This window comes from Bacteroides ilei, assembly GCF_900128495.1.
Lineage (GTDB): Bacteria > Bacteroidota > Bacteroidia > Bacteroidales > Bacteroidaceae > Phocaeicola > Phocaeicola ilei.
Window position 1 is genome coordinate 3,154,059 of the sequence record NZ_LT635801.1, and the last position, 115,343, is coordinate 3,269,401.

The window sequence follows — 115,343 nt, forward strand, 5'->3', positions numbered from 1 at the left end:
AAATTGCCGTGATTTCGGGTATCGGCTGTTCATCTCGTCTGCCTTATTATATGAATACCTATGGTATGCATACCATTCATGGCCGTGCGGCGGCTATTGCAACCGGTGCGAAGGTGGCAAATCCTAAATTAACCATCTGGCAGATTTCGGGCGACGGTGACGGACTGGCTATCGGCGGCAATCATTTTATCCATGCGATCCGTCGTAATGTGGATATCAATATTATCCTGCTGAATAACCGTATCTACGGATTGACTAAAGGCCAGTATTCTCCTACATCCGAACGGGGATTTGTCAGTAAGTCGTCGCCCTATGGAACAGTTGAGGATCCGTTCCGCCCGGCAGAGCTTTGTTTCGGTGCCCGGGGCCGGTTTTTTGCCCGTTGTGCGGCAGTTGATGGAGGTCCTTCGGTAGAAGTGCTGAAAGCTGCTGCCCGACATAAAGGTACATCGGTAGTCGAGGTTCTTCAGAACTGTGTCATCTTCAACGACGGTACACATAATTCCATAGCCAAGAAGGAAGACCGAGAAAAGAACGCTATCTATCTGGAGCATGGAAAACCGATGTTGTTCGGTCCGAACAAGGAATTCGGTCTGATGCAGGAGGGTTTCGGCCTGAAGGTAGTCAAGTTAGGAGAAAACGGAGTGACGGAGAAGGATATTCTGGTACACGATGCCCACACGCAGGATGCTACATTGCACCTGAAACTGGCTTTGATGGAAGGTCCTGATTTCCCGATAGCATTGGGGGTAATCCGTGATGTGGAGGCTCCTACTTACGACGAATCGGTAGAAGCCCAGATTGAGGAAGTTTCTGCAAAGAAGAGCTATCACAACTTTGCCGAACTGCTTGAAACAAATGATACTTGGGAGGTGAAATAACTATGATAGTTCAGGCTGTATCTACGGATACAGCCTGTTTTTTATAAGGAAGTTTTCAATTTGGATAAATTATTGAAGTAAAATGAAGTATTGTAGATTGTGTGCAGGATTATTGTTGCTGCTTCCTGCTTTTTCGATGTTTGCACAACGTTCCTTCACTCCCGATGATCTGGTGAAGTGGAGACGTATCGTGCAGCAGGAGATTTCGGCCGACGGCCGTTGGGCTGCGGTTAAGGTTGCTCCCTGGCAAGGGGATGCACAGGTAGAACTTTACACTACGGACGGCAAGAAATCGGCTGTATATGAGCCGGCCGGGAAATTCGGTTTCGCACATTCTTCCCGTTATCTGGTTGTAGAACAGCTGCCTCGGACCGCTTTGACCGATTCCTTGAAGCTGAAGAAGGTCAAGGAAAACAAGATGCCGATGAACGTGTTGTCTGTATGTGACCTGGAAGGACGTATCGTATGGAAAATCGATTCGCTGAAATCTTATAAACTGGCTGAAGGTGCCGATTGGATTGCTTATCAGCAGGGAAGGAAGGATTCGGTACTGCATGTCGCTTCTTTGGACAAGGCTGTACAGCTTGTCTTTCCGAATGTGTCTTCATTCGGTTTTTCGGAAGAAGGAGCTTCTCTTTATTTTGTGACACGGGATACATTGAACGGTATGCGTCCGGGACTGTACGGCTGGCAGGCCGGTTGGGACAAGCCACGTTTGTTGAAGGCCGGTAAAGGGGCATTTAACCGTTGTACTTTCGATAAGGCCGGTAAACAGCTGGCGTTTCTGTATGCGGAAAACAAGAAGAAAGCTGGTAAGCTGTCATCGCTGTGGTTGTCCGATAACCTGCAGCCAGCCGAAGAAGTGGCGGCTGTATCGGCTCCGGGTCTGCCTGCAGGGTGGGTGATCAGCCCCAACGGAAACTTGTCGTTCTCGGCCGATGGCCGGCGTCTGTTCTTGGGCACGGCTCCCTGTCCGCTGGAGAAAGATACCACGGTTCTTGATAAGTACCGCCCGGATGTTCAGGTCTGGAGTTGGAATGAACCGGTTCAGTACACCGTACAGCAGTATAATCTGAAACGCGACTTGAAAAAAACATACCGTGCCTTGTATAGTGTGGATGGCCGGAAATTGATACAATTGGCCGATACGTCGTTGACCGAAACTGTCGTAGCTCCTGAGGGAGCAGGTAACTGGGTATTGGTTTCAACATCCCGTCCTTATTCCGTTTCGTCAATGTGGGAAGGCCGTACGCGTTCCGATTATTATAAGGTATCATTGGCCGACGGAGCCAGGACTTTATTGAGTAAGGCCGATTATACCAGGTTCCGTCTGTCTCCTTCCGGAAAATATGCCTATGGCTATTGCGAACCCGACAGTTGCTGGTATGCCATCAATATGGAAACCGGAACAAAATGTAATGTGACGGCTTGTCTGGATTTTCCAGTCTGGGATGAAGAAAACGATGTTCCCGACTATCCGTCGCCTTATGGTATGGCAGGCTGGACCGAAAATGACGGGCGTATGCTGGTTTCCGACCGTTACGATATCTGGTCACTTGATCCGGAAGGAAAAGAGAAACCGGTGAATCTTACCCATAACGGGCGTCAGTCTAAAGTGCGTTATAGATGGGTAAAACTCGATGAGGATGCCGATTTTATCCAGACTTCAGGGACCCAGTTATTGACAGGTTTCAATGAAAAGTCAAAAGCTACATCTTTCTATACCGCCGATTTCACATTCTCCGATGCTCCGAAACTGGTTCTGGGCGGTGATTTCCGGTACGGAAAAGCAATGAAGGCCAAGGATGCTAACCGTCTGCTCTATACGAAAGAGAATTTCCAGGTTTACCCCGATGTGTGGAGCGTATCATTGGATTTCAGGAAACCGGTACAGTTGACACAGGAAATCCGTCAGCAGGATGAATATCTGTGGGGAAGTGTAGAACTGGTATCATGGACATCTTTCGACGGTCAGCCTCTGGAAGGATTGCTGTTCAAACCGGCAGATTTTGATCCGTCAAAGAAATATCCGATGATTGTCAACTTCTATGAACGTGATTCGGAGAACCTGCATGAATACCATATGCCTGAGGCACATCGTTCCACAGTCGATTACCATCTTTATCTGAGTAACGGGTATCTGATATTCAATCCGGACATCCGTTACCGTGACGGTTATCCGGGAGAAAGCTGCTACAACTGCCTGATGCCCGGAATAGCAGCGGTTGAATCCATGGGATTTGTCGACGGCAAGCATATCGGTGCGCAAGGTCATAGCTGGGGAGGCTATCAGGTGGCCTATCTGGCTACACGTACAAGTAAGTTTGCTGCCATAGAATCGGGAGCTCCTGTAGTCAACATGTTCAGTGCTTATGGAGGTATCCGTTGGGGATCCGGTATGAACCGTTCATTCCAGTATGAACATACACAAAGCCGTTTGGGAGCCACTCCATGGAGCGGTCCTGTCCGTTATTTCGAGAATTCACCTCTCTTCCTGCTTGATAAGGTGACTACTCCGATTCTGATAATGGCCAATGATAATGACGGGCATGTGCCTTGGTATCAGGGAATAGAATTCTTTATCGGGATGAAACGTCTGCAGAAGCCGGCCTGGCTGCTGAACTATACGGGAGAACCACATTGGCCGTTGCGGTTGGCCAACCAGCTGGATTTCCAGAAGCGTATGTTCCAGTTCTTCAATTGTTATCTGAAAGGAGAACCGATGCCGGTATGGATGAAGGATGGTGTTCCTGCGGTGAAACAGCCTTATATGTTTGGCTATTAAAGCATTGAAAAACAGAGATCTGCATTTCTGTAGAGACTTGTAGAGAAAACGCCTTGACGTTTCTTGAAAAGAACTTGAATTTATAGGAAAAAGAACTTGAACTTCACACAGAAAGTTCAAGTTCTTTTTTTGCATATGTACCGTATGTTTGTTGTGTCTTGAATCCGGTCGGTTGTAAGCAGGAGTGGAACCTGGAGCTATATGTATTTATTTTTATATATTCTTTGCCTGTATGTTTATTTTATTTTACATTTGAAGCTGTGTTTTTAATGTATAGTTATGGGAGTTCTGTATCTGTCGGTCGAGTTGTTGTTTGATTTGACTGCTTGCATATTGGGTATTATTCTGGTGTGTCGTGCTGGAGATAATCATCCGAAATTCTACTGGGGTATTATTGCAACCTGTATAGGTGCTGTTTTTATGTGGGAAAATATCGGTTGGCTTGTCATCGTGTCCGATACTCCGGAATTCCATTTTACCGATCTGTTGAATATTGAAAAGATGTTGAAATGGTATATGATGGCGAGTATTGTAGCGTTATTTCCCACAGCTTCCTTGTTGCCCGGTTATCTGACCCCTTTCAAGATACTTGTTTTTCTGCTTCCGGCTATTTTGCTCACTACCATAGGATTATGCTATCTGGCTTTCAACGGGCAACTGACTTCCTTATTTATTCTCTCGGATGTATTCTCCCATAGTGCCCGTCTGGATGTATCTCTTCGTATAGTTTTATTTGTATTTTCTGTCGTTACTCCGGTCTTTTTCTGTTTTTATCCGCTATTCCGTCAAAGGGCTTATCGGCAGATAAATGGCATGATGTATTTGTTTATTGGACTCATGTGTCTTTTCGTTTTTATTTATTGTATGTTTACCTTGTTTATCAATGAGTTTATCTTCAATTTATTTGGAGCGTCTGCTATTATCTTTGCCATATTCTTCTCGGTGCAATATCTGTGGAAGGAAAATCCGTTCTCCAATCATGTATCTGTAGCGGGGCAGTTTTCCGGGGAGAAAAGTGTTTCTGTCCCTATGCCTTTTCCTTTATTTTATGAGATAGATGTTTTCTTGAAGGGTAATGAGGTCTATACTTGTCCGGACTATGATCTGCGGATTTTGTCAGAAACTTTACAAATAAAGGAGGGTCAGCTGTCAGAGGCTGTGAAGTCGGCTGGATTCAGCAGCTTCAGAGAATATTTGAATGATTTGCGTCTTCTTCATTTTTGCCGGATGGTAGAAACGGAGAAAGACAAGAGCATTAAGGAACTTATTTTTTCGTCGGGCTTTAATTCCCGTTCCACCTTCTACCGTAATTTTTCTGATAAGTACGGGGTTTCTCCAAAACAATTTGTCAGTTTGTACCGGAATAGGTAATAAAGGTGTCCCATTTCTTGAAGTGGGACATTTTTGTTTTTCTGGATTATATCTTATTCTCTACTTTTGACATGTCTGGTCATGGATATCAGGAATATCCTTTCGTTGGCTGGAAAAAACTTTATGCAGATAATTAAAAAAAGAGTTGTGACATGGGACATATCGGGAAGGCAATAAAGGAAGAACTGGAGCGTCAGGAACGTAGCGTGGCATGGTTTGCCAGGCAGCTTTCGTGTGATCGTTCCAATGTATACAGGATCTTCCAGAAAAAAAGTATTGATACACATCTGCTTATTAGAATATGTATCATTTTGAGGCACGATTTTTTTGTTGAATTGTCTCAGGAATATAAAATCGCAATATCCGCTACACAAATGATGTAATTATGCGACATGTTTTTTTTGTTTATTGGCTTTTGTTGACTTATTTTTGTTCATAAATTTTTACAGCATTGGAAAAGATGTGATTTTACAGATATTGTTTAACAAACTTAAATCAAAGAGTTATGAAAAGGTTATTTGTTATGATTTCCATGTTTTGCATGGTTTCGGTTATTGGTTTTGCCCAGGATCTGAAATGGGCTGCAGGTGTTTCATTCGGTTATGGAAGTGATATCTCAAAACCATTTATTGGTGTAAAGGCTCATTATGACATTATAGACCAATTGACAATCGCTCCTTCATTCAATTATTATTTTAAAGATTCTGAAGATTTAGGTTACGGAGAGAGTTTTGACCTGAATTATTGGGATGTCAATGTAGACCTTCATTGGAATTTACTGCATGGTGAAAGATTTAATGTCTATCCGTTTGTAGGTTTTACGTATCTGCATGCAAAGGCATCTTATGAAGGTGAAAGTGAATCGGACGGAAAAGTTGGTGGTAATATAGGTGTAGGCGGTCAGTTTAATATTGCTTCCAATTGGGCTGTCAGTGTAGAAGCCAAATATCAGATCATTGATGGTGGACAGTTTGTGCCGATGGCAAGTATAATGTATAGGTTCTGACCAGTTCCTGTGATAAATGCCTTTACAGATTATTGGTCCGGTTTTTGGGTCGGACAATATTGATGTTGCCGATGAGTCCATTACAGAAAGTTGGGACGTTCCGGATTGTAGAACCTATCACTGATTTATTTGATAGATTTTAGGACCGGGAATGTTTTATAAGACTCCTTCTGTGGTGGACTCTTTGGATTATATTAAATGAATCAAGGTTGGCTTTCAATTGCAGATTTGTATCGTATTAATTGATTAATGTTATGAAGGGTTTGGTCTCTAAAATTTGTGCTATATGCAATATGATGAAGCTTGGCGGAATTTTAATTATAGCCATGTTTTGGGGTGCTTGTAGTCGTGATGAAGTTCCGGACCGGCAAGAGAATCCTCTTGGTTCTGTTTCAGATTCAGTGTCAGAAACGGTTTCTCCGGATTACTTGCCCATTGACTGGGATTATACCAAAATTCAATCGATGGATTTGAATACCGGAGAATTCTCTTTGCGTTTTGACGGAGGTAAAATTCCGGATTTCCGTGACAATGTTTCACTTGTTGTTCTTCAGACCGATACTTCGGCCTATTTACGGCGTGTCATACATACACAAGTGGACGGAAGTGTGGCTACTTTACAGACCATTGAGGCGACCATGGAAGAGCTGTTTCATGATACCGAATTTACATTGGTTATCGGTGATGACAATGTTTCAAGGCTGGTTTCTTCGGATAATGTAATCACTCCTGCCAGAATTGTCGAAGTCTATGAAGACAATAGCTATAAGGTGGTTTATGATAAGGACCAGTCAAGAGCAGAGTATATAAAAATAGATCCTGAAATTCCAATCTCTTTGTTTTATATAGATCGTAGCGGGCAGTCATTAAATATGGAGTTCGGTAATATATCTGTGACAAACCTTTCATTGGAGGCCGAGCAGTATGTTCATTCATTGACAAGTACACTATTGATGCATGTCGGGTTCGGACCTGCTGTAAATACAAAGAAGATAACTGAAAAATATAAGGCAAAAGTAAGTGACATTGAGGATTTCAATTGCAGGATGTCATTGGATCTTTTAAGTCGGACCCGTTTGAAGCTATCCGCCTCACACTCATTCAAGAAGAAGGGTGAGGTGGAACTACAGGCACCCATTTATTTGTTCTATACCTTCATGATCGGTACGGTCCCCGTTTTCTTTACGGAGAACGTAAAATTGAAGGCGGCGTATGAATTTGGGGTAGAAGGTAATTTTTCCTCCACTGTCGGTTATGAAGTGGACGGTAACTTTACCATGGGGCTGGAATATGAAAAAGGAAAGAAGATAACCTCTTACACCGACCATAGTTTTTCATCTGGTTTTTATCCGTTTGAATTCAAGTTGGATAGTCCTTCTCTCTATTCCAAATTATCCATCTATCCGGAAATCACATTGAAAATATATGGTACCATCGGACCTAAATTTGCAATTGTTCCATATGCCGAGAGCCGGTTGTTTTCAGGTTATGTTATTCCTCAGTTCAACGGCTGGTCCAATCAGTTCAATTTGGGGTTGGATATGCAGTTGGGAGGAGAAATCACTTTTCTTGGCCTGAAGGGGGAAATTGGTGTAAGCAAGCAGATAGCCAGTAAGGAAGTATACCGTGCCCCTAAGTTTATCAGGTTGTCCAGTCCTGCTGACGGTACAGAAGTGGAATTAGGGAAACCGGTCATGGTAGAATTTTCTGTAACCGGCGAACGGACTCCTTTGCTTTCTCCTGTAGGAAAAGAAGAGCCGGTGATGATGGCCTTAGTTCATTTTAAAAGTACCGGTGGAACGGTTGTCGGTAAGGAATATGCAATGACCGATAGCAATGGGAAGGTGCGGATAGAATGGATTCCTATGGAAAAGGGCGCTTCATTGTCGGCTGTTATACTTGATCAGGACGGAACAGAATTGGATAGGGCTACATTTACTCCTGTGCAAGACGAGGAGGGAAATGCATCGATTGTGGGAACATGGGAAAGGGTAAAGACGGAAGTGAAGATGATATATGAGGGGAAACTCCTTTATACGTTATCCAGTTCTCCTTCGGATTATGGCTACCGTGATTTTTGGGTGCTTCGTGAAGACGGAACCATTGACGGTTATGATACCGATGCCGTTGGCTGGCCTTATGGCACATATACATTTGCCGATGGAATTTTGAATGTCCATTATTTGAATGATTCGGGAAGTGATGAAAATACTGCTGTAATAAAGCTGACAAATTCGGAACTGGTAGTTCGGAATGTAGCGGAAGATACGGAAACGCACTGGACTTGGAAGATAGCTACAACTTATTATATACGTATAACAGACCAGGACTTGATAGATAGAATAGATCAGGCAACCAAAAGGAACCCGGCCAAATGGTGGAAATAGCAGTTGGGATAATGACTTGCTTCTGAATATAAATAAATTATAATCTCTCATCTGTAAAGCATGGCTGGCAATGTTCCATTTCATTGCCGCCATGTTTTTTTATTCTTTTTCTCCGTAGCAAAGGTCTCCGGCATCGCCCAGTCCCGGAACGATGTATGAATGGGCGTTCAGCTCCGGATCGATGGTGCCGCACCAGACGGTGGTTTTGTCGGCCGGGAATACCGCCTGTATGTGCCTGATGGCCTGTTCGCTTGCGATGACCGAAGCAATATGGATGTGTGCCGGTTCTCCTTTCGTCAACAGGGCCTTGTAGGCCAGTTCCATGGAACCTCCGGTGGCCAGCATCGGGTCGGTTATAATCAGGATCTTGTTATCCAGACGGGGAGAAGCGATATATTCGATATGTATGTCGAAATTATCTTCATCGATGTATTTCCGGTAGGCCGATACGAAAGCGTTTTCGGCATGGTCGAAATAGTTGATGAATCCCCTGTGAAGCGGCAGTCCGGCACGGAGAATCGTAGCGATGACCGGTTGTTCGGCCGGTACGTTTTCGGTCGCTATGTCTAGAGGAGTCTGTATCCGGACCGGCTTGTACGGCAGTTCACGGCTGATTTCGTATGCCATGATTTCACCGATGCGTTCAATGTTGCGGCGGAACCTCAGGCTGTCCTTCTGTACGTTGACATCACGGATTTCTGCCAGGTATTGGTTCAGGATAGTGTTGGTCTTGCTGAAATCGGTTGTTCTCATAAAATATTATTTCTGAATATCGGTTGCAAAAATAATTGTTTTTTATTTTCTGTGGAAGTAATGACTCTGACTTCTTGCTATAAGTTCCTAGATTAATGCGTGATAAAGAAGGTTTTGCACCTGACAATTTGCTGTGGCCGAAAAGAAACCGGGTATAGTTGCAATGTCGAAATTGCAGATATGTTACACAAGTATAAATCTTTTCATTATTACGGATATTTTTCTCTAATAACTATTTTAATTAAAAATAAACTGCTATTTTTGTAGCGCTAAAAACAAGGATGATGTTGAAAAGCATATTTTTAACAAAAACGAAAGAAATTAGAGAAAAGCATTTGATATAATAACAATTAATCATTTGAAACAATGGCAAATTTAGATCTTACTAAGTACGGTATCACTGGTACCACAGAAATTTTGCACAATCCGTCATACGACGTATTGTTCGCTGAAGAAACTAAAGCTGGTCTGGAAGGTTATGAAAAAGGCCAGGTAACTGAACTGGGTGCAGTAAACGTAATGACTGGTATCTACACCGGTCGTTCTCCTAAAGATAAATTCTTGGTAAAAGACGCTACAAGTGAAAATACTGTATGGTGGACTTCTGAAGAATACAAAAACGATAACAAACCTGTAACTACAGAAACTTGGAACGCTTTGAAAGCTTTGGCTTCTAAAGAACTTTCTAACAAGAAGCTGTATGTAGTTGATGGTTATTGCGGTGCTAACGAAGCTACTCGTCTGAGAGTTCGTTTCATCATGGAAGTTGCATGGCAGGCTCACTTCGTAACTAACATGTTCATCCGTCCTTCTAAAGAAGAACTGGAATCATTCGAACCTGATTTCGTTGTTTACAACGCTTCTAAGGCTAAAGTTGAAAACTACAAGGAACTGGGTCTGAACTCAGAAACAGCTGTTGTATTCAACCTGACTACTAAGGAACAGGTTATCCTGAACACTTGGTACGGTGGTGAAATGAAGAAAGGTATGTTCTCTATGATGAACTACTTCAACCCGTTGCGTGGTATCGCTTCTATGCACTGTTCTGCTAACACAGACAAGGAAGGCAAGAGCTCAGCTATCTTCTTCGGTCTGTCTGGTACAGGTAAGACAACTTTGTCTACTGACCCGAAACGTCTGTTGATCGGTGATGACGAACACGGATGGGATAACGAAGGTGTATTCAACTACGAAGGTGGTTGCTACGCTAAGGTTATCAACCTGGATAAGGAATCAGAACCTGATATCTACAACGCCATCAAGCGTGACGCTTTGCTGGAAAACGTTACTGTAGATGCTAACGGTAAGATTGACTTCGCTGATAAGAGCGTAACTGAAAACACTCGTGTTTCTTATCCTATCTACCACATCAACAACATCGTTAAACCGGTTTCTAAAGGTCCTCACGCAAAACAAGTTATCTTCTTGTCTGCTGATGCATTCGGTGTATTGCCTCCAGTATCTATCCTGAACGAAGAACAGGCTCAGTACTACTTCCTGTCAGGATTTACTGCTAAGTTGGCTGGTACAGAACGTGGTATCACTGAACCGACTCCGACATTCTCTGCTTGCTTCGGTGCTGCTTTCTTGTCATTGCACCCGACTAAATATGCAGAAGAGCTGGTTAAGAAGATGAAGATGACTGGTGCTAAGGCATACTTGGTTAACACTGGTTGGAACGGAACTGGCAAACGTATTTCTATCCGTGATACTCGTGGTATCATCGATGCTATCTTGGATGGTTCTATCGAAAAAGCTCCTACTAAGACTATTCCTTACTTCGACTTCGTTGTTCCGACTGAATTGCCGGGTGTTGATCCGAAGATCTTGGATCCGCGTGACACTTACGACTGCGCTTGCAAGTGGGAAGAAAAAGCTAAAGACTTGGCTGCCCGCTTCATCAAGAACTTCGCTAAGTTCACTGGTAACGAAGCTGGTAAAGCTTTGGTTGCTGCTGGTCCGAAATTGTAATTCAGACTTACAAAATCTTAAATATGAAAGCGGTTTCCTTCGGGGAACCGCTTTTTTTGTTGTCAGTCTGTAATGGCCTTCAACCGTGATTGTTAGGCTTCTTATTATTTTTTCACTGAAAAAAGTTAAAAAAATGTATCACGGCATTAATAAAAGGTCTAATTTTGTCCCCGATTTTAACATGGCTTCTTTGACTGTAATACCATAATGGGGATTGGGTAGATAACAGTACATGAATTAAATGATTGAGACAGTTAATATATAATTTATGAAAAGAAGTTTGTTTTTGATTCTGTGTCTGTTTTCACTTCAGCTGATGGCGCAGAATCTTATCGTTAAAGGAGTTGTCCTTGATACAACGGGTGAACCTGTAATAGGGGCCACCATATTGGAAAAAGGGACTGATAACGGCACAATTACTAATCTTGACGGAAACTTTTCTCTTAATGTAGCCAAGGGGAAACAGATTGAAGTCAGTTATGTGGGTTTTGTATCGCAGACGGTAAGTGTGGTGAACGACCAGTTTCTGCGTATTGTTCTGAAAGAGGATACGGAAACCCTGGACGAAGTGGTGGTAGTAGGTTATGGCGTGAAGCAGAAACGGTCGACTATGACGACTGCCATTTCAAAGATGGACGACAAGGTTTTGCGTAACGCGGCAATCTCGAATGCGGCACAGGCCCTGCAGGGAACGGTTAGTGGTCTGCGCGTCACCAATACTTCGGGTGCTCCGGGCAGTTCGCCTACCATTGTGTTGCGTGGTGGAGCCAGTATTGAAGGGGCCGGTTCACCGTTGGTTGTAGTGGACGGTGTAGTACGCTCGCTGCAGGACATCAATCCTTCGGACATCGAATCAATCCAGGTCCTTAAAGATGCCGCTTCTACTGCCATTTACGGAGCGCGTGCCAACAATGGTGTAATTCTGGTCCAGACACGTAAAGGTAAGGCCGGTCATACGCAGGTATCCTATAAGTTTAAGGGTGGTATGAACTTTGCCCGTATGGGATACGATTATATGGATGCCGAAAACTATATTCGTTACGGCCGTCTGGGACGTGTATATTCGGGCGGAAGCGTCAGCGATATCGACAATACCCGTGGATACGGTGCTTTGTATGGGGCCAATAACCCCGACCAGTATTCCATCCGTTACCTTGATGGAAACGAGAATCTGCTGCAGGAGGGATGGAAACAGATGACGGATCCTGTAACAGGTCGGCAACTGGTCTTTAAAGATTACGGAACGACTCTCCGTGACGAGGTCTATGCAGATCCGGCTTTTACACAAGATCATTACCTTAGCTTCAACGGAGGAAACGACCGTGGAACTTTTTCTTCTTCTCTCGGTTATTATACGGAAGACGGTACGGTAAAGGGTACGGACTATCGACGTTTCAGCGCTACCTTGAACGGCAGCTATAAGGTACTGCCTATCCTTACGGTAAAGGCCGGACTGAATTTCTCTACTTCTACTGCTCCTGAGCTGTATTACGATGATATGGCCGATCTGTTTGAACGTATGCAGAGTATGGAGCCTACCTGGAGACCTTTCTTCGACGACGGCTCTCCGAACTACGGTTACGGGAAACGAGACGGAAATCCGCTGTATTGGTTGGACAAGCTGACCAACAAGAACAACACACGCCGTACGACTTTGAACATTGGAGCCGATCTGGAGCTGGTCAAGAACAAGCTTTACCTGCGCGAGAACAGCTCTGTCTATTATGACGATTATACCAAAGAAACGTTCGATAAGGAATACCGTGACTATTGGAGCGTGAATACCGAGCGGTACGCTTCATATCAGTATGACCGTACTATCCAGCAACAGCACAGTGTACAGCTGGAGTATACGGATACATTCAAGAGTGCACATAACTTCTCGGCCATGCTCGGAGGAGAATATTTCGAAAATCAGTATACCCAGTTCAAAGGGACAGGACGTAATGCTTCTTTCGATGATATACCTACACTGAACGCATCGAGTCCGGACGACATGACAGCATATTCGTATCGTGAAGGATACCGGATCTCCTCGTTCTTCGGTCGTGTGACATACGATTACAAACGTCGCTATCTGTTTACGGCAGTAGCACGTTATGACGGAATTTCGAAACTGTCGGATAACCGCTGGGGATTCTTTCCGGGAGTATCTGCCGGATGGAATATCCATGAAGAGGATTTTTTCAAGGACAGCAAGATATCCGATGTCATATCTACATTGAAACCGCGTGTTTCTTATGGTATCAACGGTAATGTGAACGGTATTAATGACTATGATGTCTATGGTCTGTACGGACAGGCTTCGAATACCCATCCGTATAATGGGGTGACAGGTATCCTGAATACAACGGTCATGAATTCGCAGCTGCGTTGGGAGAAGAGTAAGTCGTTTGAGGCCGGTCTGGATCTGGGATTCATGAACAACCGTTTCAATCTGATCTTGGATTACTATAACCGTACCACGTCCGATCTTCTTACGGATGTCAATCTGCCCGGATATACCGGTTTTGATTCCTTCAAGACCAATCTGGGTTCCTTGCGCAACAGTGGATTTGAAGTGGAAGGAACTCTGAATCTTATTTCTCATCCGAAAGGATTCAACTGGGATGTGTCCTTCAATGCATCGTATGTATTCAACAAGATTATCAAATTGCCTGAGAACGGGAACGAGAATAACCGTCAGGGAGGTTCACAGGTCTGGGATCCCGAACAGCAGAAAGTTGTTTGGGTAGGTGGTTATCAGGAAGGACATACCTTGGGCGATATCTATGCCTACCGCCAGGTAAAGGTGCTTCGTGATGAAAACGAAGTACAGCAGCTGGCCGGTAACCGGATGGATATGATAGCCGGACTGTACGGACCGAATGTGAGCGAGGCCGACCGTGAAAAATACGGCTTGACCAAACCGATCGAGCCGGGGGATGTGTTATGGGATGATTTGAACAACGATGGGATTATCGACCAGCTGGACCGTGTGAAGGTAGGTAATATCTACCCGAAATGGACGGGAGGTTTCTCTACTACACTTTCCTATAAGAATGTGTCGCTTTACGGACGTTTCGATTTTGCTGTAGGACATACCATCCTGAATATGGTGGCTATGCGTTCTATCGGGCAGTCGGTAGGTTTTAAGAACATCATATCCGACGGATTGAAGTGCTGGACACCTGAAAATCCGGATACCGATATGCCGAAATCTTATTATGACGATTCATCGAATAAGAAGAACCTGTACCGTGATACGAAGGGCAGTGACATTACCAGTATAGACAACCGAAGTTCACGTTTCTATGAGAAGGGCGATTATCTGGCATTGCGTGAACTGACATTAAGCTGGCAGCTTCCGCAGAAATGGATCTCAAAGGCATTCATGACTTCCGCCTCGCTTTATGTTACAGGGCAGAACCTCTTTTATATAACCGGTTACAGCGGCACTTCACCCGAGGCCCCGCTTGTTTATCCGGGTGTAGATACAGGCCGTTATCCTACGCCGCGTACGGTGATTCTGGGAGTATCAGTTTCTTTCTGACAGAGGCTGAGCGGGATTTTAACAGAACTGTGTCAAAAAACTAATTAAAAAGATTACTCAAATGAAACGTTATATAAAAATGCCGTTCCTTTGCCTGCTGCTGGGAGGAACACTTGCAAGCTGTCTGGATATGGATCCGGTAAGCAGCATTACCGATGAGAACATGTGGAAGAATGAAGGTCATTTCCTTTCTTTCGATTACGGGCTGCATAGCCGTTTGCGTGATGTCGATGCCCAGAACCTGTTTATTTTGGGTGAACTCCGTTCGGACATTTATAATGAAGGGATCGGATGGACAGGCGAGAGTAACAAGGCGGAAGAAATTACATCGAACACCTTGTCGGAAGAACGCCCGGGACTGTCTAATTTTGCCGGTCTCTATTTCAACATCAACCAGATCAACCTGTTCATTCTGCGTACGACCGAAACCAATGTGTTGACACAGGCCGACAAGGCTTATTATTTGGGTCAGGCATACGGTCTGAGAGCTTTCTATTATTTCCATTTGTTGCGTTCTTGGGGAAACGTTGTCTGGAATGCCGATGCCAGTCTGGGATTTGAAGTCGGAAATCTGGCACGCCCGGCAACCGATGCGGCCACTGTCATGGAATATATCAAGCAGGATATCGCTTCGTCTGAAACGGCTTTCGGCGATGACTATTCGTTCCGTGACGGACGTTGCTTGTGGTCGAAAGCTGCGACCCTGACGCTGAAGGCGGAAGTTTATCTATGGTCTGCCAGACAGATGAATGGCGGACAGGCTGATGCCCGTACAGCACTGGATGCCCTTGATGATATCCGGAGCCATATTTCCCGCGCCGATCTGAATCTGCTGCCGGATTTCTCTTCTGTATTCGATTACGATAACAAGGGAAACACCGAGATTATCTTCTCTCTGCATAACAGTCATAACGAGGCTACCTTGTTCAATGAAGGCTGGCGCAATAATATGGTGCCTCAGAAGAATACCTTGAGTTCTTATGTTGATGCCGACGGACAACCCATTGACCTGAATTTTAACGGGAACGTGTATTATCCGTTGCGGATTGATCTATATGATAGCTTTGATGCCGCCGATACCCGGCGTGACGCGACTTTATATCCTGTTTATGAAGCGAAAGACGGTCATACGGAATATGTAGGATGTTTTGCCTATAAATACAGGGGTATGACGCCTGACGGTGCTTCATACCGTGAATTCTGCGATGATTATCCTATCTACCGTTATGCCGACATATTGTTGCTTTCGGCCGAGGCAAAGTCCTTGCTGGGTGAGGATCCGGCCGAAGATATCAATGCAATCCGGAGCCGTGCCTATGGTGAGGCATACAATGAATCCAGAGCCTATCCGCATGCCGAGGGCGACAATGACGGAATTGATGAAGTGCTTTTGCGTGAACGTTTGCGTGAATTCATGTTCGAAGGCAAACGCTGGTATGACCTGCTCCGTTTCGGTAAGGAATATGTCATGAAATACAGTTCACTGGTCAATGAGAACCATCTGTTGTGGCCGATTGATTCCGGAACGTTGACCGATAATACGGCACTTGTCCAGACTTCGGGATATTGACGGGTTTGTATTGGTGAACCGATATTTTTGTTTATCTTGCAGACCGAAAGGTATGGGAAATGCCTGAACGGAATAGAATGTTAAACTTAAATGGAAAAATTATGAAGTATTGGAAACAGTTGACAGCCGTATTGATGTTTGTCCCGTTGGTAGCGTGTAGCGGGGGCAACCAGTCGAAGGTAAGCGCTGAGCCGGAACCGGAAGCTACCGACAGTGTGAATCAGGTGATAGAAACGATCATGACCCGCCGGAGTGTACGTCAGTACAAGCCACAGGCTGTAGAGCGTGAAAAGATGCAGGTCATCGTTGATTGCGGCATCAATGCACCGAATGCCATGAACCGGCAGCCATGGGAGGTTCGTGTGGTGGACAATCCCGAATTTATCAATGGAGTGACCGAACTATATAAGAAAGCAAATCCGAAGGCAGCCGAAGACCCTTCTTTCAAGAATATGTTCCGCAATGCGCCTACGGTAGTGTTTATCGGGAAGGACAGCAGTTCATCATCTGCCGATCTGGACTGCGGTCTGCTGTGCGAAAACATGATCCTTGCGGGCTGGTCAATGGGTATCGGCAGTTGTTGCTTGGGTAGCCCCGCCCGTTTCATGAAGACTCCGGAGGCAGCCGAATACCTGAAGAAACTGGGCTTCAGTGAAGGTTATGAGCTGTTGCTTTGTATCGGTTTCGGTTATCCGGATGAGGCTCCTGCAGCCAAACCGCGTGAGGCACAGAAAGTGAAGTTTGTGGAATAATTTTTCGGATATAATTTAGCAGGAATGATCCCTGGCAGTTTCATGTTAATGGAGGCTGTCAGGGATTTTTTTTTGGTTTGACAGAGGGAAGACCGATAGAAAGATGGCAGAAAAATCTTTCTTTGAGGAGGATAAAATTGACATCGTCAGATTTGATACCCTTGGGATATAGATTTATCCTCCAGTGTTTCCATATATGATGATACATTTGAGGTAGACGTTAGTTAGTCTTTCATTAACCTTTAAAATCTATTGTATTTATGGGAAACATTGTCCTAAATTTATTGGAACACCTTAAAGCGAAGCGATTCGTCTTATTGGGGTGCATGTTATGGAGTGTATTATGTGTGCTGGCCCAGACCAAGACTGTTACAGGAACTGTGACAGACGTGAACGGTGAGCCTATCATCGGGGCGAATGTCCTGGAAAAAGGGACTACAAATGGTATCATTACTGATTTGGACGGAAATTTTTCGCTGAAGGTTTCTCCTTCGGCTGTGTTGCAGATCACTTATCTGGGATATGTTGCCCAGGATGTGCCTGTTGCAGGAAAAGAGACAGTAAAAGTCGTATTGAAAGAAGATAACCAGGTTATAGAAGAGGTAGTTGTAGTAGGTTATGGAACCCAGAAGAAAGCCGATTTGACTTCTGCCATTTCAACCTTGAGTCCGAAAGAAGTATTGAAAGCTCCCGGTGGCATTGAAAGTGCCTTACAGGGAAATATTGCGGGTGTCAATGTTTCGGGTGGTAAGATCCGTATCCGTGGTACCAGTTCCATTACGGGTAATACAGATCCCTTGTGGGTAGTCGACGGGGTTATCGGCGGAGAAGTTCCGAATGATGATGAAATAGAATCTATCCAGGTCCTGAAGGATGCCGCTTCCGCAGCCATTTATGGTGTACGTGGTGCCAACGGTGTGATTCTGGTAACGACCAAGCGGGGAACTACCGGTGCTCCGCGCATCAGCTTCAATACCTATGTCGGGACAGGAACTCCTGCTAAGAAGCTGAAAACATTGAATGCGTATGAGTATGCTGTATATGCCAATGAACTTTTCTATAATGCGGCAACACCGGAAGCGCGGGCCGATGGTAGCTGGAGCCAGAATGTACCGGCCAATAACGCAAATCCGAGTAATCCTATGGCGAATACCAACTGGTGGGATGAATATTTCTTCAATAATTTCTACCAGAAGTACGACCTTTCTGTCAGTGGAGGTGGCGAACATTTCAATTATCGTTTAGGTACTACCTATACTTACGACAAGAAGTATGATGTTGACCGGAACAACCGTTCCCAGAACATTTATGCATATATACAGGGAACGAAGGGGCGTTTCTCCTATGGTGGACGTGTACAGTTAGGGTATACAAACAACCATAATACGGCATCGGGCTCTTTGCAGAATATCCTTCAGCTTCCTCCTAACGAACCGGTGTATGATGCGGCCAACGAAGACATCAACGGTGGTTATTATCAGACAGGTATGGGAGATGGTCTGGATATTCCGAACCAGGTATTCTTTATCCAGGAAGACCGGAACCATACGAAGTCGTACAGAGGCATTACCAATGTCTTCGGCGAAATCAAGCTTTTCAGCTGGCTGAAGTTCAAGGCTTCTTATACATATTCTTTCTACACATCGAATTATGAACGTTTCCGTCCGCGTTTTGTTCTGGCCAGCGGTGGCGGTGGAGGTTCCCAGGACTATAATCTGCTGGAAACGACGAACAGCGGAAACTCACGCGAACAGTTGGAAGGTCTGTTTACATTCGACAAATCATTCAATGAACATTCGTTGTCGGGGGTATTGGGTGTCGCTACTGAAAAATATTCTACATACAGTAAAGGATTTTCCGGACGTAGTCAGGAAAAGACCGATTTTGGTGTAGAAAACGTTTTCCAGGATAATGTTTCAGCATCCGGTACAAGAAGTGATGAGGCTTATTTCTCATATCTGGCCCGTTTGATGTATACTTATCGTGACCGTTATATGTTTACTGCCAATTTCCGTGCCGACAAGAGCTCGAAGTTTGCAGAGGGAAACCGGTGGGGATATTTCCCTTCATTCTCTATAGGATGGCGTATGAGTGAAGAGCCTTGGATGAAAGAGGCTACAGGCAGTTGGCTGGAGAACCTGAAGCTGAGAGCAACTTTGGGATGGATCGGTAGTGCCGGTGGAGTAGGAAATTACGCCTACCAGTCGGTTGTTGACATTGTCGGGTACAGTTATTCATTCGGTCCGCAGACTGATAACATGGGCGACAGCAGTGTTCCGGCTCCGCGGCCTTCATCAATTGCAAACCGTGATTTGAGTTGGGAGACTACACGTGATATGGGCGTAGGATTCGATATGACTCTGTTGCAGAACCGTCTGTCCATTACCTTCGACTATTATAACCGGAGTGTATACGACATGTTGCTGGATGTACAGCTTCCTTCTTCTGTGGGAGCAGGTTCGTCTATGGTCATGAATGTTGGAAGCATGCGCAACTGGGGTATCGAACTTCAGGCCAGCTGGAGAGACAAGATCGGTAATGTAACTTATACCGTAGCTCCCAATTTCTCATTTTACCGGAATAAGGTTACAAGCCTGGGTTCTGCCGAATCACTCATGGGAGGCTTCCTTGACCAGTTGGGAACCAATGTTACCAAGACCGTGGTAGGCCAGCCGGTTGCACAGTTCTGGGGATTTGAAACGGCAGGACTTTTCCAGAGTGATGAAGAGGCCATGAATTATGTAAACGAGCAGGGTGAACGCCTGCAACCTAATGCCGCAGCCGGTGACCTGAAGTTTGTAGACAGAAATCATGACGGTAAAATTTCGGAAGAGGACAAGACCTTTATCGGTTCTTCCATTCCTTCTGTTTCTGTAGGCTTGAATCTGAGTGCAGCCTATAAGGGTTTCGATCTGTCTATGCTTTTCCAGGGTGATTTGGGTATTGACGTATATAACAACTATAAATCTTCTTTGCTGGCAGGTAAGGCATTGCATAACCAGTTGGCCGATATCAAGGACTGTTTCCGTGCCGAAGAGATTACCTTTACTACGGCAGGCGGTGAGACCATTACGTTGCCGGAAAACAGGGATACTTCCATTCCGCGTGTTATCCAGGGTGACCCGAACCAGAACTCTACCCGTGTAAGCGATTTCTTTGTAGAAGACGCTTCCTATATCCGTTGTAATAACATTACCTTGGGTTATACGTTCCCTCAGCCTCTTCTTACCCGGTTCGGAATCGAGAATTTGCGTATCTATGCCGGAATCAAGAATCCGTTTACCATTACAGGATACTCAATGCTGGATCCGCAGGTTCCGAATGGTGGTGCTACCTTGGATAGAGGAGTGGACGGACGTTTCTATACCTTTGTAGGTTATTACAGCCAACGTGAGTATTTTGCAGGTTTACAATTAACATTCTAATTTTAAAGTCTATTATTATGAAACGATTTATATATTCGGCATTGTTTGCCTTGGGCTTTGTTCCGGTGCTTGAATCTTGCCAGCCTCAGATGGATTATCTTAATCCGGAATCAGAAGTCATTGATACTTATTACGCTTCTCAGGAACATCTGATCTATGCGGTAAATGCGGCTTATAATATTCCTCAGATCCTGCAATCGTGGGGACGGAATATGCCTTATATCCTGAACACCCGCAGTGATGAGGCGTTGTATACGTTCAAGGCTGCGGCCGGTGACCCGACTGTTGTCGAACTGTCCGGCTATACGGTGACGGCAGCTCATGGTCTGACTTCCGAAATCTATTCCAATCTTTATACATTGCAGTATACAGCCAATCTGGCTCTGGAAAAACTGGAAGAATATAAGGATCTGTTTGATATGAACAAAGCAGAAGATAAGGCATTATACGACCGCTTGCGCGGTGAAGCCTATTTCTTCCGTGGATTCAGCCGTTTTTATCTGGTCTTCCTTTTTGGCGATGAGATTCCCGACCGTAGCTATACAGCGAAAGATCTGAACGACTATTATGCTTTCCCTGCCGAAAAGGGTGTCATTTACCAGAATATGGTACAGGACTTTAAGGATGCGGCATCTTTGCTTCCTAGCAGGACCGTTCTGTATCAGAATGAAGAAAACTGGGGACGTGTGACGAAGGGTACGGCTCAGGTATTCCTGGCAAAAGCTTATATGGGACGTCCTATTCTGGACGGGACAGCAGAAGCCGGTTCTGCCGACTGGAGTGCGGCTAAGGCTGTACTGGAAGAAGTGGTGACTTCGGGCGATTATGATCTGGTGGAAAATTATCGGGACAATTCTTCCGAAGCCAATGAAAATAACATTGAGTCTCTGTATGAAATTCAGTTCAACAAGAGTCTGGACGCTTCCGTTGCGATGTCTTTGGATGTAAAAGACTTCGGACAGAATAGCTGGAGACAGGTGTGTATGACGCTTCCTGATCCTATCGGCTGGTGGAATGCCATGCCTTCCTTGAGCCTGTATAACGAATTCGAACGTGACGAGAACGGAAAGATCATCGACCCTAGAGCATACCTGGGACTCTGGATTCCGGATGGAGCGACATATCAATATACCGGTAAGATTGGAGACAAGAACTACGAAGCTCAAAGACTCACTTATGAAGAGATGTTCGGCGGGCAGGATCCGGCATGGTTGGGCAAATGGTTTGGTACCCGGAAGTTCGGTTGTGATGACAATACGGTTATGGATATGCAGCGTAGCGGTTCCAATGAACGTGTGTTACGTTATGCCGACGCTTTGTTGATGTATGCCGAATGTTGCCTGGAAACAGGCGATGAGGCTACGGCTTTAGCCTATATAAATAAAGTGCGTGACCGTGCGAACAATCGGATACAGGACCAGTCGGGAGCCGATGCCGGGATGTTTTATGTAACGGAAGGAGGTCATCTCCCGAAAGCGGAGGAGGTGATTGCAGCTGCTCCTGTCTTGGGTAAGGTTGTCGACAAGAACGGACAGGTAGTTTCTCCGGGTGTGCAGATAAATACGGTACGACGTATGTTGAAACATGAATATTCGGTAGAACTGTTCATGGAAGGCTGGCGCTTTTTCAATCTGATGCGTTGGTATAACAATCCGAATGATCCGGACCATAATACAGTATTGGATTGTCTGGTCAACAAATGCAAGGTACAGATAGAACAGACCGGTCTGGTAGGAGCTGTTCCTTTCGATTATAAGAAACATCTCCGTCTGCCTATTCCTTCTGTAGAGTTGCAGAACAACCCGAATATGCACGGGAATCAGGCGAACTGATATGGGACATTTAAAATAAAAATGAATATATTTGTATAGGTTTTGGACCGGTATGAAAAAGTAACGGAATGTATATGAAATATAATGTAATATGGTTGTTGTGTCTGGTCGGTTGTCTGGCCGGCTGTCAGACAGGAAAACGGCATGCAGAAGCTGCTTATGTACAGGTCCCGCAAATGATGGAAATCTCCACCGATACCGTTTTATTCGATTCGTTGCTGGCCAGCGATCCATTTATCGTGGCCGATAAGCAGAAACAGACTTATCTTCTGGTTTCTTCGGGCGGTGAAATGTGGAAAAGTGCAGACTTGCGGAAATGGACGGGCCCTTCCGCTTTTCTGAAAGTGGATACAGCTTCGTGGATAGGCCCTGATCCCTGGATCTGGGCTCCGGAAATACATCCGTATAACGGCCGGTATTATTGTTTCGTTACTTTTACTAATCCTGAAATGGTTGTAGATACGGTCCCGAACCGATACAAGGTATTGCGCCGGGCTGTCCAGATTCTGGAATCGGACGTTCCGGAGGGACCTTATCTTCCCGTTACAAGGCAGGATTATTTCCCGGAAGACTGGTCTACGCTGGACGGGACATTATGGATAGAAGACGGAAAGCCTTATATGGTATTCGAGCATGGATGGATGCAGATTGTGGACGGACAGGTTGACTGTATTCCGTTGTCGCCGGATCTGACGACTGCTGCAGGTGAGCCTCATACTCTTTTCCAGGCCTCGGATGCTTCCTGGTCGAAAGATATGCGGGAAATAGGGGAGCTTACTTTCGGGATGATGCTGGACGGATATGTGGCCGACGGTCCCTTCCTTTTCAGAACAGGAACCGGCAGATTGGGAATGTTGTGGTCCAGTTGGGGAGTGACCCGCAATGCTTTGGGGGTGGCGTATTCCGAAACGGGGAAGCTGGCTGGCCCATGGAGACAGCAGCCTGTGCCTTTGGTAGGCTATAACTGTGGACATGGCATGTTGTTCACTACGTTCGAGGGGAAAATCCTGCTGGTATTGCACCATCAGGGACTGGATACGGTAAATCCGGGTCCGCGCCGTCCGAAACTTTTTGAAGTGGATCTTTCCGGGGATGAATTGAAAATAACCGGTGAATATCATCCATAATGATGTATATAAATTAAATATTAACCTTATAATTAAAATCTGAATCATGATGAAAACTTCAACTACTTTAGCAGGGATAATGATGGGCATGACTTTGGCCTTTTCTGTTCCCTCAGTCAATGCACAGTCGGCTGGAACATCCGGTGATTTGCCGGGCGTACGTTCTTCTATGGCTGTCCGTAACTCACAATATCCCCGTATCCTGCCCGACCATAGTGTGGCCTTTAAGGTGAAGGCTCCCGGTGCACAGCGTGTGCAGATTGATCTGGGCAAGAAATATGACCTGGTCCGTAATGAACAGGGAGAATGGACCGGACAGACCGAACCTCTGGGACCTGGATTCCACTATTACTTCCTGTTGATTGACGGTGTCCCGGTGGCCGATCCTTCCAGTGAATCTTTCTTTGGATGTGGCATGATGACCAGCGGAATCGATATCCCGTATGCAGCCGATGTCAAGCAATATACGCTGGCCGATGTTCCGCACGGTGAAATCCGTATGAAGCGTTATTTCTCTACTACGGCCAACGAGTGGCGCAGAATGTTCGTCTATACTCCTCCTTGCTATGAAAAGAGTACGGATACTTATCCGGTACTGTATCTGCAGCATGGTGGCGGCGAAGATGAACGGGGGTGGTCACAACAGGGGCTTACGGACATTATTATGGATAACCTGATTGCGGCAAAGCAGGCTGTTCCTATGGTTATCGTCATGCTGGACGGTAATTCCCGCGATTTCAATTCCGAGCTTTTCAATGATTGCATTCCTTTTGTGGAAAAGAATTTCCGGGTAAAGACCGACCGTGAGAACAGAGCTTTGGCCGGACTTTCCATGGGAGGTATCCAGACTTTGAATGCATCCATTACACACCCCGACATGTTCGCTTATGTAGGTGTATTCAGTTCTGGCTGGTGGTCGGGAAACAGTTCTCCGAGGGGTATGCAGCAGGATACGGAAAAATATTATGCCATGCTGAAGGCCGACAAGGATAAATATAATACAGGCTTCAAGCAGTTCTGGCTGTCCATGGGTGGACCGGAAGACATTGCCTACAAGAATTGTCAGAATATGATGAAGCGTTTCGATGAAATAGGTATTAAATATACATATTATGAAACTCCGGGCGGACATACATGGCCGGTATGGAGAGAGAGTCTCTATAAATTTGCCCCATTGTTGTTTAAATGATATGCATTGACGTACTGTTACGTCGGATAGGGTAGTGACATACCTGAATGTGGAAACCGTTGTTATGAGAGAAATATTTGTTAGGGAGAATTTTACTGTCAGATTAAGAATCTTTCTGTTTGTTATATTCGGATTGGCATGCCTGGGGCATGCCTCCGGATATACAGACTTGTATAATTTCCGTTATCTGACAGTCCGGGAAGGATTGTGTGACAATACTGTCCACGCCATTCATAAGGATTGTCATTCTTTTATGTGGTTCGGCACGTCCAACGGTCTGGACCGGTACGACGGTTATGAATTCAGGCATTATTCCACTGCTTCGGCTTCTCCCGATCTCTTTATCGAAAATAATTATATCAATGATCTGGAGGAGGATAAAGACGGGCATCTGTGGGTCGCTACAGAAAGTGGGGCCTTTTATATCGACCTGATGTCGGACCGGATAGAAACGTTTCAGGATTATCAGGGAGCGGACAGGCAGGAGTTGAAGAAAGCTGTCCAGTGTCTGGCTTCGGACGGTGAACGGGGTGTCTGGATGGGACGTAATGACGGATTGGTTTATGTACGTCTGGATGCCGGGTATAAGGTGGTTTCGGTTGAAAAGGTACATCCGGGAGTGGATGTGAGGTTTATCATTAAGCAGGACAATATGTTCTGGGTGGGCGGAGACAATTGTCTGTTCCGTCTCATTCCTTATCAGGGAGGTTGGAAAACTGATTTTTCCATTGGTCATAGTCTGTTGCCGAAGTTACATTTTACGTCGGCCTGTGTAGTGGACGGCCGTTTGTGGTTGGGAACACAGGAGGGATTGTATAGTTATGATGCGGAGAAACGTACGCTTTGTCCGTCCGTTCATTCCGGACATATCACTTCATTGGCATGTACCGCTTCCGGTAACCTGGTTATAGGTACCCGAAGCGGTATTAAGGTTTTGTATAAGACAGGAGAAACCTATGTTCATTCCAAGGGGGTCGAATACCGTTCGTTAAATGATAATTTTGTCAATCGGGTATGGGCAGATGAGCATGGGAATATCTGGGCCGGTTCCGAATTCGGTGGAATTACGTTGGTGTCGCCGGCTCGGCTTTCATTTTCATATTTGCTGCGCGGACAGGAGAAACCTTATGTGGTGAGTACGGTGTTGGAAGATCGGGAAGGAAATGTATTGGTAGGCTTTGTCGATGGCGGACTGGCTATCCGACGGAAGGGGAGCGACCGATTCGTGCATTATGTACACCGTGATGCCGATTCCCGTTCGTTGGCTCATGACAATGTCTCGAAGATAATCCAGGCTCCCGACGGAAATTATTGGATCTCCACAATCGGGGGTGGACTGGATAAGCTGGACCGGAAAGACCTGTCGGCTCCGGTGTTCCGGCATTTCAATACGGGAAATTCTTCATTGCTGTCGGATAATATCTATGATATCGCACTCGACAGTCTGCGTAACTCTTTATGGCTTTGCAGCGACAATTACATACATACATTGAGTCTGGAAACCCAGGCTGTCAGTCTGCTCCGTTATTTCATCCGTTCGGGTGAAGTGCTTCATCACATGAATTCCATCTTTGTAGATTCCCGTTCCAGACTGTGGATAGGCGGAAACGGACTGGGGGTGATCGACCTGGAAAATTCCCAAAGCGGGTATGAGTGCATCTATTACCGGTATAAGCTGGACCGTCCTGAAACGAAGATCGGTGAGAAGATTACCTGTATGCTGGAGACTCCCGACCATACTTTGTATTTCGGAAGTCTGGGCAACGGTATATACAGGCTGGAATCGGGGAACCGTGTCGATCAGTGCCGTTTTGTCAATTATGCGTCCAGAAGCGGTCTGACCGATATGAGCATCTCCTCCATATTGTGCGATGCGGAAGGAGATTTGTGGATTAGCTCTTTGAACGGGATCTATTTCTTCGACCGGAAATATGAACGCGCTTTCCGTTTCGACCAGGTTGACGGACTGTTGACTTCCCGTTTCTATAAGCGTGCCGGATGCAGTTCGGCCGACCATAGTCTGCTGTTAGGAACAACCGACGGACTGGTTACCTTCAAGCCTTTGCTGGACCGTACCCAGGTCACCCAGCGGAAAGTTGTGTTTACCGGAATTACATGCGACGGTTTCCCTTTGGCCGCTTACCGGAATGCATCCAATATGCCGGTATCTTCCAGTATCTGTAAGGAAGTACACCTTTATCCGCCGCAGAACTCGCTTGAGGTATCTTTCAGTTGCCTGGACTACCTGGCTCCCGAAAAAGTCTTTTATGCTTATCGCATTATAGGGCTGGACAAATTCCCTACGATGGGGTTGATGAGGCGCAGTGCCAAATATACGAACCTTGCCCCCGGCAAATACAGGCTGGAAGTACGCTGTACCAATGCCGATAATTCATGGTCATCGGAGTTCACCTATCTGGATATTATCGTGCATCCGCCGTTTTACCGTACTACGTGGTTTTCTGTCTGCTCTGTCTTGTTTGTATTGCTTGTTGTTTTCGGATTGGTGTATGGTTATTCTGTGCGTCAGAAACACTTGCGTCAACTGCTGAAGCGGCATATAGATGAACGTACGGCCGAACTTTCCCGGACCATCAGTGAACTGACCGCTTCCCGGGAGATTATCATGCAGCAGAACCGGAAGCTGCAACACCAGAATAATGAAATCAACCAGCAGAAGGAAGAGATAGTCCAGATGTCACGGCAGGTGGAAGAGTCGAACAAGGAAAAGCTTTCTTATTTTACCAATATGGCCCATGAATTCAAGACGCCTTTGACTTTGATTCAAGGACCCGTCAAGCAACTGCTCCGGCAGGGAGGCAGTCATGCACAGCAGGAATCGCTGCAGATTGTGGAGCGTAATGCAAGCTATCTCCTCTCGCTGGTAAACCAGCTGGTTGACCTGCGGAAATTGGATACACACAACCTGGCCTTAAATTTTACTTCTTTCGATTTGTCGCGTTTCCTGGAGACCGTGACAGCCGATTTTTCCCGGCTGATGCAGGAAAGGGATCTGGCTTTTGAAACCTGTTACCGTTTCCTTTCCGTACAGGTTTCTACCGACCGGGAGAATCTGCATAAAATTCTGTTTAATCTGTTGTCGAATGCCGTCAAATTCACTCCCGACAAAGGACGGATCAGTCTGTATGCACGCCAGTTTATCGGGAAAGGCGGGTAGTCTTATCAGTATTTCTCGGTGACGAATACCGGCAGCCGGATTGCTGTAGAGGATATAGATAAAATCTTCAACCGCTTTTACCGGATCGAGAGCCAGCATCAGTATACAAGTTACGGGCAAAGCAGTACCGGTATCGGTCTGCACATCGTAAAGGAAGTCATCGCCTTGCTGGGAGGTAAGATCAAGGTAAGAAGCTCGGAACAGGGAGGTGTGTCTTTCCGGCTTTATTTCCCTATATCTTTTGCCGTCAGTCTGCCGGAAGCTACCGAAGATGGAACGGTTGATGCGGCTTTGCCATTGGTACCCGATCCGGTTGACATGGATCAGGATATGACTGTGTCACGCGACAGGCTGTTGCTGCTTCTGGTAGAAGATAACCGGGATATGCGGGCTTATATCAAAGGAATGCTTCAGGATACGTATGATGTGGTGGAAGCTGCAAACGGCAGACAGGGTTATGATCTGGCCCGGAAACTGGTTCCCGATTTTATCTTGTCCGATCTGATGATGCCGGAGTGCAGCGGAAATGATTTCTGCCGGCTGGTAAGGAATGACCGGCAGCTTTGCCATATTCCGTTTGTTCTGCTGACGGCCAATTCCAGTGAGGAGGCACAGGTGGAAAGTTTTGAAAACGGGGCCGACGGGTATCTGACCAAGCCGTTCGGACAGCGTGTGCTGATTACGTACATCCATTCTATCCTGGCCAACCGGAAACTGGTGCAGCAGCGTTTTGTGAACGGGAACCTGGCTCCGGAAGTGCTCGAAGCCGGAAAGGGCGACAAAGAGTTCATGACAGAGCTTACGGAAGTGCTCGAAAGGCATTACCGGGAGCCGGATTTCAACGTACAGATGATGGCCCGTGAACTGAACCTGAGCTATGTGGTCCTGTACAGGAAGCTGGTTGCGCTGACCGGTCTGTCGCCTGTCCGTTATATCCAGCTGTACAGGCTGAAGGTCGCCCACAAACTGCTCGGACAGGCTTCACATAATGTGACGGTGGCCGATATTGCCTATCAGGTAGGGTTCAACGATCCGAAATACTTTACCCGTTGCTTCGTGAAACAATACCGGCAGACTCCTTCCGAACTGATTGATGCCTGACCGTCCTTTCCCTTCGGATAAATTCCTGTGACGGCTGGGGCTTAACGTGCCCCCAGATCGTCGTGTGAACTTTGCAGGATGGCTTTGCCCAGCTTGATACGCATCTCATTCGGAGCCGGTTCGTCAATCACGGTCTGGCCTGAATTGTTATCCACTACCGAAACGCCGGTACTGTCTATAAAGGCAAACCCGTTGTTGAAGGTATAGTAGGCAAACGGATAGGTATATTCCTTGCCCAGCACGTTCCGGCTGAAATTGAATTCACTGTGGCTTATACCCAATTGTCCCAACAGCGTGGCTGCCATATCACTTTGGTTCATGATTTTGTCTACCGTCATCGGTTGTCTGACGGCACCACCCAACCATAACATCGGGATGTGGTGGATGCGCGGTGATTGTCCGAATCCTTCGCGCGGATAATAGAATCCATGGTCGGGCAGGCAGATAACCAGCAAGTCTTTCCATTGTGGCAACTGCTTCATCCTGTCGATAAATTTGCCCAGGCACTCGTCTGTGTAGGCGAAGGCATTGGGTATGTCGTCTTTCAGCCGGCGGTAAGGGACTTCGAATGGTTCGTGGCTGCTCAGAGTGAGGAAAGCGGTATGCCAAGGCCCCGATTTACGCTCTTTCAGCGTCCGGTAAAGATAATCGAAGGTAACATCGTCGTTTACTCCCCACGCATTCTGCTGCTCCGACAGCGAAAAGTCGGTGTTGGCAGTCAGATGCTGGTACCCGCTTTCCAGCAGATAGCTCTTCATGTTGGTAAAGTTGATGTCGCCCCCGTAGAGGAAATCGGTGGTATATCCCTCCTTGACCAGTTTTTCGGCAATGGCTGGCAGAGTACGGCTCTTGGCCGGTATTTTCATGACCGACAGTTTCGGGAAGCTCTGGTATCCGCTGAAGGTACATACGGTTCCACGGTCGGTACGGAAGCTGTTGGCGTAGCAGTTGGTGAAGAATATCCCTTCCTTTGCCAGGCGGTTGATGTTGGGACTTACGTCCGGAAGTCCTCCCAGCGGTTCCACGAATACCCCTCCGAAACCTTCCAGCAGGATAATCAGGATATTGGGGCGTTTGGTGTTGAGCAGTTCTACCGTATTTTCACCTTCGGTAGGATAAAGTCCTTCAAACAGTTTCTTGCGTTCGTCTTCCTCGAAGTAATTGAACATGTCTTCATACTTCTTTGTCTTGCTGGCCGAAGCCAGCAGACTGAATGCCGGGTTTACGGCCGAATGGTTCAGAAACTCGTCGTTACAGAAATAGGCCTGTCCTATATTGGAAGTCGATTCGGTCACTCCACCCCGGATGGCAATGAACAGCACTCCGCCCAGCAGGAGGGTGATGAGGCTTCCTGTAACCCGGTGGCGGGCAGCTTCCAACATTTTCGGCGTGATACGGTATAATATCAGGCAGATAACGGCCGAGAAAAGAAGAATCAGGAAAATCCGCAGGGCGATGAATCCGGCAGAGACGCTGGCCATTGCGTTTTTCGGAGAATCCAGGTACTGGAAGATGGAAGCGTCCAGCTTGAATCCCCAGAACGGGTAGAGGCTCATGTCGGCTACAGCAATCAGGGTTACCAGCAGACTGATTACGGCGTAGTAGCCCACCAGTATCTTGCGTAGCGGGACGCGTCTGAACCAGAAGCTCACCAGAATGACCAGCCAGGGAATGACGGTCAGATATCCGGCCGTAGCCGCGTCCAGACTGGCTCCATGGAACATTACACGGAAAAAGTCGCCGAAGGGCACTCCTTTCCCGATGGCTCCGTTATACCACATGAAGCAGGGTTTCTGCAGAATGAAGACAAGCGTTACAGCTATAAAAAACAGGACCAGATAAGTTATTCTTCTTTTCATATGCTTCTATCGGTTATTCTTGGTTCTTATTTACGTCCGAAATCGGCCGGGACTTCCCCCCAGCGGTCGGTCTCCCATTTCAGCAGGGGAGTGGTATAAGTGTTTTCATGCAGCCACTTTTCGGCGCGCTCTATCAGTTTGAACAGTTCTTCGGTCCTGGCGTTCCGTTCCAGTTTGGTCTTGCATTTCTTATGCCTGATCCAGTTCAGCGCGTTACGGCTGTCGGAATAGATAGGTATGCAGATGTTTTTCTGCTTCATCAGTGCCAGTCCGTGTACTATGGCCAGAAACTCTCCGATGTTGTTGGTGCCGTACACCGGTCCGAAATGGAAGATCTCCTCGCCGGTAAGCAGATAGACTCCCCGGTATTCCATCGGTCCCGGGTTTCCGCTGCAGGCAGCGTCTACCGCCAGGCAGTTCAGGTCGAATCCTTCGGGTATCTTCTTTTCGGCAGGTGCAGTCTTTGCTGCTGCGGCTGCGTTTACGTAGTGATGAGCCGGAGAAGCCAGTGCCTCCTCGGCCTCCTCGCGGGTGTCGAACGATTTGTAGAGCGCACCCTTATAGTTCTTGATCTGGAGCTGGCAGTCGGTCCAGGAATCATAGACTCCCGGGGTAACCCCTTTCCATACAGCATAAAATTTATGTCTGGCCATACATTGCGTTTTATAGCGGCAAAAATACGATTTTTTTCCGGGATAGGAGAGTGGGTGCCTGTTTATTCGGCTTGTAGATAAAAGAATAGCCTCTGCCGGTCCGGATGCCGGCAAAGGCTATAGTCATGCTATCTTATTCCGTCTCCCGGCGAGTTGCCGGACAGCGGTAGTTTACATACGTTCAGGAACTTCAATTCCCAGCAGTCCCATGGCAAGTTTCACTACCTTGCCTACGTTCTGGCTCAGGGCCAGGCGGAATACCTTCACGGCCTCATTCTCTTCATGCAGAATGCTGAAGTCGTGGTAGAACTGGTTATATTCCTTTACCAGGTCATAAGTATAGTTGGCAATGATAGACGGGTTATAGTCGCTTCCTGCCTGTTTTACTATGTTGGTGAAGTCGGCCAGCATCTGTATCAGGCTTTCTTCCTTTGCATTCAGCTCGATGCCTGCAGGTATTACTGCCGGGACAGCTATACCGGCTTCGGCAGCCTTACGCAGGATGGACTGGATGCGGGCGTAAGTATACTGGATGAACGGACCCGTATTCCCGTTGAAGTCGATTGATTCCTTCGGGTTGAAAGTCATGTTCTTGCGTGCATCTACCTTCAGGATAAAATACTTCAAGGCACCCAGACCCACGATGCGGGCTATGTCATCGGCCTCTTCCTTGGTCAGTCCGTCCAGTTTGCCTAGTTCGCTGCTGGTTTCTTTTGCCGTCTCTATCATGGCTTCCATCAGGTCGTCGGCGTCTACCACCGTACCTTCACGGCTCTTCATCTTGCCTTCCGGCAGTTCCACCATACCATATGAGAAGTGTACCAGATCTTTTCCCCATTCAAATCCCAGCTTGTCGAGCAGGATAGAAAGCACCTGGAAATGGTAGTTCTGTTCGTTTCCTACCACATAAATCATCTTGTCGATGGGGTAGTCCTGGAAACGCAGCTTGGCAGTACCGATATCCTGAGTCATATAGACCGAAGTACCGTCGGCGCGCAGCAGCAGCTTCTGGTCCAGACCTTCCGGAGTGAGGTCGGCCCATACGGAACCGTCTTCCTTGCGGTAGAACAGACCTTTTTCCAGTCCTTCCAGCACCTTTTTCTTCCCTTCCAGGTAAGTCTGCGATTCATAATATATCTTGTCGAAAGTAACGCCCATCATTCGGTAAGTCTCATCGAATCCGGCGTAAACCCAGTCGTTCATCTTCTTCCACAGCGCACGCACTTCCGGATCGTTAGCTTCCCATTTGCGTAGCATTTCACGGGCTTCCAGCATCAGCGGAGAATTTGCTTCGGCCTTGGCTTTCGCCTCTTCCTCGTTGAGGCCTTCGGCTTCATATTGAGCGGTCAGTTCCTTCACTTCTGCCTTGTAGTGCTTGTCGAACGCTACATAATAGTCGCCTATCAGGTGGTCGCCCTTCTTGCCCGATGATTCCGGAGTCTCGCCGTTGCCGTATTTCAGCCATGCCAGCATGGACTTGCAGATATGGATACCGCGGTCGTTCACGATGTTGGTCTTCACCACCTTGTTCCCGTTGGCAGCCATTACGTTAGCCAGCGCGTTACCCAGCAGGTTGTTGCGTACATGACCCAGATGCAGCGGTTTGTTGGTGTTCGGTGAAGAATATTCAATCATCACCAGTGGAGCGTCCGCTCCTGCCTTCTGGATACCCCATTGTGGGTCGGCATGGATACGGTTCAGCATCTCAATCCATACATCCGAAGCGATAATCAGGTTCAGGAAGCCTTTTATCACGTTGAATCCCGCAATGGCAGGTTCGTGCTGTTTCAGGTATTCGCCGATTTCTTGGGCAGTCTGTTCAGGACTTTTTTTCGACAGCTTCAGGAAAGGGAAAACCACCAGTGTGAGGTGACCTTCAAACTCCTTTTTGGTTTTCTGCAGCTGCACCATCTTTTCAGGGACATCCTGTCCGTACAGCTCTTTTACGCCCTTGAGAACGGACGCGGTGAGTTTGTCTTCAATTTTCATGCGATATCTTGTTTTATAGTTTTTTCCGTAGTTTTTCTCTGGTTTTTCCTAAGATACCGCAAAGGTAGTGATTTTTGGTGGTTTTGGGGTTGGTTGGGTTGGAAAATTGGTATCGCTTTTATGGTATAAAAAAAGAGCGGTCCAATTGGACCGCTCTTTTTTTATTACTATTTCTTATTTAAGAAATTATTTAGCTTTGTTGATTGTCAATGGAACATCAACAGTTAAAGAATAACCAAATACATCTGTTACTGTAACTCGCAGATATGTATTTACTTCTTGAGTTGTATTACCAGGTTTCAATGCAACATATGAAGCGACAGATTCTTTTTTGTTTTCTACATCCCAAACAGGATTGATTGCTTCTTTGGTTTCGTTTCCATTGGCATCTACAATCTGGTAATAAGACTTATCTGAAGGCTTAAATTGTACTGAACTAATATAAGTATATTTATAATTAGATTTATCAGCAGCAGTTGCAACTTTAAACAAACTATATGGTTGGTCACTGTAGGTATACCCTCCAACATGTTCTGCTGTTACTTTCCAGATTTCACCGGCAGCTGCAGGTTCCATAACGATAGAAGCACCCTGAAGAGCCTTGATGTAACCAGCTGCCAAAGCACTTTGAACTTTTATTTTGAATGTTGCATCAGAAACTTGCTTCTTAGTATCTTCATTTACTTGTGAATACTTATATACTCCTAAGTAAGTTCCGTCCATCTTGATATTCAGATCCTCATTATAAGCTACAACTTCATCAGGACGATCTGCAGACTTATATGTTTTTTGGTTCGTATTTAATGTAATTTCATTACCATTAAGTGTGGCCAATGAATTAGTTCCGTCCATTACATTCTTGTTATAGAGCTTCTGTTGGTCATCTAAAGTCAATGTTAATGTTGCGTATGCTTTTCCAGCATAATCTGCTAATCCGAATGTTTTGAATCCTTGTGTGATGTTGAATGTTGAAGTTAATGTAGTATTAGCTGCTACATTACTTGTAGGATCGTTGAAATATGCCATCAATACAGATGCGTCATCATTCCATAATTCAGTCTTCTTAGTGAAGAATGTTGAGAATTCAGGCAATACTGGAGTGACTTTAATTCCAATCGTATTCAATACTGTTATATCGCCATCATTATCTTTATTATTAAATGCTACATTTAAAGATACTTCTTTATCTGGAGTTAAAATGGCTTTTGCCCCATTAGTATATTTAATGTATACATTTAACGCTTCTGCGTTAGCATTAGTAACATCTTTATTGTTTACCTGTTCATGTCCTTGTGCATCCGCAAATTTAATTTTAATGTCACCATCTTTACCTTGTCCAAAGCTATAGTTCTTGCTGCTTGTAATGACAATTCCATTATTAGCTCCCATAACAGCAGACTGCCATCTTTCTTTGTCTGTAGCGGTCATTTTTGAGAACATTTCGTCTAGGCTGACAGTAAACATTGTATATCCGTCATTTTCATTTGTAATTACTCCATTTGCAAAGATAGGAGCGATAAGTTTTTCTCCTGCATTAAGAGTGACGGCAGCATCCATGATACTTGATGGCTTAACCCAAATATAACTTTCATGTACTTGACCATCAAGACGAAGAGCATACACTTTCAGTTCCAATCCTGCTTTAGAAACAGGATCGCTAGCTTTAGTAAGTGTTATAGTACCAGCCTTTTTATCGGTTGAAAAACCGAATTCTTTTGCAGTTGTTGCATCTACAGCTTCAACATAATAATCGTATACTTGTTCAGGTTCTTCAAATACCAATTTGGTTGGAGTATTCAAATCGATAATGAATGGAGTATCCTTTTCTCCATTTCCAGTTTCATCATCTGCTGTTGTACCTTCAGGATCTGTAGCTGTAACTTTTGGTACCTCTAAGTCTTTGTCGTATTTCTCAGCAACAATGTCAAAACTAGCATAGGTTGAACGTGCTCCACTAGCTTCTACTAATGAATACACAATGTTGTTCTTGTTTTCAGAATTGTTGAACAAGTCAGTATATTTATCAGCACTTGCATAAGTGTCACTTGTTACATCCAAAGGAATCAAGTTGATAGAACTATTTGAAGCTCTTGTCAAAAGTCCTGTGAAATTTTCTGCAGCATTCAATGTGATAGGTAATTCATTGCCTTTAGAATCCTGAAGTGTGAATTTCATATCTGACATGTTCAAATCAGCTGGAGAAACTCGTGTTACCAATTGAGTCCCTTTGGCTGCAAGAGTAGTCAAGACTTGATGCTTTGTTACATCTTTTTGAGCTGACCAAGTGATTTCTTTGTTTGGATTAGTTGATGGTGTGATTTTATCTATATAATAGTAATAAACCGTAAGTGGGCCCTTCTGGAACTTATCTTGGCTTAATTCATTTTTATCTGAGATTGCATCGCTCTCAATCCATCCAACAAGTTCCAAATTAGACATGACAGATGCAGCACTAGGGATAACTACCTGATTAGATTTTCCTTGTGCATCTACAATTGTTAAAGTCCATTCCTTGGTATCTGTGTTTTGTACAGCCGTTACGCCGGAAACAGGAATATTGGTAGATTTGTATGAACCGTCATCCTGCAGCAACTGCCAGCATCCGTCTTCGCCCACTTTAATACAATTCTGCTGTTCTTTTTCTTCATTTTTTGTAGCAAACCATCCTGTAGGCTCACCATTCTTAATCAGTTCACCTGTTTCAGCATTAATAGACAATACATCTCCTACTTGTTCCTCATCCAGTGTGATAATTTGATCACCGCTTTTGCTGAAAGTGAATACCAGATTTCCGTCTGCATTTTTAGCGACTTTAGTTACATAATCGCCATTGTTTACGAGTTCCTGCAATGCCTTGATAGCATCAGCATTTGCAGTAATCTGTGTCTGCAGATTGTTGATGTCATCATCGTAGTCCTTACAAGAAGTAAAAGTTCCTGCCGAAGCGAACAAGAGTGCTCCGAACAGAAGTGCACTTAAATACTTTTTTCTCATAATAATAAAAATTTTAATTTATAAATTAAAAAACTCAAATTATTCTAACTCAAGCTATTTTACTTTACAATTTTGTTCCTGCCCAAAGGGCCAGGAACGGAATACGGTAAGCGGGGGACGGATAAGGGACTGACTTTCATCAGGAAACGCGATTTTCAGGTTTCTTACCGCCGCTACAGGCCATTCTGGACGGCCTTGCGGCAGGTTCTGTAGACGCGGCGGCTATTTTAAATATCTCTATATATTGTTGATAATAAGAGTATTATAGATTATAAATATCTGGTTAAGGGGCAATAAGGGGACCTTTATTTTTGTTAAATCAGTTCAGAATACGGAATTTTAAAGCTTGAAACTTCATTTTTGACGCATTATTTATAGTCTATATTTTTCATAGTTCTGTATTCTTTTTTGTATAGAAATATCGTTTTATATTGTTCATATTAATGTACCAAATAAAAGTTAACACGGAGATAAGGGCATGCTATTGAATAGTATGAAAATAGGATATATATGTAAAATTAATTCATTTTTGCCGATATGCCGTTTTTTTCATGATTCTGGCATCCATGAAGACTTTAAAGTCGGGAAACAACTGGGGAATCCGGATTATTTATCGTATCTTCGTAGAGAATGTAATTGCCGACAGTTGTGCGTATAATAACCTACAGCAGTCGGTAAATAGACTGACAGATATCGGCTTTATAACTGATAGTTGTCGGTAACTTCACATCGGCAGACGGTAACAGCCTGCCGGCTTTGTTTAACGTACAATGTAAGACCTTTAAATCTGACTTTAAATCTGAAAGACATGGATACCATTGAATACGACTATTATGAAAACCCTTCCAAGAGTTCGGAATACCAGAAATCGGGATACCATATCCGGATATGCAGGCAGCAGACTGTAGGTACGGAAACGGTGGTGCGGAATATCAGCAAACGGTGTACGCTTACGCCTGCGGATATCCGGGCCGTACTCACGGCGCTACAGGATGAAATTGCCAGTCAGTTGGGACAGGCGAATATTGTCAAGTTGGACGGACTGTGCCGTTTCTCTATCAGCCTGAAGCCAGAGAAAGAGGTCTGTACGGGGAAAGAAAACGGGACTGGCGTGGTGCTGAAAGCGGTGAATATCAGTCCCGACAAGGATTTTACCCGCCGGGTGGACGGTGCTCTGGGAACCCGGGTAAAGTCGAGAGGAGCACATTCGGAAAAGCTTTCTGAAGCTGACATACAGGAACGTCTTACCCGCTATTTCAAGGAGCATAAACAGATTACCCGCCCCGTGATGCAGCGTGTATGCTCCCTTACGCGGTACATGGCCACCCGTTACATTAACCGGCTGGTAAAGGAAGGCCGACTGGAGAACATCGCGTTTCCCCGGCATCCCATCTATATTCCTGTTCCGGGCAATTTCGGTGTGCCGCGACCGGAAGAATAAGCCGCTGTGCCGTAAACGGAAGAATGGCCGCGTAGCGTTACTTGTAAATCAGTGTGGAGAGGTTTTCGCGTGAGAACTTTTCGTTCGCTATTTCCAGCAGTTGTCTTGCTGTAAGCCCTTCTATCCGGCGGAACACTTCTTCACGCGACTCGAACTTGCGGTAATGCAGGAAACACTTGCCCATATCGAGCGAGTTGTTTTCGAAATTGTCGCCTGCCACGCCTATCTGTCCGATTATCTGTTTCTTGGCGGCTGCCAGTTGTGCTGTGGTCAGTTCCTTGTCGCACAGTTTTTTCAGTTCCTTGTGTACCAGTTCCATGCAGCGGTCGGTATCTTCCGGGTCGCACCCGAAATAGATACAGAAAGTGCCCGTATCGGTATAGGCGGTAAGGTTCGACTCCACGTTGTATACCAGCCCCCGCTTCTCTCGCAGGGAAACGTTCAGACGGCTGTTCATGCCCGGCCCACCCAGAATGTTGTTGAGCAGGTAGAGGCCGGTTCGTTTCTCGTCGTAGGCATCGTAAGCGCGTCCGCCTATCATTACGTGGGCTTGGTGGGTATCCTTATGGAGAACCAGATCCTTAGGCACATACGGCTGTGGCTTGCAGCGTTTGTAACCGTCTGTGGTGGCGAAAGGGATGTCGGCCGCAGCCTTCTCTACGGCCCGCACCACCCGCTTGAAGTCGATATCGCCCTGTACGAAGAACACCATGTTGGTGGGCTTGTAGTAGCGGTTCACGAAACGGAGCACCTCTCCGGTTCCGAAACCACGCAACTGTTCGGGCTTGCCCAGGATGTTCCGGCCCAGCGGATGATCGGGAAAGATCAGCTCCTCGAAATCGTCGAAGATCAGTTCGGCGGGGCTGTCTTCATAGCTCTGTATCTCGTCTATCACCACTTCCACTTCCTTGTCTATTTCCTGCTGCGGGAAAGTGCTGTTGAACACGATGTCGGTAAGCAGTTCCACGGCACGGACGAAGTGTTCCTTCAGGAAGGCGCTGTATATCACCGTCTCTTCCTTGTTGGTATACGCGTTCAGGTCGCCTCCTACATTCTCCATGCGGTTCAGTATATGCCAGGCCCGGCGCTTGTGCGTCCCCTTGAAAATGAGATGTTCCACAAAGTGTGCCATGCCCTGTTCGTCGGCCGCTTCGTCGCGCGTTCCGGCGTCTACCGCATAGCCGCAATAGGCCACATTGGTAGGACTGGGAGCGTGGATAATGCGGAGCCCGTTGGGCAGAGTGAATGTATTGTATGACATGTTATATTATGTTCTGAATCGATTTCATGCGCAAAAATACAACAATACTTATTGTCTTTCCTCAAAAAATACGGATATTTGCAGATATTAAACGGAAAGTATTAAATAGGTTCTGATGAATAAGATTGCAGTATTCTGTTCTGCATCCGACCACATTGCACCGGTCTTCATGGAGGAGGCCGCCCGGCTGGGGACATGGATGGGACAGCATAAGAAATGGCTTGTTTACGGCGGTTCGAATACCGGACTGATGGATGCGGTGGCCCGTGCCGCAAAAGAAAACGGTGCTATGGTAATGGGTGTGGTCCCGACCAAACTGGAAGAGAGAGGGATGGTGAGCGATGTGCTCGACGTGACTTTCCGTTCGGTGAACCTGAGCGACCGCAAGGACATTATGCTGCAGGAGGCCGACGTGATGGTGGCCCTTCCCGGAGGTGTAGGCACACTCGACGAGATTTTCCATGTAATGGCCTCGGCTTCCATAGGTTACCACGACAAGAAAGTGATTTTCTACAACGTAAACGGATTCTGGAACGGCATCATCGGGTTCCTCAACGGACTGGAGGAACAGCATTTCGCACACCGTCCGCTGAAGAACTATTACGATGTGGCCGACACCTTCGAAGAACTTACCCGATTATTAGACTAACCCGATAACCCGACAATTATCAATTATTATGAATCCAACTATCCATGAGCTGCTGCAGCGTGAAGCGCAGGCAGTATTGAATATTCCGGTAACCGATGCCTACGACAAGGCCGTAGACCTGATTGTAGAGCAGGTACATCGCAAAAAAGGCAAACTGGTAACCAGCGGTATGGGAAAGGCCGGACAGATAGCCATGAACATAGCCACAACCTTCTGCTCGACAGGGATACCTGCCGTATTCCTGCATCCGAGTGAAGCGCAGCACGGAGATCTGGGCATCCTGCAGGAAAACGACCTGCTGCTGCTTATCTCCAATTCGGGGAAAACCCGTGAAATAGTGGAACTTACCGATCTGGCGCTCCGCCTGAATCCGGCCTTGCAGAAGATCGTGATTACGGGAAATCCCGACAGCCCGCTGGCCAAGGCTGCGGATATCTGCCTGGCTACCGGACATCCCGATGAAGTCTGTCCGCTGGGCATGACACCTACCACCTCTACTACCGTCATGACAGTAATAGGCGACATTCTGGTAGTGGAGGCCATGCGCCGCACCGGATTCACCATCGAAGATTACAGCAAACGTCATCACGGCGGATACCTGGGTGAGCGTTCGCGTGAACTAAGTAAATAATACACATTATTTAGAGATAATACACATTATTTATTATATTGCATATATATGAGAAGAGTAATTGGCATAGGAGAAACAATCCTCGACATCCTGTTCCGCAATGACAAGCCGCAGGCGGCCGTTCCCGGTGGTTCGGTATATAACGGCATCATCTCTTTGGGACGGATGGGGGAAGATGTTACCTTCATTACAGAGACCGGCAACGATCATGTGGGAAAAATCATTCTGGAGCATATGCGCGCCAACGGTGTGCATACCGAGTATGTAAACGTTTTCGCCGAAGGGAAATCGCCTGTGTCGCTTGCTTTTCTGAACGAGGCCAATGACGCCGAGTATGTATTCTACAAGGATTATCCCAATCTGCGCCTGGATGTGTCCATGCCCGACGTGCAGGCCGACGACATCATCATGATAGGCTCTTACTTTGCCGTGACTCCGGTACTGCGTGACAAGATCAAGGAACTGCTCGATCTTGCCCGTGAACGGGGCGCCATCATTTATTATGACGTGAACTTCCGCAACACGCACGTCAATGAAGCCATCAAGCTGATGCCCACTATTCTGGAAAACTTCGAATACGCCGATATAGTGAGAGGATCGACCGAGGACTTCTATAACATGTTCCGCATGACCGATCCCGAAAAGATTTACCGGCAGAAAGTGGACTTCTACTGTCGGCACTTTATCTGTACCGATGCGGCGCACGACGTGCACCTCTTTGCCGGAGATTTCCGGAAAAACTATCCGGTTGAAAAAATTGAGACGGTCAGCACGGTAGGTGCAGGCGACAACTTCAACGCAGGAGTAATTTACGGACTGATCAGGGGAAGGATACGCCGTGCGGATCTGGACGGACTCACGGAAACCGACTGGGACGAGATAATCCGATGCGGAATGGCGTTCAGTGCCGACGTTTGCGGCAGTGTTGAGAATTCCGTTTCGGCCGGGTTTGTGACAAAATTCAAGCAAAAATGACGATTCATAAAACATTTGTGATACGATTTTGGGTTTTATTTTCCTTGAATGTGTTAAATAAGGTAAAAATAATCAAAGTTTTTTGTAAAGATAGCTTGTCATTTCGAAAGAAGTATATACATTTGTCCCGTGAAGCATGGGTAAAAACCATGAATTCGTATTGATTTTTTCATGAAACCTCGACCGCACGTATCCGGATGCGTAAAGAAGAGGGCTAGTGAAAGATGAGATCTATGAAAAAGAATCGGTTTCGGAGCCGATAAGAGATGACGCCATGGTTCTGTATACGCCGCGGTTACGCCAACTTATGAGACAGCGCTGCAGTCCGCCTGGAACGGCAGCGCATATTTGTTTTAAAGGCTGCCGTAGTCTGAATCCGTCCCTTATCCGTCCCCCGGTGAAAGCCGTACAAGGTCCTCCAGAACCGGTTCCTGACATAAAGTAAAACAGCTTGAGTTAGAATAATTTGAGTTTTTTAATTTATAAATTAAAATTTTTATTATTATGAGAAAAAAGTATTTAAGTGCACTTCTGTTCGGAGCACTCTTGTTCGCTTCAGCAGGAACTTTTACTTCTTGTAAGGATTATGATGATGACATCAACAATCTGCAGACACAGATTACTGCAAATGCTGATGCAATCAAAACATTGCAGGGACTTGTAGACGCTGGTAAATATGTAACAGATGTTACCGGTGATGGTGCTACAATCAATTTTACATTTAATGATGGAACTACTAAAACCATAATAGTTGAAAGTGGAGAAACATCACAAACCTTAACTATTGATCCAACAACAGGGGAATTATTGAATAATGGACAACCGACAGGTATTAAACCTGCAACTGATCCTGAAAAAGCTCCTATCATCATGGGCGAAGATGGTTGTTGGCAGACATTGCAGGAAGACGGAACCTATAAAACTACAGGTATCCCTGTTTCTGGTGTAAGTGTAACAGGAGATGAAAAAGAAGGTTGGGTTTTAACTATCTTTGATGCCGATGGTAACAAGGGTACTGTAAAAGTCCCAAGTGCTGCATCTTTGATTACTTCTATTACGGTAGCTGATAATACAGAAGATTTTGAAGTTAGCTATGCAACATTCAATAAACCAAGTTCATGGAATGGAAAAGCGTCACTTCCTGATAATAAATCAGTTATTTTTGTATCAGAGGAAATTAACGTCCGTATTAATCCGGTTACTGCTCCTGCTACAGAAGTGGATTATTATTTGACAAATGCTAAAAATGTTAATCTAAGCAATGTCGTTTTGAAAGCCACCTCTACAGATATAGAAGGTGATTTGACTATTGGAGATACTCATAGCCGAGCTGCATATTCTAATAATGGTTTATACACTTTAGCTATGGAGCGTGCCTTCTTAACTCCAGATGCAGGTAGTGATTTTATAACTGAGTTGAAAAAAGTTGGATATACAGATGGTGGTACTAGAGATAATGCTGTAGCTTATGCTGTCGACGCAAATAAAACAGCACGCTCAGCTTATGCAGTTGCTGTCAAATATGCAGAAGCTGCAAATCTTACATCTATTCAGATTAATAACGAAAGTGCGACTGTAAATGATGGAAGTACTTCTAAAGCATATACAGTTAAAGTTGGTTCTACCTATACAATTAAAGAAGGTCCGGATCAAAATGACAAGATGCTGGATATGTATTTTGAATTTAGTAAGACCGCAAAGGAAACATACGGTATTGAATATGATGATCTGAATAGAACATTTAAGGTTACAAAGAATCCTGATATAGATACTCCAGCTAACGGTTTTACATTCAAAGTTCATACATTGGACATCAAGGGTGCAGAAAAAGAATTTACTTACAATGTTACATTGAGTAGTGAAGTAACCTCTGATGTTACATATGATGCTATTACAGTTGATTTGTCAAAGAAATTTGCAGGAACAGGAAATAACTATGAAACTATTTCTCTGGATAAAATGGTTGAAGCTTTGGGTAGCAATTGGTCTCAATGGGCTAATTCTGTAGACTTAAGTAAAACTACAGCTAAATTGTATACAAAAGCTGACTTGACCGATGATGCACCTATAGAAATAGAAACAAGTGGTACAGATAAGCTTGCTTTTTCAAAAGTTGATAAAGATGGCAAAGCGACAACTAGTGTTGATAATATTACGGCCGTTAAGTTGACAATTAATGAAAGTGCTACTCCAGATATCAAGCTGGATACCCAATATTATTTGCAAATAACATTTAATACAGGTACTCCATCTAAAGTAAATAGTATTATTGTCCCTGTTACATTTACCGCACCGTCAGTAGCTGATCAATTGGTTGCTAAATCTGGATATGTAGATGCTACAACTGGTTCTATTTTTGCATATTACGACGAGTCTACTAGCGCTACTAACAAAGCCTTGAAGTTATCTAAGTACTTTGATCAATTCATTAGTGATGCTACATATGCATTGAAGACTAATGATGAAGTGTATAAGGTTGGAAGTACTAAGTATTCTTCTGATGGATTGGCTGTAATTGAAAACAATGCTATTAGACTTAAACATGGAGCTGACAATAGTTTAGTTCTGCAAGATGGTACTAATAGAGAGTTCGGTTATGGTAAACAGCTTACTGTAGTAGCATCTAAAGATAATTATGAAGGCTGGAAATATAATACAGATACTAAGAAGGGTGAAAGTAGCTTTACTATTACAATCTTGAGTCCGATCTTCGAAGGTAAGATTGCATCTACTACTGGAACTTCCATCAATGTTATTGCTAATAATGAAGACGGCTTCCCAATTACAGCTGACATGATTACCTTGACAGATTATGCTAACAACAAATATAATGTTGTTCCAGATAAGGAAAATAGTGGTACATTAACGAATAGTAAAGATAATACCACAGATGGTTGGTCTAGTGTACAAATCAAGAATGTTTATGTAACGAAAGCAGATAACAATACATATATTTCGAAGATTACATTACAGGATGTAAAAGCAGCTAATGGTAAAGTAACTCAAGAAGGTGCAATTGTTGTATTTGGTGATGTTACAGTTAGTGACTCTGTAGAAACTAAGATGACTGTAAATGTAGTTGATGAATGGGGTTATGTGACTTCACAGGATGTAAATGTGACGATTGTTAAGAATAAATAATGATCTTCATATATTAATAAAAAAGAGCGACTCAATTGAGCCGCTCTTTTTTATTAATACATATTTTTCAACCATTCCGCTAAGAAATAATCATATACCCGATATACATCCTCCTCCTGTGTAACCAGATCGCTTTTCAGCAAAGGCTTGAGCGCAGCCTGCACGGAGCTGGCCGAAGGAAGGTTGTACTTTTTCATGAAAGCGGACGAGGTGATTCCTTTTGCTTCACCCTCCCGGGCAATGGCCTGAAGGACAATTTTCTGCTTGGGGGCAAGACGGGACAGAAGGTCTTTATAACTGCCTTCCTGCATCTGGATTACGTTATGCCATGCCGTTTCCACTTTATCCATTCCGCAACATTCACCCGATGCGGTCAGGAAGAACAATTCATTCATCATCATCTGTACAAACCAGGTACAACCGTTGAACCGACGGTAAACATCTTCTACCACGCATGCATCTATTCTTTTTCCTCTTTCTTCGAACATGCGGATTGCAAAACCGGTATAGGCGTCTTCCGGTATGACTCCCAATCCCATGCAGATGGCACTTTGGTAGAAAGGTTTGGAAGAAGAATTGAACATGTTGTTCATCAGATGCCGCTTGCTGCCCGAAAATATGAACTGAGTCTGCCTGCATTGCTGGATCTTGGTGCGCAGTAAGGCCTCTACATTCTCTTCCATATAAGTACCAATTTGCTGGAATTCATCAATAGCTACCAGACAGGGCTTGTCGGCAGCCTCGAGATAGGCAAAGATTTCATCTAAGGTAGTTTGTGGAGCTTGGATATCTCCCAGGCCGATATCAAAACCAGGTTCACCGGTCATCGGGTCCAATTTGAATCCTACCCGGAGAGAAGCTATAATCTGGAAGAACCGTTCGGTCCACGCTGTTTTCCGAGGCTTCAGTTCCTCATAGATAGCTTTTCCGAACAGATAGACAAATTCGGCCAAGGAACTAGTAGCATAGATATCGACAAAAAAAGTATAATAGCTTTTCTTAAGGGATTCCTGGTTAAAACAATGCCGGATCAGTCCGGTCTTTCCCATACGGCGGGGAGAAATCAATGCTACATTCCGTCCGTTTACAACCTGCTTGATAAGAAATTCTGTCTCGGAATGGCGGTCGCAGAAATAATGGTCGGAGACATATCTTCCCACCACAAAAGGATTTAATACAGTGATTGGTTCCATATGAAATATGTTTTATTACAAATATAATTATTATATTTATAATAAAAGTAAGGAAGAAGATTTTTTCACTTCCAGATTGTCCCTTATACGGCTATCCAGCTTTTTATATTATCCTATTTTTCTCTCATAACTAATAATTTAGGTAGGTATTTAAAATAGCCGCCGCGGTTACTCCACGTTCTGAACTGTGTACTATTATTACTATAGACGTCCTAAATGGTCTTTAAATGTCCTGATTTTTCCGACAAATTCAAGACTCGTCCCTTATCCGTCCCTCGAAACAGAATCTGAACCAGCTTCTTTAAGGGCTGGCTTGATTGTAAATAAAATGACTTGAGTTAGAATAATTTGAGTTTTTTAATTTATAAATTAAAATTTTTATTATTATGAGAAAAAAGTATTTAAGTGCACTTCTGTTCGGAGCACTCTTGTTCGCTTCGGCAGGAACTTTTACTTCTTGTAAAGACTACGATGATGACATCAACAATTTGCAGGAACAGATTAATACTATTAAAACTGACCTTGAAAGCTTAAAATCTACAGTAGAAGGTCTTGATGGTGTTAAGACATTGAGTTTTGTTGATGGAACACTTGTTATTGAGACTGGTAAAGGAACAAAAGTTGAAGTTCCTGTTCCATCAGTTTCTAACGTTGAACAGACTACAGTTGAGCTAGACGGACAAAACTTGGTTGTTAACGGTGAAGTTATCGGACAGGTAGGAGATAAGGTGACAGTAAATGAAGATGGTTATCTTTGCGTAAACGGCGAGGCAACTGAAATCAAGGCAGGTAAATACGCTATTTTGGAAAATGAATCAGACAATACTTATACTATTACATTGCCTGATGCAGAAGGTAATATGCAGACTATTACATTGCTGAAGTCTGTAGCTACAAATATCACTATAAAAGTTTATCATAATACAGGTAATGATGGTAAATACTCAATTTTCTCAGAGATTGAAGCAGAAGAACAATCTACCGATGTTGATAAGAACTTCCAAAGTAACTACGGTATCGAATGGGGTGTAGCCGAAAAAGATATTGACTGGAAAGGTCCTAAGGGTACTGTTAAGGCAGGTCAGCTGCTTGTAGGTCAGCAGAACTGGGTAAGCGTAGATGTATATCCTAACAATGTAGAACTTGACAAACAGGTATTGAAATTGGTTGACATTAACGGCAATGAGGCTCCTGTAATTGTAACCGCATCACCTTCACGTTATGGAGAAGGACATACCGGCAGCCGTTCAGTAGCTCTAGGTGGCGCATGGGTGTTGGAAGTAACAATGAACGAAACAGTTTCTGGGAATAATATGGGAACTGCTTTTGCTCAAAAATATGGTACAGAGAATCAGGGAAATCACGATACATGGGCAAACAAGACATATGCTCTGCAGGTAAACGGTAACATATTGACTGGATATGAGTTCGTTGTTGATACGCAAGCAGCCGCTTGCGCAATGACTGGCACTGATGCATTGTGGAATGAAACTACTAAATCAGACAATGGAACAGTTCAATTAGACTTTAAGCCAGCTACCAATGACCAGTTTACTGCTTCTTTAGGAAAAGGACACATCCTCTCTTACGTACAGTCTTCTGTTTATGACTATATGTTCGAAATCGTTGATGCCGACAAGAACGATGCTGAAGCATGGGGTATCAAACTAGAGAACAATGTTCTATATGCTGAGAACACTACGAAAGCAGCAGGTAAGAAAATTCACTTGAATGTGATATTGCTGGGTGTTAACGGTGAAATAAAAGACTTCGGCTATACAAGCGCAATAACTACACCGATTACGGTTGAATTCGGCAATGTAACATCAGATGCTATCACATTGCCTGTTTCTGAATATAAGGTAACACCTAAGCAGTATGACTGGTCTATCCCGGGTAATAATAACGAGTTTGCAACAATCACTCTCGATATGGGTGACCTATTCAGCGGTATGACAGCTGAGGAAGCTATTGCTGTTGCTAAGGGTGGAACAGTTCTTAAGACTACAGATGAGACATTCCCGTTCTTGCGTGAGACAATAGTTAATAAATTCGGTACAAATACTGAGAACTCGACAATCAAGTTCTACAAGGCTGATGCTGAGACTGAAGTTACTTACGATGATTTGCAGGCTAACATCCGCAACATTAAGTACGCTAAAGTGATTTACGCTAAGCCTAATGCTTCTGATTTATGGAACTATAAGGCTACTCTCGGTCAGCATATCCTGACATTGACACTTGAAGATGCAACTGACAATCAAATCAGAAAAGCTAATGTTCCTGTAAACGTTACTATTCCTTCATTCTTCGAATTGTTCACTAAGTCTGCTGCTTGGGGTGATAAGACTGCGGTAGCTGTAGTTGACGGTGAAGGTAATCTTGACTTGAAACAGTTGTACAATGATAAAACAGCTGCTGAAGAAATTACATACTTTGACAGTACTTCTTCATTCATTGCAAATGGTGAGTCAGCCGCTGAACGTACAAAAGACAATGCTGGTAAGTTAACTAACATTGTAAAATTGAACGATAACGCAGCAGATGGTCATTCATTCAGAGACTTGTCTTCTAAGTTGAATTACACAATCGTTCCTGAATGTGATAACTTCGATGTAACTTCTGGCAACTTTACTATCGACTTGATTACAAGAATTGACGGGGCTAAATTTGTTTACTATGTAGATGGTAAAGAAACTGACATCGTAGTAGAACCGGAATCTGAAAATGTAATCAAAGCATTTAACAAGGAAACAGGCGACAAGAGACAAGGTTTATCATTCTATAAGGCTGGTAAGGACAACGTATTTACTACAGGTTCTGTAGTAAATGGATTAGAGTTAGATCTTGCCAGTGGTGATAACTATATTGCTGAATTTGATGATAATGCAGGTGACAAAGCAAAAGCTGAATTCAGTCATGGTGATTTGAAATTGTCAGGTCTTGCTGAGCCTAATACTGCTGACGGCTATACTACAGTATTGACTATCACTTATAAGAAAGCATCTAAAGCAGGTGAAACAGATATTTGGGAAACATTCAAGATTAACTTGACTGTAAAGAAGTAAATAATCAGAAATGATTCTCTATAATAAAAAAGCGGCTCGTTTGAGTCGCTTTTTTTATATCTTGCATCCAACTTTCGGGTACACTCCATTTTAATATAGACACCTTCTCTGTTTTTTATAGCTGTTTAAACATGCCGAATAATTCTAGAAAGAAAGTGGAATGTAATGTAAATTTCCTTTGAAAGACTATATCAAAAGGTAACATGTTCCTTGTCTGGATACTTCAATAGTTAAATCCGAACATCCAGAGCGGAATGACATTCCCATGCCCGTATTCTATATCATCCTTCACTACATAAGCCTTGCTGAGGCCTTCTATCTGTTTCTGCCCTTTTTTGCGCCCGCCAATCTCGAATGTACAATCCAGAACCTGAAAATCGGATACCGATGATGTGATTACCTCCTGATTGACCCTCATCTGGTTGAAGAAGAAAGTTTCACGCACATTACCGATATCGGCGCTTTCCCGGGCCAACGCATGGATGAGGTTCGTATTGTCCAGATAAATCTTGTCCACTTTCCCTAACCCACGAACTCCACCTGTGTCGTCACGTAGCTGGGATATCAGCCCGGCCTCTTCCAGATACAGACAATAATCCGCCACGCTGTTCCGGCTGACGTTGAGTACGGTAGCCAGCGTACTGATGTTGGGCTTGAAAGGGACACTCCGGGCAATGACCGCCAGCAGACGTTTCAGCTTGCGGGCTGTAGAAACGTTCATGCCTGCATATTGGGGAATGTCCGTCTCAATGCTCAGGTTAACCATCTGCATGAGCTGGGCATCGAAATCATCATGTGGAAACGGATAATACCCTTGCCGCAGATACTCCGGAAAGAATTCGAAGGGATGGAAACCGGAAGGGAAGCCGGCTTTCAAAGTAAGAATATCCCCGGATGACAATACCGGAAAATCAAACCCGTGAAACAGGTTAAGGTATTCACGGAACGAAAGTCCCTGCATATGGTACATCACGGCCCGACGGCTCAAGTCGGCAGCTCCCTGGTGTATGTCCAGCACGGATGATCCGGTAAAGACCACCTGCAATTCAGGGTGATAGTCGTACATCAGTTTCAGTTCCTTCGTCCAGTCCTTATAGCGGTGTATCTCATCGATGAACAGATGACGGCCTCCGTATCTGACAAATTCATCGGCCAGATCCAGCAACCGGTGTTCCGCAAAATAGAAGTCTTCGGCCGTGACGTAAAGCGAGCGCTCACGAGGCAGATGTTCCTTCAGGTATTGAAGGATAAGGGTCGTCTTACCCACACCACGTGGGCCGGTCAGTCCGATCATCCGGCTGCCCCAGTTGATGCGGTGATACATATAGCGATGAAAACCGGTTCCGGTTTCCGAAAGCAGTTTGCTGAATCTTTCCTGTAATCTGTCCATGGTCTGTTTCAATTGATTTCCTACAAAAATAGGAATTTTGCTTAACTAATGAGCAAATAATACAGTAAAAATGCTCATTGGTTGAGCAAAAATGCAGAAAAAACGGGTCGTTAATCAGAAAAGTACTGTCTGTGTTCATCCTGTATAAGTTTTCTTTTATATAAAATCCCGGCCCTCGAATGTCCCTTCAATTTCCAAAATGGAAGCACATTTAGTTTATAATTAATATTCTACAGATTTTTTCCTGATAGCCGCCGCGGTTACCCCACGTTCTGAACCACGCCCTGAAAGCTCTGTAGAAGCTATACAGGAGGTTTGAAAATCTGGTATTTAGACCGATATTTTCAATTTCCGTCCCTTATCCGTCCCCCAGACAGATTCTGTTCCGGCTATTGTAAGCTTGGAACACAAATGTAAATGAAATAGCTTGAGTTAGAATAATTTGAGTTTTTTAATTTATAAATTAAAATTTTTATTATTATGAGAAAAAAGTATTTAAGTGCACTTCTGTTCGGAGCACTCTTGTTCGCTTCGGCAGGAACTTTTACTTCTTGTAAAGACTACGATGATGACATCAACAATTTGCAGGAACAGATTAATACTATTAAAACTGACCTTGAAAGCTTAAAATCTACAGTAGAAGGTCTTGATGGTGTTAAGACATTGAGTTTTGTTGATGGAACACTTGTTATTGAGACTGGTAAAGGAACAAAAGTTGAAGTTCCTGTTCCATCAGTTTCTAACGTTGAACAGACTACAGTTGAGCTAGACGGACAAAACTTGGTTGTTAACGGTGAAGTTATCGGACAGGTAGGAGATAAGGTGACAGTAAATGAAGATGGTTATCTTTGCGTAAACGGCGAGGCAACTGAAATCAAGGCAGGTAAATACGCTATTTTGGAAAATGAATCAGACAATACTTATACTATTACATTGCCTGATGCAGAAGGTAATATGCAGACTATTACATTGCTGAAGTCTGTAGCTACAAATATCACTATAAAAGTTTATCATAATACAGGTAATGATGGTAAATACTCAATTTTCTCAGAGATTGAAGCAGAAGAACAATCTACCGATGTTGATAAGAACTTCCAAAGTAACTACGGTATCGAATGGGGTGTAGCCGAAAAAGATATTGACTGGAAAGGTCCTAAGGGTACTGTTAAGGCAGGTCAGCTGCTTGTAGGTCAGCAGAACTGGGTAAGCGTAGATGTATATCCTAACAATGTAGAACTTGACAAACAGGTATTGAAATTGGTTGACATTAACGGCAATGAGGCTCCTGTAATTGTAACCGCATCACCTTCACGTTATGGAGAAGGACATACCGGCAGCCGTTCAGTAGCTCTAGGTGGCGCATGGGTGTTGGAAGTAACAATGAACGAAACAGTTTCTGGGAATAATATGGGAACTGCTTTTGCTCAAAAATATGGTACAGAGAATCAGGGAAATCACGATACATGGGCAAACAAGACATATGCTCTGCAGGTAAACGGTAACATATTGACTGGATATGAGTTCGTTGTTGATACGCAAGCAGCCGCTTGCGCAATGACTGGCACTGATGCATTGTGGAATGAAACTACTAAATCAGACAATGGAACAGTTCAATTAGACTTTAAGCCAGCTACCAATGACCAGTTTACTGCTTCTTTAGGAAAAGGACACATCCTCTCTTACGTACAGTCTTCTGTTTATGACTATATGTTCGAAATCGTTGATGCCGACAAGAACGATGCTGAAGCATGGGGTATCAAACTAGAGAACAATGTTCTATATGCTGAGAACACTACGAAAGCAGCAGGTAAGAAAATTCACTTGAATGTGATATTGCTGGGTGTTAACGGTGAAATAAAAGACTTCGGCTATACAAGCGCAATAACTACACCGATTACGGTTGAATTCGGCAATGTAACATCAGATGCTATCACATTGCCTGTTTCTGAATATAAGGTAACACCTAAGCAGTATGACTGGTCTATCCCGGGTAATAATAACGAGTTTGCAACAATCACTCTCGATATGGGTGACCTATTCAGCGGTATGACAGCTGAGGAAGCTATTGCTGTTGCTAAGGGTGGAACAGTTCTTAAGACTACAGATGAGACATTCCCGTTCTTGCGTGAGACAATAGTTAATAAATTCGGTACAAATACTGAGAACTCGACAATCAAGTTCTACAAGGCTGATGCTGAGACTGAAGTTACTTACGATGATTTGCAGGCTAACATCCGCAACATTAAGTACGCTAAAGTGATTTACGCTAAGCCTAATGCTTCTGATTTATGGAACTATAAGGCTACTCTCGGTCAGCATATCCTGACATTGACACTTGAAGATGCAACTGACAATCAAATCAGAAAAGCTAATGTTCCTGTAAACGTTACTATTCCTTCATTCTTCGAATTGTTCACTAAGTCTGCTGCTTGGGGTGATAAGACTGCGGTAGCTGTAGTTGACGGTGAAGGTAATCTTGACTTGAAACAGTTGTACAATGATAAAACAGCTGCTGAAGAAATTACATACTTTGACAGTACTTCTTCATTCATTGCAAATGGTGAGTCAGCCGCTGAACGTACAAAAGACAATGCTGGTAAGTTAACTAACATTGTAAAATTGAACGATAACGCAGCAGATGGTCATTCATTCAGAGACTTGTCTTCTAAGTTGAATTACACAATCGTTCCTGAATGTGATAACTTCGATGTAACTTCTGGCAACTTTACTATCGACTTGATTACAAGAATTGACGGGGCTAAATTTGTTTACTATGTAGATGGTAAAGAAACTGACATCGTAGTAGAACCGGAATCTGAAAATGTAATCAAAGCATTTAACAAGGAAACAGGCGACAAGAGACAAGGTTTATCATTCTATAAGGCTGGTAAGGACAACGTATTTACTACAGGTTCTGTAGTAAATGGATTAGAGTTAGATCTTGCCAGTGGTGATAACTATATTGCTGAATTTGATGATAATGCAGGTGACAAAGCAAAAGCTGAATTCAGTCATGGTGATTTGAAATTGTCAGGTCTTGCTGAGCCTAATACTGCTGACGGCTATACTACAGTATTGACTATCACTTATAAGAAAGCATCTAAAGCAGGTGAAACAGATATTTGGGAAACATTCAAGATTAACTTGACTGTAAAGAAGTAAATAATCAGAAATGATTCTCTATAATAAAAAAGCGGCTCGTTTGAGTCGCTTTTTTTATATCTTGCATCCAACTTTCGGGTACACTCCATTTTAATATAGACACCTTCTCTGTTTTTTATAGCTGTTTAAACATGCCGAATAATTCTAGAAAGAAAGTGGAATGTAATGTAAATTTCCTTTGAAAGACTATATCAAAAGGTAACATGTTCCTTGTCTGGATACTTCAATAGTTAAATCCGAACATCCAGAGCGGAATGACATTCCCATGCCCGTATTCTATATCATCCTTCACTACATAAGCCTTGCTGAGGCCTTCTATCTGTTTCTGCCCTTTTTTGCGCCCGCCAATCTCGAATGTACAATCCAGAACCTGAAAATCGGATACCGATGATGTGATTACCTCCTGATTGACCCTCATCTGGTTGAAGAAGAAAGTTTCACGCACATTACCGATATCGGCGCTTTCCCGGGCCAACGCATGGATGAGGTTCGTATTGTCCAGATAAATCTTGTCCACTTTCCCTAACCCACGAACTCCACCTGTGTCGTCACGTAGCTGGGATATCAGCCCGGCCTCTTCCAGATACAGACAATAATCCGCCACGCTGTTCCGGCTGACGTTGAGTACGGTAGCCAGCGTACTGATGTTGGGCTTGAAAGGGACACTCCGGGCAATGACCGCCAGCAGACGTTTCAGCTTGCGGGCTGTAGAAACGTTCATGCCTGCATATTGGGGAATGTCCGTCTCAATGCTCAGGTTAACCATCTGCATGAGCTGGGCATCGAAATCATCATGTGGAAACGGATAATACCCTTGCCGCAGATACTCCGGAAAGAATTCGAAGGGATGGAAACCGGAAGGGAAGCCGGCTTTCAAAGTAAGAATATCCCCGGATGACAATACCGGAAAATCAAACCCGTGAAACAGGTTAAGGTATTCACGGAACGAAAGTCCCTGCATATGGTACATCACGGCCCGACGGCTCAAGTCGGCAGCTCCCTGGTGTATGTCCAGCACGGATGATCCGGTAAAGACCACCTGCAATTCAGGGTGATAGTCGTACATCAGTTTCAGTTCCTTCGTCCAGTCCTTATAGCGGTGTATCTCATCGATGAACAGATGACGGCCTCCGTATCTGACAAATTCATCGGCCAGATCCAGCAACCGGTGTTCCGCAAAATAGAAGTCTTCGGCCGTGACGTAAAGCGAGCGCTCACGAGGCAGATGTTCCTTCAGGTATTGAAGGATAAGGGTCGTCTTACCCACACCACGTGGGCCGGTCAGTCCGATCATCCGGCTGCCCCAGTTGATGCGGTGATACATATAGCGATGAAAACCGGTTCCGGTTTCCGAAAGCAGTTTGCTGAATCTTTCCTGTAATCTGTCCATGGTCTGTTTCAATTGATTTCCTACAAAAATAGGAATTTTGCTTAACTAATGAGCAAATAATACAGTAAAAATGCTCATTGGTTGAGCAAAAATGCAGAAAAAACGGGTCGTTAATCAGAAAAGTACTGTCTGTGTTCATCCTGTATAAGTTTTCTTTTATATAAAATCCCGGCCCTCGAATGTCCCTTCAATTTCCAAAATGGAAGCACATTTAGTTTATAATTAATATTCTACAGATTTTTTCCTGATAGCCGCCGCGGTTACCCCACGTTCTGAACCACGCCCTGAAAGCTCTGTAGAAGCTATACAGGAGGTTTGAAAATCTGGTATTTAGACCGATATTTTCAATTTCCGTCCCTTATCCGTCCCCCAGACAGATTCTGTTCCGGCTATTGTAAGCTTGGAACACAAATGTAAATGAAATAGCTTGAGTTAGAATAATTTGAGTTTTTTAATTTATAAATTAAAATTTTTATTATTATGAGAAAAAAGTATTTAAGTGCACTTCTGTTCGGAGCACTCTTGTTCGCTTCGGCAGGAACTTTTACTTCTTGTAAAGACTACGATGATGACATCAACAATCTGCAGAACCAGATTACTGCAAATGCTGATGCTATCAAGGCATTGCAGGAACTTGTAAACTCCGGCAAATATGTAACTGCTGTTTCTGGTAACGAGAATGTCATCACCTTTACTTTTACTGACGGTACTACACAACAAGTGACTGTTGAAACCGCTGAGCAAGAAGCACAGACTGTTACTATCGGCGAAGACGGCGAAGTAATTATCAATGGTGAAGGTACCGGATTTTACACTACTAAGACTCCGACCGAAGCTGAAGTAGAAGCCGGATTGATTAAGAAAGGCGCAAACGGCACATGGGAAGTTTTAGGCGAAAACGGTGAATATACAGACACAAAGATTCCTGTATCAGGAGTTACTGTATCCGGTAGCGAAGCAGAAGGATATACCTTTACTATTGTAAATGCCAATGGCGAATCTCAAACTGTTAAATTGCCTTCAGCTGCATCGGCTATTACAAGTATCGATGCGGAACTGATTGGAAATAAAATTGATGGTCAAGCAACACCACAAGATGAAACTATTGACATCAATCAATATGCCTTTGATGCAAAAACAAATAAAGATAGATGGGAGAAACTGACAGGAGCAACTGTTACTTCTAATGAGGTAATACTGACTTCCGCTGCAAAAATTGCTTCACGTATTAATCCGGTTAGTGCCGATGCAACATTAGTTGATTTCTCTCTGACTAATAGTAAGAATGAGACTCTTCCAGGCATCATATTTGAAGCAAACGAATATAAAGATTATGTTACTAGTGGCAATATAGATAGCCGTGCTGGTTATGGAAACGGACTCTATACTTTGTCAATGAAGCCTTTGGAGGTAAAGAATGAAGATGCTGTAACTGATGATTATAAAAGTATCTTGACTAGTGGCAGTCATTCAATTTTATATGCATTAAATGCACAGAATGCATGTCGTGGCAAGTATCAATTCGCTGTATCATTAGCTTCTGCTACAGCTGATTTTAGCTCTTATACAATTGATGATGATGAAACGAATCTTGTAAAGCTCGGAAATCCGACATTAATTAGCAATGAAACAAAAGCTTATACCTATTCAGAAACATCATATTCACAGAAGGTTGATGCTAAAGTTGCTCATTCTGTAGCTGTAACTGATGATATGTCTGAAATTTATGATATGTGGTTGACTGCAGAAGATTATGATGTAGACTTGTTCAATCTTACTTTTGATCAAGAAAAACATACATTCACTATCAATGCCGATCCGGATATCATTACTAAAGCAGATTTTATATTGACTGTACATACATTAGATAATAATGGTATTTACCGTGCACAACCTATCAAGATTGCAGTTTCTAACAAGATTGTAGCTGATGCTGAATATGCTGTTCGTGAATTAACTATCGTAGAAGATAATACAGACGATATTAAGAATAAGAACGCATTCTTCGCTGATATGAAGACCATGACTGACGGTATAGGTGATCAGTTGGCCGCATGGCAAAGAAAAGTAGATGCAACAAAAGTTAAATTCTATACTGACGCAGATTGTAAGACTGAAGTTACCGGTGCTGATGGTATTGACCTTGTATTCGTAAATGCAGACAGAAATAAAGAAGTTGCTATCAAGGATGCAGCAGATATGAAGTTCGTTGTAACGAATAAGGATGCATCTCAGCACTTCAGTGTAGACAAGGTTTATTATGCACAAGTTACATTCTTGGGTGGTACAGATGAATTGAACACTATTGTAGTTCCATTCGAATTCAGTATCCCTGAATTGTCTACATTGTTTGCTATCCGTGACGGTTATGTAGTTGACGGCGTTATCAATGCCTATTTCTACAATGATGGAACCGCAGAAAATATTGGTACTGCCGGAACAAATGGTACTGCTTCTGCAGCTGTTGAACTTGAAAGATATTTCAGCAAATATGTGGCTGATGCAAACGTTGAAGTTACCGGTAAGATTGGTAATGATGATTGTACGAAATTGTTCAAATGGGGTAACACCACAGCAACTAATGGTAAATATCACTTTGCAGATGTTGACAATGATGGAAAACTCACAGAAGCTACTACTCTTGAACTTGTGGACGGTATCAAGGATGGTAAACCGGCTAAAGCATATGGTGAAGCAGTAACTGTAAAGGTTACCAAAGATAACTATTATACTTGGAAGTATGTAGCTGATGGTGCTGATGAATATTCATTCCAGATTCGCTTGATGAGCCCTGTTTATGAAGGTTCTATCGCTGTATTGACAGGTGAACGTGTAATCGTTAATGCAAATGATTTCGTTGCAGGTGCTAACATTACTGAAAAGGATATCGAAGGCCGTGACTACAACAATAACAATCTGTATATCTTCCCTGATGTGGCAAGTACTCAAAATGAATGGAAGAACAAGCAGATAAAGAATGTTACTCCAAGCGTAGACAAAGATCACTACATTAATTCTGCTACAATGACTAACGCATGGAATGATGGAGATGGTGTCCTGCATAAAGGAACGATCAATATCAAAGGACGTTCATTATCTAATGATACAGATATTGACCTGCCTGTTAAGATTACAGATGCATGGGGATATGAATTAGATGTAACTATTCCTGTAACAGTAAAAGCTAGCAAATAATCTTAATAGATTGCTTTAATAAAAAAAGCGGCCCGTACGGGCCGCTTTTTTTATTGGATTTTAATCTGATTCTTGCAAATCGGAAAAGATTTCCTATCTTTGCTTAGAATCCTCTTGTTCTTCAAACAGAAGACAGGCCAAATGGAAAGATTATCTAACAAATCGGGTAAAGATGAAAGTCCGCAAAGTTCAGCTACATAACGTACGCCTGATAAAAGACATGAACCTGTCTTTTGATGACAAGCGTGTAACCATTATATTGGGAGAGAACGGTAAAGGTAAGACAACGCTACTCGACTCGATAGCCTTATGTGCAAACGTATTTACATCCGCTTTTCCTAATATCAAGAAACGTAATCCGTCGCCTTGGGATATCCATATAGATGAGCATAATGAGGTATCCGATTATTTAAGTATCCAGACAACTTTCTCATTCAACGAAGATACAGACATTGAAGTGGAACGCTTCCTCAGACGTGATGCCTTGGTGAAAGCTACCAGCAGTGTAGGAGAAAAGGAACTGCGCGACTACGCTCTGTCCCAACTGGAACAGATACAACATGCAAAAGAAGTACGGCTTCCGGTTTTTGTGTATTACAGTACGGAACGGGGACGAATTCAGGCTCCGCAACGGAATAGAAATTTCCAGAAGGTATTTGAGCGCTGGGACAGCTATATCAATGCTACAGAAGCAGACACAGACTTCAAACGCTTTTTCCAGTGGTTTGACTATCAGGAAGACATGGAACGGCGGGAAAAGGTGGAAAAGAAAAACTATGGTTACCAGTCGCCTACACTGAAGGCAGTCCGTAATGCCCTTCATAGTATGTTGCACAACCGATACAAGAATCCGAGGATTCTGTTGTCGCCCATGCGTTTCGTTATGGATGAACAGATGGGAGAACATTCCCGTACCGTCCGTATCGAACAGATGAGTGACGGCTACCGTATCATAGTGGCTTTGGTAGCGGATATCGCTTCCAGACTGGCCGAAGCCAACCCGCATTTGCCTGATCCGTTGTCTGGTGAGGGTATTGTCCTGATAGACGAAGCCGACCTGCATCTGCATCCGTCCTGGCAGCGCCGTTTCCTGAAGGACTTGTCGAATACCTTCCCGAACATTCATTTCATTACCACCACGCATAGCCCACTGATAGCAATGGGAGCGGCGGATATCGCCCAAATTTTTGTGTTTAATGATAAGGGATATCTGGAAGAAACGGATGCCAGCATTTACAGTACTTACGATGTGGGGCAGGTATTGATGAGTGAACTGTTTAATCTCCCTACCGACCGCTCTCCTAAATGGGATGAAGCAATTGGCAGACGGTTTGAACTGTTGAAAAAAACGGAATTATCTGAAGCAGACAAACAAGAGCTGAAGGAACTGGAAGACAAGTTGTCCGGACTGGCTTTCGGAGAAAGTACGGAAGAAATAGAAGCAAGACAATTGATACTGGAGGCTGCCAAACTATTGGAAAAACATCATGATTAGACTGGAAAAAGATGAAAATATCCCTGCAACGTTAACTAGTGAGCAGGTAGTGACAGAGCTGGAAAGACTGGATAGATTGGCCGAATCCGGAATAATCATTAACCACGGAGATTTCAAGGCCGGGCTTTATGGTGCAGAGGATGTCCGTACTGCCTTAAAAAAAGACCAATATGGCAAATGTGCCTATTGTGAAAGCTTGCTCGAGGTCTCTTCTGCTACCCAAATAGAACATTTTCGTCCCAAGACTTATTCACAACAAGGAAAGGGAGGAGCTATTCATCGGCCGGGATATTATTGGCTGGCATACGACTGGAACAATCTGCTGGCAGCATGCTCCGTATGTAACCAACATTACAAGAAGAACTATTTTCCTCTGGAGGATGATTCCCAACGGGCAGACCGACATACCAGAACCTTATCGCACGAAAATCCGTTACTAATTAATCCCTATATGGATAATCCTGACATACACATCATTTTTCGTCGGGAAATTGCTGTCGGGCTGACACCCAAAGGTGAGACTTCCATTGAATACTATGGACTGAACAGAAAGGCCCTGTTGAAGGAAAGGCAGGAGAAATATGAAACATTCAGGATTCTGGAGGATATAAGAAAACTCTTGGAGGCACGTCGGGAAAATAATACAGGGATCTATAAAAGCATAGTAGAAAAACTTGAAAGGATGACTGATCATGAAGCCTGCTATTCTGGTATGTTCTGCCATCAGGAAGATGGACTGTTCTGATAACCATGTCATTATAGACTTTAACAGACGAGACAAACTATCCAACGTTTCCCAGACAGCGTATTATATAATAACAAAGAAGTCAGTCATATATATTTGTTATAACTAAAATATCCACTGGAAAGAATCTTGGAAAATCCCTGTGGAATATTATAATTATTATCCTAGTACGGATAGTCAAATAGAGTCTGTACCGTCTTTACCTATAACTTCAATAAATTTATTTGATATATCTGTCAATTATCTACAAGGATTTATTCAGCCAACATTATCGTTATTGATCCTTAATTTTATGTATTAATATTAACAATGGGAATTGATATTTCTATACAAAAATAAGCATATAACAATGAAAAATATAAACGACAAATGATACCTTAAAAGGAATAATCCGGATTCACATTACTTTATCATAACCCGATCCAACAAAAAAAATAGTCCCGCCATTGTCCCTTAACCTTGTGCCAATACTTCGTAATCTCCATATTATCAGCATAATAATAAAATATTTTAAATAGCCGCCGCGGTTACGCCAACTTATGAGACAGCGCTGCAGTCCGCCTGGAACGGCAGCGCATATTTGTTTTAAAGGCTGCCGTAGTCTGAATCCGTCCCTTATCCGTCCCCCGGTGAAAGCCGTACAAGACTCTCCAGAACCGGTTCCTGATATAAGTAAAACAGCTTGAGTTAGAATAATTTGAGTTTTTTAATTTATAAATTAAAATTTTTATTATTATGAGAAAAAAGTATTTAAGTGCACTTCTGTTCGGAGCACTCTTGTTCGCTTCAGCAGGAACTTTTACTTCTTGTAAGGATTACGATGATGACATCAACAATCTGCAGAACCAGATTACTGCAAATGCTGATGCTATTAAGGCATTGCAGGAACTTGTAAATAATGGCGATTATGTAACTAAAGTCGCTAAAAATGCAGATGGAAATCTGGTGTTCACTTTCAGCAAAAGTGGTGATCAGGTTATCACACTTGATGAGGAACAGGTAGGAGATGTTTTGTCTATCAACGCTGAAACCGGTGAACTGATCAAGAATGGTGAACCTACAGGATGGTTTGCCACAAAAAATGAAGAAAAAGAACAGCAGAATTGTATTAAAGTAGGTGAAGACGGATGCTGGCAGTTGCTGCAGGACGACGGGACCTACAAATCAACTAATATTCCTGTATCAGGTGTAACTGCTGTACAGAATACTGAAACTAAACAATGGACCTTGACCATTGTTGACGCTCAAGGAAACTCTCAGCAAGTAGTAATTCCGAGTGCAGCTTCTGTAATGCAGGATCTGGAATTAATGGGATGGGCTACAGCAGAAGATGCCTCTGAAGATTTATCCGCAAATGTGGATGGTAATCCAGATCCAGAAAAATATAAAGTTCAAAATACAGACTTGAATGTTAAATATGCTTATGTCAAAGCTATAACATATGATGGCAAGGAAACGACATGGTCAGCTCAAAAAGATGTAACAAAAGGACAAGTTTTAACAACCTTGGCACCTACAAATACAAAATTGGTCGCTCGTGTAGCACCTGCTGATTTGGATTTGAGTGGCATGAATTTTACATTGCAGGATTCTAAAGGCAACAAACTTCCTATTGCATTAAAGACTTCTGAAGCCTTTACTGGAACCCTTACAAGAGCTGCCAGCGGTATTTCATATATCCCAATGGATATAACTACAGATACTTATAAAAGTACTCAAGAATACTCGGATTTATTTAATAAAGATGCCTTGTATTCTTTAGTTGAAGAATCAGGAGCACGCTCTACATACGGACAATTCAATATTACAGCAACTCCAGTGACGGTTCGCGAACAATCAGTAAAAACAGTGGGTGGTAAAGAAATACAGGATGGTGTATATGCTGTAGATGTGAACACTCCTAACAAACTGACATTCGGCCCTAATCCAGAATATGTTTATGATTACTATGTAGAAGCTAAGGATCAAGCTGTTGCAAACTTATTCAATGTCAGCATTGATAAGAAAAACGGAACATTTACAGTAGGTAAACTCGCTGACCAGATTACAACCACGACATTTACATTATATGTATATGCGCTGCATATTGATGGAACCATCTATCGTTCTGAAATCGTAATCAAGCCTTCTCGCAAGATTGTTAGTGAAGCTGTATTGGCTGCTGGTGAACAGGTTATCAAACAATCAACAAAAGCAGACGGAACAGCAGAAATGGCTAACTTCATGAAGTTTGAAGTCAGCTTGGATGAGATGTTCAATAATATGAGTGCATCAGATAAAGAAAAATGGACTTCTGAAACTCTCGGAGCTAATGCTGAATTTAATATTACTGAGGTTGCCATCAATGGAACTAAAGCTACTGCAGAAACAGCAGCTCCTGAGAATTATTATACAATCCAGATGCTTGATGCTAAGGGCAATGTTATAGAAAATGCTAAGGATTATTACAAAGCTGTAAGTATGCGTGTATATGCTAAGTATAAATCTACACAGGATAAGAATAAAGCATTGTTATCTGTTGGCAAGGAATATTCATTGACAATCAACTTCCAGAACAAAAATACAAATGGGGAAATCGGGGTTTTGAATACTGTTAAATTGACTTATACTCCGACATTGCCGGCATTGAGTGACTACATGGTTAAACATCCGTCATTCTGGAGTGACAATACATTAAGAGGTATTTCACAGGTTGATAACTTGACTTTTGCTACGAAACCAGTTAGCCAGATATTGTCATACACAATTGAAGATGGATTCAAGACATTAGGCTCAATAAAAGCTGCGGATAAGATGGATATCACATTCTCATTGGCAGACAATAAAGTTGACAATGCCGAATTTGTGACTGTTGATAAAGATGGAAAAGTAGTATCATATACTACTACGGCTGGTGTAGCAAGTAAGCAATATGGTAAGGAATTTACAGTTAACGTAAATGCTACATATCTGGACGCTTATACATACTCTGAAGATGCCTTGAAGGCTCAATCATTCAAGATGGTAGTTCTGAGCCCAGTATATGAAGGTTCTATTGCTGCTGAAACTACATTGGAAGTTGAAGCTACTGCAGGTGCTAAATTAAGCATGGCAGATATCATTGCACAGAACTATAACAAGCAACGTTATAGCTTGTATCTAAGCAAAGTCTTAAGTGATAATAAAGTTATAGATGTGGATGCTACTCATACTGCGAATATCTTCGATTATGCAGCAATCAAGAGTGTTGAAGTAACGTCAGGTGATGAAAAGGTATTTACAGTTGTAAATCCGACACCATCAGCAGCAACTTGGGATGCAACAAGCAAGAGTGTAGTTCCGGGTACTGTGGAAATCTCTACTAAAGAAATTTCAAACGATACTGAAACTTATATTAAGGTTAAAGTAACGGATGTTTGGGGTTACGAAAAAGAAGTAGAAATTCCTTTGACTATCAAAATGGCTAAATAAGCAATTTTGAATAAAGACTTAAAAAGAGCGGTTCAACTGAGCCGCTCTTTTTTTATTCCTCAGCCATTCCGCAAAGAAATAATTATATACCCGATATACATCCTCCTCTTGTGTAACCAGATTACTTTTTATCAAAGGCTTGAGAGCAGCCTGCACGGAGCTACCGAAGGAAGGCTGTACTTTTTCATGAAAGCGGAAGGGGCAATTCCTCTTACTTCATTCTCTCGGGCAATGACCTGAAGGACTATTTTCAGCTTGGGAATAAGACAGGACAGAAGGTCTTTATAAATATTGAAAAGCCGATTTTTCGGTTGTACAAAATAAGACACTCTCAAAAAAAACCGTTACTTTCTTATCGCTGTTAAAACTTGATAATCGGTAGTACCTTGATCCGATATCCGTCCTTTTCTATAACTCGATTCTCTTTTCCCGTAACAATAATCAGATTATCGCATTTCAATTCTCCGGCACATTCTATCAGACTGTCTACTTCACGTTTTTCTGTACGGAGGGCGGTCATATCGTAGCAGACCTGAATGAGAGCCTCTATTTGGGAACCTTTCCGGGTAACAAAGTCTACTTCCCTGTCGTTACGGGAACGATAATAGAACAAGGAAGTCTGCGTGTCATATCCCCGCCTTAAAAGTTCTACAAACACTTGGTTTTCCAATAGGCGTCCCAAATTCTCACTCAGGCTGAAGGCTTTGGCAGTAACAAATCCGTTGTCAACTACATAAATCTTTTGCGGAGCCTTCTTCATCAGTTTCAACTTGTTGTTGAAGCGCGGCAGGTAAAAGAACAGGTATGGCTCACTCAAGTAATCCATATATTTCTTGGTAGTAGCCACACTGGAAAGACCGAGATCATTAGCCACATCGTTAAAACTTAACGGGTTACAGAAGTTAGAGATAAGATATTCGGAGAGGTTGTTCAGGTCGGTAATGTTACGCACCTTGTGACGCTTGGCCACATCTTTCAGTACAATAGAATCGAACAGGGTGGATAGATAATTACCAGTCAGACTACGCAATTCCAGCGTTTCCGGATAACCTCCGTTACGCAGATAGTCATCCAGCAATACCCGTACCTCTGCATTATCCGCATCCATAGCAGTATGTTTCCATTCGAAATATTCTGCCAACCCGAACGGAAGCATTTCAATCTGCAGGTAACGGCCGGTCAAGGCAGTAGCCATTTCACTGCTCAACAGCCTGGCGTTACTCCCTGTCACTACCAGATTTACTCCGTTTCGATAAAGCTTCGATACAAAAAGGTCCCAACCGTCGATGTTCTGTACTTCATCCAGCAGCAGATATTTATATCTCGGATAGACATCGTCCAGCATAGCCATCACAAGATTTTCATCCCAATGGGAGAGCAGTTCGTTATCATCAAAATTCAAGTAAGCAAAATTCTCGTTCTGCAGCATTAACAGAGCTTGAGTCGATTTTCCACACCGACGGGGACCGGTTATCAGCTTAATCTGTTTGCTTGCCAACAGCATATTGAAGTCATAAACGGAATGACGTGGAAGATAGGACTGCGACAACAATCGGTCACGTTCTTTACGTTGGCTGAGTAGGATATTCTTCATGTGAGGTAATGATTCTGTAAGATGAAACATTGGGGCTCTTCTAATTCTCTTTCAAGCGAAAATAGCTATTTTTGTTCACTTTGGCAATTCTATTGAATAAAAAAGGCGGATTTTATTCAATAGAACAATATTTTTGAATAAAAACAAGACTTTTAATTGTAAGCCTGAGTTCCACCTTTTAAAAACAACCGATAACCAACGGAGGAATCAATTGTATTCCGCCCCTCTTTTGTCCCCTTCATTCAACTTTAAAATTTGTTTCTGACTAATTATCTTTTTTATTAACGCCGCGTCTACAGAACTTGCTGCAAGGCCGTCCAGAACGGCCTGTAGCGGCGGTGAGAAGCCTGAAAATCGCGTTTCCGGATGAAAGTCCGTCCCTTATCCGTCCCCCGCTTACCGTATTCCGTCCATGGCCTCCGGGCCGGGACAAAATTGTAAAGTAAAATAGCTTGAGTTAGAATAATTTGAGTTTTTTAATTTATAAATTAAAATTTTTATTATTATGAGAAAAAAGTATTTAAGTGCACTTCTGTTCGGAGCACTCTTGTTCGCTTCGGCAGGAACTTTTACTTCTTGTAAGGATTACGATGATGACATCAACAATCTGCAGGCACAGATTACTGCAAATGCTCAAGGCATTGAAGAATTAAAAAGTCTGGTAGAAAATGGTGATTATGTAACCAATGTAGAAAAATCTGCAGATGGCCTTGTTATCACTTTTAAAAACGCCGGAACCCAAACTATCACTTTGGAAGATAAGGTAGGTAGTGTAGTTACTGTAAATGAGGACGGTGTATTATGTATTGATGGAGAACCTACCGAAATTAAAGTAGCAACTTCAACAGGGGAAGAATCTAAGGATCAGATTATTATTGAAAATAATATGTGGTCTGTTCTGCAGGAAGACGGTACATATAAATCAACTAATATTCCTGTTTCTGGTGTTACAGTATCTGGCAGTGAAGCTGATGGTTATACTTTCACAATTTATGAAAATGGTAAAGAACCTCAGACTGTTAAATTGCCAAGTGCAACCAGCTCCTTGGTTGATATTATCTTAGTTGATTCTGAGAATATTAACGATGAGACTCAGACTCCCACTGGTTCTGCATTACAATATCAAAAAGTTGGATTGATTCAATTTGCTGAATTCGAATATACAGGAGATGAAAAATGGCCGGGAAAAGAACTTCCTGCTGACGGCCAGGTAATTGTTGCTCAAGATGAAGCGCTTTTAGTACAGCTGAATCCAACTAATGTAGATGGTAAAGATATTAAATTTGGTTTAGTGGATTCGAAGAAAGCTTCTGCTGGATTGGATTTAGTTGCGGCTGATTATACAGATCTTTTGACTGCTAGAGCTGCTAATGAGAATGGCTTGTATAAATTAGCCGTAAAAGACATGATTTTTGGTAACGCGACAGCTGCTAATGCTTTCTATACTAATTTTGCAAAAAACGGAAGCCAAAAACGTTATGCTGTAAAAGCTGGTAACGTATTGTCTGAATATAATGTTCTTTGTGAAAAAGCAACGACTGAAATTGAGTATGATTTTAACGTAGAAGATGCTTCTGGGAATAATGTAAATGCAGAGTCACTTGATTTAGAATCTACAACAAATACTGTTACAGCTCCTGATAATGAAAGATTGGAAATGGGACAATGGTATACTGTAGCCGCAGATATGGCTACAATCTATGACTTGTATTTGTCTGCAAATCAGGATGAAACAACATTGTATGGGATTGAAATCAAGAATGAAGATGGCGTATATCAATTCAGATATACAAAGACTCCTGATGATGTAAGTAAGCCTGAAATTCATATCACTATCCAGTCTGTAGACAAAGAAGGTAACTATAATTCAACTATCGCTACTTTCTCATTGTCTGAAGTTATTTCTAGTGCATATACTTACGCTGAAACAGCTTGGACTCTTGTTGATTTTAGTTCTAATCCTGAAGACGATGAATTTGCAACGAAAAATGCATTCACAGTTAAGATGTCTGATATGTTGAATAGTTTCTCTGCTGAGAACTTAGCTTTATGGAATACCAAAGTTCAAGCATGTACATTTCAGCTATATGATGTAGAAACTGGTAAAGTGGCTAAAGATAAGGCAGGAGACCCAATCATTGGTCTTCCAGGTGGTATGAGTGTCGTATTTGCTGATAAGGACAATAATACTTTGGTCAATGCATATAGAGCTAAAGTTGTGGAAGGTGAAACTTTAAAAGAATTGGGTAGTGCTGAAGATATTAAAGCAACGACATCTATAAGATTAGGCTTTAAGAATAATACAACTTTAGCCAATGCGTTATCACTGAACCACAAATATAAGGTTGTCATTACATTTGTTGGTAAAGCACCAGATGCAACAGGTATTAATAGTGTATTGAGCACAACTGAAATTCCATTTACATTGTCTATTCCGACAATTGATAAGTTGTTTGTAGAACAAGCTGGTGTATTTATAAATGGTATTGCAAATGCCTATATGGATGCTGAAGCTGAGGCTAACAGCTCAAAGGATGCTTCTTATAAGTTTGCCAGTGCATTCAATAACTTCGGTGTCAATATGAAGGCGACTACGTTCACGTTCACAATGGATAATGAAACAAAGATTGTTGATAACTTGACTTCTGCTGACTTAGCTACAATTACAGATGGAGACGATAAAAAGGCTGTGATTACTTTAACCAAGAAGGGCGGTACAGGGGCTACTTCTAATACTCCTGATGTCGATAGTTCAACAGGGTTGCATAAAGGTTACAAGCAAGAACTGATTGTTAATGTATCAGCTAAATTTGCCGGTGTTTGGGATTATGGTACAGCTAATGATGTTGACTATACATTCAAGATTAAAGTAATGTCTCCATTGTATGAAGGTAAGATTGTAGCAACAGATCAGGTTGTAATAATACCTGCTACTGATACAAACGGACATGAAGTTAACAGTAGTGATATTGCAGGTTATACATACAATAATATACTTTATAGTATTTTCCCGGATAAGGAAGCTGATACTGAGGGCCAAGTAGATTATGCTCGTAAGGAGATTCAGAAGGTTGAATTTAAATCTCTGGATGAAAATGTGTTTACATCTGAAAATAGTGCTCAACCTTATCAGCCTGCTGGAGATGATCCAGAAAAGGATCCTGCAAAGAATGGTTACTTAGTAGTAAGACCAATGAATTTGGCTGAAACAACGGATGCTAAGCTTAAAGTAACATTGACAGATGCTTGGGGTTACAAGAAAGTTGCAGAAATTCCTGTACGTGTGACTGTTGGTGAATGATTTTTAGGATATAGCTAAAAATATATATAAAGCAAAGGCTGTACTGTATTAACGGTGCAGCCTTTGCTGTTGTTATAATGTAACAATTTCTCTAGTGGTATAGATTTTTATTTAACTTGATATAAGAAAAAGGTTTTGCTTTTCATTGACAAAAATCCAGATATAAGAATGAACTTATAAACTGAATCTTGTTTCTATTTACACAAAATTTTGGACAGTGCCGAATGAAGCCTGCCCAGTTCACTCTCATTAAAACTCTTGCGATATTTTTCCAGAATATCAAATTCTGTAAAACCCAAAGTGGGGTGAATATCCGAAATATTTTGTATCTTAGCCATATCTTTGTTGGAGGATTTCCCCCGTTTTAGCCGTCAAACCTTATTTTCGGGGGAATACCTAAAGATACAAAAAAGCCAATTAATTCGCAACACTTTGTGTATGAATTAGTTGGCTAATTTTATTCTATTTACTGAATATCCCTAATAAAAAGAGAAGACATGTCATACATTGGCGTATCTTCTCTTTTTATTATTTAAAATTTATTTCTTCATCTGTCTGATCAGATTGCTGGCACCGCCGAAAGGTAACAGCTCGTGTTCCAGGCGGGTTCCTTTCAGTCTTTGGGCCATCAGTACACGTCCGGTTGCATAAACGTCGGTCAGCATCATTTCAATCAGGCCGTCGGGGAATTTATAATCGTGCGTACCTTTTTCCGGGTTGCTGATGTGTTCCAGATTCTTCAGGCTGTTTATCTCTACGGTGTAGCGGAAACGCAGTCCGGCTGCCACTTTCTTGTCGGTTGTGATATAGACAATCTGGGCGGCAATGGTCAGCAGGTCTTTCTTGATGTCGGACATCAGTTCGAAACCGAATTGCGGAGCCACTGCGATGGATGCATCGTTCAGTATTTCATCGTTTTTCCCGAATGTCTCTTCTTCTATACGTCTTAGCGTAACTTTAATTTCTGCCATAAATTTTTGTATCTAAGGTTATTGTTTATTATTTATTATTGCCACAAATGTAAAGAAAAAGATTGATTTATGGCAATAGCTTGTAGAAAATTTGTGCTGGGGCGTTATGCCTTGGTCTAGAGTGGCAGGGGCGGTAGGCTGTCTACGGCCTGTTGTTTCTGTGTATCGATGATGTGTATGTATTTTTCGGTATGCCGTGTGCTGGAATGTCCTGCCAGTGATGCCGCCGTCTTGATGCTGGCGCCGCTTGCCATGATCTGGGTGATGAAGGTATGACGGGCGCAATGGAAAGAGATGTGTTTCCGGATACCGGCCGACCGGGTCCATTCGTTGAGGATGCGGAGGGCGTAGGAATGTGAGGGTAGGGAGAACACTTTCTTGTCGGGGGTCCCGATGGTTTCTTCCTCCAGCAGGCGTATGGCATTGTTGTTGAGGTTGAGGTGGAGTACTGCCTGCCGTGAATGGCCCGCCACTTTCTTTTGGATGAGGGTGAGTCTGCGTTGGGGGAAGTCTATGCTGCGGAAGGTGAGTTCGCAGATGTCGCACCAGCGCAGCCCGCTCTGGCAGGCGAACAGGAAGGCCCGTTTCACTTCCTTGTGGCGGCAGTCGGTGAGCACAAGCCGGTTCATCTCTTCGGTAGAGAGGATTTCCTTGGTCACGTCATAGTATTGCGACATACGGATGTGGTCGCTCGGATTTTCCTGAAGCAGCCCTTCTTCCACGCAGAGGTTGAGGCATAGTTTGAATTTCTTGAAGTAGTTGATGGGGGTATTGCCGGTAAGTTTGCCCTGGAGGTCGCGCAGGAAGTTGTAGCAGAACTGGTGTGTAATGCCGGAAATGGGTAAGGGGGGCTTGTGGTACTCCTTCAGGTGGCTCAGCATGCCCCGTACTACACGGTAGTCTTTACCTTTATATTCTTCCAGGTAGTTGGTTGCAAAGGTGAAGAAATCTCCCGTCTGCTCTGTTGCTGTTTCCGGTTGTTTTGTAGAGGTAGAGGGAGCGTGTTGGATGAGGAAGCGGGACTGGAGGTATTCCATTTCCTTTCGGGAACGTATCAGTTGTGCCAGTTGTATTTTTTCACGGTTGGCTTTCCGGATCTCTTTGCTGGTGGGGACTTCCAGAATGATGCCCAGATATTCTTTCCGACGCTTTCCGTCGATGCTGCAGTCCAGGTAAAGTGAGATCCGGCCTTTGGAGAGTGTCTTTTTGGATAGTGTAATTCCCATGGCCGTTTATTTTAGTGCATAAAAAAACTGTATTCTGTGAGAAACAACCTCTAGAGGTGTTTTTTTCACAGAATACAGTAAATAAATAGTTTATCCTACCGGTTAAAAGGTGGAATGTGTAAATTGTCCGTTCTTATGTGCTCTATCATTCAGCAATACAGATTGTCACACGGTTTTCTTCCATTGTGCTGAATGGCTGTGCTGTATCACCCTTGTAGTCTACCGTGATGCGGTCGGCTGCAATACCTTTCGCTTTCAGTGCGTCTGCCACTGCATTGGCACGCTGTTTTGAAATGCGTTCGTTGATGGCAGCTGTACCCGTCTGCTTGTCGGCGTATCCGCACAAGGAAATCTTGGCGTTTTCGTGTTCCTTCAGGTAAGATACCAGTGCATCGATCTTGGAAGTCTCGGTGTCACGTATCTTGGCGGAATTGATGGTGAAGAAGATGTTCTGGATTTCCTGAGCCTTTACTTCTTCTACAGGTGCCGGTGCAGGAGCCGGTGCTTCCTTCTTTTCTTCCACTACAGGTGCAGGAGCCGGAGTCGGTTCATAGTAAACCGGTTCGGTAGTCTTGGACGGTTTGCCGAACTTGAAAGTGAAGCCTCCCAACAGGTTGAACTGCCAGTCGGGGTTGCCGGCTTTCTTGGAGTTGAACTTGTCGCTCATTACGTTGGCGTTGGCCTCGATATTGAAGAATACCTTTTCGGCCAGGCGGATACCTACACCCAGGCCGGCACGGCCTACCGGGCTGATCTTGTTCTTGTCCCACAGATAAGCCATTTCATATCCCTTTGCAGCCAAAGCTACGGCATCGTCATTGTTGAAGGCGCCGTTAAGGCCGACACCGACGAACAGGTATGGATTAAGTACACGTTTCGGATTGTATTTGCAGAACAGGTTGCCAAGATCTAAGGTTACGTCTACATTACCTTGCAGATAGTTGTACTTGTAAGTGGTCTGCGGGTTTACCCAACCTCCTTTGGCTTGCCATCCGCTCAGTCCGGCACGTAATCCCCATATCGGAGTGAACTGGTATCCGAAGTTGATAGCGGCTGCCGGTGAAATCAGATCACCGAAGTCTGCTTCCCCTAGAGTGTATCCGGCACCGGCCTGAACTTGCATGAACCAATGCGGATTAAATACTGTCTTGCCTTCTTCTTTAATCTGGCGAGTCTCATTACCCGTCTGGGCAAATGCGGCAACTGTGCTCAGTCCAAGCACAACTGCCATGAGGTTTCTTTTCAGTCTCATAAGCTTTTCATTTTTGTGTTTCTGGTCTTAATAACAACATATATCTGCGTTTAGTTTGATAAAGATACATATTTTTTTGTTGTATCCTATACTTTGTTTAACAAATTTATAAAACAAATGCTTATTAATTCTTAATTTAAGGGGAATCAATCACGTTTGTCGGACAGGTATGACTGGAATTTTTCTTCATTTTCGGCGGCTGTTTTCTTTATGCCTTGCTGGGAAGCTATGAAACCTCCTCCCAGAAGCAGGTTCCCGTCATAGAATACGGCCGACTGTCCGGGGGCGATGGCTGTGGCTTCTTCGGCAAACCTGACCAGTATTCTGCCGTCTTCCAGGCGGATGGCTTCACAGGGAAGCGGTTTGCTGCGGTAGCGGATGCGTACGGAAAGGCGGGGGCAGGCGAGAAGTTCTTCCAGGTTGGGGGTATTGATATCTTCTACCAGCATGTATCTGGTGTTGAGCTGACCGGCTTCTCCCAGCATTACGGTGTTTTTGGCCGGATTGATTTTCAGGACATAGAGGGGATGTCCCACTGCGATTTCGAGTCCCTTGCGCTGCCCGATGGTATAGTAGGGGAATCCTTTGTGCCGTCCTATTTTCAGTCCTTTGCTGTCAACGAACCAGCCTTCACCGATGCGGGTGTCGATGTCGGGACAGTGTTCCTTCAGGAAGGTGCGGTAATCTTTTTCGATGAAACAGATTTCCATGCTTTCCCCGCCCCGGGCCTTGGCTTCAAAGCCTTTCCGGGCAAGGTATTCGCGTACGCTGGCCTTGGTCATCCCACCCAACGGGAAAATCATGCGGCGGAGGATTTCCTGCGGGAGTTTCCATAGAAAATAAGACTGGTCCTTGGTCATGTCCTCACCGGCCACGATGTATCGGTGGCCGTTTCGGTCTTCCAGCCGGCAATAATGGCCGGTAGCTACCCGGGCGCAACCGGTACGGTCGGCCCATTCGCACAGGATGCGTTCCTTGAAGAGGGGGTTGCACATGACGCAGGGGTTGGGGGTGCGCCCGTTGAGGTATTCGTCGATGAAGTACTGTACGATGACCTTCCGGAACTCTTCGCGCACATCGGCTATGTGGTGTTCGATTCCCAGACGTTCCGCCAGTTCCCGGGCTTCGAGGATTTCGTCGGGAAGTTCCTGGCCGGGGCGGCTGAAATGTGAGGGGACGTCCCATGTGCGCATGGTGACACCCACTACTTCATATCCTTGTTCCTGGAGCATGATGCACACGGCCGAGCTGTCTATGCCGCCGCTCATTCCTACCAGTACTCTTTTTTCCTTGTTCTGCATGTTTCTGTCTTGTAGATGTAAATTGGAATCTGTTTATGATGTCCTGTCGGTATAACGTGGTTTACAGGAACAGTTCGGGTTCACGGCGTGTGCTGCACTTCTCGTGCAGGATGGCGGCAAACGGGTTGTCGTAGATCCGGGCCTGGTTGGGGCATACCTTTACGCAGGCACAGCACCTGATGCAGCGGTTGATGTCGGTTTCGATACGGCTTCCGTCGGCACTGACGCTGATGGCACGGGTAGGACACACGTCGATACATTCTCCGCATACGAAACAATGTTCGTTGCATACGGGGCATGACGGTTTTCCTGCCTGGACCACTTTATAGGGTGAATGGCCTTTTATGAAAAAGGATTCCGCCAGGATGGATGGTGTACTTTCTGCCTGTCTGAGCTTCTCCAGGCTTTCCTTGCCGAATGTCACGGCTTTTTGCAGGTCGGCCGCATCGGGACGTCCGGCTGCAACGGGATAGCGGGCCGAACTGTAGCTGTGTTCTCCGATAAAGGCTCCGGCCGACAAGGGTGTGAAGCCGAGGCCGGCGGCTGTATCCCGGAGTTCCAGCAGTGCATCTTCGTAGTCGCGGTTGCCGTATACGGTTATCAGGATAGCCGGCGAGTTTTCTGCCTGGAGGCGCCTGATGCGCTGCAGGGCTACCGGAGCTACCCGGCCTCCGTATACAGGGGCTGCAATGACGGTGAGCTCGTTCTTGACGGGGATAGGGGTATCTGAAAGGTCGAGTGTAAGGTCGGTTTCTATGCGGCGGCCCATTCCGATTCCTTCCGCTACGGCGCGGGCTATCCGGGCCGATGTATGGGTAGGCGAGAAGAATACGACTCGTGTGGTAGAATATGTGTCCATAATGACGTAAGTTAGTTATAGTTTAGACAAATATAGTATTTTTCGGTGAATCTTTTGTACTTTTGCTTTCGCAATCGGTGAGCCGTTGCATGTTAATGGAGATTTATGGAAGAACAATTCGATATACGTGATTATAGGCCGACAGGCAAGGAGCGGGACTTTGAAAATGCCCTCCGTCCGTTGCAGTTCGAGGATTTCAGCGGACAGGATAAGGTGGTAGACAATCTGCGCATCTTTGTCAAGGCGGCCAAGCTGCGTGCGGAAGCACTCGACCATGTGTTGCTGCACGGCCCTCCCGGACTGGGAAAGACCACGCTGAGCAACATCATTGCCAATGAGCTGGGGGTGGGGTTCAAGGTAACTTCGGGACCGGTGCTCGACAAGCCGGGTGACCTGGCCGGGGTACTTACCAGCCTGGAGCCGAACGATGTGCTTTTCATTGACGAAATACACCGGCTCAGTCCGGTGGTGGAGGAATACCTCTATTCGGCGATGGAAGACTACCGTATCGATATTATGATCGACAAGGGTCCGTCGGCAAGGAGCATACAGCTCGACCTGAATCCGTTCACGCTGGTGGGAGCTACAACCCGTAGCGGACTTCTGACGGCTCCGTTGCGTGCCCGTTTCGGTATCAACCTGCACCTGGAGTATTATGACGACTCGGTGCTGGCACGTATCATCATGCGCTCGGCCGGTATCCTGAATGTGCCATGCGACTGGGATGCGGCGGGTGAGATCGCTTCCCGTAGCCGGGGTACTCCCCGTATTGCCAATGCGTTGCTGCGGCGGGTACGCGATTTCGCACAGGTCAAGGGCTCGGGGAAGATCGATGTAGAGATAGCCCGCTATGCGCTCGAAGCGCTGAATATCGACCGTTATGGCCTGGATGAGATAGATAACAAGATTCTTTGTACCATCATAGACAAGTTCAAGGGCGGACCGGTGGGACTGACCACCATCGCTACCGCTTTGGGTGAAGACCCGGGCACGCTGGAAGAGGTGTATGAGCCGTTCCTCATCAAGGAAGGGTTCATAAAGCGTACTCCGCGTGGACGTGAGGTGACCGACCTGGCCTACAGGCATCTTGGCAAGAGCCGGTTCAAGGAAATGAAGACTTTGTTCGATGAAGATTAAATTATAGGAAAGAAATGGCAGGACTGAAATCTCTGGCAAAAGATACGGCTATATATGGATTGAGCAGTATCGTAGGACGTTTTCTGAATTATTTGCTGGTGCCTCTCTATACGGCGGTCATCCCGGCCGCTTCGGGCGGTTATGGCGTGGTATCGAATGTATATGCCTATACGGCACTGATTCTGGTGCTGTTGACTTTCGGCATGGAAACGGGTTTCTTCCGTTTTGCCAACAAACAGGATGAGAATCCGGACAAGGTATATGCCAATTCTCTTATATTCGTGGGCGGACTTTCGCTGATATTCATCGTTCTCTGTATGGTATTCCTGCATCCGATATCGTCCTTGCTGGAATACCCCGACCATACCGATTATGTGGCGATGATGGTCGTGGTGGTGGCGCTCGATTCGTTCCAGTGCATCCCCTTTGCCTATTTGCGTTATAAGAAGCGTCCCGTGAAGTTCGCGGCTATCAAGCTTTTCAATATCATCGGTAACATCTGCCTGAACCTGTTCTTTCTGCTGCTTTGTCCGTGGTTGTACAAGGTGGCGCCGTCGTCGGTCGACTGGTTCTATAACCCGGATTATCTGGTGGGCTATATATTCGTATCGAACCTGATCATGTCGGCCGTGCAGATGTTCTTCTTCATTCCGGAGCTGAGAGGGTTCTCATACAGACTCGACAAGCCGCTGATGAAGCGTATGATAAGCTATTCTTTCCCGATCCTGATATTCGGACTGGTGGGTATCCTGAACCAGACCGTCGACAAGATGATTTATCCGTTCCTGTTCGATGACCGTCAGGAGGGGCTGGTGCAGCTGGGCATTTACAGTGCTACAAGCAAGGTGGCCCTGATCATGGCGATGTTCACGCAGGCTTTCCGGTATGCCTACGAGCCTTTTGTGTTCGGTAAGAACAAGGAAGGCGACAACCGGAAGATGTATGGGGCGGCCATGAAGTATTTCTTCATCTTCTCACTGCTGGCGTTTCTGGCCGTGATGTTCTACATGGATATTCTCCGCTATATGGTGGCGCGCGACTATTGGGAGGGGCTGAGCGTGGTGGCTATCGTGATGGTGGCCGAAATTTTCAAGGGACTGTATTTCAACCTTTCTTTCTGGTACAAGCTGACCGACGAGACGCAGTGGGGCGCTTATTTCTCCATAATCGGGTGTGCCGTGATTCTGGTGCTGAATATCTGGCTGGTCCCTACCTACGGTTACGTGGCTTCCGCATGGGCGTCTGTAGCCGGATATGGTGTGATTACCCTGCTCTCTTATCTTATCGGGCAGAAGAAATATCCGGTAAGCTATCCGTTGAAGCAGATGGCGGTTTATCTGGTCCTGGCGGCCGTGCTTTATGTAGTGGGTGAAGAAGTGGTGATAGCCAACTTCTGGCTGCGTCTGGCCTTCCGTACAATTTTACTTCTGCTGTTTGTTGCATATATCGTAAAAAAAGATTTACCTTTAAAGAGCATTCCGGTTATCAACCGTTTTGTAAGGAAATAGCTTATCGAAGTATAACTTAAAACTATCTGGAATATGGAGTCAGACAAGCACAACAGCCGCAAATACCTGATCCGACAGTTCTTTGACGAATATCTGGATCTGAAACGCAGCAAGGAAGACGAAGAGGTTACGGTCGATTCGATCCGTAACGGTGTGGAGTTCAAGGGAACGAATCTGTGGGTCCTGATTTTCGCCACTTTCATCGCTTCGCTGGGTCTGAACGTGAATTCAACGGCCGTGATTATCGGTGCCATGCTGATTTCGCCGTTGATGGGGCCTATCATGGGTATCGGTCTGGCTGTAGGGCGCAATGACTTCGAGCTGATGAAGCGCTCCTTGAAGAGTTATCTGGTGGCAACCTTGTTCAGTGTCACTACGGCTACGCTGTATTTCCTCTGTACACCGCTTGATGAGGCTCAGTCGGAGCTGCTGGCACGTACTTCACCTACCATCTATGATGTGCTCATCGCCCTGTTCGGCGGTCTTGCCGGTATCGTGGCGCTGGCCACGAAGGAGAAGGGGAACGTAATTCCGGGTGTGGCTATCGCTACCGCCCTGATGCCGCCTCTCTGTACAGCGGGTTTCGGACTGGCTACGGGTAACCTGCTTTATTTCCTCGGCGCATTCTACCTGTATTTCATCAATTCCGTATTTATCAGTCTGGCTACTTTTGTCGGGGTGCGTTTCATGCATTTCAAGCGGAAGGAGTTTGTCGACAAGGACCGTGAGCGTATCGTGAAGCGTTACATTATCTGGATTACGATAGTCACCATGTGTCCGGCCGTCTACCTGACATACGGCATTGTGCGGGAAACGTTCTACCAGACATCGGCCAACAACTTTATCAGCCATGAGCTGCAGTTCCCCGATTCGCAGATATTGAACCGTACCATTTCTTATAAGAACAAGGAGATCAATGTGGTGCTTATCGGCAAGGAAGTCTCGCAGAATGAAATTCTGTCTGCACAGGCCAAACTTCCCGAATACAAGCTAGCTGATACGAAACTGGTTGTCTATCAGGGAGGCAGTAATGAAACGATGGATATAGGAAACATCAAGAGCCTGGTAATGGAGGATTTCTACAAGAACAGCCAGCAGAAACTGACTTCACAGTCGGAACAGATCGATTCGCTGAAGGCCGAGCTGGCCCAGTTCTCCGGTTCCGATCTGGTAAACAAGACGGTAGGAAAAGAGATGCAGGTACTTTTCCCGAATGTGAAGACCATTTCCATTTCGAAGACCTTGCAGCTCAGCATAGACAGTGCCGAAGTCGATACCATGGCATACGCCATTATCGGGGTTGTCCATGAACCGACCGCTGCCGAGAAGGCCAAGATGCTGGACTGGATGAAGGCAAGGACAGGTGCCGGGAACATACAGCTGATTATCAAACATTGAGTTTCCCTTTAGATAAATCGCTCAAAAATGACAAAGCGTAATGAATGCTTTCCGGCTTTCATTACGCTTTGTTGTTTATGTGTCCCGAAACGGCAGTCCGGCCGTTTCCGGTTTTATTTCTTGCTGCGTTTGGCCCATCCTTCTTCCGAAAAATCGGGTTCTTCTCCACGGAACGGACGGTCGTTATTCTGGAAGAACTGTTTCCAGTCGTCTTTCTTTTTGGGACCTCGGGGAGCTGTATATCCCCGTTCTTCACGGCTCAGCTTGTTTTTCTTTTCATTCTTTGCCGGTGCCTCCTTCGCTTTTCCGGAGCGTCCCTTTTCGGAATGTTCTTCTTTACGGCTGCGTTTCCTGCCGCTTTTGTCGCTCTTGCCTGTATTTTCGCCGGCAACCTCCACAATCACCTTGCGTCCGTTGCTCAGGACCACCTTGTTCAGCGCCTTGATGACAGCCGGCGCCTGTGACTCGATGATTTCAAAGAAGGAGAAGTTCTGCATCAGGTCGATACGGCCTATCTGGATGCGTTCCTTCTTGAGGTTCCGGTTGATCAGTTCGATGATCTGGTTGGCGAAGAAACCGTCGGTCTTGCCCAGGTTCAGGAAGAGGCGGGTATAACCCTTTTCCGCTTTTCTGGAAGTCTTCTCACGGTCGGTCCCGTGGTTCTTTTCCTCTCTTTCTTTTGCTTCAGCCTTTTTGTCGCCGGCTTTCGGCTGTTCTATTTCAGGAGCGTTCTTGTAATAGTCGAGGAAGCGGTTGAACTCCATGGATACCACCCGCTTGATCAGGTCTTCCTTGCTCAGCCATTCCAGTTTCCGGTATACGTTCGGCAGGAAGTTTTCGATCTCCTCTTCGTCTACCTTGACCTTTTCTATGTCGTCTATTACCTTGATGAGCTGCTGTTCGCAGATTTCCTGTCCGGTAGGCAGGGTACCTATCGTGAACTTCTTCTTGATGATGCGTTCTATTTCACGCATCTTGCTTTTCTCACGCAGGTTCATAATGGCGATGGAGATACCGGTTTTCCCTGCGCGTCCGGTACGTCCGCTGCGGTGCGTATAGCTTTCGGTATCATCCGGCAGACCGTAGTTGATGACGTGTGTCAGGTCGTTTACGTCAAGGCCGCGGGCAGCCACGTCGGTTGCAACCAGCAGCTGCAGGTGGCGCTGGCGGAATTTCTGCATCACCAGGTCGCGTTGTGCCTGGCTCAGCTCTCCATGCAAGGAGTCGGCGTTATAGCCGTCCTGGATCAGTTTGTCGGCTATTTCCTGTGTCTCTTTCCGGGTGCGGCAGAATATGATTCCGTAAATCTGCGGATAGAAGTCGACCACCCGTTTCAGTGCCAGGTATTTGTCTTTGGCATGTACGATGTAGGCTATGTGGTTTACGTTCTTGCTTCCTTCGTTCTTGGTACCGATGGTGATTTCCTTCGCATCGTGCAGGTACGTCTTGGCGATGCGTGAAATTTCCGGGCTCATGGTGGCCGAGAACATCAGGGTGTTGCGGTCTTCCGGAACCTTTTCCAGAATGGCGTTGATGCTGTCGGTGAATCCCATGTTCAGCATTTCGTCGGCTTCGTCCATGACGACGTCACGGATAGTCTCGAGCCGGGCTACCTTACGTTCTATCAGGTCAATAAGACGTCCCGGCGTAGCCACGATGATGTGTACGCCTTTTTTCAGGCTGCGTATCTGGCTTTCGATAGACGATCCGCCATATACGGGCAATATTTTCAGGTCGGTTATATACTTGGAGTAATCAGTCAGGTCACCTGCAATCTGCAGGCAGAGTTCACGTGTAGGACAAAGTATCAAAGCCTGCGGGGTGCAGTGCTTTACATCGATTTTCTGTATCAGCGGCAGACCAAATGCGGCTGTTTTTCCGGTTCCGGTTTGTGCCAGAGCCACTACGTCATTGCCGTTTCCCAGCAGATAGGGTATCACTTCTTCCTGTACAGGCATCGGGCTCTCATAGCCCATCTCTTCAATTGCCTTGCGTATTTCCGGGGAAACGCCGAGTTCTTCAAATGTTTTCATTAAAATTTATGTCAAATATCTCATTATGTAATTCGCGGGCAAAGATACTGACATTTTGTGGATTATCTGTCATGTCGTAGGCAAAATATCCGGGGTGGCTGTCATTTTCCACCCCGGCGTAAAATTTCAACATCCTTCTTCCTTTCCTGCGCGATATTCCAGTATGTCTTCCGGATGTCTATAATCGGCAGGTGTCTGTAAGTCTGAAGTGTTTATTTCAGATGCTTGTCAAGGAACTTCTCCATGGCACGGTAGAAGTCGAACTTGTTCTCTTCATTATGGAATCCGTGTCCTTCATTTTCCTTCACCATGTATTCCACTTCCACACCCCGTTTCTTCAAGGCTTCTACCATCTGGTCGGATTCGGCTTTGTTGACGCGCGGGTCATTTGCACCCTGGGCGATGAACAGCGGAGCCTTGATCTGGTCTACATGGAATACAGGCGAGTATTTTTCCATCATTTCCTTGTCGGTTTCGGGGTCGCCTACCATTTCGTGCATCATGTCGAGCAACGGTTTCCAGTAGGGAGGAATCGTATTCATGAACGTGAACAGGTTGGACACTCCTACGTAATCGATGGCGCAGGCATACAGGTCGGGAGTAAAGGTCACTCCTGCCAGAGTAGCGTAACCTCCGTAGCTTGCTCCGTAGATGGCCACCCGCTTCGGGTCGGCTATGCCTTCCTTGATCAGCCATTCCACTCCGTCGGTAATGTCATTCTGCATGGTCTGTCCCCATTGTTTGTAGCCCAGTTCGGTAAACTTGCGTCCGTATCCGGTTGAGGCGCGGAAGTTCATCTGCAGTACGGCATAGCCACGGCTGGCAAGGAACTGTACTTCCGGATTGTATCCCCAGGAGTCGCGTGCCCACGGTCCTCCATGCGGATTGACCACAACCGGCAGGTTCTTTGCATTTTCCATGGTATAGCCTTTCGGCAGAGTCAGGTAACCTTCTATGGTCAGTCCGTCGCGGCTGGTATAGGTAATCGGGTTCATGGCACACATATCCTCTTCTTTGATCCATGGCGCTATGTCGGCCACCTTGGTAAGCTTGTTTTCCTTTACGTTATAAAGGTAGTAGGTTCCGTATGTGCGGTCGTTGCCGGCATAGATCAGGCGGATATTCTCGTCCTTGCTCTGGCTGGTGGTACCGATGTTATAACCTGGGAGCTGGGCTTCCAGTTTCTTACGTATCTCTTCTTCTTCCTTGTCGAAATAGTGGCGGATCATGTCCTTGTGTCCTTCACAGGCTACTACTGTCAGCCGGTTCTTCTTTTCGGAGTAGCTGAGGCCCGAGATGTCGTACTTGTCGTTCATGTACAGAACCTCCTTCTCTTCGCAGGTTTTCGGATCCATCAGGACCAGTGCGGTCTTGTCGCGTCCGATGTTGGTCAGTGCGTAGACCATCTTGTTGTCGGGCGTAAAGACGGCGAAGCTGGCGGTTTCCTTGAAGTTGGTGGTCAATACCGGTTGGAACGGCTGGTCTTCCGTTTCACGGTACAGTATCTGGGTGTTGACACCGTCTACTATGGCGCTGGCTACACGCAGCTTTCCGTCGTGGTCGGTCATCCATCCCTGTATGTTGCCCGGGTTCTCGGCCAGCAGAGTCAGTTCTCCTGTATTCAGGTTCAGGCGGTACGGGTCGAATACCTGAGGGTTACGCTTGTTCATGCCGATGATAACCAGTGAATCGATCTTTTCCAGCGGGTCGATGATCTGGGTTCTGACGTTCGGAAAATTGGTGTACGATTTCAGGTCGGAGCCGTCGATGTTTACGCCATAGAGCTGGAAATTCTCGTCGCCTCCCGTATCCTTGACGAAAAGGATGCGGTTGTTGCCGGCCCACATGCTTGCGGCGATGTCACGTTCCGTTTCAGACGTGATGCGGATGGTGGTGTCCGATCCGATTTTCTGTACAAAAAGGTTCAGGCGGTTCTCGTAGGGAGCCATGAATGAGAAGTAGGTTCCGTCGGGCGATACCTGATAGTTTACCTTTTCCGGGTTCTTGAAAAAGTTTTCCAGCGGAATCTGTGTCTGTGCGCCGGCGGTAAAGCAAGTTCCGGCCATGAAAAGACCGGCTGCCAGCATGTTTCTCAGATTTTTCATTGTGTTTTGTTTTTGTTTATAAATTGGGTATTTCTTCTTTCTTTTTCCATACGGCGGGCTGCGGAACCAGTTTCCTGCTGATGAGCCATATACAGACTACCGTTACCATGATTCCCGCTCCGGCGTAACAGGCTGCGCCGACGGGACCGAGCATGTCGTTCAGGGTAGCGTTCTTGTCGTCCGCCAGGTGGAACAGGATAACCGAAGAGGTGTTGTTCACGAAATGCATGATCATTCCCGGCAGCAGGCTTCCGGTACGGTAATACACCCAGCCCAAAGCCAGTCCCAGGACGAAGGCGAACGGAACCTGTGCCGGATTGTAATGGACCAGTCCGAAAATCAGCGACGATGCGATGACGGCCCATGCGGGATTCTTCCATTTGCGCAGCAGATGCCCCTCTATGGCACCGCGGAAAAGCATCTCTTCCACGATAGGGGCCATAATGGTTACCGCTATGACCCCGAAGGGGTTATACATCATCCGTGTAAAAAGTTCCTCCATGGTGTCCGGCAGGTCCAGCGCTTCATTGAAATAGTTGGTCCAGAGCCCCATTCCCGCTATCAGGAATAGGCAGGTTATGACTGTTCCGGCCGAAACGGGGGAGAGGGTCTTCCGGTTGAGCGGTATGTATCCGCCCCATGCCAGGTGGATGCCTACGGCCAGCGTGGAAAGTACCTGGGCTATGAGTGATACGTTCAGGAATCCCGGTGAATCGTATGTGGGCATTTCCAGCGTGTGGTGGCAGATCATGTATCCTATCAGGAATACACTTGAGAATGCCAGCTGGTAGGCAAAGAAATAGAGTATGAGTTTGATTGTTCTTACCATGGTTAATGTTTTACGGAAGAATTGTACAGGTGAAGTGTGTTTGCCGGGTCAGGGCAGCAGGCGGGCTACGGTTTCCCTGTCGTTCCGGAGTTGTGCCCTCAGCGCTTCCAGATTTCCGAATTTCTGTTCCGGACGGATAAAGTGCATGAATTCGATGCGCAGGTAGCGGTTGTAGATATTGTCCGAGAAGTCCAGGATGTGGGCTTCAATGCTCAGGTCGTTCCCGTTGTCTACGGTCGGCCGGTGTCCGATGTTGAGCATGCCGGCATAGCGTCGGCCCTTGACATAGGCATAGACGGCATATACGCCTTCTGCCGGAATCAGTTTGTCGGGGCAGGAAGGCTGGAGGTTGGCTGTAGGGAATCCCAATGTGCGCCCTACCTTGTAGCCGTCCACTACAACCCCGTCCAGGTAATAGCGGTAGCCCAGAAAATGGTTGGCACGTTCCACTTCACCCAGTTTCAGCAGGTTGCGTATGGTCGAAGAGCTGATAGACAGTTCGTCTTCCACCAGAGCCCGGGCATGTACTATTTCCATTCCCAGTTCACGTCCGTAGCGGCAATAGTCTTCGAAACCTTCGCTGCGGTTATGTCCGAAGCGGTGGTCGTACCCTATTACGAGCACTTTCACCTGGTAACGGTCGCGCAGTAGCCGCATGAACTCGTATGCCGAAAGCATGGACAGCTCGCGGGTGAACGGAAGCATGATGCAGTAGTCGGCGGGCTGCTGTTGGAGCAGGTCGGTCTTTTGCTGGAGGCAGGAAAGAAGCTGGGGTCTGTAGTCGGACTGCATGACCTGGCGCGGGTGTACGGGGAAGGTGATGAGTACAGACGACAGTCCCCTTTGTGCGGCTTCCTGGCAGACCTGTCCGATCAGGTACCGGTGCCCGCGGTGGACACCGTCAAAGCAGCCTATAGTAGCTGCACAGGGGGGAATGGCTATCTGTATGTCGCCTGTTATGATTTCCATAAACGGTCATTTCTTTTTTAATCGGCCTATACCTCTCCACAGTTCGCCTATCCAGAGTACAACCGAGGTACTTCCGATAATCAGAAGCCATTCATGGAGCGGCAGCGGTTCGGTACGGAACACTTTTCCGCCAAAGGTAACAATAATGATCTGACCTACCAAAATAATCAGTGCCACACTGAGCATGCCTATGGCGTGCCCGGCGTCCTTGAAAATGGAATGGCTGGTGCCGAATACACTGGCATTGAACAGGTTCCAGAACTGCAGCATTACGAATATGGTGAAGAATACGGTGAGGTGGTGCACATCCATTCCTCCAGGTAAGGTCTTGAACCACGCCAGCAGTCCCATCAGGACAGCCAGGAACAGGATACCTACACCGAAGATATCGTTGCGCATGGCTTTGGTGATGATGAAGTCGGTCTGTTTACGCGGCTTTTCGTTCATGACGTCCATGCTTGGAGCGATGGATGCCAGTGCCATGGCGGCAAACGTATCCATAATCAGGTTTACCCACAGCATCTGGGTTACGGTAAGCGGCAGTTCGGTCCCGAAGAAAGCTCCCAGCAGTACGCTGAGCAGGGCCACCACGTTGATGGTGAGCTGGAATACGATGAAGCGCTGTATGTTCTTGTAGAGGGAACGTCCCCACATGACTGCTGTAGCGATGCTGTTGAAAGAGTCGTCCAGCAGGGTTATGTCGCTGGCTTCCTTGGCTACGGAAGTACCTGTACCCATGGAAAGACCTACCTGTGCATGGTTCAGTGCAGGGGCGTCGTTTGTACCGTCGCCGGTTACCGCCACTACGGCGCCTTTCTGCTGGAGCAGCTGTACCAGGCGCTGCTTGTCCATCGGGCGGGCACGACTCATCACCTTCAGGTCGAGTACCCGGTCGAGTGCCTCTTCGTCGCTCAACGCTGCGAATTCCACGCCTGTAATGCGGTTTCGTTCCGTGTCTTCCGGTTTCCATAGACCGATCTGGCGGGCTATTTCGGTAGCCGTTCCCGGCGTGTCACCCGTCACGATCTTGATACCGATGCCGGCCGACTGGCATTTCTTTACAGCGTCGGGTACGTCGGGACGTATCGGGTCACTGATGGCGAATATACCCAGGAACGTCATTCCTCCTTCGGCCACCAGTTCGGCGCAGTCTTCGGATGCACCTTCCGGTATATAGCGGTATGCCAGTCCCAGTGTACGCATGGCCTTGTTCTGGTAAGCCAGCAGTTGGCTGTTGTACTGTGCCACCTGTTCCGCTGTCAGGTTACATTTGCCCATTATGATTTCCGGAGCACCTTTTATATATAGTACACGTTTCTTCTGTAGGGGTGAGTCAACCAGCGTAGCCATGTATTTCCGTTCGGTCGAGAACGTGAGCTGGTTCACAACCTTGGCTTCCTCACGCAGCTTCATGTAGTTCTGTCCTTTTCCGTTGAGCCATAGTAGCAGGGCAATTTCGGTAGGGTTTCCTACCCCGGACGGTTTTTCGCCGTCGCCTTTTTCTTCCAGGAAAGCCGTCGAGTTGGCGGCGATACCTTCGGCTATCAGGTCGGGATCCGATTCGTCCAGTTGCGCTTCATACACCTGCATCAGGTTCTGGGTCAGTGTACCGGTCTTGTCGGTACAGATAACGGTAATGGCTCCCATGGTTTCGCAGGCGTGCATCTTGCGTACCAGGTTGTTTGTTTTCAGCATGCGGCGCATGTTCAGCGCAAGGCTCAATGTCACGCTCATGGGCAGCCCTTCGGGGACAGCCACCACGATAAGTGTTACCGCCATCATGAAATATTTCAGTACGATGCGGGCAATGTGCAGCCATGAATGCCAGTCGCCCGTATAGCTTCCCGCGGTGAAGAATGCGTACAGGTCCTTGCCGGTAAAGATGATGAAGGTAAGTGCGGCAATGGTAAATCCGGCCTTTCCTATCAGATTGGCCAGTTTGGTGAGCTGTATGTTCAGCGGGGTCTGCTCCTGACTTTCTTCCGTAGCCTGACGGGCCACTTTGCCTATTTCCGTAGCGTCGCCCACGCGTTCCACTTTCATGATTCCATGTCCGTCGGTAATGGTTGTGCCGCGCATTGCGGTATTCGACGGGTAGGTGGCCTCTTCGTCGAAGTGGGCTTCGTCTGTCGTCTTGTTCACCATCAGTTCGCCGGTCAGGGTCGATTCGTTGACCTGCAGCGAAACGGCTTCCAGCAGGACACCGTCGGCGGGGACTTCCTCTCCCGTATTCAGGATGACGATATCGCCCACTACCAGATCCTTGCGCGGAATTTCCCTTACTTTGCCGTTACGGATAACCGTTACGGGCGTTTCTTCACCTACGGCGTTGAGCAGGTCGAATTTCTTGTTGGCGTCATATTCGAAATAAAATCCGATACCCGTTGCCAGGAATATGGCGAAGAAGATACCGATGGTTTCGGCGTATTCATTTTCGATGATTGAGATGATGAGTGAAAACACAGCGGCTACAAGCAATACTCTGATAACCGGGTCCTGGAATTTCTCCAGGTACAGTTTCCACATGGGTGTACGTTTGGGGGGAGTCAACAGATTTACGCCGTGTTTCTCGCGGCTGGCCAGAACTTCCTGGTCGGTCAGGCCGGTCAGATGAGGTTCGTTCGTGTTTTGTGACATAATGCCTAATAATTAAAAGATTAAGTTTCGCAAAATTACATTATATTTCGGGAAAGTGCCATATATTAAATTTTTTTATCAAAAAAATGAGGCTATATCTTGCAGAATTGATACCAAACCATTACTTTTGCACCGGTTTCGGAAACATATCTGAAATATCGGACTTGTAGCTCAGTTGGTTAGAGCAACAGACTCATAATCTGGAGGTCCCAGGTTCAAGCCCTGGCTGGTCCACTTTGAAAATCAGACAGTTAGCAATTTGCTAACTGCTTTTTTTATGCGCTTGCGTAAACAATGCGTAAACAAACTGTTTGAGTTGATTATGTTTACGCATAGAATTTCTATGATGCTCCATGTAATTCGGTAATATAACCTTAAATATAGAAGCACACCAACAAAATCATTCCAACACTCTTGGTTAGGCTCTCTATAAAATAACAACATTTTTGAAAAACAAATCAATCTTAAATGGAAGAGCCGTGGAGAGAACTATATTTTTATCCTATAATAGTGAAAATCTCACGATTTTTTAGTAGATTTGTTCAATAAATAGTATAGAAATATGGCTAAACAATTTTATACAGCAAAATCACGTGAAGATTTTAATGGGTCAACTGAACCCTATACTTTTACTGGAGAATGGGAAAATGGTAAGCCCAATGGATATGGTATAAAATACTATTCAGATGGAACTACTAACAGAGACTACTTTAAGAATGGTATGCTTAATGGTTATGGTGTTTGTCATTATGCTGACGGAGTCGTTTATGAAGGGAATTTTATAAATGATTTAAAAGATGGTTATGGAGTCGAATTTGGGAAAATAATCTATCGAGGTTTTTTCAAAGAAGATAATTATCACGGCAAAGGTGTGTTGATAATTCCAGGTCAAATAGATTATATTGGAGATATAGATATGGAAAATGATATAATGCATGGGGTTGGAATGTTAGATTTTCATGACGAGAAGGGAGAGTATTATGTCGGTCAACTTTATCGTGGAAAACGGGAGGGATATGGCAAATTAATTTATGGCGATGGAAGTTCTTATGAAGGTGAATGGAAAAATAATGAACAAAATGGAAAAGGGTCAGTAACATATCCAAATAAGGGGTATCGTTTTGAATGTACTTTTAGAAATGGTCTAGCACATGGTTGTGGAAAGTTTATTTCTTTCGATGGAAGAATATTAAAGGAAGGTTTATGGATTAATGGTAAAATTCAATAAATAAAGATATTATGACCTTGTATGACACAAAAATGATGTCATTACTCAACAAATTAAAAGAGTATGACAACCAAATAATAATGTTAGAAAAAGAGTTAAAGGCTCTAACTGACCAATATTCTGATGGTGTGACCTTGAAGCAACAGATTACGCTGTATCAGCTTATGCGTTCTGATTTGAATTATAAAAATAATAAAAAGATTATAGAATCAAAGTTGACTTTATTGCGAGCTGAACGAGATAAATATTACACAGATGAGATGGTGAACATTCAAAGAATGATGGATTACATATAATGAAGAGGAATACCGACATAAATATCAGATAATTATCTTTACCCGAAGTTTTGTTGGTGTGATAGTACTTTACGATTAAATAGACTCAAATATACTCCATTTATATATTGATTTACAGAAAAATGTGTTAACTTTGTAAACGCAATGCATTTGTAGCAAATGCCATGACTATTATGGTACTCTTTTTTAGAAAAGGAAAGTAACCATACTATTTTCCGCCTTGACGCACATTATTCACAAACCTACCTTTGCGCCATAACCAAATAACAACAATGATTATGGCGAAAGAAAAAGTAAACTATCAGGAGGTATATGACCTCTATCAGTTATGCAGCGAGACCAAGGATCTTCGGGAGTTCTGTGCTGATTATGGAGTAAACTACGACAAGTTCATGAACTGGCAGCGTCATCAACTGTGGAGCGAGAAGTTAGGCAAGACTGTTCATGTAGAACAACCTAAGGTTGCCAAAGTCCAGATAACCGGCAAGCCTTGCAACAGTCCAACTGTAAAGTTGGAAGTGAAACAGCCTGAAGGTGAATCTCCGATTAAGTGGGTAAAACTGCAATTGACATCCGGAGCGACACTGTTTCTGAGAAACACCACAGTTCTTGATTTGAGTCTGTTGCTTAATAAAATGATAGGATGATATGCTTGGACTGAGTGCTAACCTGAACTATTACCTGTTCAACGGTAATGTGGATTTGCGGAAAGGAATCTTCCGTCTGTGTGAGAGTATAAGGGAAGATATGTCACTTGACCCGAGTGATGCATCCAATGTATATATGTTCATGTCCCGTAACCGCAAGGTCGTGAAGATACTTCATTACGAACGTGGTTTTTATGTGCTTTACGAGAAACGTCCTATCATGGGGAGATTCAAGAAACCGGTGTTTGATGAGGTCTCCAAATGCTACCGGATACAATGGTCGGACATGGCCTATCTTACGGAGAGTATTGTAGTCGACAAGATGTATGTCAGTCCTAAAGAGTAATATTAATGCATTGATTATCAATAAAATAATGCAAAAATAATTGATAAAAAGTTTGCGTAACTGCTTGATTTTTCGTACCTTTATATCATGATTGATGAAAGAGCATACGAGTTACTTTGCTGCCAGCTGGGTCTGGCGAATGAAGAAAAGGCAGGGCTCCGCAAACAGAATAAAGAACTGATTGCGAGGCTTGAGTCTATTGAAAAATCCAACAGGGAGAACTCAAAGGCTCTGATTGATACAATCAATGATCTCAAAGATTCCCTCGAAAAGCAATCAACCACGGTTGAACATTACAGGAAAGAAATAGAACTTATGAGAAAGCAGCTTGAGGCAAAAGACGAGGTGAACATGATGCTGGCAAATGAGATATCCAATCTCAGGCTTCAGCTTGAGGATAGCAGGAAACATCGTTTCGGCCGTACCTCCGAGCAAAGAAGGCTGCTGAACAACCGTAACATTGACAAGTCTGCGATGGAGAAGTCCGAGTATGACGGCTCTGATAAGAAAGATGATAATAATAAGGCAGATGGTAACGGTACTGGCAGCAATACCTCTTCCGGTAACGTACCTGCACAGAACTGCAGGCCTTCAAGGAAAAAGGAAACAGCTCCCCGTGCAGAAAAGACCAGGCTGAAGGTGGATAAGGTAGTTGTTCATGAAATAGAAGACTATTATCAGCTTCCTGAAGGTGCAAGGTTTATGAACCGCAACGGTATGCCTGATGTGTGGGAATACAGGGTTGTAGAACATGTAAGGGCTCATAACGTGGAGCATGTGTACAAGGTGGCAAGGGTAAAGCTTGCAGACGGCACTTTCACAAGCACCATGGAGCATCCCTTGAAAAACCTTGGAGGAATCTTCTCCCCTGATTTGCTTGCCCGTCTGCTTTGTCTGAAATATGACTTCAGCATGCCTGAAAATAGACAGATAAGGCTGCTTGCAAGAGAAGGTATCCATATAAGCAACACCACGCTGAACAGCTATATCCATAACGGAATCGCCAAACTAAAGGAATTTATCGGAGATGCATTCAAGGAGTTTGTACAGAGGGCAAAATACCTTATGGTTGATGAGACTACCGAACTCGTTGGAGTTGAAACACCGGAAGGTAAGGCTTACAGGAGAAAGTACTTATGGGCTTTCTTTGCAAAGCATATAAAGATGGTCTATTATCACTATAACAACGGCAGCAGGTCTTCCGATACGGCAAAGTCGTTCCTGGAATATTTTATGGGAACCATATCCACTGACGGATATACGGTTTACAGGATGTTTGACGGAGAAGCCTCAAAGGTGCTTCACATAGGATGCTGGACGCACTGCAGGAGGTTGTGGGTTGATGCCTTGCCTTCAGACAGAACTGCGATGGATATAATAGACCCTATCGGTGATATGTTCAGAAATGAAGACTTGTTCCGCACAATGAAACTCAGCGGTGAGCAGATTAAGGAAAAAAGACTTAAACTTACAGGACCGATTCTTGAACGTATCCATCATAAGGTGGTCATGATGATGCAGGATACCAAACTCATGGCAAACGAACTGATGAGAAAGGCTGTGAACTATACGTTAAACCAGTGGAAATCCCTGAAAAATATCCTCAAGGACGGTGCAGCGGAAATATCGAACAACCTCTGTGAGCAAAGGATGAAACCTGTAAAGCTGCTGCTCAAAAACTGTATGAATATCGGCAGTGAGGATGCGGCAGAAAACTCGGCATTCATCTTCTCGCTGATAGAAAGCTGTAAGTTGAACGATATAGACCCTCAAGATTACCTGAAGCACTTGTTTGAATGTATTCTTCATGGTAAGGTCTGCGACAAGAAGACTCTTCTGCCATGTTTTTATAAACCGGAATGTTAAAACAAAAATATTTTCTCGCGGACATTTTTATTTTATCGGCTGAAAAACAGCCGATAAAATTGTCGTGGCGGGAAATAGTATGCTTACGAAATTAATTGTATAAGTATCCTGAAAGATAATTCCCCTTTATTTAATATTATTGCTATAAAGTATTTCTCAATAAACTATTTGGATCATTGGTAAATTAAACCTACTTATTTGAATTATTTGTAAACTATTTAGTTTATAATAAAGTCAATTTACTTTATATTTCCAAAAAATCAATCATTATAGGAGTATGTAATTAGTAAAATTCTCTGTGTCATGAAAGAATATCAATTATTCTTCCTCCTTAATCAAATGGCACAGCTCCGGGTCATTCTTGATACGGATTAACTCGTCCTCGACAATCTGCCGGACTTCCTGACGGATGCGCTCGTAGTTGGCTTGTATTTCCTCCTGCATCCGGTCGTTGCCGTCCTTGTCGGTGAAGTCGATAATCTGCGGCAGCTTCACGTAACGGGCTGTTTCCCGTTTCACCTTCTCGTTGTCCACCACGATTTCACAGTGGAAAATCTTCTGTTCTATCCGTTCATCGAAGTTGTCCGCCACCGCCCCCACGAACATGCCTTGCGTGAGGTTGGATATTTTGCTGGCAGGTATCAGGCTGTCCATTTGGGTGCTTATCGAGGTGGACTTCTCCCGCTGGTTGATTGTCATGCTCTGCCGTTTCGTAAGCATTCGGTAAACCACGTATTTTTATCTCCAACTTCCATCATTAACTTTACGTCCAAAAAGCAAAGTTATGATGACACGAGAAGAAGTAGTAGAGATAATGAACTACTGCAAAGAGCACAAAGTGACTTATAAGTCAAGATTAGAGGAGCTCAATATCCCTGTATGGCGGTTTTATGACAGCAAATCCCGTTATGCCGCCGAGCAATCATCGGGTAAATCGGCTCAAGGTGAGTTTATCGAGCTTCCCCACAGCGGATCTTTTGTTCCTGTTCCTTCATTTGCCGGAACAAGCGGGCGTAAACAGAAAAACGCACCGATCCCGCCAAGCGGATTGAAAGAGATAGAAATACGTACACCGGCCGGTACTGCCATACGCATTTGCGGTGAGCTAAATGAAAAGGAACTGTTTTCAATCATCCAGGCCTGCAGCCATGTTCAGCCTTAATGACAGTATGCGCTATCTGTTGTATAACCGCCCGACTGATATGCGCAAAAGCTTTCATACTCTCAGCGGTATCATTACCGACGCCATGGGTCAGGACCCCAGCAACGGCAACGTATATATCTTCATAAACCGTGCCCGTGACCGCATAAAGCTCCTGCATTGGGAGCCGGGCGGCATGGTGCTGTATTCCAAACTTCTGGAAGCCGGTACCTTAGGCAAGCCTGATTCTGCCAACGACAATGAGGTCTGTACAAATATAGAATGGCGGGAACTTGTCATGATTGTGGAGGGTATCATGGAAGCCCGCGACTCCCGTCGCACGAGACTTGAAAACCTGCAGAAACTTCGAAAATAGTATCGGATTTTTACTCTATTCGCTTTTGTATGTCATTGGATTTTAGTATATTTACATTGTAGAACAATGAGATACAGATGCTTACAGAAGAACAGGAAAAAGCCTTATTGGAAGAAATTGAGAAGCTCCGTCAGGATAAAGCGGCGCTTATCAGCAGGGTTTCCTCGCTGGAACAATCCCTTTACTGGCTCCGGAAAAAAGTCTTTGGGCGGATGAGCGAGAAGAGTCTTCCGCTTGATCCCAACCAGCTGTTTCTGTTCTCAAAGGAGGAAATGTCCTCCATGGAAATATCCCGGATGGAGAAGGAAGTCCGCAAGAGTGAAGAAGAAATCACCAGAACTATAAAAGTCAAGGAAAAACCGGTCCGCAAGTCTCTGGACACTTCCTCACTGCCTGTAGAGGTTGTTGATCTTTACCCTGAAGGGACAACAGACGAGGAAGGCAGGCTTAAGGATGAATTCATTGAAATCGGAAAGGAAGAGAGTTCACGCCTGGAACGTGTTCCGGCAAAAGTATATATCCTGAAGACCGTCCGTCACAAAGTGATAAGTAAATCCGATATGGAGAAATACCCCGAGGAAAGGCAGATCCTGATTCACCCGCTACCTCTTGTTCCGGTCAGCAAATGTATGGCAGGCGCCTCGGTCCTGACGGACATTATCATCGGCAAGTTCATGTATCATCTCCCGTTCTACCGTCTGATACAGCAGTATCGCGAATCAGGAATCAGCATAAGCGAATCTACCATGTGCGGATGGTATGAAATGGCGGTGGAGAAACTCAAGCTGCTGTACAACCTGCTCAAACAGAAGATACTCTCCAGTGAGTATATACAAGTGGACGAGAGTGTCATTCCTGTGATGGACAATGAGAAACATAAGGCGAAAAAAGGGTATGAGTGGTGCGTGCGCGACGGCATCACGGGGGACGTCATGTTCCATTATGACCGTGGCAGCCGTTCGGGGATGGTAGCCCGTGAACTGCTGGGATGCTACCGTGGCATTGTGCAATGTGACGGCTATGCAGCTTACGAACAGTTCGAGCAGATGAAAGGAATCACCCTGGTCGGCTGTTGGGCACATGCCAGAAGGAAGTACGTGGATGCCCTGGAAGAGAACAGGACCCTGGCCACACAGGCAATACACTACATCGGCAAGCTGTACAAGATAGAATCTGAAGCCAATGATGCCGGACTCGCAGCCGAAGAGCGTAAGGAAAAACGTATCAGTGAGGCCTATCCGCTGATACTTGAATTTGAAAAGTGGCTGCAGGATGCTTATCTCAGAGTGCTTCCTAAAAGCCGCATGGGTAAAGCCATCGAATATACGTACACGCTTCTTCCCAGGCTTTCCAGATACGTAAACGACGGAAGAATCGAAATTGATGACAACCGCATAGAAAATGCCATAAGACCTTTGGCCTTGGGCAGAAAGAATTATCTGTTCTGCGGCAACGACGCATCCGCATACAGGGCTGCCATCGTGTACTCACTGATTGCCACCTGCAAGTCTGCAGAAGTAGACCCCAGAATCTGGATGGAAGATGTCCTGAGTAAAATCCCATATTATGAAAGGGATGAGAAGAATATGGAAGAACTTCTACCACGTGATTGGGCTAAATCCCATCAAACTTGTTCCGAATAGATACTATTAGTTCCGAATCGACTACAAATAACACCGATTCGGAACTAATTCACAAAATTTGCAACGTGGTTTACCGAATGCTTACGCCGTTTCTGCAACACTTTCCCGAAACGCTCCGACAGGATTTTTGCCGTTTCACCGACCACCTGACCGCTGAACACGTTGCCTACCGTATTTTGTATCACACGGCTTTCCTTGTCCCCGTAGTCACGGGTAAGCTGGCTGTAATCCTGAAAGCCCAGCAGAACCGCCACCTTATTGCTTCGGGCGGTCGCAATCAGGTTGTCAAGACCACGGAAATAGATAGTGGGCAACTCGTCTATAATCACCGAACTTTTAAGCTGACCTTTCTTGTTTATCAGCTTCACTATTCTACTGTTATACAATCCCAGTGCCGCCGAATAGATGTTCTGGCGGTCGGGATTGTTGCCGACAACCAGTATTTTAGGCTCTTTCGGGTTGTTTATATCCAGCGAGAAATCATCGCCCGTCATTACCCAGTAAAGTGCCGGGCTTATCATACGTGAAAGCGGTATTTTGGCACTCGCTATCTGCCCCTGCAACTGCTCTTGGGCATCTGATTCCCAAGCGTCCACGAACGGGGAAAGATAATTTTCCAGTTCGGGATAGCTGCGCAAAATCGTGAACACATCGGCGTATTTCTTGTTCAACAGTTCAATGGCATGGGGAAACGTGCAATACCTGCCGCCCTGATAGATGCGCAAATACCAAATGATAGCCGCCAAAAGGATAATCGGACTTTCCACGAAGAAGTCGCCCTGCTTGGTTATCCAACTGCGATTGAGGTTGAGCATTATCGTATAGCTGGCTTCGTAAGCGTCCGCTATGTCCGACATGAAACTGGCGTTTATCGGGTTGCACCGGTGGCTCCTGCGTGGGTCGTCAAAATTGATAATGTAAAACTTGGGCTTGACCTTGTAGCCGTCCAAATGCGTGAGCAAATGATTATATGCTATTTGCGACAGGTCGGGAAACTTATAATCATAACAGTAGAGTGCAAAACCCTTCTCGATTTGCTGTTTTATGTAATTGTTTACCACTGCGTATGACTTTCCGCTTCCCGGCGTGCCCAGCACAAGGCTGGCACGGAACGGGTTCACCACATTTATCCACCCGTTGTTCCATTTCTTCTTATAATAGAAACGTGTTGGCAGGTTTATCGAATACTCGTTCTCGATAAGTCGGGTTTCCTGCTGGAAACTCTCGTTCTCGGTGTTAAAGACATCATCCATAAGGTTGTTCTTCAACAGGCGGGACATCCATGTACCCGCCATGAGCAGGCATATATAGCCCACAGACAGCGTGGCGATGTAAAATGCCGTGTCCGCCGTATGCGGCAAGGGCAGTTCCAGCAGCCACCAGTTCAGGAAAAACAGGACGAAACCCACCACAAGGCAGCAATGTATCTTCGTCCAAGTTATCTTCTCGTTCTTCACCCCCTTTGTCCCGATGCACGATAGGGCGAGAAACACCACCGCAAAAAGTTTCGTCCACAGCATGGACGAGAACAGCCCGGTGGTACGCTGGAAGTTCCACAAAATCTTGTCAATCACTTCAAAGGTTACTCCCCATCCTTTCAGGCTGGAGTAACAGAACCAATACACGTTTATTCCCACGAATAAAATACTGATTGTCCGCATAAAGTCCATGACCCTTGCAAGCCCCCTCAAATCATCTTCCTGTTGCATAGTCGTATGTTTTTAAGTTATTCGATGCGTCTTGTGCGCTTCTTTTTCTTCTTTCTCTTTTGCCCGGCGGTGTCCTGCGGCGGTTCTTCTCCTATGGAAGATCCGCCGAACAACCCGCCCAGTCCGCTGACCGGAAGCCGTGCCGCCGTATGCGGCTGCTGCGTGAAGTCCTGCCCTTGTCCCCGCTGCGGAGCAACGCTTTCGGTCTGTCCCGTTTGGGCATCCGAATACTGGTCATTGAACACGTTCGCCGAAAACTCCTTGCCCAAACGTGAACCGTTCAATACCACCCGGCTGTCGTGGTCGATGAACGTAACGCCATAGATGCGCCCGCTGTCGTTCTGCCGGAACACCACGTCAATGCCCTGCCGTTTCAGTTCCTGTTCAAACTTTTGTCGGTTACGGGCGGTCTGCATGGCTGCGGCGACAATCTTCCGGGTACGCTCTTTCAGCTTCCCGTCCTTAATCGTCTTGCCCGATTTCTCCATCCTGCACAGCACCGCTTCGTAGCCCACCGACTTGCCGATGCGGGATGCCTTTACCGGGTTACCCACCTTTTCGCCCTTATCGTCCGTGGCGGAATAGACAATGCCCTGATAGGGTCTGCCGTTTATTTCCCCCTTGACTTCCTCGGCGCACACGTTGCAGGTGGCAAGCAACGCCCTGTACTCCCCGAACGACTGGAAGCGGTAGCCGTAACAAGCCGCTTTCACAGTATTGCCAATCTGGTGCTTCACGTCCCCGGCTGCGTAATCGACCTTTTTAAGTTCGGGGCGTTCGGCACGCTCCTTTCTCTCCGCCGGATGCAGGTTGTATTTCCGTTCCAGTTCACGGGTAATCTGCTTGCTTCTCCGGTGCTCGAACCTGTCATTCAGCGGCTTGCCGTTTTCGTCCACCCGTAAGCCCACGATGTGGATATGGTGGCGGTCGATGTCCTCGTGTTTATAGACCAAATAAGGCTGGTCGCCATAGCCCAACTTCCGCATATACTCCCGTGCGATGTCAGACAACTGCTGGTCTGAAAGCACGTCTTCCGGGTGCGGGTTTATGGAAATGTGCAATATCGGCTTCTTGGTGGACAAATGGACGGGCATCTGCATTTCAAAGCTGCGCATACACCCGCCGATGCTGGAATGCCCGTCCTCGTCCAACAGCATTTTATTGGAGAAAAGCACCTTTGCTTCCCCGTTGTCCACCTTTTCCTGATTGTATGCCAGTGCGCCGAACATGGAACTTCCCGTACTTATTTTGGCAACCATAGTTCCCTGCACTCGTTTGTCAGGTCGATAACCTGACGGTTCAACATAGCCAGTTCGGTAGTCGCTTTCTCCAGTTTATAGAGAAAAGCCAGTGCCTTTTTCTCCGAAAAGTTACTATTTAGAGCCTTTACCACTTGGTTGTAATTGACCGCAACCGCTCTGAATTGTGCATAAAATTCGGTCAGTCGGGCGCAATACTCGACCGCCGACTTGTCCACTTTCACCACCCGGAACGGCTCGCCGAAGATACGTGCGGCGATGAAACGGGACTTGCTCGAAACGCCCGACTGCTCCCACTGCGAGAGGAAGCGGGCGTTCTCCCGGTCGTTCAGGTAAAGTACATGGCGATGTTTCGCCGGGTCTTGGAGGGCGGGGCGACCGCCCTTGCTGTTTTTCCTTGTTTCCATACTTCCTTGAATTAAAAAATCACGACTTCGGAGTGGTTTTTACCCCCGTAAGGGGCAAGGCGTTTTCAGGCACGGAAAACGGTTTCGTGTGCCACGAAACACACCTTGCTATTTTCTGGCGAAAATCGAAAATCCGTCCGGGACGGATTGGGGTCTGCATCAGGCGGCAAGCCCTGCCGTCCACCAGCACCGTTACACGTCTTTACCCCTTGCGGCTCGTTACTCCGCTGCAAAGTAACGGTGATTTATAATGCTGTAAAATAGGCAGTTGGTGGACAAACTGGGACACGAAAGGACAAATCGGGACACATCTAAAAACGGACGTTTTTTCTCCTTTTATTTGCATAAGATTTCAAGATTGAAAGACACATTTCAATCAGGCAAGAACGGTTGAAAGCAGGATTTCAAGAAAGAATGAAAGCAGGAAAACAAGATTGAAATAAAGCAGTCTTGCCATATTTCAAGCCTGCAATATGGAAAGCCCGAATGATTGGAAGCAATAAACAAATATATCAACCAATAATGAACGGAAGCAATATGGAAAACAAGAAAACACCCCTTTATGTCGCCTTTTCCACCCAGAAGGGCGGGGTCGGCAAAACCACCTTTACCGTGCTTGCGGCGAGTTATCTCTATTACCTCAAAGGCTACGATGTGGCGGTAGTCGATTGCGACTACCCGCAACACTCCATTGCCGGGATGCGCAAGCGGGATGCCGAACAGGTCGGGGCGGACGAGGATTACAAGCGTATGGCGTATGAACAGTTCACCCGTCTGGGGAAGAAAGCCTACCCGGTGCTGTGCAGTTCGCCCGAAAAGGCGATAGCCACGGCTGACGGATATACGGCAGAAGCCGGACACGTGCCGGACATCGTGTTTTTTGACCTGCCGGGCACGGTGAACAGCGAGGGCGTGATAAACTCCCTTGCGGGCATGGACTATATCTTCACCCCGATTTCCGCCGATAAGGTGGTTCTTGAAAGCAGCCTGTCGTTTGCGGTGGCTATCCAAAAGCTGCTGGTGAGGAATGAAGCCTGCCGACTTGCCGGGCTGTACCTCTTCTGGAACATGGTGGACGGTCGGGAGAAAACCGACCTCTATGCCGCCTATGACAAAACGATAAAGGAACTGGAACTGCCGCTGATGAAAACCTTTATCCCAGACACCAAACGCTACAAAAAAGAACTGGTAACGGACAGGAAAGCGGTGTTCCGCTCCACGCTCTTTCCCGCCAGCCGCCCGCTGGTAAGGGGCAGCAACTTGGAAAAACTGATAACAGAAATGATGTATTACATTAAATTACAATGATATGGCAAAGCAAAACGGCACTCTGCCGAAAATAGACGAGGATTTCATGCGGGAACTTATCTCGCAGGGTGTTCCCGCCAAGCAGGACAAGCAGCCGGAGGACATACCGAACCCCGGCGGCGAAACGGGCATCCCCCAAGAGGGACAACAGACGGAAACGGTACGGATGGAGAAACCGACACCCCGCAGGCGCAAGGGTTGCACGGGCGACTACCGGGAAACCTACTTCCAGAAAGTGGAACTGGCAGACCGACAACCCTTGTACGTGAGCCGAGCCACCCACGAGAAACTGATGCGTATCGTGACGGTGATAGGCGGGCGCAAGGTGACGGTAAGCAGCTACGTGGAAAATATTCTGCTGCGGCACTTCGAACAGTACCAAGACGAGATAAACGCCTTGTACGAAAGCCACTTCCAAAAGCCTGTCTGACTATGGTAACCTATTGCATACTTACCGGGCTTCTGGTGTACTATATCGCCCTGTGGCTGTGGTATCGCCATGCGGACAACAGGCGTTCCGAAAAGGGAACAAATGATAAAACCGTTCCCGAAAGTCAGGCGGACGGCTACACGCTGATAGGCGAGAGCCGCTACAAGGGTGGACTAATCGGGACAGTGCAGGACAAATCGGGACACCTCCCGCAAGCGGCTGAAAATGATACTATTTTTGCGGCGCAAGCTGCCGGACAGCCGGACGAAACGCCCGACTACGGGGATGACGAACCCGATTACGAGGACGAAGAAATATCCGGGTACATGGACGGGGACGATGATACGGGCAGGGCTGCGGGCGTGAGCTTTGAGGAACTGGGCGAAACGGTACGCACGGCGAACGCCGACAACTCCACCGAAGCGGAACAGCGGCAAGCCGCCGTGACGCTGGCACGGATTGATGGGACGAACCTCTACGATGCGGTGGTGGAGAACATCAACGGCGGGCTGGCAAAGGTGGCGGAACTGCTGGGACGCAACGAAGCGGAACTGGCTGCGGCTGCTCCCGCCGGAACTGGCAATACCAGCGGGGAATACGAAGCGTTCGACATGAACGAGTATCTGTAACATAACAAGTAACGATATGAAGCAACGTGATTACGGTTGATTGGAAATACTGACACCAACAGACGGCATCCGTGCCGCAACCACTAAAATTTCAAATTATTCATCCGCCGTGCGACAGCGGACTATCCACCCGCTGTCCCGGCATTAAAATCCAATTCGCAATGAAAAAGAAAATCTTTTTGTCGGCGGCTCTCCTTGCCGCTGTGGTAAGTGCCTACGCACAAGGTAACGGACAGGCGGGCATTACCGAAGCCACCAACATGATAACCAGCTACTTCGACCCCGGAACAAAGCTGGTGTACGCAATCGGGGCGGTCTGCGGCTTGATTGGCGGTGTAAAAGTGTATAACAAGTTCTCAAGCGGTGACCCCGATACCAGCAAGACCGCCGCAAGCTGGTTCGGGGCGTGCATCTTCCTGATTGTCGCCGCCACTATCCTGCGTTCGTTCTTCCTCTAAAACGGCGGCTATGTCTGAATATCCGGTAAACAGGGGTATCGGGAAGCCGGTGGAGTTCAAGGGGCTGAAAAGCCAGTACCTTTTCATCTTTGCGGGCGGCTTACTCGCCGTGTTCGTGGTGTTCATTGTCCTGTTCATGGCAGGCGTGAACCAGTGGCTATGTATCGGTTTCATCGTGTCGGCTTCGCTGCTGCTCGTATGGCAGACGTTCCGGCTCAACGCCAAGTACGGCACGCACGGACTGATGAAAGCTGCCGCCCGCAAAAGACATCCCCGCTTCATCATCAGCCGAAAGGCGATACCCAGATTATTCACCTATAAAAAAAGAAAGGAAGAAAGACCATGAGGAATATGTTAAAGGCTACCACGCTGGAAAGGAAATTTCCCCTTTTGGCGGTGGAGAACGGCTGCATCATTTCAAAGGATGCCGACATAACGGTGGCTTTCCGGGTGGAACTGCCCGAACTGTTCACCGTTACCAGTGCCGAATATGAAGCCATACATTCGGCATGGTACAAGGCAATCAAGGTACTGCCCGACTATTCCATCGTACACAAGCAGGACTTCTTCATCAAGGAGAGCTACCAGCCCGACACGGAAAAGGACGAACTCAGTTTCCTGTCCCGGAGTTTTGAACGGCATTTCAATGAACGCCCGTTCCTGAACCATTACTGCTACCTGTTCCTGACAAAGACGACAAGGGAGAGAAGCCGCAGACAGAGCGACTTCTCCACCCTCTGCCGGGGCAGGATTGTTCCGCAGGAGATTGCGGACAGAGAAACGGTTATGAAATTCATCGAAGCGGTCGGACAGTTCGAGAGGATCATGAACGACAGCGGGTTTGTCACGCTTACCCGGCTAGCGGCACCGGAAATCACCGGGCAGGACGGAAAGGCTGGCATCATCGAGAAATATTTCTCGCTCTCGCAGACAGATACCACCTGCCTGAAAGACATCGGGCTTTACCCGGAAGAAATGCGTGTCGGGGACGACATACTGTGCCTGCACACGCTTTCGGACGTGGAAGATTTGCCGGAAAAGGTCGGTACGGACACACGGTTTGAAAAGCTGTCCACCGACCGGAGCGACTGCCGCCTGTCATTCGCCGCCCCGGTGGGCGTGCTGCTGTCGTGCAACCACGTCTATAACCAATACATCTTCATAGACGACCATGCCGAAAACCTGAAAACGTTCGAGCAGACCGCCCGGAACATGCAGTCGCTTTCCCGCTACTCCCGTGCCAACCAGATAAACAAGGAATGGATAGACGAGTACCTGAACGAAGCGCACAGCAAGGGGCTTGTTTCCGTGCGCTGCCACTGCAACGTCATGGCTTGGAGCGATGACCGGGAGGAACTCAAACGCATACGCAACGATGTGGGAAGCCAGCTTGCCCTGATGGAATGCAAGCCACGCCACAACACGGTCGATACGCCCACGCTCTTTTGGGCGGGCATACCGGGCAACGAGGGGGACTTCCCGGCGGAAGAAAGTTTCTACACGTTCTTGGGGCAGGCTCTCTGCCTGTTCGTGGAAGAAACGAACTACAAGAGTTCGCTTTCGCCCTTCGGCATCAAAATGGTGGACAGGGTGAGCGGGCGACCGCTGCACATCGACATATCAGACCTGCCCATGAAGAAAGGCATCACGACCAACCGCAACAAGTTCATACTTGGGCCGAGCGGCAGCGGGAAGTCTTTCTTCACCAACCACATGGTACGCCAGTATTACGAGCAGGGGGCGCACGTGCTGCTGGTAGATACGGGCAACAGCTATTTGGGGCTGTGCCAGCTTATCCACAACCGCACGCACGGCGAGGACGGGATTTATTTCACCTACACCAACGAGAACCCGATAGCGTTCAACCCGTTCTATGTCGAGGACGGGGTATTCGACATCGAAAAGAAAGAGAGTATCAAGACCCTTATACTCACCCTGTGGAAGCGGGACGATGAAGCCCCGAAGCGGTCGGAAGAAGTAGCGTTGTCCAATGCGGTAAGTGCCTATATAGAACGTATCACGGGCGACAGGTCGGTAACACCCTGCTTCAACACGTTCTACGAGTTTGTCCGGGACGAATACCGCCGACAGCTTGAACGGAAGAATGTCAGGGAAAAGGACTTTGACATTGACGGCTTCCTGAACGTGCTTGAACCCTATTACAAGGGCGGCGAGTATGACTACCTGCTCAACTCCGACAAGGAACTGGACTTGCTGCACAAACGCTTTATTGTCTTCGAGCTGGACAATATCAAAGACCACAAGATACTGTTCCCGATAACGACCATCATCATCATGGAAGCCTTTATAAACAAGATGCGCAAATTGAAGGGAATAAGAAAATTAATCCTGATTGAAGAAGCGTGGAAAGCGATAGCGTCGGCGAACATGGCGGACTACATAAAATATTTGTACAAAACCGTCCGAAAGTATTTCGGGGAAGCGATTGTGGTAACGCAGGAAGTGGAGGATATTATTTCCTCGCCTATCGTGAAAGAGAGCATCATCAACAATTCGGACTGCAAGATTCTGTTAGACCAAAGGAAATATCTCAACAAGTTCGACAGCATACAGAACCTCTTGGGACTGACCGACAAGGAACGTTCGCAAATATTGTCCATCAACATGGCAAACCATCCCGGACGGAAGTACAAGGAAGTGTTCTTCTCGCTGGGCGGCACGCAGTCGGCGGTGTACGCAACGGAAGTTTCGCTGGAGGAATATTACACGTACACGACCGAAGAAAGCGAGAAAACGGAACTGTTCGCCCTTGCCGACAAGCTGGGCGGCAACCTTGAAGTGGCTGTCAAACGGCTTGCGGAGAGCAAAAGAAATCCCGGATTATCAACCACCTAAAAATAAACGATATGAAATTAATGGACAATCTGATTTACACGCTGCTGTCCGCCTGCCTGCTGGCTGGCTGCAAGGACAGTGAAAGCAAGGAACTGGAAAGGATGCGGGGCGACTGGGTACACGTCAGGGGACACCCGGCTTTCACACTCACGGAAACGGACGGCAGATACACCGTCACCCGTAAAGCGAATGTCAGGGGCAGGGTACTGGAAACGACTTATCCGGTGACAGAGCGGAACGGCTGCCTGTTCATTGAAACAGGCTTCGGCATACAGTTCACCTACGACAAAAAGAACGACCGGATAACGCTCCTGCCCGGCGGCGAATACAGGCGTGTTACAAATCCTAAAAACAAAAAATGATGAAAAGAACGATTCTTCTTATGGCGGTATGCCTGTGCTTCATGGGCAGGGCATCCGCCCAGTGGGTGGTGTCAGACCCCGGCAACTTGGCTCAGGGCATCATCAACACCGCCAAACAGATTGTGGAAACGGCGGGGACGAAAGCCAACACCCTGAACGGCTTTCTGGAAACGCAGAAGATTTTCCAGCAGGGGAAAGCCTATTACGATGCGCTCAAATCCGTGCATGATGTCGTCAAGGGCGGTATCAAGGTGAAGAAAAGCATCGAACTGGTGGCGGAAATCTCCGAAATCTACGTCAGGAACTACCAAATCATGCTCGCCGACCCGTATTTCACGGCGGACGAGCTGGCGACCATATCCTCCGGCTATGCCATGCTGCTGGACGAGAGTTCGGACGTGCTTCAGGACTTGAAAAATGTCGTGAACATCACGGGCATGTCGCTGACGGATGCCGAACGGCTGGCAATCATCGATAATGCCTACCGAAGCCTGATGAACTACCGCAATCTCGTGAACTACTACACCCGCAAGAACATTTCCGTGTCCTACCTGCGGGCAAAGAAAAAGAACGACACCGACCGGGTGCTGGCTCTCTACGGCTCGGCGGATGAACGCTACTGGTAACATCAAACGGACATGCCTATGTTGTTAGCAGTGGATTTTAACAACCTGCACCAAGTGCTGCGGGTGCTGTATGACGAAATGATGCCCCTGTGCGGTAACATGACTGGGGTAGCCAAAGGGATAGCCGGGCTGGGTGCGCTGTTCTATGTAGCCGCCAAGGTATGGCAGTCGCTCGCACGGGCGGAAGCCATAGACGTTTACCCGCTTCTACGCCCATTTGCGCTGGGGCTGTGCATCATGTTCTTCCCCACGTTCGTGCTGGGGACTATCAACACGGTGCTGTCGCCGATTGTGAAAGGATGCAGCCAGCTTATGGAAACGCAGACCTTCGACATGAACGAGTACCGGGCACAGAAAGACAGGCTGGAGTACGAAGCCCTGATGCGAAGCCCGGAAACGGCATACCTCGCTTCGGACGAGGAATTTGACAGGCAACTGGAGGAACTGGGCTGGTCGCCCTCCGACATGGTTACCATGACGGGCATGTACATGGACAGGGCGGCATACAACATCAAGAAATCCGTCCGGGACTGGTTCAGGGAACTGCTGGAAATACTCTTTCAGGCGGCGGGGCTAATTATCGACACGCTGCGCACTTTCTTCCTGATAGTGCTCTCGATACTGGGTCCGCTGGCGTTCGCCCTTTCCGTCTATGACGGTTTCCAAAGCACGCTGACCCAGTGGATTTCACGCTATATCTCGATTTACCTGTGGCTTCCCGTGTCGGACTTGTTCAGCAGCGTGCTGGCACGCATACAGACACTGATGCTCCAGAAGGACATCGAGCAGCTTTCCGACCCGAACTTCATACCGGACGGGAGCAGTACCGTGTATGTAATCTTTATGATTATCGGCATCGTGGGCTACTTTACCGTTCCGACTGTGGCAGGCTGGATTGTGTCAGCCGGGGGTACAACCGCATACAACCGCAACCTGACACGTGCGGGCGCACTCACGGGTGCGGCGGCAGGTGCGGCAACCGGAAAGATTGCAGGAAAACTTCTCAAATAACCAACTTCAATTTTTAGAATATGGAATTCAAGTCATTGACGAACATCGAAACGAGCTTCCGGCAAATCCGGCTCTTTGCGCTGGTATTCATCTGCCTGTGCGCACTGGTCACGGGCTTTGCCGTGTGGAACTCGTACAGCTTCGCCGAAAAGCAGCGGCAGAAGATATACGTCCTCGACAACGGCAAGAGCCTGATGCTGGCTCTCTCGCAGGACATGGCGCAGAACAGACCAATTGAAGCGAAATCGCACGTGAAGCGTTTCCACGAACTCTTTTTCACGCTCTCGCCCGACAAGGACGCCATCGAGGGAAACATCAAACGCTCCCTGTTCCTCGCCGACAGGAGTGCGTTCAACTACTACAAGGACTTGTCGGAAAAGGGCTACTACAACCGTATCATTTCGGGCAACATCAACCAGACGGTGGAGATTGACAGCGTGAAATGTGACTTCAACCAGTACCCCTACAAGGTGAGAACCTATGCCCGGCAGCTTATTGTCCGGGAAAGTAGCCTGACGGTCAGAAGCCTTGTCACCACGTGCAGGCTCCTGAACGCCACACGGAGCGACAACAACCCGCACGGCTTCATCATGGAAGCGTTCACGATTGACGAGAACAGGGATTTGCAAACCATTAAACGATAGCCTTATGGAGAGGAAGCGAAATTACATTGAAACGGTGCGGGACTGGGCGGATGAACGCCTGTGCCGCCTGTGCGGGCGTATCACGCCGGGCAAGCGGCTGGCGGTCATCCTCGTAATGTCCGCCCTGTTCGGCGGCTTGTCCCTCTATATCACCGTTTCGTCCATTTACAGCATCGGGAAACGGGACGGGCAAAGGCTGCAAATCGAACACATCCGGCAGTTCCCGCTGCACGGTAACGACAGTATCAATTTAACAAACAGACCTGAATATGGAAGAAGTACAGAAAAATGAACCGGGCAGACAGCCCGAAAAGGAGAAGAAGCCCAAACGGGAACTTTCCCCGAAAGAGGTGCAGCGGCGCAGGAAAATGATAGTCTTCCCGCTGATGTTCCTCGCCTTTGCAGGGTGCATGTACCTGATATTCGCCCCCTCCGGCAAGGAGAAAGCGGAAACGGAAAGCGTGGGCGGTTTCAATGCCGACATCCCGCTGCCCGCAGAGGACGGGATTATAGCGGACAAGCAGACCGCCTACGAGCAGGCGATGATAAGCCGGAAACGGCAGGACAGAATACAATCCCTTCAGGACTTCGGTTTCATAGGGGACGATGAAACGGAAGAACCGCAGGCGGAAGTCGGACTGATGCCGGAAGAAGATCCGAAGCCCGTGCGGGGCGGCGGCGCTTCTTCCTCGGCGACCGCCTACCGGGACATCAACCGCCAGTTGAGCACGTTCTATGAAACGCCCCCGGAGGACAGGGAAAAAGAGGACTTGAAACGGCAGGTGGCTGAACTGACCGAAAAGCTGGAACGTCAGCGGGAAGCCACGCCCACCGCTGACGAACAGATGGCTCTATTGGAAAAGTCATACGAGCTTGCCGCCAAATATGCAGGCGGCGACAGGCAGGCGGCACAAGTGCCAGTCGTGGGCGACATCGAAAAGAAGCCGGAAGCAGTGTCCGTGCAGGCAGTACGGGACAACGCCGTTTCAGGGCTACAACAGCCCATGAGCGATGCCGATTTTATCCGTGCTTACAGCCAGCCACGCAACTACGGCTTCAACACGGCGGTAGGAACGGGTTACGCAATGGGCAGGAACACGATAGCCGCCTGCATCCATCAAGACCAGACGCTGACGGACGGGCAGGCGGTAAAACTCCGACTGCTTGAACCCATGCAGGCGGGCAGCATCATCATCCCGAAGAATACCCTTGTGGCGGGCACGGCAAAGGTACAGGGCGAACGTCTCGACATACTGGTGTCCTCGATAGAGTATGCGGGAAACATCATCCCGGTGGAACTCGCCGTGTTCGACACGGACGGGCAAAAGGGGCTTTCCGTCCCGTCCTCGATGGAGCAGGAAGCCTTCAACGAGGCGATGGCGAATATCGGCAGCGGGCTGGGTACAAGCATTTCCTTTACGCAGAACGCCGGGCAACAGGTGGCGATGGACGTTACAAGGGGGCTGATGCAGGGTGCGTCCGGTTACCTTGCCAAGAAGTTCCGAACCGTGAAAGTGAAGCTGAAAGCCGGGTACAGGGTGATGCTTTACGCCAAACAGCAATAATCATTTGACAAACCACTAAAATTTCCAATTAACGATGAAACAGATTTTTGTAATGTGCGCCCTCCTGCTGGGCGTGTGTGCGGCAAACGCACAGGAAACCGACACGGTGAAGTATGCGGCAGGCAACGACTTGTACCGGGGTATCACCCGAAAGCTGCCTTACCGACAAATGGTAACGCCCTACGGCGTGGAAGTGACTTTCGCCAAGACGGTGCATATCATTTTCCCCTCCGCCGTCCGCTATGTAGATTTGGGGAGCAACCACATCATAGCGGGCAAGGCTGACGGTGCGGAAAACGTAATCAGGGTGAAAGCCACGACAGAGGGCTTTCCGGGAGAAACGAACTTCTCCGTCATCTGCGAGGACGGCAGCTTCTATTCATTCAACGCCAAGTATGCCCGTGAGCCGGAAATGCTCAACATCGAAATGAAGGACTTCTTGGAAAATGAAGATACGTCCGACTTTTCGCATACCCGCATGAACATCTATTTCCGGGAACTGGGAAATGAAAGCCCGCTGCTGGTAAAACTGATAATGCAGAGCATCTACAAGAACAATGACCGTAAAGTGCGACACTTGGGCAGCAAGCGTTTCGGCATACAGTTCTTAATCAAGGGGATTTACACCTATAACGGGATGCTTTACGTGCATACGCAGACGAAGAACAGTTCCAACGTGCCTTTCGACACGGACTTCATCAAGTTTAAGATTGTCGATAAGAAAGTGCCCAAACGTACGGCTATTCAGGAAACGGTACTGGATGCGGTACGCAGCTACAACGAGGTGATAGAGATTGCCGGGAAAAGCACTGTCCGGACGGTGTACGCCCTGCAGAAGTTCACCATCCCGGACGACAAGCTGCTGCTGGTGGAGCTTTACGAGAAGAACGGCGGTCGGCATCAGACCATACGGGTGGAGAATGCCGACATCGTGAACGCCGAAGTGATAAACGAACTGAAAATAAAGTAGGGAATGAAGAAACACATCTTTTTTATAATGACACTCTTTGCGCTGTGCCTGCATTTGAACCAGGCACACGCGCAAAGATACCTTCCGGGCATGAAAGCCTTGCAGGTAACGGCGGGCATGGCGGACGGGGTACATTGGAACTCCGACACGGATTTTGCCTGTCATTTCGGGGCGGCATACAGCGTCTATACCAAGAACGCCAACCGCTGGGTGATTGGCGGGGAATACCTGCATAAGAAGTATGACTACAAGGATATGCGCATTCCGGTAGAACAGTTCACGGCGGAGGGCGGCTATTACCTGAAATTCCTTTCGGACAGGCGAAAGACCTTTTTCCTCTCGCTGGGGCTGTCGGCTCTCGCCGGGTATGAAACGAGCAACCGGGGCGACAAGCTGCTGCCGGACGGGGCTACGCTGCTGGACAAGGACTGTTTCATCTACGGCGGTGCGCTCACGCTGGAACTGGAAACCTACCTGACCGACCGGGTGGTGCTGCTCGTCAATGCGAGGGAACGTATGCTGTTCGGCTCGGACATCGGCAAGTTCCACACGCAGGTAGGCATGGGACTGAAATTCATTATCAACTGACCGCTATATAATAATGTATATGAAGAATGTAATGTATAAAATCATCGTGGGCTGCTACATCGTGGCCGCCCTCGTGCTTGTAACCGCCTGTAATGACAGCTTGGACATTCAGCAGGCTTACCCGTTCACGGTGGAAACGCTGCCCGTACCCAAGAAACTGAAAGTGGGCGAAACAGCCGAAATACGCTGCCAACTGGTGCGTGGCGGCGACTACCAGCCTACGACCTACCAGATACGCTATTTCCAGCCTGACGGCAAAGGAAAGCTGGAAATGGATAACGGTACGGTGTTCCTGCCCAATGACCTGTACCCGCTGGAGAAAGAAACGTTCCGGCTCTACTACACATCGGCATCGACCGACCAGCAGACGATTGACATCTATATCATCGACAGCTTCGGGCAGATGCAGCAGGTTTCATTCAGTTTCAACAACGACAACGGAAAAGAATAACTACACGAAAAAACTATGAAACAATTTGTTTGGTATTCTCCAATTCAGTAAATTCGTAAAGTATTTAATTTTATATATAATAATATGGATAATAGATTAATACTGAACGTAAAAAAAGGAAATTGCTTTGGCTTTTTCAGTAGCAATGAATACGGATTAATATTAGGGGAAGTAGTCGATTTTAACGATACTGATGTTAAATTCGACAATTATGAATTACCAGTTAATTATGCTTCTATTCGGAGAATAGAGATTAATCAGTTAAATTGTGAAAGCTTTGGTTGGCAGAAATCTGATAAAACGTTATCTTCTTTTATTATCAATGATAGTTCTGCTGTTATTTTTGATAACGGACAGCCTGCATTGGCATATAGAACTCAATCGGGGATAATGCAAGTTGGTATTAGATACTTAGATGAGTTGCAAGAAGCCTTTAGAGTAGGATTAGGTGAAGAATTGCCTATAAAACGAGATTAAAATCATTAACCACCAGCCGATATTTTCGGTGGGTGGTTTTTTATTAGGGAACATGGTCGGGTTTCTTTGGCTACTTTCATTTTTCGCCAATGGCTCATGAAAGAAAGTAGCGGCGGCATTTCTGCCGCCTTTGTATCAACTGATTTTAAGACTCTGTATGGGTATATTTTTCTCTAACCACACCTTTACCTGTTCAAAGTTGTATTCTCCCGTTATGACCGCCGTATGGTCGTTTATGGCTAAAAACCTGACACTTTCATAGCTGTTTATCCAACCTTGCAAAGAAGAAACGCCCCAAGTGGAAACATCTTCAAAAACGCTGCGGTCTATCTGGCTGATAGGCTCACTGAAAACTACTGTCATCGTCTGAAAGTCCGGTTCGTCTGCCAACAGTCGCAAATGATGCAGCGTGCCGAACTCGTCCGTCTTGCGTCCCCATGCCCAATCTTCCGTATACAAATCATCGCCCCACTGCTGCGGTTCATCGAAACCCACTTTCACGTTTACAGAATACTTGTTTTCCTCGATGTCCTCGATAACGCCCGTTACCATCATGCCCGTAAAAATACACTCGCAACGTCTGCCGATTAGGTTCTTGTTTACTTCTGTCGTTTTCATACACTTAAAATTTATCTGTTATTACCCTGTTCTTTCTTTTCTATCCATTTATCCCGCCTGTGGCGGCACTCTGCCAGCGTTTTAGCCACTGTGGAAAACAGTTCCCCGTCCGTGTGGCGGTAGTCGTACTGGTAAAATATCCGTCCCTTGAATGCGACCGGACAGTATTTTACAAACTTTTCCTCTCCCGGTGCTTGGGTGATGCTCACCCCGTTTCTGTTCAATGATTGCATGATATTCTGGTTTTTTATTCGTTATATACTCAGTAGGGAAAGCAACAGCAGGAAAAGCAGAGCCACGCACAACGCATAAAACGCCGACAGGCAGACCCGGAGCAGGAAACAGACGGCACGAAATACAAGATATGCCGTTACCGCCGTGATTGCTCCGGCTGTGCAGGCGAGCCGCCACACAAGGCAGAACAATAACACCCGCAGGATGATTTTATAAGTGCTTTTCCGTTTCATCGTTTCTCTGTTTATGCGGGCAGGGCTTTTAACCCCGCCCGAATGGTCGTTTAAGCCGCCCGGAATACAAACCCGTCATCAAACCAGTAGTCGCACATGAACAAATCACGGGCAAACTGTTTGTAGTCGAAATAGGTTTTTGCGAACTCCGGCAGGTCGTAACATTCTTCCACGATTTGGTAGGCGAAATCTTCTTCATCGTCATATTGTCCCTGATATTCGTCCTGAAAGTCCCGTACAAGGTCGTCCACATCTTCCTCGCTCAAATCATGGCTTTTGTAGTTGCACCACACGAAAAAGGCTTCCTGTTCGGTGTCGCCCAACTTTTCCACCGCATCCCGCAAGGTGAAGAAGTTCTCGGAAATCCAGCTTTCGCCGATTAGGTTTTCCGGTACGTTCTCCCAGTCCTGAAACATATACTCCGCATCTTCCTCGTCCTTGTGAAGCTCCCGGCAGGCTTCGTAAAAATCTTCCTTGTCCGAATAGTCCGACAGGTCAAGCCATGCCCCGAACAATGAACCGTTGTTGTACTTGCCATAAGTGCCTACATAAACTCTTGCTTCCGATAATGTTGCTGCTTCCATATCCTGTAATTTTTAAGTTTTTAATTTTATGCGGATTTGAGAGGTGAGGGAGTTGAAGTTTCACTGAACTTTTTTCCTGTTTCCCGTAAATCTGACTTTTTTTTTATGCGTCTTCCGGTCGGGTCGGTCGTTTTCGTTTCACATAGGCTTAAAAGGGCAGTGTTTAGAGTTTGCAGGGTTTTGTGGAAAAAATACCTCGCAACGAATGTCGCAGGGAAGATTTTTTCGCCAAACCTGAAAAGGCTTGACCTTGCAAACCCGTGAAGAACACGTAACTACCTTTGTCTATTGAAATGATAAAAACGACCTCCCGGCTGGAGGACTGCTTAATGAGGAAGATTTACAGGTTGGGAAACAGGGAAAAAGTTCTTGTTCCCCATTCAGTCCATTAGGGAATTGCCTATGCGGGCGGGAAAAACAAGTGTGTCGGGAGTTCACCTTACGATACTCTTGTGCGGGTTTCCAAAGGCTCTTTTCACGAAAAAACAGTCTGCGATGCCATGCACCGCTGGCGTTTCGGGGAATGTGCCGATTGGAATTAGATAAACATTATAAGCATGTTACACTATTTTTCTAATAAAGACATATTACTAAAGAGACAGGCTACTTTTATATTAAGTATTTGATAATTACTATATTTGCAAAAAAATGAATCTTTTATGAGAAAAATAATTAAACTTATCACATCTGTATTGCCTATAATTATATCTATAATTGCTCTCTTTGTTAGTTATTTATCCTACAATACATCAAAACAGAGCCTTGAATACGAAATTAATAAAGACATGATGATTAATACGCCAGCCATCGAAGAAAACATAGATTCACTTGAATTGTCTTTTAGCTTAAATAATGATAATTCTGAAATACAAAGTATGCGTATAACATTCCCATGTAGTATCCTAGAAGAACCAATATTAGTCAATACTAAACCTATTAAAGTAAGCAAACATTATTTAGAACAGTTAGCTGAAAATTATCTGTACAAGTTTTTAGAAACTAAAGACTCTGTAGTTACATTGGGAACTTTTGCAATACCAATAATAATTGATTACTCTGCAATTGTGTACGGATTTCCTCAATCACTTAGGGAAAATAGATTTTTCATTTTTCATTTTTATTCTTATGATAATGCTATAAAATTAGGATTTTCAAATACTTATTTAATCAATAGATATGGATACCCCATAAAAAAACATACTTTTTATACAGGCCCTTTTTCATCTCCTTTAGAAGAAAAAATTAAAATCCAAGACCAAATAGATATTCAGGAATTATTGAGAGGTCAATTAAATGAAATAACAAAGAATCTTAAACAAAAATGATACATAGTTTAAGTTTTTTCTCAAATAGAGAATTAGCATTACTTATTTGGCTAATTATTGTATTAGTATATTCTCTGATTAAAGATAAATGGAGATGCTATTTGAAAAGAATTATAACATCTGCATTTGCTCTTAAATTGGTAATTGTATATATTACTTTAATTATTTATGCTTTTATTATTGTTCTACTGCTTTATTTAACAAATATTTGGAGGATATGTCTTTTGAAGGATACTATTATATGGTTGTTATTTTCTGCATTAGCTACTGCATTTACCCTAATAAATATAAAGAATTTTAGTTATTTTACTGGTCTAATTAAAAGTAATATTACAGTTACTGCCATTGTGCAATTCATAATAAATTTATATTCATTTAGTTTGGCTATTGAGCTAATAATGCTTCCAATTATTGTTTTCACAACTGCACTTAGTGCGTATTCTGAGTATTATATAAAGAATGGGCAAGATTATCACAAGGTGTATTCGTGTTTAAATATATTACTGTCTATCATTGGAATAGTTTATTTAGGATTTGCATTTTACAAAGCTATTATAGGATTTGATTCTATTAATTGGATAGATATTTCCCAACAGCTAATGCTGCCTATAATTCTGACAATTTTATTTATTCCTTATTATTGGTTATTAGCATTATATATAAACTATGAGAAGATATTTGTTGCTATTAATGTTATGTTTAGGCATAAAAATAAATATGAAAGATATAGAATTAAATTTTATATTCTATATTATGGATGTTTAAGCCTAAAACGTATTAATCGAATAAATAATAAAATTTCATTTCTTGCATACCAGAATACAACTAATTATAAAAGTTTTTTCAAAGAAGCAGTACGAGTTCCATTATATATTAATTATTCAAACATTAGCAAAATGAAAATTGAACTATTTAACAATATAGATGACTGCCGTAAAGCGTTCTCAAAATTGCAATTAGGAGAATTAAGTGAATGGAAAAAAATTGAAGGATCAAATGAGTTTTATTGTATAACCAACTATTTATCCATCAAGAAAGATTGGCTTTCTAATTTAGTTCTATCATTACAAGGAGAAGAATTATATATCCATCAATTAGAGTTATCTTTATCAATATTATCACCAAATGAACGAGATTATGCAATATTAAAGTTTCAAGAATGTGTATTTAATATACTCAGATTACTTTCATTAAAAGTACCACATAATATAATTACTCAAAATAACTATACCTATAATAATGAAATTTTCTCATTAAATATCAAGAATGAAATTATAGGTACTATGGAATCATTTTTGTTGGTTATAAAATCAGAATAATTTCTCCCGAGATAATTGAAATGACGTATAATAGTATTTATACTTATGGTTGTATAAATTGTGTAAAAATATCGAGTAGCTTAATACTACTCGATAAATGAGAGATTTATTACCGAAATCGTTACCTATTTGTTTCCTGAACGATTATAGGTAGCAAAACCAATCGGACGGCGTTCTCTCTGCTGCTGCGACTGGCTCAGAAGCTGTGTAAGGGCTTGATACAATTCGTTGAACTGGGCATCGGTACTTACTTCCAGTTCCTCAATACGTTTTAGCAGTTCTTCATAACCAATTACCATCTGACGCATAAGGACAAATGCCCGCATAATGGAAATATTCACTTCGATGGCGGTCTGGCTACGCAATACGGATGAAAGCATGGCTACGCCCTGTTCGGTGAAAGCCATAGGCAAGGCTGCGCCAAAGTTGTAATCAGGGGGTATCACATTTTGTGATACCCCTATGGATAACAATAAGTTGGCTTCCTCTTTCGAGAGGATAAACATAAAGTCGGATGGAAAACGACCGATGTTGCGTTTGACCGCCTGTTTCAAGGCTCGTGTCTCTACTTGGTAAAGTTCCGCCAAATGGAAGTCAAGCATCACCCGGCAACCCCTGACTTCAAAGATTTTGTTTTGAATGACCTGCAAATCCATAAACTTCAAGATTTTATTGTGATTAAACGCTTGTTTTCCTTTCATTTAGCCTTTGGGCGAACATATCCATGTCGGCACTCAGTTTCGTGTCGATGATTTTAGCGTAAATTTGTGTGGTTCTGATGTTTGTGTGTCCCAACATCTTGGAAACGCTCTCAATGGGTACGCCGTAACTGATACTGAGGGTCGCAAAACTATGGCGAGCAACATGATAGGTGATTTTCTTGTTTATGCCGCACACCGTTGCGATTTCTTTTAAGTAATCGTTCATCTTTTGGTTGCTGATTATCGGGAGAATTTTGCCGTCAGGCAATTTCCCGTCATATTTCTGCAAGATGGCTTTGGGAATATCCAACAGACGGATATTGGACGTTACGTTTGTCTTGTGCCTTTTCTTGATTATCCACAGGTTACCGTCAA

General features: G+C 45.5%; 85 protein-coding genes, 1 tRNA gene and 4 pseudogenes (2 of these 90 cut by a window edge). 59 read left to right on the plus strand and 31 right to left on the minus strand.

The genetic code is table 11. The annotated features are described in order from the left end of the window. From BQ7489_RS13435 to BQ7489_RS13460, 6 genes are all read left to right on the plus strand, one after another. A protein-coding gene (locus BQ7489_RS13435) for a 2-oxoacid:ferredoxin oxidoreductase subunit beta (protein ID WP_072531413.1) crosses the window boundary here: on the plus strand, positions 1 to 881 show its 3' portion. 130 nt of this gene lie to the left of the window's left edge; the window shows 881 of its 1,011 coding nt (coding positions 131-1,011); its start codon lies beyond the left edge, outside the window; its stop codon occupies positions 879 to 881. Between the two features lie 82 nt (positions 882 to 963). Continuing rightward, complete coding sequence (locus tag BQ7489_RS13440; protein WP_072531414.1) at positions 964 to 3,666, plus strand: alpha/beta hydrolase family protein; 2,703 nt, start codon at positions 964 to 966, stop codon at positions 3,664 to 3,666. Between the two features lie 279 nt (positions 3,667 to 3,945). Then, positions 3,946 to 5,037 carry an AraC family transcriptional regulator gene (locus BQ7489_RS13445; RefSeq protein ID WP_072531415.1) on the plus strand — a complete coding sequence of 364 codons (1,092 nt, stop codon included), beginning with the start codon at positions 3,946 to 3,948 and terminating at the stop codon, positions 5,035 to 5,037. Positions 5,038 to 5,189: 152 nt separating this feature from the next. Next, positions 5,190 to 5,420: a hypothetical protein gene (locus BQ7489_RS13450; RefSeq protein WP_072531416.1), complete on the plus strand. Its 231-nt coding sequence runs from the start codon at positions 5,190 to 5,192 to the stop codon at positions 5,418 to 5,420. A 122-nt stretch (positions 5,421 to 5,542) separates the two neighbouring features. Continuing rightward, positions 5,543 to 6,043 (plus strand): porin family protein, encoded by a 501-nt coding sequence (locus BQ7489_RS13455; protein ID WP_239496958.1) that lies wholly within the window; start codon positions 5,543 to 5,545, stop codon positions 6,041 to 6,043. A 293-nt stretch (positions 6,044 to 6,336) separates the two neighbouring features. Then, entirely contained in the window at positions 6,337 to 8,430 is a 2,094-nt protein-coding gene (locus tag BQ7489_RS13460) for a hypothetical protein (RefSeq protein WP_162617812.1), read from the plus strand. 99 nt (positions 8,431 to 8,529) lie between these two features. Here BQ7489_RS13460 and upp read toward each other — a convergent pair whose 3' ends face one another. Then, positions 8,530 to 9,183, minus strand: a complete 654-nt coding sequence (upp, locus tag BQ7489_RS13465; RefSeq protein WP_072531418.1) for a uracil phosphoribosyltransferase — start codon at positions 9,181 to 9,183, stop codon at positions 8,530 to 8,532. 366 nt (positions 9,184 to 9,549) lie between these two features. Between upp and pckA the strand changes: the two genes are divergently transcribed. The 10 genes from pckA to BQ7489_RS17835 all read left to right on the plus strand — a co-directional run bounded on the left by pckA (position 9,550) and on the right by BQ7489_RS17835 (position 28,860). Beyond that, complete coding sequence (gene pckA / locus BQ7489_RS13470) at positions 9,550 to 11,154, plus strand: phosphoenolpyruvate carboxykinase (ATP) (protein ID WP_072531419.1); 1,605 nt, start codon at positions 9,550 to 9,552, stop codon at positions 11,152 to 11,154. Between the two features lie 268 nt (positions 11,155 to 11,422). Then, on the plus strand, positions 11,423 to 14,686 hold the full coding sequence (locus tag BQ7489_RS13475) for a SusC/RagA family TonB-linked outer membrane protein (RefSeq protein ID WP_072531420.1): 3,264 nt from the start codon (positions 11,423 to 11,425) through the stop codon (positions 14,684 to 14,686). Between the two features lie 61 nt (positions 14,687 to 14,747). Then, positions 14,748 to 16,256, plus strand: coding sequence for a SusD family outer membrane lipoprotein NanU (gene nanU, locus BQ7489_RS13480; protein ID WP_072531421.1), 1,509 nt, complete (start codon positions 14,748 to 14,750; stop codon positions 16,254 to 16,256). Positions 16,257 to 16,357: 101 nt separating this feature from the next. After that, complete coding sequence (locus BQ7489_RS13485; protein WP_072531422.1) at positions 16,358 to 17,008, plus strand: nitroreductase family protein; 651 nt, start codon at positions 16,358 to 16,360, stop codon at positions 17,006 to 17,008. Between the two features lie 260 nt (positions 17,009 to 17,268). Next, positions 17,269 to 20,433, plus strand: a complete 3,165-nt coding sequence (locus BQ7489_RS13490; protein ID WP_083580614.1) for a SusC/RagA family TonB-linked outer membrane protein — start codon at positions 17,269 to 17,271, stop codon at positions 20,431 to 20,433. Positions 20,434 to 20,450: 17 nt separating this feature from the next. After that, positions 20,451 to 22,265: a RagB/SusD family nutrient uptake outer membrane protein gene (locus tag BQ7489_RS13495; protein ID WP_072531424.1), complete on the plus strand. Its 1,815-nt coding sequence runs from the start codon at positions 20,451 to 20,453 to the stop codon at positions 22,263 to 22,265. Positions 22,266 to 22,339: 74 nt separating this feature from the next. After that, positions 22,340 to 23,392: a glycoside hydrolase family 43 protein gene (locus BQ7489_RS13500; RefSeq protein WP_239496959.1), complete on the plus strand. Its 1,053-nt coding sequence runs from the start codon at positions 22,340 to 22,342 to the stop codon at positions 23,390 to 23,392. A gap of 46 nt (positions 23,393 to 23,438) precedes the next feature. After that, positions 23,439 to 24,581 (plus strand): alpha/beta hydrolase-fold protein, encoded by a 1,143-nt coding sequence (locus BQ7489_RS13505; protein ID WP_239496960.1) that lies wholly within the window; start codon positions 23,439 to 23,441, stop codon positions 24,579 to 24,581. A gap of 64 nt (positions 24,582 to 24,645) precedes the next feature. Then, the gene (locus BQ7489_RS17830; protein WP_072531426.1) at positions 24,646 to 27,759 is read left to right on the plus strand and encodes a sensor histidine kinase; all 3,114 of its coding nucleotides are present in this window, start codon (positions 24,646 to 24,648) and stop codon (positions 27,757 to 27,759) included. 18 nt (positions 27,760 to 27,777) lie between these two features. Beyond that, positions 27,778 to 28,860 (plus strand): response regulator transcription factor, encoded by a 1,083-nt coding sequence (locus BQ7489_RS17835; protein WP_072531427.1) that lies wholly within the window; start codon positions 27,778 to 27,780, stop codon positions 28,858 to 28,860. Positions 28,861 to 28,901: 41 nt separating this feature from the next. Here BQ7489_RS17835 and BQ7489_RS13520 read toward each other — a convergent pair whose 3' ends face one another. The 4 genes from BQ7489_RS13520 to BQ7489_RS13535 form a co-directional block, all read right to left on the minus strand. Further along, positions 28,902 to 30,719: an LTA synthase family protein gene (locus BQ7489_RS13520; RefSeq protein ID WP_072531428.1), complete on the minus strand. Its 1,818-nt coding sequence runs from the start codon at positions 30,717 to 30,719 to the stop codon at positions 28,902 to 28,904. A gap of 26 nt (positions 30,720 to 30,745) precedes the next feature. Further along, on the minus strand, positions 30,746 to 31,372 hold the full coding sequence (locus tag BQ7489_RS13525) for a ribonuclease H1 domain-containing protein (RefSeq protein WP_072531429.1): 627 nt from the start codon (positions 31,370 to 31,372) through the stop codon (positions 30,746 to 30,748). Positions 31,373 to 31,543: 171 nt separating this feature from the next. Continuing rightward, positions 31,544 to 33,361, minus strand: a complete 1,818-nt coding sequence (gene argS, locus BQ7489_RS13530; protein ID WP_072531430.1) for an arginine--tRNA ligase — start codon at positions 33,359 to 33,361, stop codon at positions 31,544 to 31,546. Positions 33,362 to 33,547: 186 nt separating this feature from the next. After that, positions 33,548 to 36,355 carry a hypothetical protein gene (locus BQ7489_RS13535; RefSeq protein ID WP_113745265.1) on the minus strand — a complete coding sequence of 936 codons (2,808 nt, stop codon included), beginning with the start codon at positions 36,353 to 36,355 and terminating at the stop codon, positions 33,548 to 33,550. A gap of 566 nt (positions 36,356 to 36,921) precedes the next feature. Between BQ7489_RS13535 and BQ7489_RS17590 the strand changes: the two genes are divergently transcribed. Both BQ7489_RS17590 and BQ7489_RS13540 read left to right on the plus strand, forming a co-directional pair. Continuing rightward, positions 36,922 to 37,077 carry a hypothetical protein gene (locus tag BQ7489_RS17590; RefSeq protein ID WP_162617813.1) on the plus strand — a complete coding sequence of 52 codons (156 nt, stop codon included), beginning with the start codon at positions 36,922 to 36,924 and terminating at the stop codon, positions 37,075 to 37,077. Positions 37,078 to 37,163: 86 nt separating this feature from the next. Further along, a complete protein-coding gene (locus BQ7489_RS13540) occupies positions 37,164 to 37,796 on the plus strand; it encodes an HU family DNA-binding protein (protein WP_072531432.1) in 633 nt (210 codons plus the stop codon). A gap of 37 nt (positions 37,797 to 37,833) precedes the next feature. Here the strand turns inward: BQ7489_RS13540 and BQ7489_RS13545 are convergent, their stop codons facing one another. Then, positions 37,834 to 39,057: a M16 family metallopeptidase gene (locus tag BQ7489_RS13545; protein WP_072531433.1), complete on the minus strand. Its 1,224-nt coding sequence runs from the start codon at positions 39,055 to 39,057 to the stop codon at positions 37,834 to 37,836. Between the two features lie 115 nt (positions 39,058 to 39,172). Here BQ7489_RS13545 and BQ7489_RS13550 point away from each other — a divergent pair, with 115 nt between their 5' ends. The 4 genes from BQ7489_RS13550 (at position 39,173) to BQ7489_RS13570 (ending at position 44,453) form a co-directional block, all read left to right on the plus strand. After that, positions 39,173 to 39,706 carry an LOG family protein gene (locus tag BQ7489_RS13550; protein ID WP_072531434.1) on the plus strand — a complete coding sequence of 178 codons (534 nt, stop codon included), beginning with the start codon at positions 39,173 to 39,175 and terminating at the stop codon, positions 39,704 to 39,706. 28 nt (positions 39,707 to 39,734) lie between these two features. Beyond that, positions 39,735 to 40,337 carry an SIS domain-containing protein gene (locus tag BQ7489_RS13555; protein ID WP_072531435.1) on the plus strand — a complete coding sequence of 201 codons (603 nt, stop codon included), beginning with the start codon at positions 39,735 to 39,737 and terminating at the stop codon, positions 40,335 to 40,337. Positions 40,338 to 40,385: 48 nt separating this feature from the next. Continuing rightward, a complete protein-coding gene (locus BQ7489_RS13560; protein ID WP_072531436.1) occupies positions 40,386 to 41,312 on the plus strand; it encodes a carbohydrate kinase family protein in 927 nt (308 codons plus the stop codon). A gap of 504 nt (positions 41,313 to 41,816) precedes the next feature. Then, positions 41,817 to 44,453: a hypothetical protein gene (locus BQ7489_RS13570; protein ID WP_072531438.1), complete on the plus strand. Its 2,637-nt coding sequence runs from the start codon at positions 41,817 to 41,819 to the stop codon at positions 44,451 to 44,453. A gap of 53 nt (positions 44,454 to 44,506) precedes the next feature. On the opposite strand, the gene BQ7489_RS13575 is transcribed toward BQ7489_RS13570, so the two are convergent. Further along, positions 44,507 to 45,646: an AAA family ATPase gene (locus BQ7489_RS13575; protein ID WP_072531439.1), complete on the minus strand. Its 1,140-nt coding sequence runs from the start codon at positions 45,644 to 45,646 to the stop codon at positions 44,507 to 44,509. 386 nt (positions 45,647 to 46,032) lie between these two features. Between BQ7489_RS13575 and BQ7489_RS13580 the strand changes: the two genes are divergently transcribed. Beyond that, entirely contained in the window at positions 46,033 to 48,714 is a 2,682-nt protein-coding gene (locus tag BQ7489_RS13580) for a hypothetical protein (protein WP_162617814.1), read from the plus strand. A 223-nt stretch (positions 48,715 to 48,937) separates the two neighbouring features. Here the strand turns inward: BQ7489_RS13580 and BQ7489_RS13585 are convergent, their stop codons facing one another. Further along, positions 48,938 to 50,104: an ATP-binding protein gene (locus BQ7489_RS13585; protein WP_072532198.1), complete on the minus strand. Its 1,167-nt coding sequence runs from the start codon at positions 50,102 to 50,104 to the stop codon at positions 48,938 to 48,940. Positions 50,105 to 50,584: 480 nt separating this feature from the next. Between BQ7489_RS13585 and BQ7489_RS13590 the strand changes: the two genes are divergently transcribed. Next, positions 50,585 to 53,266 (plus strand): hypothetical protein, encoded by a 2,682-nt coding sequence (locus tag BQ7489_RS13590; RefSeq protein ID WP_162617814.1) that lies wholly within the window; start codon positions 50,585 to 50,587, stop codon positions 53,264 to 53,266. Between the two features lie 223 nt (positions 53,267 to 53,489). Here the strand turns inward: BQ7489_RS13590 and BQ7489_RS13595 are convergent, their stop codons facing one another. Continuing rightward, the gene (locus tag BQ7489_RS13595) at positions 53,490 to 54,656 is read right to left on the minus strand and encodes an ATP-binding protein (RefSeq protein ID WP_072532198.1); all 1,167 of its coding nucleotides are present in this window, start codon (positions 54,654 to 54,656) and stop codon (positions 53,490 to 53,492) included. Between the two features lie 480 nt (positions 54,657 to 55,136). Here BQ7489_RS13595 and BQ7489_RS13600 point away from each other — a divergent pair, with 480 nt between their 5' ends. The 4 genes from BQ7489_RS13600 (at position 55,137) to BQ7489_RS13615 (ending at position 63,541) form a co-directional block, all read left to right on the plus strand. Next, the gene (locus BQ7489_RS13600) at positions 55,137 to 57,851 is read left to right on the plus strand and encodes a PL29 family lyase N-terminal domain-containing protein (RefSeq protein WP_083580618.1); all 2,715 of its coding nucleotides are present in this window, start codon (positions 55,137 to 55,139) and stop codon (positions 57,849 to 57,851) included. A gap of 172 nt (positions 57,852 to 58,023) precedes the next feature. After that, positions 58,024 to 59,346, plus strand: coding sequence for an AAA family ATPase (locus BQ7489_RS13605; RefSeq protein WP_072531446.1), 1,323 nt, complete (start codon positions 58,024 to 58,026; stop codon positions 59,344 to 59,346). Then, complete coding sequence (locus BQ7489_RS13610) at positions 59,339 to 60,091, plus strand: HNH endonuclease family protein (protein ID WP_072531449.1); 753 nt, start codon at positions 59,339 to 59,341, stop codon at positions 60,089 to 60,091. The genes BQ7489_RS13605 and BQ7489_RS13610 overlap by 8 nt, the downstream gene beginning before the upstream one ends. A 735-nt stretch (positions 60,092 to 60,826) precedes the next feature. Then, positions 60,827 to 63,541 (plus strand): hypothetical protein, encoded by a 2,715-nt coding sequence (locus tag BQ7489_RS13615; protein ID WP_113745266.1) that lies wholly within the window; start codon positions 60,827 to 60,829, stop codon positions 63,539 to 63,541. Positions 63,542 to 63,902: 361 nt separating this feature from the next. On the opposite strand, the gene BQ7489_RS13620 is transcribed toward BQ7489_RS13615, so the two are convergent. Next, the gene (locus tag BQ7489_RS13620) at positions 63,903 to 65,135 is read right to left on the minus strand and encodes an ATP-binding protein (RefSeq protein WP_072531461.1); all 1,233 of its coding nucleotides are present in this window, start codon (positions 65,133 to 65,135) and stop codon (positions 63,903 to 63,905) included. Between the two features lie 505 nt (positions 65,136 to 65,640). On the opposite strand from BQ7489_RS13620, the gene BQ7489_RS13625 reads away from it, so the two are divergent. Further along, complete coding sequence (locus tag BQ7489_RS13625) at positions 65,641 to 68,436, plus strand: PL29 family lyase N-terminal domain-containing protein (RefSeq protein ID WP_072531463.1); 2,796 nt, start codon at positions 65,641 to 65,643, stop codon at positions 68,434 to 68,436. 221 nt (positions 68,437 to 68,657) lie between these two features. Here the strand turns inward: BQ7489_RS13625 and BQ7489_RS17925 are convergent. The 6 genes and pseudogenes from BQ7489_RS17925 to BQ7489_RS13650 form a co-directional block, all read right to left on the minus strand. Further along, positions 68,658 to 68,864, minus strand: a pseudogene (locus BQ7489_RS17925) (DDE transposase); the annotation flags it as partial. A 111-nt stretch (positions 68,865 to 68,975) separates the two neighbouring features. Continuing rightward, a complete protein-coding gene (locus BQ7489_RS13630; RefSeq protein WP_072531465.1) occupies positions 68,976 to 69,407 on the minus strand; it encodes a hypothetical protein in 432 nt (143 codons plus the stop codon). A 116-nt stretch (positions 69,408 to 69,523) separates the two neighbouring features. Further along, positions 69,524 to 70,633 (minus strand): site-specific integrase, encoded by a 1,110-nt coding sequence (locus tag BQ7489_RS13635; RefSeq protein WP_072531467.1) that lies wholly within the window; start codon positions 70,631 to 70,633, stop codon positions 69,524 to 69,526. 145 nt (positions 70,634 to 70,778) lie between these two features. Next, a complete protein-coding gene (locus BQ7489_RS13640) occupies positions 70,779 to 71,885 on the minus strand; it encodes an OmpA family protein (RefSeq protein WP_072531469.1) in 1,107 nt (368 codons plus the stop codon). Positions 71,886 to 72,031: 146 nt separating this feature from the next. Then, positions 72,032 to 73,189: pseudogene (gene mnmA / locus BQ7489_RS13645) on the minus strand (tRNA 2-thiouridine(34) synthase MnmA); the annotation flags it as partial. Between the two features lie 58 nt (positions 73,190 to 73,247). Continuing rightward, a complete protein-coding gene (locus tag BQ7489_RS13650; RefSeq protein ID WP_072531473.1) occupies positions 73,248 to 74,045 on the minus strand; it encodes a 4Fe-4S binding protein in 798 nt (265 codons plus the stop codon). A gap of 105 nt (positions 74,046 to 74,150) precedes the next feature. Here BQ7489_RS13650 and ruvB point away from each other — a divergent pair, with 105 nt between their 5' ends. Genes ruvB through BQ7489_RS13665 form a run of 3 tightly spaced genes read left to right on the plus strand, consistent with a single transcriptional unit; the run spans position 74,151 to position 78,088 of the window. Next, on the plus strand, positions 74,151 to 75,182 hold the full coding sequence (gene ruvB / locus BQ7489_RS13655) for a Holliday junction branch migration DNA helicase RuvB (RefSeq protein WP_072531475.1): 1,032 nt from the start codon (positions 74,151 to 74,153) through the stop codon (positions 75,180 to 75,182). A 14-nt stretch (positions 75,183 to 75,196) separates the two neighbouring features. Next, positions 75,197 to 76,690, plus strand: a complete 1,494-nt coding sequence (locus tag BQ7489_RS13660; protein WP_072531477.1) for a lipopolysaccharide biosynthesis protein — start codon at positions 75,197 to 75,199, stop codon at positions 76,688 to 76,690. Positions 76,691 to 76,723: 33 nt separating this feature from the next. After that, positions 76,724 to 78,088 (plus strand): TIGR00341 family protein, encoded by a 1,365-nt coding sequence (locus BQ7489_RS13665; RefSeq protein WP_072531479.1) that lies wholly within the window; start codon positions 76,724 to 76,726, stop codon positions 78,086 to 78,088. Between the two features lie 113 nt (positions 78,089 to 78,201). Here the strand turns inward: BQ7489_RS13665 and BQ7489_RS13670 are convergent, their stop codons facing one another. From BQ7489_RS13670 to BQ7489_RS13690, 5 genes are all read right to left on the minus strand, one after another. Then, positions 78,202 to 80,121: a DEAD/DEAH box helicase gene (locus BQ7489_RS13670; protein WP_072531482.1), complete on the minus strand. Its 1,920-nt coding sequence runs from the start codon at positions 80,119 to 80,121 to the stop codon at positions 78,202 to 78,204. A 212-nt stretch (positions 80,122 to 80,333) separates the two neighbouring features. Next, positions 80,334 to 82,226 (minus strand): S9 family peptidase, encoded by a 1,893-nt coding sequence (locus BQ7489_RS13675; RefSeq protein ID WP_072531484.1) that lies wholly within the window; start codon positions 82,224 to 82,226, stop codon positions 80,334 to 80,336. 16 nt (positions 82,227 to 82,242) lie between these two features. After that, positions 82,243 to 83,055 (minus strand): CPBP family intramembrane glutamic endopeptidase, encoded by an 813-nt coding sequence (locus BQ7489_RS13680; RefSeq protein WP_072531486.1) that lies wholly within the window; start codon positions 83,053 to 83,055, stop codon positions 82,243 to 82,245. A gap of 48 nt (positions 83,056 to 83,103) precedes the next feature. Further along, complete coding sequence (locus BQ7489_RS13685) at positions 83,104 to 84,024, minus strand: bifunctional riboflavin kinase/FAD synthetase (RefSeq protein ID WP_072531488.1); 921 nt, start codon at positions 84,022 to 84,024, stop codon at positions 83,104 to 83,106. A gap of 6 nt (positions 84,025 to 84,030) precedes the next feature. After that, positions 84,031 to 86,661, minus strand: a complete 2,631-nt coding sequence (locus BQ7489_RS13690; protein WP_072531490.1) for a calcium-translocating P-type ATPase, PMCA-type — start codon at positions 86,659 to 86,661, stop codon at positions 84,031 to 84,033. Positions 86,662 to 86,821: 160 nt separating this feature from the next. Here BQ7489_RS13690 and BQ7489_RS13695 point away from each other — a divergent pair. From BQ7489_RS13695 to tnpC (BQ7489_RS13720), 6 genes are all read left to right on the plus strand, one after another. Next, positions 86,822 to 86,895: transfer RNA gene (locus tag BQ7489_RS13695), tRNA-Ile, on the plus strand. Between the two features lie 328 nt (positions 86,896 to 87,223). Next, positions 87,224 to 87,889, plus strand: a complete 666-nt coding sequence (locus BQ7489_RS13700) for an MORN repeat-containing protein (RefSeq protein WP_072531492.1) — start codon at positions 87,224 to 87,226, stop codon at positions 87,887 to 87,889. 11 nt (positions 87,890 to 87,900) lie between these two features. Next, complete coding sequence (locus tag BQ7489_RS13705) at positions 87,901 to 88,185, plus strand: hypothetical protein (RefSeq protein ID WP_072531494.1); 285 nt, start codon at positions 87,901 to 87,903, stop codon at positions 88,183 to 88,185. A gap of 278 nt (positions 88,186 to 88,463) precedes the next feature. Next, entirely contained in the window at positions 88,464 to 88,832 is a 369-nt protein-coding gene (locus BQ7489_RS13710) for a hypothetical protein (protein WP_204352735.1), read from the plus strand. A 1-nt stretch (position 88,833) separates the two neighbouring features. Then, complete coding sequence (gene tnpB, locus BQ7489_RS13715) at positions 88,834 to 89,178, plus strand: IS66 family insertion sequence element accessory protein TnpB (RefSeq protein ID WP_072529583.1); 345 nt, start codon at positions 88,834 to 88,836, stop codon at positions 89,176 to 89,178. An 87-nt stretch (positions 89,179 to 89,265) separates the two neighbouring features. Then, positions 89,266 to 91,044 carry an IS66 family transposase gene (tnpC, locus tag BQ7489_RS13720; protein WP_072529584.1) on the plus strand — a complete coding sequence of 593 codons (1,779 nt, stop codon included), beginning with the start codon at positions 89,266 to 89,268 and terminating at the stop codon, positions 91,042 to 91,044. A gap of 318 nt (positions 91,045 to 91,362) precedes the next feature. Here the strand turns inward: tnpC (BQ7489_RS13720) and BQ7489_RS13725 are convergent. Next, a pseudogene (locus tag BQ7489_RS13725) lies at positions 91,363 to 91,767 on the minus strand (conjugal transfer protein TraG); the annotation flags it as partial. A 61-nt stretch (positions 91,768 to 91,828) separates the two neighbouring features. Between BQ7489_RS13725 and BQ7489_RS13730 the strand changes: the two are divergent. The 3 genes from BQ7489_RS13730 to tnpC (BQ7489_RS13740) all read left to right on the plus strand — a co-directional run bounded on the left by BQ7489_RS13730 (position 91,829) and on the right by tnpC (BQ7489_RS13740) (position 94,204). Then, a complete protein-coding gene (locus BQ7489_RS13730) occupies positions 91,829 to 92,206 on the plus strand; it encodes a hypothetical protein (protein ID WP_227195382.1) in 378 nt (125 codons plus the stop codon). Then, the gene (gene tnpB, locus BQ7489_RS13735; protein WP_072531207.1) at positions 92,193 to 92,561 is read left to right on the plus strand and encodes an IS66 family insertion sequence element accessory protein TnpB; all 369 of its coding nucleotides are present in this window, start codon (positions 92,193 to 92,195) and stop codon (positions 92,559 to 92,561) included. Before BQ7489_RS13730 ends, tnpB (BQ7489_RS13735) begins: the two co-directional genes overlap by 14 nt. Positions 92,562 to 92,638: 77 nt before the next feature. Next, on the plus strand, positions 92,639 to 94,204 hold the full coding sequence (gene tnpC / locus BQ7489_RS13740) for an IS66 family transposase (RefSeq protein ID WP_072531206.1): 1,566 nt from the start codon (positions 92,639 to 92,641) through the stop codon (positions 94,202 to 94,204). Between the two features lie 68 nt (positions 94,205 to 94,272). On the opposite strand, the pseudogene mobC reads toward tnpC (BQ7489_RS13740), so the two are convergent. The 3 genes and pseudogenes from mobC to mobA form a co-directional block, all read right to left on the minus strand. Then, positions 94,273 to 95,913 (minus strand): annotated as a pseudogene (gene mobC / locus BQ7489_RS13745) (conjugal transfer protein MobC); the annotation flags it as partial. A gap of 17 nt (positions 95,914 to 95,930) precedes the next feature. Then, entirely contained in the window at positions 95,931 to 97,172 is a 1,242-nt protein-coding gene (mobB, locus tag BQ7489_RS13750; protein ID WP_072531498.1) for a conjugal transfer protein MobB, read from the minus strand. Further along, positions 97,157 to 97,579: a conjugal transfer protein MobA gene (gene mobA / locus BQ7489_RS13755; RefSeq protein ID WP_068856495.1), complete on the minus strand. Its 423-nt coding sequence runs from the start codon at positions 97,577 to 97,579 to the stop codon at positions 97,157 to 97,159. Before mobA ends, mobB begins: the two co-directional genes overlap by 16 nt. Before the next feature lie 522 nt (positions 97,580 to 98,101). Here mobA and BQ7489_RS13760 point away from each other — a divergent pair. From BQ7489_RS13760 to BQ7489_RS13835, 16 genes are all read left to right on the plus strand, one after another. After that, positions 98,102 to 98,887 (plus strand): ParA family protein, encoded by a 786-nt coding sequence (locus BQ7489_RS13760; RefSeq protein ID WP_072531500.1) that lies wholly within the window; start codon positions 98,102 to 98,104, stop codon positions 98,885 to 98,887. 1 nt (position 98,888) lies between these two features. Continuing rightward, positions 98,889 to 99,317, plus strand: a complete 429-nt coding sequence (locus BQ7489_RS13765; protein ID WP_072531502.1) for a DUF3408 domain-containing protein — start codon at positions 98,889 to 98,891, stop codon at positions 99,315 to 99,317. Positions 99,318 to 99,319: 2 nt separating this feature from the next. Continuing rightward, complete coding sequence (locus BQ7489_RS13770; protein WP_072531503.1) at positions 99,320 to 99,946, plus strand: hypothetical protein; 627 nt, start codon at positions 99,320 to 99,322, stop codon at positions 99,944 to 99,946. Between the two features lie 161 nt (positions 99,947 to 100,107). Then, on the plus strand, positions 100,108 to 100,404 hold the full coding sequence (locus BQ7489_RS13775) for a DUF4134 domain-containing protein (protein WP_072531504.1): 297 nt from the start codon (positions 100,108 to 100,110) through the stop codon (positions 100,402 to 100,404). 10 nt (positions 100,405 to 100,414) lie between these two features. Beyond that, entirely contained in the window at positions 100,415 to 100,750 is a 336-nt protein-coding gene (locus BQ7489_RS13780) for a DUF4133 domain-containing protein (protein WP_072531505.1), read from the plus strand. Further along, positions 100,747 to 103,260 carry a TraG family conjugative transposon ATPase gene (locus tag BQ7489_RS13785; RefSeq protein WP_072531506.1) on the plus strand — a complete coding sequence of 838 codons (2,514 nt, stop codon included), beginning with the start codon at positions 100,747 to 100,749 and terminating at the stop codon, positions 103,258 to 103,260. The genes BQ7489_RS13780 and BQ7489_RS13785 overlap by 4 nt, the downstream gene beginning before the upstream one ends. 11 nt (positions 103,261 to 103,271) lie before the next feature. Continuing rightward, on the plus strand, positions 103,272 to 103,622 hold the full coding sequence (locus BQ7489_RS13790) for a DUF3876 domain-containing protein (protein WP_072531507.1): 351 nt from the start codon (positions 103,272 to 103,274) through the stop codon (positions 103,620 to 103,622). Next, positions 103,622 to 104,248, plus strand: a complete 627-nt coding sequence (locus tag BQ7489_RS13795; RefSeq protein WP_068856518.1) for a DUF4141 domain-containing protein — start codon at positions 103,622 to 103,624, stop codon at positions 104,246 to 104,248. The genes BQ7489_RS13790 and BQ7489_RS13795 overlap by 1 nt, the downstream gene beginning before the upstream one ends. Positions 104,249 to 104,266: 18 nt before the next feature. After that, positions 104,267 to 105,259, plus strand: coding sequence for a conjugative transposon protein TraJ (traJ, locus tag BQ7489_RS13800; protein ID WP_113745267.1), 993 nt, complete (start codon positions 104,267 to 104,269; stop codon positions 105,257 to 105,259). Between the two features lie 20 nt (positions 105,260 to 105,279). Beyond that, positions 105,280 to 105,903: a conjugative transposon protein TraK gene (traK, locus tag BQ7489_RS13805; RefSeq protein ID WP_068856486.1), complete on the plus strand. Its 624-nt coding sequence runs from the start codon at positions 105,280 to 105,282 to the stop codon at positions 105,901 to 105,903. 4 nt (positions 105,904 to 105,907) lie between these two features. Next, positions 105,908 to 106,195 (plus strand): TraL conjugative transposon family protein, encoded by a 288-nt coding sequence (locus BQ7489_RS13810; RefSeq protein ID WP_072531511.1) that lies wholly within the window; start codon positions 105,908 to 105,910, stop codon positions 106,193 to 106,195. Then, the gene (gene traM / locus BQ7489_RS13815; RefSeq protein WP_072531513.1) at positions 106,173 to 107,468 is read left to right on the plus strand and encodes a conjugative transposon protein TraM; all 1,296 of its coding nucleotides are present in this window, start codon (positions 106,173 to 106,175) and stop codon (positions 107,466 to 107,468) included. Before BQ7489_RS13810 ends, traM begins: the two co-directional genes overlap by 23 nt. A 34-nt stretch (positions 107,469 to 107,502) precedes the next feature. Further along, on the plus strand, positions 107,503 to 108,438 hold the full coding sequence (gene traN / locus BQ7489_RS13820; RefSeq protein ID WP_072531515.1) for a conjugative transposon protein TraN: 936 nt from the start codon (positions 107,503 to 107,505) through the stop codon (positions 108,436 to 108,438). A gap of 3 nt (positions 108,439 to 108,441) precedes the next feature. Then, positions 108,442 to 109,026 carry a conjugal transfer protein TraO gene (locus tag BQ7489_RS13825; protein ID WP_072531518.1) on the plus strand — a complete coding sequence of 195 codons (585 nt, stop codon included), beginning with the start codon at positions 108,442 to 108,444 and terminating at the stop codon, positions 109,024 to 109,026. Positions 109,027 to 109,039: 13 nt separating this feature from the next. Beyond that, a complete protein-coding gene (locus BQ7489_RS13830) occupies positions 109,040 to 109,477 on the plus strand; it encodes a DUF3872 domain-containing protein (protein WP_072531520.1) in 438 nt (145 codons plus the stop codon). 84 nt (positions 109,478 to 109,561) lie between these two features. Continuing rightward, complete coding sequence (locus tag BQ7489_RS13835) at positions 109,562 to 109,954, plus strand: hypothetical protein (protein ID WP_072531522.1); 393 nt, start codon at positions 109,562 to 109,564, stop codon at positions 109,952 to 109,954. A gap of 135 nt (positions 109,955 to 110,089) precedes the next feature. Here BQ7489_RS13835 and BQ7489_RS13840 read toward each other — a convergent pair whose 3' ends face one another. From BQ7489_RS13840 to BQ7489_RS13855, 4 genes are read right to left on the minus strand one after another with little or no spacing between them, the layout of a single operon-like run. Further along, positions 110,090 to 110,572: a DUF7258 domain-containing protein gene (locus BQ7489_RS13840; protein WP_072531524.1), complete on the minus strand. Its 483-nt coding sequence runs from the start codon at positions 110,570 to 110,572 to the stop codon at positions 110,090 to 110,092. An 11-nt stretch (positions 110,573 to 110,583) separates the two neighbouring features. Then, positions 110,584 to 110,805 (minus strand): DUF3873 domain-containing protein, encoded by a 222-nt coding sequence (locus tag BQ7489_RS13845; protein ID WP_072531526.1) that lies wholly within the window; start codon positions 110,803 to 110,805, stop codon positions 110,584 to 110,586. A gap of 21 nt (positions 110,806 to 110,826) precedes the next feature. Continuing rightward, entirely contained in the window at positions 110,827 to 111,039 is a 213-nt protein-coding gene (locus BQ7489_RS13850) for a hypothetical protein (RefSeq protein WP_072531528.1), read from the minus strand. Between the two features lie 50 nt (positions 111,040 to 111,089). Beyond that, a complete protein-coding gene (locus BQ7489_RS13855; protein WP_072531530.1) occupies positions 111,090 to 111,623 on the minus strand; it encodes an antirestriction protein ArdA in 534 nt (177 codons plus the stop codon). A 659-nt stretch (positions 111,624 to 112,282) separates the two neighbouring features. Between BQ7489_RS13855 and BQ7489_RS13870 the strand changes: the two genes are divergently transcribed. Both BQ7489_RS13870 and BQ7489_RS13875 read left to right on the plus strand, forming a co-directional pair. Continuing rightward, entirely contained in the window at positions 112,283 to 112,948 is a 666-nt protein-coding gene (locus BQ7489_RS13870) for a hypothetical protein (RefSeq protein ID WP_072531534.1), read from the plus strand. Continuing rightward, the gene (locus tag BQ7489_RS13875) at positions 112,945 to 114,267 is read left to right on the plus strand and encodes a hypothetical protein (protein ID WP_072531536.1); all 1,323 of its coding nucleotides are present in this window, start codon (positions 112,945 to 112,947) and stop codon (positions 114,265 to 114,267) included. Before BQ7489_RS13870 ends, BQ7489_RS13875 begins: the two co-directional genes overlap by 4 nt. A gap of 125 nt (positions 114,268 to 114,392) precedes the next feature. Here BQ7489_RS13875 and BQ7489_RS13880 read toward each other — a convergent pair whose 3' ends face one another. Then, positions 114,393 to 114,923, minus strand: coding sequence for an ORF6N domain-containing protein (locus BQ7489_RS13880; RefSeq protein WP_072531538.1), 531 nt, complete (start codon positions 114,921 to 114,923; stop codon positions 114,393 to 114,395). A 22-nt stretch (positions 114,924 to 114,945) separates the two neighbouring features. Beyond that, positions 114,946 to 115,343, minus strand: partial view of a site-specific integrase gene (locus tag BQ7489_RS13885; RefSeq protein ID WP_072531541.1) — the final stretch only. 820 nt of this gene lie beyond the right edge of the window; the window shows 398 of its 1,218 coding nt (coding positions 821-1,218); the start codon falls outside the window, past its right edge — the gene reads right to left on this strand; its stop codon occupies positions 114,946 to 114,948.

Coding starts and splice junctions, on each gene's coding strand:
- BQ7489_RS13670 (WP_072531482.1), bottom strand. CDS start 80,121: ATGAAAACATTTGAAGAACTCGGCGTTTCCCCGGAAATACGCAAGGCA.
- BQ7489_RS13770 (WP_072531503.1), top strand. CDS start 99,320: ATGGTAACCTATTGCATACTTACCGGGCTTCTGGTGTACTATATCGCC.
- nanU (WP_072531421.1), top strand. CDS start 14,748: ATGAAACGTTATATAAAAATGCCGTTCCTTTGCCTGCTGCTGGGAGGA.
- BQ7489_RS13855 (WP_072531530.1), bottom strand. CDS start 111,623: ATGGAAGCAGCAACATTATCGGAAGCAAGAGTTTATGTAGGCACTTAT.
- BQ7489_RS13765 (WP_072531502.1), top strand. CDS start 98,889: ATGGCAAAGCAAAACGGCACTCTGCCGAAAATAGACGAGGATTTCATG.
- traN (WP_072531515.1), top strand. CDS start 107,503: ATGAAACAGATTTTTGTAATGTGCGCCCTCCTGCTGGGCGTGTGTGCG.
- BQ7489_RS13850 (WP_072531528.1), bottom strand. CDS start 111,039: ATGAAACGGAAAAGCACTTATAAAATCATCCTGCGGGTGTTATTGTTC.
- BQ7489_RS13680 (WP_072531486.1), bottom strand. CDS start 83,055: ATGGTAAGAACAATCAAACTCATACTCTATTTCTTTGCCTACCAGCTG.
- BQ7489_RS13840 (WP_072531524.1), bottom strand. CDS start 110,572: ATGAAAACGACAGAAGTAAACAAGAACCTAATCGGCAGACGTTGCGAG.
- BQ7489_RS13560 (WP_072531436.1), top strand. CDS start 40,386: ATGAGAAGAGTAATTGGCATAGGAGAAACAATCCTCGACATCCTGTTC.
- BQ7489_RS13775 (WP_072531504.1), top strand. CDS start 100,108: ATGAAAAAGAAAATCTTTTTGTCGGCGGCTCTCCTTGCCGCTGTGGTA.
- BQ7489_RS17830 (WP_072531426.1), top strand. CDS start 24,646: ATGAGAGAAATATTTGTTAGGGAGAATTTTACTGTCAGATTAAGAATC.
- BQ7489_RS13880 (WP_072531538.1), bottom strand. CDS start 114,923: ATGGATTTGCAGGTCATTCAAAACAAAATCTTTGAAGTCAGGGGTTGC.
- BQ7489_RS13830 (WP_072531520.1), top strand. CDS start 109,040: ATGTATATGAAGAATGTAATGTATAAAATCATCGTGGGCTGCTACATC.
- BQ7489_RS13610 (WP_072531449.1), top strand. CDS start 59,339: ATGATTAGACTGGAAAAAGATGAAAATATCCCTGCAACGTTAACTAGT.
- argS (WP_072531430.1), bottom strand. CDS start 33,361: ATGAAAATTGAAGACAAACTCACCGCGTCCGTTCTCAAGGGCGTAAAA.
- BQ7489_RS13525 (WP_072531429.1), bottom strand. CDS start 31,372: ATGGCCAGACATAAATTTTATGCTGTATGGAAAGGGGTTACCCCGGGA.
- tnpC (WP_072531206.1), top strand. CDS start 92,639: ATGCTTACAGAAGAACAGGAAAAAGCCTTATTGGAAGAAATTGAGAAG.
- BQ7489_RS13445 (WP_072531415.1), top strand. CDS start 3,946: ATGGGAGTTCTGTATCTGTCGGTCGAGTTGTTGTTTGATTTGACTGCT.
- BQ7489_RS13460 (WP_162617812.1), top strand. CDS start 6,337: ATGATGAAGCTTGGCGGAATTTTAATTATAGCCATGTTTTGGGGTGCT.
- BQ7489_RS13875 (WP_072531536.1), top strand. CDS start 112,945: ATGATACATAGTTTAAGTTTTTTCTCAAATAGAGAATTAGCATTACTT.
- BQ7489_RS13730 (WP_227195382.1), top strand. CDS start 91,829: ATGATGACACGAGAAGAAGTAGTAGAGATAATGAACTACTGCAAAGAG.
- BQ7489_RS13660 (WP_072531477.1), top strand. CDS start 75,197: ATGGCAGGACTGAAATCTCTGGCAAAAGATACGGCTATATATGGATTG.
- tnpB (WP_072531207.1), top strand. CDS start 92,193: ATGTTCAGCCTTAATGACAGTATGCGCTATCTGTTGTATAACCGCCCG.
- BQ7489_RS13490 (WP_083580614.1), top strand. CDS start 17,269: ATGGGAAACATTGTCCTAAATTTATTGGAACACCTTAAAGCGAAGCGA.
- BQ7489_RS13640 (WP_072531469.1), bottom strand. CDS start 71,885: ATGAGACTGAAAAGAAACCTCATGGCAGTTGTGCTTGGACTGAGCACA.
- BQ7489_RS13595 (WP_072532198.1), bottom strand. CDS start 54,656: ATGGACAGATTACAGGAAAGATTCAGCAAACTGCTTTCGGAAACCGGA.
- BQ7489_RS13710 (WP_204352735.1), top strand. CDS start 88,464: ATGGCGAAAGAAAAAGTAAACTATCAGGAGGTATATGACCTCTATCAG.
- BQ7489_RS13590 (WP_162617814.1), top strand. CDS start 50,585: ATGAGAAAAAAGTATTTAAGTGCACTTCTGTTCGGAGCACTCTTGTTC.
- BQ7489_RS13635 (WP_072531467.1), bottom strand. CDS start 70,633: ATGGGAATTACACTATCCAAAAAGACACTCTCCAAAGGCCGGATCTCA.
- BQ7489_RS13615 (WP_113745266.1), top strand. CDS start 60,827: ATGAGAAAAAAGTATTTAAGTGCACTTCTGTTCGGAGCACTCTTGTTC.
- BQ7489_RS13485 (WP_072531422.1), top strand. CDS start 16,358: ATGAAGTATTGGAAACAGTTGACAGCCGTATTGATGTTTGTCCCGTTG.
- BQ7489_RS13700 (WP_072531492.1), top strand. CDS start 87,224: ATGGCTAAACAATTTTATACAGCAAAATCACGTGAAGATTTTAATGGG.
- BQ7489_RS13625 (WP_072531463.1), top strand. CDS start 65,641: ATGAGAAAAAAGTATTTAAGTGCACTTCTGTTCGGAGCACTCTTGTTC.
- BQ7489_RS13785 (WP_072531506.1), top strand. CDS start 100,747: ATGAGGAATATGTTAAAGGCTACCACGCTGGAAAGGAAATTTCCCCTT.
- BQ7489_RS17590 (WP_162617813.1), top strand. CDS start 36,922: ATGAAGACTTTAAAGTCGGGAAACAACTGGGGAATCCGGATTATTTAT.
- BQ7489_RS13665 (WP_072531479.1), top strand. CDS start 76,724: ATGGAGTCAGACAAGCACAACAGCCGCAAATACCTGATCCGACAGTTC.
- tnpB (WP_072529583.1), top strand. CDS start 88,834: ATGCTTGGACTGAGTGCTAACCTGAACTATTACCTGTTCAACGGTAAT.
- BQ7489_RS13520 (WP_072531428.1), bottom strand. CDS start 30,719: ATGAAAAGAAGAATAACTTATCTGGTCCTGTTTTTTATAGCTGTAACG.
- BQ7489_RS13475 (WP_072531420.1), top strand. CDS start 11,423: ATGAAAAGAAGTTTGTTTTTGATTCTGTGTCTGTTTTCACTTCAGCTG.
- BQ7489_RS13825 (WP_072531518.1), top strand. CDS start 108,442: ATGAAGAAACACATCTTTTTTATAATGACACTCTTTGCGCTGTGCCTG.
- BQ7489_RS13760 (WP_072531500.1), top strand. CDS start 98,102: ATGAACGGAAGCAATATGGAAAACAAGAAAACACCCCTTTATGTCGCC.
- traJ (WP_113745267.1), top strand. CDS start 104,267: ATGTTGTTAGCAGTGGATTTTAACAACCTGCACCAAGTGCTGCGGGTG.
- BQ7489_RS13500 (WP_239496959.1), top strand. CDS start 22,340: ATGAAATATAATGTAATATGGTTGTTGTGTCTGGTCGGTTGTCTGGCC.
- ruvB (WP_072531475.1), top strand. CDS start 74,151: ATGGAAGAACAATTCGATATACGTGATTATAGGCCGACAGGCAAGGAG.
- BQ7489_RS13495 (WP_072531424.1), top strand. CDS start 20,451: ATGAAACGATTTATATATTCGGCATTGTTTGCCTTGGGCTTTGTTCCG.
- mobB (WP_072531498.1), bottom strand. CDS start 97,172: ATGGTTGCCAAAATAAGTACGGGAAGTTCCATGTTCGGCGCACTGGCA.
- BQ7489_RS13685 (WP_072531488.1), bottom strand. CDS start 84,024: ATGGAAATCATAACAGGCGACATACAGATAGCCATTCCCCCCTGTGCA.
- BQ7489_RS13555 (WP_072531435.1), top strand. CDS start 39,735: ATGAATCCAACTATCCATGAGCTGCTGCAGCGTGAAGCGCAGGCAGTA.
- BQ7489_RS13780 (WP_072531505.1), top strand. CDS start 100,415: ATGTCTGAATATCCGGTAAACAGGGGTATCGGGAAGCCGGTGGAGTTC.
- BQ7489_RS13795 (WP_068856518.1), top strand. CDS start 103,622: ATGAAAAGAACGATTCTTCTTATGGCGGTATGCCTGTGCTTCATGGGC.
- BQ7489_RS13545 (WP_072531433.1), bottom strand. CDS start 39,057: ATGTCATACAATACATTCACTCTGCCCAACGGGCTCCGCATTATCCAC.
- BQ7489_RS13870 (WP_072531534.1), top strand. CDS start 112,283: ATGAGAAAAATAATTAAACTTATCACATCTGTATTGCCTATAATTATA.
- BQ7489_RS13585 (WP_072532198.1), bottom strand. CDS start 50,104: ATGGACAGATTACAGGAAAGATTCAGCAAACTGCTTTCGGAAACCGGA.
- BQ7489_RS13580 (WP_162617814.1), top strand. CDS start 46,033: ATGAGAAAAAAGTATTTAAGTGCACTTCTGTTCGGAGCACTCTTGTTC.
- BQ7489_RS13835 (WP_072531522.1), top strand. CDS start 109,562: ATGGATAATAGATTAATACTGAACGTAAAAAAAGGAAATTGCTTTGGC.
- pckA (WP_072531419.1), top strand. CDS start 9,550: ATGGCAAATTTAGATCTTACTAAGTACGGTATCACTGGTACCACAGAA.
- BQ7489_RS13505 (WP_239496960.1), top strand. CDS start 23,439: ATGATGAAAACTTCAACTACTTTAGCAGGGATAATGATGGGCATGACT.
- tnpC (WP_072529584.1), top strand. CDS start 89,266: ATGATTGATGAAAGAGCATACGAGTTACTTTGCTGCCAGCTGGGTCTG.
- BQ7489_RS13605 (WP_072531446.1), top strand. CDS start 58,024: ATGAAAGTCCGCAAAGTTCAGCTACATAACGTACGCCTGATAAAAGAC.
- BQ7489_RS13570 (WP_072531438.1), top strand. CDS start 41,817: ATGAGAAAAAAGTATTTAAGTGCACTTCTGTTCGGAGCACTCTTGTTC.
- upp (WP_072531418.1), bottom strand. CDS start 9,183: ATGAGAACAACCGATTTCAGCAAGACCAACACTATCCTGAACCAATAC.
- BQ7489_RS13650 (WP_072531473.1), bottom strand. CDS start 74,045: ATGGACACATATTCTACCACACGAGTCGTATTCTTCTCGCCTACCCAT.
- BQ7489_RS13690 (WP_072531490.1), bottom strand. CDS start 86,661: ATGTCACAAAACACGAACGAACCTCATCTGACCGGCCTGACCGACCAG.
- traM (WP_072531513.1), top strand. CDS start 106,173: ATGGAAGAAGTACAGAAAAATGAACCGGGCAGACAGCCCGAAAAGGAG.
- BQ7489_RS13790 (WP_072531507.1), top strand. CDS start 103,272: ATGAAATTAATGGACAATCTGATTTACACGCTGCTGTCCGCCTGCCTG.
- BQ7489_RS13845 (WP_072531526.1), bottom strand. CDS start 110,805: ATGCAATCATTGAACAGAAACGGGGTGAGCATCACCCAAGCACCGGGA.
- BQ7489_RS13630 (WP_072531465.1), bottom strand. CDS start 69,407: ATGGCAGAAATTAAAGTTACGCTAAGACGTATAGAAGAAGAGACATTC.
- BQ7489_RS13540 (WP_072531432.1), top strand. CDS start 37,164: ATGGATACCATTGAATACGACTATTATGAAAACCCTTCCAAGAGTTCG.
- BQ7489_RS13455 (WP_239496958.1), top strand. CDS start 5,543: ATGAAAAGGTTATTTGTTATGATTTCCATGTTTTGCATGGTTTCGGTT.
- BQ7489_RS13600 (WP_083580618.1), top strand. CDS start 55,137: ATGAGAAAAAAGTATTTAAGTGCACTTCTGTTCGGAGCACTCTTGTTC.
- BQ7489_RS13450 (WP_072531416.1), top strand. CDS start 5,190: ATGGGACATATCGGGAAGGCAATAAAGGAAGAACTGGAGCGTCAGGAA.
- BQ7489_RS13620 (WP_072531461.1), bottom strand. CDS start 65,135: ATGAAGAATATCCTACTCAGCCAACGTAAAGAACGTGACCGATTGTTG.
- BQ7489_RS13705 (WP_072531494.1), top strand. CDS start 87,901: ATGACCTTGTATGACACAAAAATGATGTCATTACTCAACAAATTAAAA.
- BQ7489_RS13550 (WP_072531434.1), top strand. CDS start 39,173: ATGAATAAGATTGCAGTATTCTGTTCTGCATCCGACCACATTGCACCG.
- BQ7489_RS13535 (WP_113745265.1), bottom strand. CDS start 36,355: ATGAGAAAAAAGTATTTAAGTGCACTTCTGTTCGGAGCACTCTTGTTC.
- BQ7489_RS13810 (WP_072531511.1), top strand. CDS start 105,908: ATGGAGAGGAAGCGAAATTACATTGAAACGGTGCGGGACTGGGCGGAT.
- mobA (WP_068856495.1), bottom strand. CDS start 97,579: ATGGAAACAAGGAAAAACAGCAAGGGCGGTCGCCCCGCCCTCCAAGAC.
- traK (WP_068856486.1), top strand. CDS start 105,280: ATGGAATTCAAGTCATTGACGAACATCGAAACGAGCTTCCGGCAAATC.
- BQ7489_RS13575 (WP_072531439.1), bottom strand. CDS start 45,646: ATGGAACCAATCACTGTATTAAATCCTTTTGTGGTGGGAAGATATGTC.
- BQ7489_RS13675 (WP_072531484.1), bottom strand. CDS start 82,226: ATGAAAAATCTGAGAAACATGCTGGCAGCCGGTCTTTTCATGGCCGGA.
- BQ7489_RS13440 (WP_072531414.1), top strand. CDS start 964: ATGAAGTATTGTAGATTGTGTGCAGGATTATTGTTGCTGCTTCCTGCT.